Raw genomic sequence first — 82,455 nt, 5'->3', positions numbered from 1 at the left:
GCTCCTCCGGCGCCCGGTCGCGGCGGCCGGCCGACAGCCCCGGCGTTTCGGCGGTCAGTCCTGGCGTTCGGCGGCCAGGCGCTGGCCGATCGTGTGGTGCAGGCGCTGCAGCCCGGACACCCCGAGCACGCCGATCTGGCCCTCCAGGTCGCGCAGCAGCGTGTCCTCACTGGCGACAACCTCGGAGGACTGCATCAGCACGGTGCCCTGCCCGGTGAAGTCGAACTGGTGCTCCTCCCCGGAGGTGCCGCCGATGCCGAACATCGACCGCGCCGCGCCCATCACGCCCCTCATGTAGGAGTGGTCGTAGTGGTGGGAGGGCGAGGGGCAGTCGGCCCAGCCCAGCAGCGCCTGCGGGTCGACCCGGATCGGCGGCTCGACGAAGTGCACCGGGCCGTTGGAAGCGGCCACGAACCGGCCCGTGCCGATCAGCGTCAGGAACCCCGGGATGATCGACTGCTTGAGCTCCAGGCCCGGCTCGAACGCCAGCAGGTTCCCGGCCCGGATGGTCAGGTTGCCCTCGTCCAGGTCGTAGGAGTTGACGTCGAAGCCGCGGTCGGCCAGCAGCAGCTTGCCCCGTCCCTGCGCGACAATCCAGTCCTGGGAGTACAGCGGCGAGTGGAAGTGGGCGGCGACCAGCGCGTCCAGCGGCCCGGCCGACAGCGACTCGAAGCGGATGTCGCCGTAGTAGGCGATCATCTTGCCCTTCTGCGCGAACCACTGGCCGTTGAGGTCGACGCAGAAGGAGTAGGCGTTGACGTTGTCGTTGGCGGGCAGCGTGGCCGCGTTGAACGTGGGGGTGGAGGTGGGGGTCGTCACGGTGTCAGATCTTCCTCTCGCTCGGCTGCACGTAGACGACGCCGTCGCCGCTGAGCTGCAGCTGGAAGCCCTCGCCGGACCCGCGGCCGATCAGGTCGCGCAGGCCGACCGCCGTGGTCAGCTTGTTCTGGAGCCGGCCGCGGTGCGCCACGTACGCCTGCGGGTCGACGTGCACCGGCCGCTGCGGCGTGATCGGCATCTCCATGACGCCGCCGTGCGTCAGCAGCGCGCACGAGCCGTCGCCGGTGAGCGTGGTGGTGAACAGGCCCTGGCCGCTGACCGCGCCGCGGATCACCCCGCCGATGCCGCCCTGCTCGCCCAGGAACATGGTGCCGACCCGCAGGCTCGCGTCGTGCACCAGCAGGCGGTCGGCCTCGACGTACAGGGTGTCGCCGCCGGACAGCTCGACGACGGTGACCTCCAGCCCGGCGTGCCCGAACATCGCGCTGCCCTGCCCGGTGACGTGCATCATCTCGGTGCGCTCACCGGCGACGGCGCGGCCGAGGGTGCCCGCGATGCCCTGCCCCGCGGTGGTTGACGGGGCGAAGCGCACCCGTCCGGTGTAGGCGAGCATGGCGCCGCGCCTGCTGTAGACCTCCTGTCCGGGCCCGATCGGCACCCGCACCATCTTGGAGGTGATCGACTGATATCCGGGCATGCTCAGATCTCCAGAATTCCGCCGCGCTCGGCCGGCTGGACGTAGACGACGCCGTGCCCCTGGTACCGGAACTGCACGCTCTCCCCCGAGCCCTGGCCGAGCACCGTGCGCCAGTTGACGTCGGTGACGACGTCCTGCCGCAGTTGCCCGAAGTGCGCCACGTAGGCGTGCGGGTCGACGCTCAGCGGCGTCTGCGGGGTGACCTCCAGGGCGATGGCGGGGCCCTCGGACAGGATCGCCACGGTGCCGTGCCCGTCCACCTTGGTGGTGGCCAGGCCCTGCCCGGTGCCCATGCCGCGCAGCCCCACGAACTGCACGCCCGTCTGCAGCCGCCCGTCGAGCGCCAGCAGGCTCTCGGACTCCACGAAGAAGGTCTCGCCGTTCAGCGGGACGAGGGTGACCTCGGTCGCCTCGCTGGCCAGGTACACGGTGCCCTGGCCGGTGATCTCCATGAGCGTCATGCTCTCTCCGGCGATCCGGCGCTTGAGCGCGCCGCGCAGCCCCTCGCCGCCGGAGATGCCCTGGCGTTTGAACGTCATCTGGCCGTCGTAGGCGACCATGGAGCCGTTGAGCGCCCTGATCGTGTCCCCGGCCAGCTCGACGGCCAGCATCTTCGAGCCGTTCAATCGGAATCGCGCCACGAGCACAGAACATACCGGGGCGCACCGCCCCCGCGGCGGCGCCGGCGGATCCGTGTCCGTCCGCGCCCGGCGCGTTGCCCTCCTGATCAGCGCGCCGATCCGGAAAGATGGCCGGCATGTGGATCGCGCCCGAACGCCGTCGCCTCAGCCGCTGGGCCGTACCCGGACTGACCCTGGCCGCCGGAGTGGTGGTCGCGGCGTTGCTCGCCGCCGACGACCGGGCCGGCACCGGGCTCGTCGCCCTGGGAGTGCTGGCCGGCTACGCCCTGCTGCTCGGGTACCGGCGGTTCGAACCCGCCCTGCCGGGCAGCGAGGGGTTCGGATCCGGGCACCGGGCCCGCTCCCACGTCCGCGCGGCGGCCCTGACCGGGGACGTGCTCACCGGCGCCGTCGTCGCCGCGGTGATCGTGCAGGGGCTGCGCGGCGCCGACATCGTGCCGTACGCCTGGCTGGCGGCGCTGGCCGGGGTGACCTACGCGCTGTCGGCCACGTTCGGCGGCCGCTCCCTGTGAGCCGGGCGGCCGGGCGCGCGGCCGTCTTGATCTTTTAGCGTGAACGGCGCCGCCCGTGCCGCCGATCCGGACGAATAGTGCGTTAACTTCTTCTGACAACTGTGGATTCGGCCTGGTAGGAGCGGCATGATGCCGCTGTGTCCGCCCCAAATGTCCTGCTTCCGGCGCGCGCCGTGTTCCAGCCGGTGGTCGACCTCGGCACCGGCGCGGTCGTCGCGGTGGAGGCGCACTGCGGTCCCGGGCAGGGGGAGCCGCCCGCGGCGCGCCCGGACCCCGCCGCCGAGGACGTGCGCCCCGCGGTGGAGGCCGCCCGCGCCGTCGCCGAGCTGGGCACCCGGCTGCCGCTGCAGGTCGGCATCCGCGCCGCGACGCTCGCGCACGGCGAGGCGACGCTGGCGGGCCTGCACCACGGGCTGGCCGAGACCGGGCGCCGCCCGGGCGAGGTGATCGTCTGCGTGTCCGGCGCCTTCCACCCGGCGCACCGTCCCGCGGTGGTCGGCGGCCTGCAGGGGCTGCGCCGCGCGGGCTACCTGGTCGGCCTGGGCGGGCTCGGCGCCTCGCCCGTGCCGCTGGACCTGCTCGTCGACGCCGTCCCGTACCTGGTCAAGATCGATGCCGACCTGGCCCGCCGCACCGGCTCCGACCAGCGCCGCGCCGCGCTGGTGACGGCCCTGGTGGACCTGACGCACCGGCTGGGCACCCACGTGCTCGCCCCCGGCCTGGCCACCGAGGAGCACGTGCTGCAGGCGCGGGAGGCGGGCGTGCGGCTGGTGCAGGGACCGGCGCTGGCGCCGCCGGAGTGGCGGCCCGGCATGCGCATCACCGTGCCGGTGGCGGCCAGGGAGGAGCCGCGCTCCCCGCGCCCCGAGACGACGCTGGGGCCGCGGGTGTCGGAGTTCACGCTGCCCGCCATGACGCTTCCCGTGACCACGACCGCCGACGAGGTCCTCACCGTCCTCACCGCCGAGACCGGCACCACCAGCGTGGTGCTGGTGGACGAGGGGCAGCGCCCCCGCGCCACGGTGGACCGCACCCGCTTCCTGCTGCAGCTGTCGGGGGCGTACGGGCACGCCCTGCACGCGCACAAGCCCGCGGTGCGGCTGGCCGACCCGCCGCGCGTCGTCCCCCGGACGGTGCCGGCCATCGCCGCCCTGCGCGCCGCGGGCCGCGAGAACGAGCGCGTGTACGACGACCTGGTGGTGACCGACGAGGTGGGGCGCTGCCTGGGCATCGTCCGCGTCGCCGACCTGATCCGCAGCCTGTCCCCCTGAGCCCCCGCCCCGGCCCCTGGGCGTGATCAGCGCGCTGAGAGGGCCGTGGAGCGGTCACTCGTCCCCGGCCGACTCCGAATGCGTGATCGGCGACGAAAAGCCGTCAGCGGCGGCCTCCTGCGCGAGGATGGCCACCTGGACCCGGCTGCGCAGCCCCAGCTTGGACAGGATGCGGCTGACGTGCGTCTTGGTGGTCGTCTCGGCCATGGCGAGCCGCTCGGCGATCTGCCCGTTCGTCAGGCCCTGGCCGAGGCAGGCGAACACCTGGCGTTCCCGCGGCGTCAGCGCGGCCAGCGCGTCCGGGTCGGGACGCGTCGCCGGGTCGGGGCGCCGCGCGGCGAAGGCGCCGATCAGCCGGCGGGTCACCCGGGGCGCGATCACCCCGTCCCCGGCCGCGACGGTGCGCACCGCGTCCACCAGCCGGTCGGCGTCGACGTCCTTGAGCAGGAACCCGGCCGCGCCCGCCCGCAGCGCGCCGAAGACGTACTCGTCCAGGTCGAACGTGGTCAGCACCAGCACGTCGGCGAACCCGGAGATCTCCCGGGTGGCCGACACGCCGTCCAGGCGGGGCATCCGCACGTCCATGAGCACCACGTCCGGGCGCAGCTCCCGGGCCAGCGCCACGGCCCGCTCCCCGTCGGCGGCCTCGCCGACCACCTCGATGCCGGGGGCGGCGCCCAGGATGAGCACCAGCCCCGCCCGCACGGCCGCCTGGTCGTCGGCCACCAGCACCCTGATCACGCGGTCGTCTCCCTGACCCGGTCGGTGTCGTCGGCGTCGGAGGCGGGCGGCGCGGTCGGCAGCTCGGCCCGCACCACCCAGGCGGCGCCCTCGGGCCCGGCGGCGAACGTCCCGTCCAGCACGGCGGCGCGCTCGCGCATCCCCACCAGGCCGCTGCCGGACCCGGGCAAGCGGGAGCCGTCCGGCCCGAGCGGGCTGCGCACCGTGATCGCGACGCTGCCGGGCCGGTGCTCCAGCAGCACCTCGGCCCGGCCGGGGCCGGCGTGCTTGAGCGCGTTGGTCAGCGACTCCTGGACGATGCGGTAGGCGGCCAGCTCCACGGCGGCGGGCAGCTCGCGCGCCCGCCCGGTCACCATCAGCCGGGCGTCCAGATCGGACCGCAGCGTCCGCGCGACCAGGTCGTCCAGCTCCTCCAGGCGGGGCGCGGCGGCCGGATCGGGCTCCTCGCCGCCGTCGTCGCGCAGCAGCCCGATCATGCGCCGCATCTCCGCCAGCCCCCGCACGCTGTTGTCGCGGATCACCTCCATGGACCGCTGCACGTCGGCGCGGTCCAGGTGGGGCATCTTCAGCACGGCCGAGGAGTGCAGGGCCACGGCGCTGAGATGGTTGGCGATCACGTCGTGCAGCTCGCGGGCCATGCGGGCGCGTTCGGCGGCGACGGCGGTGCGCCGGTCCAGCTCGGCCAGGCGCGCCATCTGCTCGGCGCGCAGCCGCTGCGCCTCGGCCTTCTCCCGGTGCTCGCGCACGGCCATGGCGGTCATCACCGGCATGGCCCAGCTCACGCCCGCCACCGCCCCGGCGATGACGGCGCCGGCGAAGGTGTGCCAGCCGACGCCCACGACGGCCATCACCACCAGGGTCACCGCCGTGGTCGCGCCCAGCAGCCACTCCCCGACGTGGCGCCGCCGCCCGTACACGGCGGCCGCGTACAGGGCGTCGCCGTAGATGACCACGACGGCGAAGCTCATGCCCATGGCCAGGTCGAGGATGTTGAACGGGGTGGCCCAGGCCAGCGCCGGGAGCGGGGCGGTGCGCCGGAACGCCATCGCCGCGCACATCCCCACCAGCGGCAGCGCCCGCCAGCCCACGCCGGGATCCCAGACGTCGCTCCAGCGCGCGTAGCCGTGCACGCTCAGCATCAGCAGGCCGCCGGCCAGCGCGGCGACGGCGATCAGGGTGTCCTGTCGCGTCACGGTGAGACGGCGGGCGGCGGTGAGCGCGGGGGACGGCACGTTCCTATCTCAGCATCCTCCAGGGGCTGCCGGGCTCCGCCTGGGTGAGGGGCCGCGTACATCGTTCGTAGGACCCCCGGTTTCGTCATCCGCGCCGAGGACTCCGCCCGTCCCCGCCGGGATGCTTGGGAGGACGCCCGGCGACGGCCGGGCGACGAGGGAATGAGGGACCATGCTCCTGGCGATCATCGCCGCCTGCGAGATCGGTTTCTGGGTGCTGCTGGCGGCCGGGCTGGCCACCCGCTACCTGCTGCGGTGGAACCGCGTCAGCGCCGTGCTGCTGGTGAGCGTCCCGCTGCTGGACGTGGTGCTGCTGACCGCCACGGTGATCGACCTGCGCGGCGGCGCCACGGCCGGGTTCGCGCACGGGCTCTCGGCGGCCTACCTGGGCTACTCGGTGGCGTTCGGGCACAGCTGGGTGCGGTGGGCGGACGAGCGGTTCGCACACCGCTTCGCCGGCGGGCCGCCGCCCAAGGGCAAACCGCGGTACGCCCCCGAGCGCACCCGCTACGAATGGCGCGAGTTCGGCAAGGCGGCGATCGCCTGGGCGATCGGCTGCGGGGTGCTGCTCGGCATGATCGCGATGGTGGGCGACGCCGACCGCACCGAGGCGCTGCTCGGCTGGGCGCTGCGGCTGACGACGATCCTGGCGATCTGGTCGCTGTGGCCGATCACGCACACGCTGTGGCCGGCCCGTCCCAAGGGCCACGGCGACCCTACGGATCATGGCGACGGCGGCGGGGACGGGCGGGACGCGGCCGCGACGAGCGGTCGCGGCGGATCCCGCTGGTGACGACGGGCGGGACGGGCACCGGCGCCAGGACGCGTCCGGGGCCGCGCGTGGCCCCGGACGCGGTCCGCCGGCGGGTCAGACGTTGAAGCCGAGGGCGCGCAGCTGCTCGCGGCCCTCCTCGGTGATCTTGTCGGGACCCCACGGCGGCAGCCACACCCAGTTGATCCGCACGTCCTTGAACATGCCGTCCAGCGCGCTGGCGGCCTGGTCCTCGATGACGTCGGTGAGCGGGCAGGCCGCGCTGGTCAGCGTCATGTCCAACGTGATCGCGTCCGCGTCCGGGTGGACGCCGTAGACCAGGCCGAGGTCCACGACGTTGATGCCCAGCTCGGGGTCGACCACGTCCTTGAGCGCCTCCAGGATCTCCTCCTCGGCGACGCCCCCCTCGCCGGCCGCCGGGGTGTCGGCGGCGGGCTGGGTGTCGGTGCCGGGAATGTCGCTCATGATGCCTCTCCGAGAGCTCGGGCGGTCGCGTCCTTCCACGCCATCCAGGCGAGCAGGGCGCACTTGATCCGGGCCGGGTACTGGGACACCCCGGCGAACGCGACCGCGTCCTCCAGCACGTCCTCGTCCGGCTCGCCCTGGCCGCGCGACTGCATGAGGGCCAGGAACTCGTCGCCGACGGCCATCGCCTCCTTGACCGACCGGCCGATCAGCAGGTCGGTCATCACCGAGGCGCTGGCCTGGCTGATGGAGCAGCCCAAGGCGTCGTACGAGACGTCGGCGACGCGGGCGTCCTGGCCGTCGCCCTCCAGGTGCACCCGCAGCGTCACCTCGTCGCCGCAGGTCGGGTTGACGTGGTGCGCCTCGCCCTCGTACGGCTCCCGCAGCCCCTTGTTGTGGGGGTTGCGGTAGTGATCCAGGATGACCTCCTGGTACATCGCCTCAAGCTGCATGGCTTCCTTTCCTTCCGGTGGACGTTCCCGCCGGGGCGGGGCGCCGGAGACGTCCGTCTGGGGGTACAACCGGCGCGGGGCTCAGCGTCTTCCGAAGAACTCCTGCGCCTTGCGCACCCCGTCGACCAGGGAGTCCACGTCCGCCAGGGTGTTGTACAGGTAGAAGGTCGCCCGGGTGGTGGCGGGGATGCCGTACCGGCGGCAGATCGGCCAGGCGCAGTGGTGGCCGACGCGGACCGCCACGCCCAGCTCGTCCAGGACCTGCCCGACGTCGTGCGGGTGGATGTCGTCCACGGTGAACGACACCGCGCCGCCGCGCGCCTCGGTGGTGAGCGGGCCGACGACCCGCACGCCGGGGATCTCGCCGAGCCGCTCCAGCGTGTAGGCGACGAGCGCCTCCTCGTGGGCGTGTACGCGGTCCATGCCGATGCCGGTGAGGTAGTCGCACGCCGCGGCCAGGCCGATGGCCTGCGCGGTCATCGGCACTCCCGCCTCGAAGCGCTGCGGCGGCGGCGCGAACGTCGAGCCCTCCATCCGCACCACCTCGATCATCGATCCGCCGGTGATGAACGGAGGCATGGCCTCCAGCAGCTCGCGGCGGCCCCACAGCACGCCGATGCCGGTGGGGCCGAGCATCTTGTGCCCGGAGAAGGCCAGGAAGTCGGCGCCCAGCCGGGACACGTCCACCGGCTGGTGCGGCACCGACTGCGCGGCGTCCAGCACCAGCAGCGCGCCGACCTGGTGGGCGCGCTCGGCGATCCGCTCGATCGGCGGGACGGTGCCCAGCACGTTGGACTGGTGCGTCAGCGCCACCAGCTTCGTGCGCTCGTTGAGCAGCGTGTCGAGGTCGTCGAGGTCCAGACGGCCGTCCTCGGTCAGCTCGAACCAGCGCAGCGTGGCGCCCGTGCGCTGGCACAGCTGCTGCCACGGCACCAGGTTGGCGTGGTGCTCCATCTCGCTGATGAGGATCTCGTCGCCCGGCCCCACGCGGAACCGCTCGGCCTCGGGACCGGCGGTGGCCGCGTTGCTCATCGCGTACGCCACCAGGTTGAGCGCCTCGGTGGCGTTCTTGGTGAACACGATCTCGCCGGGCGTCCCGCCGATGAACGAGGCGATGGTGGCGCGCGCCGCCTCGTACCGCTCGGTGGCCTCCTCGGCCAGCAGGTGCGCGCCGCGGTGCGGGGCGGCGTTGTGCCGCTCGTAGAACTCCCGCTCGACGTCCAGCACCGCGGTCGGCTTCTGCGAGGTGGCCCCCGAGTCGAGGTAGACCAGCGGCCGCCCGCCCCGCACGGTGCGCGACAGCAGCGGGAAGTCCTTCTTGATCTCCTCGGGCAGCAGACTCATAGTGACGCGCCAGCCTTCACGTACTTCTCGTAGCCCTCGTTCTCGAGGATCTCGGCCAGTTCCGGACCGCCCTCCTCGACGACCCGGCCGCCCGCGAACACGTGCACGAAGTCGGGCTTCACGTAACGCAGGATGCGGGTGTAGTGCGTGATCAGCAGCACGCCGGTGTCGGTGCCCGAGCCGAAGCGGTTGATGCCCTCGGAGACGACCTTCAGGGCGTCGACGTCCAGGCCGGAGTCGGTCTCGTCCAGCACCGCGATCTTGGGCTTGAGCATCTCGAGCTGCAGGATCTCGTGGCGCTTCTTCTCGCCGCCGGAGAAGCCCTCGTTCAGGCTGCGCTGGGCGAACGCCGGGTCGATGGACAGGTTCTGCATCGCCTGCCGCATCTCCTTGGAGAACTCGCGCAGCTTGGGCGCCTCGCCGCGCACCGCGGTGACCGCCGAGCGCAGGAAGTTCGACACCGACACGCCCGGCACCTCGACCGGGTACTGCATCGCCAGGAACAGCCCGGCGCGGGCGCGCTCGTCGACGCTCATCGCCAGGACGTCCTCGCCGTCCAGCGTCACGGTGCCCGCGGTCACCTCGTACTTGGGGTGACCGGCGATGGCGTAGGCGAGGGTGGACTTGCCGGAGCCGTTCGGCCCCATGATCGCGTGGGTTTCGCCGGACCGCACGGTCAGGTCGACCCCGCGCAGGATCTCCTTGGCCCCGTCGGTTCCCTCGCCGACGGAGACGTGCAGGTCGCGGATCTCTAGGGTGGCCATGTCTTGTGAACTCTCTGTCGTGTCCGGAGCCGGTCTCGTGGTGGCGGCCGCTCGTCGCCCGAGTCGGCGGGCTACTCGTCGTCGCCGTCGAGCGAGACGTAGACGTCGCCGTCCTGCACCTTCACCCGGTACGTGGCGACCGGCTGGGTGGCGGGCGGGTTGGTGGGCTTGCCGGTGCGCAGGTCGAAGCACGAGCCGTGCAGCCAGCACTCGATCGTGCCGTCGTACACCTCGCCCTCCGACAGCGACACCTCGGCGTGCGAGCAGATGTCGTTGACGGCGAACACCTCGTCGCCGGTGCGGACCAGCGCCACCGGGGTGTCGCCGACCTCGACGCCGAGCGCCCCGTCGGCCGGGACGTCGGCGAGCGGGCAGACCTTGACGTACGGCATCACTCACCCGCCCCCTGGTCCAGCTCGGCCTCGATCGCCTCGGCGACCTTCTCGCGCACCTCGGCGACCTCGATCTTGTCGATCAGCTGGCCGAGGTACCCGCGCACCACCATGCGGCGCGCCTCGTCCCAGGGGATGCCGCGGGCCTGCAGGTAGAACAGGTGCTCGTCGTCGAGCCGGCCGGACGCCGAGGCGTGCCCCGCGCCGACCACCTCGCCGGTGAGGATCTCCAGGTTGGGCACCGAGTCGACCCGGGTGCCGTCGGTCAGCACCAGGTTGCGGTTCAGCTCGTAGGTGTCGGTGCCCTCGGCCTCCGCGCGGATGATCACGTCGCCGATCCACACCGCGTGCGCGTCCTGGTCCTGCAGGGCGCCGCGGTAGTCGACGCGGCTGCGGCAGTGCGGGACGGCGTGGTCGACCAGCAGCCGGTGCTCCAGGTGCTGGCCGCCGTCGACGAAGTACACCCCGTACAACTCGGCGTCGCCGCCGGGACCGGTGTAGGACACCGACGGGGAGATCCGCACCAGGTCGCCGCCCAGCGACACGTTGTGCCCGGTGAAGCGGGCGTCGCGGCCGAGCCGGGCGTGCTGGTGCGACACGTGGACGCTGTCGTCGTTCCAGTCCTGCAGGCTGATCACCGACAGGGACGCGCCGTCGCCGACCACGAACTCGACGTTGTCGGCGTAGGTGGCCGAGCCGCGGTGGCTGAGCACCACGGTCGCCACGGCGAACGGCTCGACCACGACGGTGGTGTGCCCGTAGACGGCGCCGGAGGCGTCCTCGCCGCGCAGCCGCACCACGGTCGGCGTGGTCGCCACGGTCTCCTTCGGGACGGTGATCACGGTGGCGCGGTCGAACGACTCCCACGCCTGCGCGCTGACCCGGTCGGCCGGGACGTACGCCCTGCCCAGGCGCTCGTCGTCGCGGCCGACGGTCTCCACCGTCACCTCGGGCGCGGCCTCCACGTCCACGATGACCTTGCCGCCCTCGGCGGCGGTGCCGTTGTGCAGGCCGCGCAGGCGGCGCAGCGGGGTGAACCGCCACTCCTCCTCGCGGCCGGTGGGCACCTCGAAGTCGCCGACCTTGTAGGACGACCTCTCGTGCAGGGTCGACACCGGCGTGCCGGACTCCAGGCCCATCAGCCGACCGCCCCTTCCATCTGCAGCTCGATCAGCCGGTTCAGCTCCAGCGCGTACTCCATGGGCAGCTCGCGCGCGATCGGCTCGACGAACCCGCGCACGATCATCGCCATGGCCTCGTCCTCGCTCAGGCCCCGGCTCATCAGGTAGAACAGCTGGTCCTCCGACACCTTGGAGACGGTGGCCTCGTGGCCCATCTCCACGTCGTCCTCGCGCACGTCCACGTACGGGTAGGTGTCGGACCGGCTGATCTGGTCGACCAGCAGCGCGTCGCACTTGACGGTGGACTTGCTGTGCTGGGCGCCCTCCTGGATCTGCACCAGGCCCCGGTAGGAGGTGCGGCCGCCGGCGCGCGCCACCGACTTGGAGACGATGGTGGAGGAGGTGTTGGGCGCGGCGTGCACCATCTTGGCGCCCGCGTCCTGGTGCTGGCCCTCGCCGGCGAATGCGATCGACAGCGTCTCGCCCTTGGCGTGCTCGCCCAGCAGGTACACCGCCGGGTACTTCATGGTGACCTTGGAGCCGATGTTGCCGTCGATCCACTCCATGGTGGCGCCCTCGTAGGCGACGGCGCGCTTGGTGACCAGGTTGTAGACGTTGTTCGACCAGTTCTGGATGGTCGTGTACCGGCAGCGGGCGTCCTTCTTGACGATGATCTCCACGACCGCCGAGTGCAGCGAGTCCGACTTGTAGATCGGCGCGGTGCAGCCCTCGACGTAGTGCACGTAGGCGCCCTCGTCGACGATGATCAGGGTCCGCTCGAACTGGCCCATGTTCTCGGTGTTGATCCGGAAGTAGGCCTGCAGCGGGATCTCGACGTGCACGCCCGGCGGCACGTAGATGAACGAGCCGCCCGACCACACCGCCGTGTTCAGCGCGGCGAACTTGTTGTCGCCCGCGGGGATCACCGAGCCGAAGTACTCCTGGAAGAGCTCCGGGTGCTCGCGCAGCCCGGTGTCGGTGTCCAGGAAGATGACGCCCTTCTCCTCAAGGTCCTCACGGATCTTGTGGTAGACCACCTCGGACTCGTACTGGGCCGCCACGCCGGCGATCAGCCGCTGCTTCTCGGCCTCGGGGATGCCCAGCTTGTCGTAGGTGTTCTTGATGTCGGCGGGCAGTTCCTCCCAGCTCGCCGCCTGCTTCTCGGTGGAGCGGACGAAGTACTTGATGTTGTCGAAGTCGATGTCGGACAGGTCCGAACCCCAGGTGGGCATCGGCTTCTTGGAGAACAGCCGCAGCCCCTTGAGGCGCAGGTCCAGCATCCAGTCGGGCTCGCCCTTCTTGGCCGAGATGTCGCGCACGACCTCCTCGTTCAGGCCGCGGCGCGCCGACGCGCCGGCCGTGTCGGGGTCGGCCCAACCGAACTTGTACCGATCGAGCCCCTCCAGTTCGGGGTGGGCTGCCGTGGTCATAGGGAGGTCCTCCCGGACTCCTCGTCACTGGTCAGATTCATTTCGGGGGAGCCACTCCCCGCGTCCGCCGCCGGAGACGGCGAGGCCTGCGACCGCTCGGACGGCGACGCGGCGGCCCCCTCGCACAGGGACCGCGGGCTCACGTGGGTCGTGCAGATGCCGTCGCCGTGGGCGATCGTCGCCAGGCGCTGGACGGGGGTGCCCAGCAGGCGGCTGAACGCCTCGGTCTCGGCCTCGCACAGCTGCGGGAACTCCGCCGCCACGTGCGCGACGGGGCAGTGGTGCTGGCACAGCTGCTCGCCGCCGCCGGGGCGGGGCGCCTCGGCCGCGGCCGCCGCGTACCCGTCGCCCGACAGCGCCTCGGCCAGCTTGCGGACCCGCTGGTGGGGCGGGGCCGCCTGCACGACCGGGTGGTAGCGCCGCTCCAGGTCGGCGATCTGCCGGCGGGCGAACTCGGCCACCGCGCGGTCGCCGTTCTTCTCGGCCAGGAAGCGCAGGGCCGCGGTCGCCAGGTCATCGTAGGCGTGCACGAACGCGCTGCGCCCGGCGTCGGTGATGGCGAACCACTTGGCCGGGCGGCCGCGCCCGCGCCGCGCCTGCGGCCGGGCCCGGCGGACCTCGATCATCCCCTCGGCGAGCAGCGCGTCCAGGTGCCGCCGGATCGCGGCGGGCGTGAGCCCCACCTGTTCGCCCAGCGCGGAGGCGGTGATCGGGCCGTGCTCGAGGATCAGCCGCGCCACCCGGGCGCGGGTGTCGCGCTCGGCCGTGCCGTGCCGCTCCCCCGCCCCCATGGCGTGGCCCTGCGACGGCACGCCGGACCGCGCGGCGGCGGTCTGCGTCCTCGTCGGTTCCTCGCTCACGTTTTTCACAACATCAGTGTGCCGTAATTCCTTCCCCGCGACCAACCCCGATCCCGATGTCGTAGGTCACGCAGGTAAGGCTTACCTAAGAAGTGGCGAGCGGCGTGTGCGACGGGGTTCGCGCGCCGTTTCACTTTCCTCTCGAGTCACAGCAGTCACACTGAACAAAAATGACCGCGGGGTATTCGGCTCAGCGGCGGAAACGGCCGGACGAGGCGCGCCTGCGCCCGCCCGCGGCCTCCAACCCCGCGACCGCGACGGCGGTCACCACGAAGCCCAGCACCACCAGGGCGCCCGCCGCCACAGCCGGCACCAGCACCCGCCCGCGTGCCGGCACGGCGGCCTCGCACGGTTCGTGGCTGCCGAAGGTCGCCAGCCGCTGGACGTAGTCCGGGTCCTCGGCGGCGGTCCGTTCGGCGAGCTCCTTCAGGATCTGCCACTCCGACGGCGACAGCGCCATGTCTTCCCCCCAACGCAAACTTGCACGTAAACAGCCAGTTTATTGACTCGTGCCTGACCTTTGACAGTCCGGATCGGGTGGCGGCGACGACGGGCCGCGGCCGGAAGGGCCGGCGAGGGCCTCGGCGGAGCGTGGGGAGGCGCGGACGGGGCGCGGGCGGGGCGGGTGCGGGGCCGTATCCGGGACACCGGGCACGGCCGTGTCGGCGCCCGGACCTAAACTCGACTCCATGGCACCCCCCGGAGGCAGCGCGCTCGAGCTGGACGGCCTGGTCAAACGCTACGGCCGGACCGTCGCGGTGAACGGTCTGTCGCTGCGCGCCGCCCGGGGAGCCGTCACCGCGCTGCTCGGCCCCAACGGCGCGGGCAAGACCACCACGATCGAGATCTGCGAGGGGTTCCGCCGCGCCGACGCCGGAACGGTCCGCGTGCTGGGTCTCGACCCGGTCGCCGACGCGCGCGCGTTGAAGCCGCTGGTCGGGGTGATGCCGCAGTCCGGCGGCGTGCCCGGCACGGCACGCGCGGGCGAGTTCCTGCGCCTGGTCGCCTCGTTCCACACCCGTCCGCTGGCCCCGGCCGCCCTGCTCGACCTGCTCGGACTGGCCGCGCACGCGCGCACGCCGTTCCGGCGCCTGTCGGGCGGGCAGCAGCAGCGGCTGTCGCTGGCGGTGGCCGTCGTGGGACGTCCCGAGCTGGTGTTCCTCGACGAGCCCACCACCGGGCTGGACCCCCAGGCCCGGCACGCCACCTGGGAGCTGGTCGGGCGGCTGCGCGCCGCCGGGGTGTCGATCGTGCTGACCACGCACCACATGGAGGAGGCCGAGCGCCTCGCCGACCACGTCGTCATCGTCGACCACGGCCGCGTCGTCGCCGAGGGCAGCCCGGCCGAGCTGACCGGCGCCGAGCGGCAGCTGCGCTTCCGCGCGCGCCCCGGCCTGGGCCTGGAGGAGCTGCTGGCGGCGCTGCCGCCGGGCAGCGCCGCCAAGGAGTCGCCCGCCGGGCACTACCTGGTCGAGGGGGAGGTCAGCCCCGAACTGCTGGCCACCGTCACCGCCTGGTGCGCCTCCCACGGCGTCATGACCGAGGACCTGCGCATCGAGCGCCGCACGCTGGAGGACGTCTTCCTGGAACTGACCGGACGGGAGCTGCGGTCATGACCCCCGCCCCGCACGAGACCGCGCACGAGCCCGCGCGGCACGACGCCCTCGACCTGACCCCCGCGCCCGGCGCCGCGCCCGTCCCGCGCATGATCCTCGCGCAGACCGGCTACGAGCTGCGGACCCTGCTGCGCAACGGCGAGCAGCTGCTGCTCACGCTGATCATCCCCGTGGTGCTGCTGACGCTGTTCGGCGCCACGTCCCTGCTGGACCTCGGCCCGGGGCCGCGCGTGGACTTCCTGACGCCCGGCATCCTGGCCCTGGCGGTGATGTCCACCGCGTTCACCGGCCAGGCCATCGGCACCGGCTTCGAGCGGCGCTACGGCGTCCTCAAACGGCTCGGCGCCACCCCCCTGCCGCGGTCCGGGCTGATCGCCGCCAAGACCCTCACCGTGGTCGCGGTGGAGGTGCTGCAGGCGGCGGTGATCTGCTCGGTCGCCGCGGCCATGGGCTGGCGCCCGCACGGCGACCCGCTGTCGGTGCTGGCGCTGGTGCTGCTGGGCACCGCCGCGTTCAGCGGCTTCGGGCTGCTCATGGCCGGGACGCTGCGCGCCGAGGCCACCCTCGCCGCCGCCAACCTGGTCTACATCCTGCTGCTCGCGGTGGGCGGCGTGGTGTTCCCCCTGGACGAGTTCCCCGCGGGAATACGGGACGCGCTGGAGTTGCTGCCGATCTCGGCGCTGGCCGAGGGGCTGCGCGACGTCCTGCGCGACGGCGCGGCGTTCCCCGGCGGCCCGCTGCTGGTCCTGGCGGTGTGGGCGGCCGCCGGGTTGGCCCTGGCCGCCCGCTTCTTCCGATGGGAGTGATCCGTGGCGCTCGCTGAGGCCCCCGGCTCGTACGAACGTCCCGGCGGGTTCGCGGGACGTGCGCGCCCGCTGTCCCTGGGCACCGTGCCGCCGCCCGCGCTGATCCTGCTCGGCATCCTGTCGGTGCAGGTGGGCGCGGGACTGGCCAAGCACATGTTCGACCGGCTGCCCCCGGACGCGGTGGTCTCGCTGCGGCTGCTCACCTCGGCGGTGGTGCTGGCGTTCGTCACACGCGGGGCGCTGCGGGTCACGCTGCGCGGCAGGTCCCGGCGCGACTGGGCCGTGGTCGCGGGGTTCGGGCTGACGCTGGCGCTGATGAACTTCTCCATCTACCAGGCGTTCTCCCGCATCCCGCTGGGCGTGGCGGTGACGATCGAGTTCCTCGGGCCGCTGGCCGTGGCCATCATGGGGTCGCGGCGGGCACGCGACGCGGTGTGGGCGGTGCTGGCCTTCACCGGCGTGCTGATGCTGGCGCGCGGCGGCGAGATGGATCCGGTCGGCATCGCGTACGCGCTGCTGGCCGGGGTTTGCTGGGCCGCCTACATCCTGCTGACCGCGGCGACCGGGCAGCGGTTCCCCGGCTCGACGGGCCTGGCCGTGGCCAGCATCGTTGGCACCGTCGCGATCATGCCCGTGGGGATCGCCGCGGGCGGCGAGGCGATGCTCGACCCGGAGCTGCTGCTGTTCGGCCTGGGCGTGGGCCTGCTGTCGTCGGTGATCCCCTACAGCCTGGAGATGGAGGCGCTGCGGCGCATGCCCGCCCGGGTGTTCGGCATCCTGATGAGCCTGGAACCCGCCGTGGCCGCCCTGATCGGGGTGGCGCTGCTCGGCGAGGTGCTGTCGGGCCGCCAGTGGGCGGCGATCGGATGCGTCATCGTCGCCTGCGTCGGCGCCACCCGCGGCCGGGAGGAGCCGTCCGCCTGACCGGCCGCGGCACGGTGGCGGGACGGCGCCGGCCCGTGAAAGGATCACCCGCAGGACGAACCGGAAAGGAGCCGCCGTGACCGGCCGCGCCGACGAGCAGGGACTGCCGCCCGAGTTCTTCGAGGCGGGATCGGCGTCGTTCGTCGACTTCCTGCGCGTCCACTCCCCCGACCTGCTGCCCGTCAACCGCGTGGGCCGCGACGGCGGCACGCTGCCGGACCTGCCGCACGGCACGACCGTGCTGGCGCTGGTCTACGACGGCGGCGTGATGATGGCCGGCGACCGCCGCGCCACCCGCGGCCACGAGATCGCCTACCGCGAGCTGGACAAGGTGCAGCGCGCCGACGAGTACTCGATCGTCGCGTTCGCCGGCACCGTCGGGCTGGCGATGGAGATGGTGCGGCTGTTCCAGGTCGAGCTGGAGCACTACGAGAAGATGGAGCTGTCGCGGCTGTCGCTGGCGGGCAAGGCCCGCCGTCTCGGCGCCGTCGTGCAGGCCAACCTCGCCCAGGCGATGCAGGGCCTGGCGGTGGTGCCGCTGTTCGCCGGATACGACCCCGACGAGGACCGCGGCCGCATCTTCACCTACGACATCACCGGCTCCCCGCAGGAGGCCCGCGACTTCCACGCCGAGGGGTCGGGCTCCCCGTCCGCCCGCGGCGCGCTGAAGAAGCTCTACCGGCCCGGCCTGGACGAGCGGGACGCCGCCGCGGTGTGCGTGCACGCCCTCTACGACGCCGCCGACGACGACACCGCCACCGGCGGCCCGGACCGCCAACGGCGCATCTACCCGACGGTCGCGGTCGCCACCGCCGACGGCTTCCGCGCCCTGTCCGAGGACGAGGTCACCGAGATCGTCGAGGAGGTCGTCCAGGGCCGCTACGAGCGCCCCGACGGCCCGGTCGCCCCGCTCCGCTGACCCCGGCGGCACCGGCTCCGGCGGCCCGGCGGAACGTCGTACCCGGCTCCTAGACTGCCGATATGGCACGGGCGAACGACGAGGCGGCGGACCTCATCCAGGAGCTGGCGGATCTGCTGTCCATCACCGGGGGCGACGCGTACAAGATCCGGGCGTACGAGAAGGCGGCGCGGGCGATCGCGGGCTACCCCGAGGACATCTCCGGGCTCGACCTGGCCGGGCTGAAGAAGATCCCGACCGTCGGCGACGCGATCGCCAAGAAGCTGCTCGACTACCTCGCCACCGGCACCATCCGGCAGGTCGAGGAGCTGCGCGCGCAGATCCCGGCGGGGGTGCGGGCGCTGACCTCGATCCCCACGCTCGGGCCGAAGAAGGCCATGGCGGTCTACGAGGCGCTCGGCATCTCCTCGGTGCCCGAGCTGGCCGAGGCGATCCGCCAGGGCCGGCTGCGCGACCTGCGGGGCTTCGGCGCCAAGACCGAGGAGAACATCCTGCACGGCATCGAGCTGATGCAGCAGGCGGGCGAGCGGGTCCTCATCGACGTGGCCGCCGACCTCGCCGAGGAGATCGTGGCCGAGCTGTCGCGGGTCACCGGGTGCGTCCGCTGCACCTACGCCGGGTCGCTGCGCCGCATGCGCGAGACGATCGGCGACATCGACGTGCTGGCCGCCTCCGGCGACCCGGGTCCGCTGATGGAGGCGTTCACCGCGCTGCCCTACGTCACCGAGGTCATCGCGCGCGGCGAGAAGAAGACCTCCGTGCGCACCGTCAAGGGCCTGCAGGTCGACCTGCGCGTCGTCCCGCCCGAGTCGTGGGGGGCGGCGCTGCAGTACTTCACCGGCTCGCAGGCGCACAACATCCGCACCCGCGAGATCGCCGTCCGCGCCGGGCTGAAGCTGTCGGAGTACGGGCTGTTCGACGCCGGCACCGACGAGCTGATCGTCTCCGAGACCGAGGAGGAGGTCTACCAGCGCCTCGGCCTGCCGTGGATCCCCCCGGCGCTGCGCGAGGACGGCGGCGAGATCGAGGCCGCGCTGGCCGGGGACCTGCCCCGCCTGGTCACCGTCGAGGACCTGCGCGGCGACCTGCACAGCCACACCGACCTGACCGACGGCACCGCGTCGCTGGCGGACATGGTCGCCGCGGCCGCCGGCCGCGGCCTGGAGTACTACGCCGTCACCGACCACGCGCCCAACCTGTTCATGCAGCGCATGACCGACGAGAAGGCGCTGGCCCAGCGCGAGGAGATCCGCGCGCTTCAGGAGCGCCACCCCGGGCTGACGCTGCTGCACGGCACCGAGCTCAACATCGACCCCGACGGGGGCGTCGACTGGGACGCCGATTTCCTCGCCGGCTTCGACGTCTGCGTGGCCTCGGTGCACTCGCACTTCACCCAGGACAAGGCCGAGATGACCCGCCGCCTGGTCCGGGCCTGCGAGAACCCGCACGTCCACGTGATCGGCCACCCCACCGCCCGCCTGATCGGCAGGCGGCCGCCCGTCGACGCCGACTGGGACGAGGTCTTCAAGGCCGCCGCCCGCACCGGCACGGCACTGGAGATCGACGCCTTCCCCGACCGGCTGGACCTGCCCGCCGACCTGATCCGCCGCGCCAAGCGCTTCGGCGTCAAGTTCTCCATCGACACCGACGCCCACGCGGTCGGCCACCACCGCAACATCCGCTACGCCGTGGGCACCGCCCAGCGCGGCTGGCTGACCCCCGACGACGTCATCAACACCTGGCCCCTCGACCGCCTCCGCGCCTTCCTGCGCAAAACCTGACAGGCCCGCGCCGGGCACCAGGTGCTCGGCGCGCTGCCCGCCGACGAAGGCGCTCCGCGTCGGCGGTCGGCGCCACGGCCCGGGCGCTGATGCGCCGCAGCCGGGTCGCGCGCGTCTTTCGGCGGGCGTCTTTCAGCAGGGCGCCGAAGGCTCGCCGCGGCGATGCGGTTTCGTGCGGCCGCACGAGCGGGGGCCGGGTCAGGCGGGCTGTGGGGCCTTGGTCCGGGTGGGGGTGGGGGCCGGGACGGGCAGGGGGCCGCGGTCGCGCGTGGACAGCAGGACGCGCAGCACGGCGATCCACATCAGGGCCGCGCAGAGCATGTGCAGCACCACCAGCGGGGCCGGCACGCCCAGGAAGTACTGGACGTAGCCGAGCACGCCCTGGCCCAGCTCAAGCCCGAACAGTTCCAGGGTGTGGCGGCGCACGTCGCGGGGCGCGTTCGTCCGGTGCAGGGCGGCCAGCAGCGTGACGGTGAGGGCGACGGTGACCCACGCCAGGAGGCTGTGGACGCGGGTGACGTCCTCGATGTTGAAGCCGTAGCGGCGGGAGTCGGCGTCGCCCGCGTGCGGGCCGGTGCCGGTCACGACGGTGCCCGCGATCAGGACGGCGCCGGTGGCGACGACCAGCGCCTGCGCGATGCGCCGGACGGCCGGGCCGACCAGGGCGCGCGGCGCCGCGTCGCCCTCCCCTGCGCGCACCCACAGCGCCACGCAGAAGATCAGCAGCGCGGGCGAGACCAGGAAGTGCAGCGACACCGACGTCGGGTGCAGCTCGGTCAGCACCACGATGCCGCCGATGATCGCCTGGGCGACCACGCTCAGCGGCTGGGCGGCGGCCAGCAGCAGCAGGTCGCGGCGGCGGGGCCGCAGCCGCAGGGCCGCGACGAACACCAGCAGCCCGATCGCCAGCACCAGGAAGGTCAGCATCCGGTTGCCGAACTCGATGGCCATGTTGACGGCCGGATGCTCGGGGCTGTGCGTGGGGACGAGGCTGTCGCCGGTGCACTTGGGCCACTCGGGGCACCCCAGGCCCGACTCGGTGACCCGCACGGCGCCGCCGGTCGCGATGATCCCCGCGTTGCCGATCACTCCGAACAGGGCGAGCAGCCGCATCGACGCGGGGGTGGGACGCCACACGGCGTCACGCGCTCTGGAGAAAAGGGACAGCACTTCGTCGGCCACGCCATTCATCGTATTGGCGGTCCGTCGTGACCTGGATCCGCCCCCGCGGTAGCCGCCGTCAGCGGCCGTAGGGGCTGTGCGGCGGCATGAAGCCGGACGGCCCCTGCGGCGCCCACGGCGGCGCGGCGGGCGGCGGCGTCCGCAGGAACGCCTGGCGGGCCAGCGCCATCAGGTTCAGCAGCGCGTCGCGGCGCGCGTCGAACCACCGGGGGTCGGCGACGCCGCGTTCGACGCGCTTGTGCAGCAGCGCCAGCTCGGTGGCGGCCAGCTGGTAGTCGGCCATGGCGCGGGCCGCGCCGGGGCCGCCGACCATCCGGGCCCAGCGCCGGGCGATCCGGCGGGATTGCATGGAGCGCAGCATCTGCACGTCCTGCGGCGTGACCAGCCCGGTGCCGGCGTACATCGGCAGGTAGGTCTCGATGCGGCGGACGGTGCCGCGACGGTCCACCACCACGAGGATGACCAGGACGAGCAGGACGCAGAAGTCCAGGACGTACACCACGGCCAGGCCGCCCAGCCCGAACGTGGTGGCGCCGTTCCACATGCCGTGCAGCAGCATCGCGCCGAACAGGCCGATCAGCGGGACGACGACGCGGCCGCGGCGGTGGGTGGCGGCGTAGGCGACGCCGAGGCCGGTCATGGAGGTGAACAGCGGGTGGCTGAGCGGCGCGACGATGCCGCGCAGCACGAACACGGCGCCGAGCTGGTGCGCGCCGCCCTCGTCGAAGGCGCGCATGTAGTAGGTGACGTTCTCCATCATCGCGAACCCGAGGCCGACCATGCCCGCGTAGATCAGCCCGTCGGCGACGCCGTCGATCTCGTTGCGGCGGAACCACAGCAGGCCGAACAGCACCGCGCCCTTGAGGGTCTCCTCGATCAGCGGGGCGCCGAGCACGGCGCTGACGAAGTGCCCCTCGGCCTCGCCGAACACCGGCACGGTGACGTAGATCATGCCGAGGGTGTTGAGCACCAGCGCGCCGAGCACGGCCACCCCGGCGCCCCACATGAACGAGAACACCAGCGTGCGCGGCGGCTCGGGCTCCAGCCGGTCCAGCGTGAGCATCAGCGCGATCAGCAGCGGGATCGGCAGGATCGCCAGGACCAGCCCGGTCCAGAAGCCGGCCCCGCCGTACAGGGCGGAGACGCCCAGCGCGGCCAGGGCGCACAGCGAGGAGACGGTGAGCCCGGCGATCAGTCCGATCGGCGGGCGCCCGGGGATCCGTCCCTCCAGGACCGCCTTGGGGTCTACGCGTGCCATGTCGCGAGCGTAACCGGCCCGTCGGCCGGGCGCTAAGCGCGCGTCGCCCGCGACGGCGGCGGGGTCGGCACGGTCGCGGGGGCCGGCGCGGCGGCGGGGGTCAGCGCAGCAGCGGGTCGATCGCGACGGCGGTGAACAGCAGCGCCAGGTACACGTTCGACAGGTGGAAGAAGCGCATGGGGCGCAGGTGCACGCCCGTGACGCCCGCCCGGACGGCCTTCAGCAGGCGGTGCCCCTCGGCCAGGAACACCAGGCCGAGCACGACGGCCACACCGCCGTACACCGGTCCCATCCCCCCGACCGGCCACAGCAGCAGCGAGCACGCGACGGTGGCGTAGGTGTAGATCAGGGACTCGACGATGACGCGCCGTTCGCCCGCGACGACGGGCAGCATGGGCACCTTGGCGACCGCGTAGTCCTCGCGGTAGCGCATGGCCAGCGTCCAGGTGTGCGGGGGCGTCCACAGGAACACCACGCCGAACAGCACGAAGGGGGTCCAGGCCAGCTCGCCGGTGATGGCGGTCCAGCCGATGAGCACCGGCATGCAGCCGGCGATGCCGCCCCACACGACGTTCTGCGAGGTGCGCCGCTTGAGCAGCAGCGAGTACACGAAGATGTAGAACAGGATCGCGAACGCCGCCCCCGCCGCCGCGGGCGCGTTGACGGTGAGCAGGAACCCGACGGTGGACGCGACGGCCAGGGCGATGCCGAAGACCAGCGCCTCGGTGGGGGTCACCTGCGCGCGGGCCAGCGGGCGGCGGCGCGTGCGGCGCATCTTGGCGTCGATGTCGCGGTCGATGTAGCAGTTGATCGCGTTGGCGGCGGCGGCGGACAGGGTGCCGAACGCCAGCGTCGCCAGCACGGTGCCCAGCGGCGGGACTCCCCCGGCGGCCAGGAACATCACCGGGATGGTGGTGATCAGGAGCAGCTCGATGACGCGGGGCTTGGTCAGCGCCACGTAGGCCCGCAGCAGCTCGGGCAGCGGGCGCCGCCCGGCCGCGGCCTGCGCGGCCGGCGGAAGCGCGGGCGCCTCGGGGGTCATCCCGGTCGGCATCTCGTCGGCGAGATCGACCGCGTACTTGTTACTGAGCACCGTCACAATCGGTCCACGTTCAGCTAGGCATAGGAGATTCGCGTACCACCTCGGCGGCGCCCCCGCGTTTTGGGTCGCACCTCGGTTCGGTGAAACGACCGCGGCCGCTTGGAGCGACCGCGCAATCACTGTAGTCCGCCCCCTGCCGGGGTCACGCACCGGGTCACCGGACGCGCCGCGGCCGAGGGGAGGGCCCGGGGGCGTGTCGACGGCGCCGTCGGTGGGACGCGGCGTCCCCCTGGAGTTCACCCGGGCGGGGGGTTAGGGCCGAAGGCGATCGGGCAAGGGTCGTCAATGCGGCACGCCCCCCGCCGCCTGTACGGACGTCAACGGAGACGGCACGGCGGTCCGCTAGGCTCGGACCGGCGAAGCATGATCTTCACCGGCCACGGCGGGACGCCGTCCGAGGACGGCCGAGCGGTATCGCGCTCCCACGCGCGGCCGCAGGTCGGGCGAGGGGTCCGGGCCGTGCGGGAAGAACACGCGGGCTGGGCCACGTTGCGCCTAGGGGCGGGGCGAGCGCGGCGGCGCCGCGCACATCGCACACGACAATCCGAGACAGTGGTTCGAGAGGAGCCTGGCGTTCCGTGACTGGGGACAGCAGCACCTTTGAATGGTCCGACCTGGACCGGCGGGCCGTGGACGTGATCCGCGCCCTCGCCATGGACGCGGTGGAGGAAGCGGGTTCCGGTCACCCGGGCACGGCGATGAGCCTGGCTCCCGCCGCCTACCTGCTCTTCCAGCGTTTCCTGCGGCACGACCCCACCGACCCCTCATGGCCCGGCCGCGACCGGTTCGTGCTCTCCTGCGGGCACTCCAGCCTGACCCTGTACATCCAGCTCTACCTGTCGGGCTACCCGCTGACGCTGGACGAGCTGAAGGCGCTGCGCAAGTGGGGCAGCCTCACCCCCGGCCACCCCGAGCACGGTCACACCGCGGGCGTGGAGACCACCACCGGCCCGCTGGGGCAGGGCATCGCCAACGCGGTCGGCATGGCGATGGCGGCCCGCCGCGAGCGCGGCCTGTTCGACCCCGACGCCGATCCGGGCGCCTCCCCGTTCGACCACACCATCTGGGCGATCTGCTCCGACGGTGACATCGAGGAGGGCATCAGCCACGAGGCCAGCGCCCTGGCCGGTCACCAGCGGCTGGGCAACCTGGTCGTCCTGTACGACGACAACCACATCTCGATCGAGGACGACACCGCGATCGCGCTGTCGGAGGACGTGCGCGCCCGGTACGCCGCCTACGGCTGGGACGTGCACCACGTCGACTGGACCGAGGGCGGCGACTACCACGAGAACGTCGAGGCGCTGGCCGCCGCGATGGAGGCCGCGCGCGCCGAGACGAGCCGCCCGTCGTTCATCGCGCTGCGCACGATCATCGGCTGGCCCGCCCCCAACAAGCAGAACACCGGCAAGATCCACGGCGCGGCGCTGGGCGCCGACGAGGTCGCCGCGACCAAGCGCGTCCTCGGCCTGGACCCCGGTAAGACGTTCGACGTGCCCGCCGACGTGCTCGCGCACGCCCGCCAGGTCGCCGACCGGGGCCGCGCCCTGCGCGCGGAGTGGACCAAGGCGTTCAAGGCGTGGCGGCAGGACAACCCCGAGCGCGCCGCCGAGTTCGACCGTCTCGCCGAGCGCCGCCTGCCCGACGGCTGGACCAAGGCGCTGCCGGAGTTCGAGCCGGGCAAGGAGCTGGCCACCCGCGCCGCGTCCGGGCAGATCCTGAACGCTCTGGCGCCGGTGCTGCCGGAGCTGTGGGGCGGCTCGGCGGACCTGGCCGAGAGCAACAACACCACGATGAAGGGCGAGCCGTCGTTCATCCCGGAGGAGTTCCAGACCAAGGAGTTCCCCGGGCACCGGTACGGCCGCACCCTGCACTTCGGTGTGCGCGAGCACGCGATGGGCGCGATCCTCAACGGCATCGCGCTGCACGGCGGCACCCGCCCGTACGGCGGCACGTTCCTGGTGTTCAGCGACTACATGCGTCCGGCGGTGCGGCTGGCGGCGCTGATGAAGCTGCCGGTGACGTACGTGTGGACGCACGACTCCATCGGCCTGGGCGAGGACGGCCCGACGCACCAGCCGGTCGAGCACCTGTGGGCGCTGCGCGCGATCCCCGGGCTGGACGTGGTGCGCCCCGCCGACGCCAACGAGACCGCGGTGGCCTGGCGCACGATCCTGCAGCACACCGACCGCCCGGCGGGGCTGTGCCTGACCCGGCAGAAGGTGCCGACGGTCGAGCGCGGCAACGGGCTGGCGTCGGCCGAGGGCACCGCCAAGGGCGGGTACGTGCTGGCCGAGGCCGAGGTCGACGGCGGGCGGCCCCACGTGATCCTGATCGCCACGGGCAGCGAGGTGCAGCTGGCGCTGGAGGCCCGGGAGATCCTGGAGGCCGAGGGCACGCCGACGCGCGTGGTGTCGATGCCGTGCGTGGAGTGGTTCGAGGCGCAGGACGAGTCCTACAAGCAGCAGGTGCTGCCGCCGGCCGTGCGGGCCCGGGTCTCGGTGGAGGCCGGGGTGGCGCTGGGCTGGCGCGGCTACGTCGGGGACGCCGGCGAGTCGGTGAGCCTGGAGCACTTCGGCGCCTCGGCCGACTACAAGACGCTGTTCCAGCAGTTCGGGCTGACCGCCGAGCGGGTGGTGGCCGCGGCCAAGGCCAGCCTGATCAAGGCGCACGCCGAGGGCGCCGGGCGCGGCGAGACCACCGGCAACTGAGCGCCGTATCCCGATCGCGACCCCCGAGCAGGAGGAACGATGAGTGAGACGTTGAAGCGGCTGTCCGCCGAAGGCGTGTCCATCTGGCTCGACGACATCAGCCGGGAGCGGCTGCGCACCGGCAACCTGGAACAGCTGGTGCGGGAGAAGAACGTGGTGGGGGTGACCTCCAACCCCACGATCTTCGCCAAGGCGCTGGGCAAGGGCTCGGCGTACGACGACCAGGTCCGCGACCTGGCGGTGCGGGGCGTGGACGTGGAGGAGGCGTCCCGTGCGATCACCACCTACGACATCCGGTGGGGCTGCGACGTGCTGCGCCCGGTGTACGACCGCACCGAGGGCCTGGACGGGCGGGTCTCCATCGAGGTCGACCCGCGGCTGGCCCGCGAGACCGAGAAGACGGTCGCCGAGGCGCGGGCGCTGTGGTGGATGGTGGACCGGCCCAACCTGTTCATCAAGATCCCGGCGACCGTGGAGGGGCTGCCCGCGATCACCGCGGCGCTGGCCGAGGGCATCAGCGTGAACGTCACGCTGATCTTCTCGCTGGAGCGGTACGGGCAGGTCATCGACGCGTTCTTCGAGGGGCTGGAGAAGGCCCGGGCGAACGGGCTGGACCTGTCGAAGATCGCCTCGGTGGCGTCGTTCTTCGTCAGCCGGGTCGACACCGAGATCGACAAGCGGCTCGACAAGATCGACTCGGAGGAGGCGGCGAAGCTGCGCTCCAAGGCGGGCGTGGCCAACGCCCGGCTGGCGTACGCGCTGTACGAGGAGAAGTTCGGCTCCGACCGGTGGCAGGCGCTCAAGGACGCCGGGGCGCGTCCGCAGCGTCCGCTGTGGGCGTCGACCGGCGTGAAGGACCCGAACCTGCCCGACACGCTGTACGTGGACGAGCTGATCGCGCCCGGGACGGTCAACACCATGCCGGAGGCCACGCTGGAGGCCACCGCCGACCACGCCGAGGTGCGCGGCAACACCGTCCAGGGCGCCTACGACGAGGCGCGGGCGCACATGCGGGCGCTCGCGGATGTCGGCGTCGACTACGACGACGTGGTGCGCGTGCTGGAGGACGAGGGCGTGGAGAAGTTCGAGGCGTCCTGGAGCGAGATGCTCGGCACGATCCGCCGCGAGCTCGAGGACAAGGCGCCCGGCGGGGGCGGCGCGTGACGCCGGGGAGCGGCGGTCGCGTCTCCGACGGCCGGCCCGGGAGGTGCCGGCCATGACCGCGGTGGTGACCGCGGGCGGTGTCTCGGTCACCATCCGGGGCGCCGTCGTCGACGAGAGCGAGACGATCCTGTCGCGCCTGGTCTCCGACGGCGTGCCGCGCTCCCTGACCTCGGGGCACGCGGGCCTGTGGGGCCCGGACGCGGCGCGGGAGGCGTCCCGGCGGCTCGGGTGGCTGCGGCTGCCCGAGCGGTCGCGGGCGCTGCCGGCGCGGCTGGCCGAGCTGGCCGGCGCGGCCCGTGACGCGGGCCTGGACCGGGTGGTGCTGGCGGGCGTGGGGGGCGCCGCGCTGGCACCGGAGGTGATCGCCCGCACGTGCGGCGTGCCGCTGACCGTGCTGGACACCACCGATCCGCTGGAGGTGGGCCGGGCGCTGGACGGCGACCCGCTGCGCACGCTGGTGGTGGTCGCCGACCCGCCGGGCGACAACGTGGAGACCGACGCGCTGCGCCGGGTGTTCGAGGCCGCGTTCGGGGAGGCCGGGATCACCGGCGCCGACCTGGCGCGGCGGTTCGTGGTCGTCACCGATCCCGGCTCGCCGCTGGCGGAGGCGGCGGGCGCGGCCGGGTACCGGCTGCTGCCCGCGCCCGGGGACGTCGGCGGCCGGTACGCGGCGCTGTCGGCGCTCGGGCTGGCGCCCGCGGCGCTGGCGGGCGCGGACGTGGCCGGGCTGCTGGAGGACGCGGCGGAGCTGGTCCCGGTGCTGGCCCAGCCCTACGAGAACCCGGCGCTGGCGCTGGGCGCCGTCCTCGGCGCCTCGGCGCTGGTCGGCCGGGACAAGCTGCTGATCGCCGACAACGGGTCCGGCCTTCGCGGCCTGGACGGCTGGATCGAGCATCTGGTCGCCGAGTCGACCGGCAAGGACGGCCGGGGCCTGCTGCCGGTGGTGGTCGAGGGCGTGGACGCGCCCGGGTTCGAGCCCGCCGAGGACGTGCGGCGGGTCGTGCTGGGGACCCGCCCCGACGATCCGGCGGCGCACGGGCCGTTCGGCGAGGAGACGGCGCTGGGCGTGTCCGGGCCGCTGGGCGCGCAGTTCCTGCTGTGGCAGTACGCGACGGCGGTGGCGTGCCGGGTGCTTGGCGTCAATCCGTTCGACCAGCCGGACGTGCGGGCGTCCGAGCGCAACACCGCGGCGCTGCTGCGCGCCGAGGAGGGCCTGGCGCCCACCGTGATCAGCCGCGTTCCGGCGCTGGTGTGCGACGAGGTGGAGGTGCACGCCCCCGAGGAGCTGGTGCGGGGCGTCACCGACCTGACCGGCGTGCTGGAGGCCCTGCTGGAGGCGGTGCCCGACGGCGGTTACCTGGCCGTCATGGCGTACCTGGACCGGGAGGGCGACGCGGCGGCGGCGGGCCTGCGCGGGTTGCTGGCCGCGCGCGGTGAGGCGATCCGCAAGCGCCCGGCCCCGGTCACGTTCGGGTGGGGGCCGCGGCTGCTGCACACGACCGGCCAGTACCACAAGGGCGGGCCGCAGAACGGGGTGTTCCTGCAGCTCACCGGGGAGGCGCCGCGCGACGTGGCGGTGCCGGGCAGGCCGTACAGCCTGCGGGAGCTGCAACTGGCCCAGGCGTTCGGCGACCTGCGGGCGCTGCGCTCGGTGGGCCGCCCGGCGGTGCGGCTGCACCTGCGCGACCGCGCGGCGGGCGTCGCCCGCCTCGTCGCGGCGCTGACCGACTGAACGGTCCAGAGATCCGGGAGTGGGTCGCGAATGCCTGTTCTCTCCTGAAACGATAGGGCGTCGGGAGGAACGGTGTCCGGATTCGACGTACTGACGCGCGGCGAGGTGCTGGACGCGGCGCTGCAGGCGCGCGACTACCTCGTCAGCTGCGGGGTGCCCGGCGCGCTGGCCGCCAAGGACCCCAGGCTGTGGGGCCGCCGCGCGGTCGACCACAGCCGGCTGGGCTGGCTCGACCTGCCCGTGGCCTCCCGCGGCCTGCTCAACCAGATCGAGCCGCTGGTCACCGAGGCCCGCTACACCGGCCTGGACCACGTCGTGCTGATCGGCGTGGGCGCCGACGCGCTGCCCGCGCAAGCGATCGTCGAGGCGCACTCCCCCGCCGGGCTTCCGCTGGCGGCCGCCGGGCGTCCGGCGGTGCCCGACCCGGCGGCGCGGCCGGACGCCCCGTCGGGCGGGCTGACCGTGCTGGACGGCGGGGACGCCGCCGCGCTCGGCTACGCCCTGGACCGGCTCGACCGGACGCTGGTGGTGCTGGCCAGCAAGCCGGGCGTGTCCATCGAGGGCGACGCCTACCGGCGGATCTTCATGGCGGCGTTCCGCGAGCACGGCCTGTCCGAACGCGAGATCGCCGCGCGGTTCCTGGTGATCACCGACCACGGCAGCCCGCTGCACGACTTCGCCCGCCAGTGCGGCTACCGCATCGGGCTGACCGATCCGTACCTGCCCGGCCACTACGGGGCGCTGTCGGCCTACGGGCTGGTGCCCGCGCTGCTGGCCGGGGCCGACGCCTACCGCGTGCTGGACGAGGCGGCGACCGTGGCCGCGTCGCTGGGACGCGACGAGGACAACCCGGGCCTGCTGCTGGGGGCGATCCTGGGCGGTTGCGCGCAGCGCGGCGTCGAGGGCGGTCCGCGCGACAAGGTGATGCTGCGCGAGCCCGGCGGCCCGACCGCGCTGAGCGCCTGGATCGCCCAGCTGCTGGCGGTGGCGACGGGCAAGCGCGGCCGCGGCATCCTGGCGTTCGACCCGTTCGGCGGGCCGGGCGAGCGGCCCGACGTGCACAGCATCGCGATCAACCCGCGGGCCGAGGGCTCGTCGGAGACCGACACCTCGCTGTGGGCGCCGCTGGGCGCGCAGTTCCTGCTGTGGGAGTACGCCACGGCGGTGGCGGGCTGGCTGATGGGCGTCAACCCGTTCGAACCGGGCAGCCTGGTGGTGCAGGAGGCCGAGGACGACGCGGCGACGATGCTGCAGGCGGCGGGTTCGGGCCCGCTGCTGACCGGCGACCCGGCGTTCGTCGACGGCGGGATCGAGGTGCACACCGACGTGCCGTCGCTGGGCGGGTCGCGGCTGGAGGGGGTGCTGGACGCGCTACTGGCGCACATGCCGATGAACGGGTACGTGTCGGTCGCCACGTACGTGTCCGGGGACATCTCCGGCCGGTACCTGGCGCCCGCGCTGGCGCGGCGCAGCGGCCGTCCCGTCCTGTACGGGCAGGGGCCGGCGTACCCGCACGCCACCGGCCCGGTGCACAAGGACGGCCCGGGCGGCGGCGCGTTCCTGATCGTCACCGGGGATCCGGCGCCGGGCGACCCGCTGGCCGACCATCCGGTGCCCGGCCGCTCGTACGGGCTGGCCAAGCTGCAGCTGGCGCGGGCGCTGGCGGAGGTGCGGGCGCTGCGGCAACGGGGCCTGCCGGTCGTCCGGCTGCACCTGCGCGACCCGGTGGAGGGCGCTGCCCGGCTGATCGAGGCGGTGCGCGCGGCGCCGGGCGCGCGCACCGGCGTGCGCGCCGGCGGAGCGGCCCGCGCCGCGGAAGGCGGCGACGGCCGGGCGGGACGGACGGGCCCGTGACCGAGTACACCTCGGTCGTCTCGGGCGGGGTCACCGTCACCGCCCGCGATCCCGTGCGGCAGCACGCGCGGCGGGTCATGGGGCGGCTGTGGATCGACCAGGTCCCCGTCCGGCTGGCCTCGGAGGACGCGACGCTGTGGCCGTCGGCGACCGCCGCCGAGCGGGAGGGGCGGACGCTGTGCTGGCCCGGGCAGCCGGGCGCGGCGCGCGCCGTGCTCGACCGGGTGGCGCAGCTGCGGGCCCGGGCGCGGGACGCGGGCCTCACCGAGGTGGCGCTGCTGGGCGGCGGCCCGCCGGCCCGCGCCGCCGACGTCATCGTCCGCCGCTGGCTCGCCGACCGCGACCCGTCCGAGCGGCCGCCGGGGAGCCGCTGCCCGCTGACGGTGTTCGACAGCGGCGACCCGGGGCCGGTGGCGCGGCTGGCGTCCGACCACGGACGGCTCGGCCGCACCCTCGTCGTCGTCACCGGGGACGACCCCGATACCGACGCCCTGAGCCGGGCGTTCACCGCGCTGTTCGGCGAGCTGGGGCTGTCCCCGGCCGAGACGGCGCGGCGGTTCGTGACGGTCGCGGCCACCGGGAGCAGGTCCGCCAAGCTGGCCGCCGAGGCGGGCCACGCGGTGGTCGAGGCCCCCTCGCCCACGGTGTTCGGGGCGCTGTCGCCGTACGCGCTGGTCCCCGCGGGGCTCGCCGGGGCGGACGTGGCGGCGGTGCTGGACGCGGCCACCGCGGTGCTGCCCGCCCTGACCCGTCCGGAGAACAATCCGGGGCTGGTGCTGGGCGCGATCCTGGGCGGCGCGGTGCGCGCGGGCCGCGGCACGGTCGTGCTGGGCGGGTACTCGGCGGAGCCGCCGGAGCTGGCCGACTGGATCGCCCCCGTGCTGGCCGGGGCGACGCACGGGCGCCTGCTTCCGGTCGTGCAGCACGGCGGCCTGCCGGTGCTGCCCGACGACGACCTGTTCCTGGTGACCCTGGACGGGCGGCCGCGGCAGGACGACGTCACGGTGTCCGGACCGCTCGCCGCGCAGCTGGTCGTGTGGGAGTACGCGGCGGCCGTGGCCGGGCACCTGCTGGGCGAGGACCCCCTCGCCTCCCCTGCCGCCGACGACGCCGGCGAGCCCGCCGTCCCGGATCCCGCCGTTCCGGATCCCGCCGGGCCCGACGCCGCCGACGAACCGATCTTCGTCGACGGGCACGGGAGCCAGGCCGTGGCGGCGCACACCGCCGACCCCGCCCTGGCCGCCTGCGGCGACCTGTCCGCCCTGCTGGACGCGCTGACCTGGCGGGTCACCGACGACGGGCACCTGGCGATCGTGGCCTTCCTCGACCCCGACCGGCGGCAGGGGCAGGGCGCGCAGGTCAGGCGGCTGGCCGGGCTGATGGCCGCGCGCACCTCCCGGCCCGTGACGGTGACCTGGGGCCGCCGGCTCCCGGCGACCGGGAATGATCGTCGCGAGAAGGGCGTATACCTGATGCTGACCGGGAACGTCGTGCACGACGTGCCGGTCGCCGGACGGCATCGCCGGCTGGGCGCCGCGCAGCCGGCGCGGGCGCTGGCCGCGGCGCGGGCGGCACGTCACGGCGGCCGCCCGGTGGTCCGGTTGCATCTGCACGACCGCCGGTCGGGCCTGGCCCGGCTGCTCGAACTCGCCCGGGGAGGGGCATGAGCTCGTCCTGACCGAGCACAGGTATACCGAGCACACGCACAGCGAGCACACGCACAGCGAGCACACGTACCACGACATGCAAGCCGACATCTGACCGAACACGACGGCCCGCGCACGGGGGCACCCGGGGAACGCGCGCGGCCACGGGAGATAGCAGGATGAATCAGTGGGCAGGAACGGTCCACGGCACGACGCGGGAAGAGAGGGCCGCCACGTGACCATCGCACACAACCCGCTCCGGGACCCGCGGGACAAGCGGCTGCCCCGGGTGGCCGGGCCCTGTGTCCTGGTCCTGTTCGGAGTCACCGGAGACCTGTCGCGCAAGAAGCTGCTGCCCGCCATCTACGACCTGGCCAACCGGGGGCTGCTGCCGCCGGGGTTCTCGCTGGTGGGCTTCGCCCGCCGCGCCTGGGAGCACGAGGACTTCCGGCAGATCGCCTACGACTCGGTCAAGCAGTACGCCCGCACCCCCTTCCGGGAGGACGTCTGGCGGCACCTGGCCGAGGGCATCCACTTCGTGCCCGGCGAGTTCAGCGACCCGGGCGCGTTCGAGGCGCTGGCCATGGCGCTCAAGGAGCTGGACCAGACCCGCGGCACCGGCGGGAACTACGCCTTCTATCTGTCCATCCCGCCGAAGTTCTTCCCCCAGGTGGTCGAGCAGCTGCAGAGCGCCGGGCTGGCCGACCGCTCCGAGGGGGCGTGGCGGCGGGTCGTCATCGAGAAGCCCTTCGGCCACGACCTGGCCAGCGCGATCGAGCTGAACGACACCGTGCACCGCGTCTTCCCCGAGGAGTCGATCTTCCGGATCGACCACTACCTCGGCAAGGAGACCGTGCAGAACATCCTGGCGCTGCGGTTCGCCAACGAGATGTTCGAGCCGATCTGGAACCGGTCGTACGTCGACCACGTGCAGATCACGATGGCCGAGGACATCGGCATCGGCGGCCGGGCCGGGTACTACGACGGCATCGGCGCCGCCCGCGACGTCATCCAGAACCACCTGCTGCAGCTGCTGGCGCTGACGGCGATGGAGCCGCCCACCTCCTTCAGCGCCGAGGCGGTGCGGGCCGAGAAGGCCAAGGTGCTGTCGGCGGTGCGGATTCCCAGCGACCTGTCGCTGGCCACCGCCCGCGGCCAGTACGCCGCCGGCTGGCAGGGCGGCGTGAAGGTGCGCGGCTACCTGGAGGAGGAGGGCATCCCCGCCGACTCGCGCACCGAGACCTACGCCGCGGTCAAGCTGGAGATCGGCAACCGGCGCTGGGCCGGCGTGCCGTTCTACCTGCGCACCGGCAAGCGGCTCAGCCGCCGGGTCACCGAGGTGGCGGTGCTGTTCCAGCGCGCGCCGCACCTGCCGTTCTCCGAGACCGACACCGAGGAGCTGGGGCAGAACGCCCTGGTGATCCGGGTGCAGCCGGACGAGGGCATCACGGTGCGGTTCGGCTCCAAGGTGCCCGGCTCCTCGATGGAGGTGCGGGACGTGAACATGGACTTCGCCTACGGCGAGTCGTTCACCGAGTCCTCGCCCGAGGCGTACGAGCGGCTGCTGCTGGACGTGCTGATCGGCGACCCGCCGCTGTTCCCCCGGCAGGAGGAGGTCGAGCTGTCCTGGCGGATCCTGGACCCGGTGGTGGAGCACTGGTCCCGCCAGCGCAGGATCGACCAGTACAAGTCCGGCGGGTACGGGCCCGACAGCGCCGACGAGCTGATGGCGCGCGACGGGCGCGCATGGAGGCGACTCTAAGAGATGAACATCGATCTGGCCGACACCACCACGCGCCGCATCCAGGACGCGCTGACGCAGGCCCGGCACCTGATGGGCGGTCCGGCGGTCGGCATGGTGCTCACGCTCATCATCGTGACCGACGAGTCGGCGCAGTACGACGCCGTGCGGGCGGCGACCGAGGCGTCCCGCGAGCACCCCTGCCGGGTGCTGACGGTGATCTCCCGGGACGCGCGCGGCAGCTCGTCCAGGCTGGACGCCGAGATCCGCATGGGCGAGACCGGCCCCGGCGAGACCGTCCTGCTGCGCATGTACGGCCCGCTCGCCGAGCACGCCGACTCGGTGGTCACCCCGCTGCTGATGCCGGACACCCCGGTCGTGACGTGGTGGCCGGGCGGCAAGGTGCCCAAGGCGCCCAGCCGCGACCCGCTCGGCAGGCTCGCGCAGCGCCGCGTCACCGACTCCTACGCCGCCCGCGACCGGCTCGGCACGCTGGCGCGGCTGGCCGACGCGTACGCCCCCGGCGACACCGACTTCACCTGGACGCGGCTGACCTCCTGGCGGTCGCTGCTGGCGGCCGCGCTGGACCAGGACCACGACGAGATCACCTCCGGGGAGGTCACGGCCGAGCCGGACAGCCCCAGCGCCGAGCTGCTGGCCGCCTGGCTGTCGGTGCGGCTGGGCGTGCCGGTGTCGCGGGGCACGTCGAACGGCCCGGGCATCACCGGGGTCCGGCTGGTCACCGGCAAGGGGGACATCGAGATCTGCCGTCCCGACGGGCGGGTGGCCACGCTGTGCCGGCCGGGGCAGCCCGACCGGCAGGTGGCCCTCATGCGCCGCCCGATGCCCGAGCTGCTGGCCGAGGAGCTGCGGCGCCTCGACCCCGACGAGGTGTACCAGGAGGCGGCGGCGCGGTTCGCCAAGGACCTGGCCGCCGGGAAGGGGCGCGAGGAGTTCGTCGCCGCCCCCGACGGCGGGGGCGCCGCGTCCGGCCGGTCCGCCGAGCCGGCGGGCGGGGCGGCGCGGGCGCCGAAGCCGGAGGCGACATGAGCACCCCGGGCGTGCTGGTCCACCGCGACCAGGAGCTGCTGGCCCGCGCGGTGGCGGCCCGCCTGGTGACCCGGCTGGTGGACGTGCAGGCCGCGCGCGGTTCGGCGTCGGTCGTGCTGACCGGCGGCGGGGTGGGCACCGCGGTGCTGGCCGAGCTGGCCGCCAGCCGCGCCCGCGACGCCATCGACTGGCGGGCGCTGGACATCTGGTGGGGGGACGAGCGGTTCCTGCCGTCCGGCGACCCCGAGCGCAACGAGACCGGTGCCCGCAAGGCGCTGCTGGACCACGTGGACGTCGACCCGGCGCGGGTGCGGCCGATGCCGTCCACCGACGGCCCGGACGGCGCCGACCCCGAGGCGGCGGCCGACCGGTACGCGGCCGCGCTGCGCGCCGCGGCCCGTCCCGAGGACCACGGGCCGGTGCCGTCGTTCGACGTGCTGATGCTGGGGCTGGGGCCGGACGCGCATGTGGCGTCGCTGTTCCCCGAGCTGCCCGCCCTGTACGAGGAAGAGCGGCCGGTCGTGGCGGTGCGGGGCGCGCCCAAGCCGCCGCCGACCCGCATCTCGCTGACGTTCCCCGCGATCCGGGCGGCCCGCGAAGTCTGGGTGATCGCGGCGGGCGAGTCCAAGTCCACGGCGGTGCGGCTGGCCCTGTCGGAGGCGGGCCCGATCCAGGTGCCCGGCGCGGGCGCCCGGGGACGGCAGCGGACGCTGTTCCTGCTCGACCGGGCCGCCGCGTCCCAGCTGCCGCCCGGCATCGAGCGCCTGAGCTCGCCGTAGCGGCGGTTCCCGACACGCGCCGGGTCTTCGGTTCCGAAGGCCCGGCGCTTTCGCGTCCGCCGGGTAGACGAAAGTCGATGCCGGCATCGACCGGCGGACATGGGCGGCTCGTGCCGGGGTCGGTAGGTTGGGTCGGGTGCTGCTGCGTCGATCCTCCCGCGAGTGGCTCCACGACGTCGCCGTCACGGCCGCCGCAGCCCTGCTGAGCTTCCTGTTGCTGCTGGGCGCCCGCTCCGACGCCGACCCCGACCCCTCGCTGTCCACCGACTTCGTGGTCGGAGGCGTGGCGCTGACGGTGCTGTTCCTGCTGCGCCGCCGCTGGCCCCTGCAGGTCTGGGCGGTGCTCATGGCCGGGCAGCTGTTCTCCACGGCCGCGATGGGGGCGCTCGGGCTGGCGCTGTTCACCGTCGCGGTGCATCGGTCCTGGTGGGCGGCGTTGACCGTGGCCGGGGCGGAGTCGGCGTTCATCACGGTGGGGTTCATGAACTCCACCTGGCGTTCCGAGCGCGAGTACTGGGAGACCCTGGCGGTGTTCCTGCTGGGCATCGCCGTGCTGGTGGCGATCGGGATGCTGACCCGGTCGCGTCGTCAGCTCATCGAGTCGTGGCGGGAGCGGGCCCGGCAGGCCGAGGAGCAGCAGCACATGCGGGTGGAGGAGGCCCGGCACCTGGAGCGGGAGCGGATCGCCCGGGAGATGCACGACGTGCTGGCGCACCGGATCTCGCTGCTGGCGGTGCACGCGGGGGCGCTGGAGTTCGGGGAGGGCGCCACCGAGCGGCAGCGGGAGGCGGCCGGGGTGATCCGCCGCTGCGCCTACGAGGCGATGGAGGACCTGCGGGAGGTGATCGGTGTGCTGCGCGACGACGGCGCCGACGCCGAACGGCCGCAGCCGACGCTGACCGACGTTCCGGCCCTGGTCGAGGAGTCGCGCCGCACCGGGGCGAACATCACCTTCGACGACCGCGTCCCCGATCCCGCGTCCGTGCCCAAGAGCGTGGGGCGGCACGCGTTCCGGGTCGTGCAGGAGGGCCTCACCAACGCGCGCAAGCACGCGCCCGGGTGCCGCGTGCGGGTGCGGATGGACGCCGCCGAGTCGGGCCTGACCATCGAGATCGTCAACCCGCTGCCGACGGGGCGGGCCGTCACCGAGCTGCCCGGCGCGGGAGCCGGGCTGATCGGGTTGCGCGAGCGCGCCGAGCTGGTCGGCGGGCGCCTGGAGCACGGCCGCACCCCCGGGGACGACTTCGTCCTGCGGGCCTGGCTTCCGCTGCCGTCGCGGTGACCGCCGCCCGTAAGGTGATCGGCGTGAACCCTCCCATACGCGTGCTCATCGTGGACGACGACGCGCTCGTCCGGGCGGGCCTGTCCATGATGCTGTCCGGGGCCGAGGACGTCGCGGTCGTGGCGGACGTGGCCGACGGCAGCGAGGTGGTGCCCGCGGTCAACGAGCACCGTCCCGACGTGGTGCTCATGGACATCCGGATGCCGCGGCTGGACGGGCTGGCGGCGACCGAGCGGCTGCGCGCCCGCCGCGACCCGCCCGAGGTCATCATCCTGACCACGTTCGACACCGACGACCACATCCTGCGGGCGATGCGCGCGGGCGCCAGCGGCTTCCTGCTCAAGCACACCCCGCCGCCGGACATCGTGCGGGCGATCCGGCGGGTGGCGGCCGGGGAGCCGATGCTGTCGCCGGCGGTGCTGCGCCGGATGATGACCTACGTGGCCGACGCCGCCGGGGTGGATCCGCGGCAGGCGCGGGCGCGGGCGCTGCTGGACCGGCTCAGCGACGGCGAGCGCGCCGTGGCGCTGCTGGTCGGGCAGGGCAAGACCAACGGCGAGATCGGCCGGGAGCTGTCGCTGAGCGTCGCGACGGTCAAGGCGTACGTGTCGCGGCTGCTGACGAAGCTGGACCTCAACAACCGCGTGCAGATCGCCCTGCTGGTCCACGACGCCGGCCTGGCCGACCCGTCCTAGCGGTGCCGGTCAGGGCGTGCGGGCCTGACGGGAACGGGGTCCGGCGCGGACGTGCACGCGTTCGCCCTGGCGGCCGAACAGGTTGAGGACCTCCACGGGAGAGTCGCCGGCGGGGCCGAACCAGTGCGGCAGGCGGGTGTCGAACTCGGCGGCCTCGCCCGGACCCATGATCAGGTCGTGGTCGGCCACGATGAGCCGCAGGCGCCCGGACAGGACGTACAGCCACTCGTAGCCCTCGTGCGTGCACGGCTCGGGCCGGTTCTGCTCGGCCGGGATGATCGATTTCCAGGCCTGGAGGGGCCCCGGCTGGACGGTGAGGGGGATCACCGTGCGGCCGTTGCGGACACGGGGCTTGATGCGGATACGCGGGTCGCCGACCTCCGGCGCCCCGACCAGTTCGTCCAGCGGCACCTGGTGAGCCTGGGCGATGGGCAGCAGGAGCTCCAGGCTCGGGCGGCGCTGACCCGACTCCAGCCGCGACAGGGTGCTCTTGGAGATGCCGGTGGCCTCGGCCAGCGCCGCCAGGGTCACCCCGCGCCGGGTGCGGATGCGTTTGAGGCGGGAGCCGACCTGGGCCAGCGTGGCGGCGATCGGGGATTCGTCGTCCATGCCCCCATTCCACCTCCCGCGTCCCAGAAACGGCAACAAAAGTTGTCGATCCGCCACCGGGGGACGCACCCTCGGGCCTGGAGGTGATCGCCATGAACGAGGCGACGAACGCCCCGGACGACGGGGTCCGCGACGTGGTGGTGGTCGGCGCCGGAGCGGCCGGCCTGAACGCCGCCCTGCTCCTCGGCCGCGCCCGCCGCAGGGTGACGGTGATCGACGCCGGCCGGCCGCGCAACGCGCCCGCCGCGCACATGCACGGCTTCCTGTCCCGCGACGGCCTGCCCCCCGCGACCCTGCTCGCCCTCGGCCGTGCCGAGATCGCCCGGTACGGCGTCCGGCTCGTCCAGGGGCGGGTGGAGCACATCGACCACGGCTTCCACGTCCACCTGGTGGGCGGGCCGGTGATCGAGGCCCGCCGCGTCCTGGTCGCGACCGGGCTGCGCGACGAGCTGCCCGACATCCCGGGCGTGCGCGAACGGTGGGGCAGGGACCTGCTGCACTGCCCCTACTGCCACGGCTACGAGGTCCGCGACCAGCCCCTGGCCGTCCTCGGCACCGGCCCCGGAGCGGTGCACCAGGCCCTGCTGCTGCGCCAGTGGAGCGACGACGTCGCCTTCTTCCCGCACACCCTGGAGCTGACGGCGGCGGACCGGGAACGGCTGGAGGCGCGCGGCCTGCGCATGGTGGAGGGCGAGATCGAGCATCTCGTCGTCGAGGACGACCGGCTGCGCGGCATCGCGCTCACCGACGGCCGTGTCGTCCCCCGGGCCGCCGCCTTCCTCTTCCCCCGCATGGTCCCCCACGACGAGCTGCTGACCGGTCTGGGCTGCGACAGGGACGACAACGGCTGGGTCGTCACCGACCGCACGGGCCGTACCAGCGTCCCCGGAGTCTGGGCCGCCGGAAACGTCATCGACCCGCGCGCCCAGGTCGTCACCGCCGCCGGCATGGGGTCCGCCGCCGCGTTCGCGATCAACACCGACCTGCTGGACGAGGACGTCGACCACGCCGTCGAACGGCATCGGGCCACGGCCGCCGCCGCGGGGACGACCGGCGGGCACGGTGCGTCGCGGGGTGCGGGCCGGTGAGCGTCGACACCGCACGGCGGCGGGCGCCGGTCTCCCGCGGGAGACTGCCACTCGGTGTCTACCTGCTGTCGTTCAGCCTGTTCGCGATGGGCAGCGCGGAGTTCCTGCTCGCCGGGGTGCTGCCGGCGATCGCCGAGGACCTGCGCGTCTCGCTGTCCTCCGCCGGCGCACTGATCTCCGCGTTCGCCGCCGGTGTCGTCATCGGCGGTCCGCCCCTGGCCGTCCTGACCCTGCGCTGGCCGCGGCGGACCACGCTGACGGCGGCTCAGGCCCTGTTCGCCGCGTCCGTGGCGACCGGTCTCCTCACCGGCAGCTACCCGGTGCTGCTGGCGACCCGTTTCGTCTGCGGCCTGGCCTATGCGGGGTTCTGGGCGGTCGCGGCGGTCACCGCGATCAGCCTCGTCCCGCCCGACCGCACCGCACGCGCCTCCGGGGTGGTCGTCAGCGGGCTCAGCCTCGCGATGATCGCCGGCGGCCCGGCGGGCGCGTTGCTCAGCTACTTCACCGGATGGCGGGGCGGATTCTGGGGCGTGGTCGTCCTCACCGCCGCCGGGGCGGTGCTGACCGTCCTCGCGCTGCCCGCGACGAGCGCGAACGGCGAACCCAGTGTGCGGCGTGAGCTGCGCACCATGAGACAGCCCCGGCTGTGGGTCGTCTACGCCGTCACCGTGCTCAGCACCGCCGCCTACATGATCTCGTTCAACTACCTCGCCGCGTTCCTGACCGACCTCACCGGCGTCCCCGGGGTCTGGATCCCCGCGATCCTCACGCTGTTCGGCGTCGGCGCCTTCGTCGGCCTGTCCATCGGGGGCAGGATCGCCGACAGGCGGCCCTTCCACGCCCTCCTGACCGGGGCGATCGGGATAGCGGCCAGTTCCGCCCTGCTCGCGGTCCTCGCCCGGCACGCGGCGGCCGTCGTCCCCCTCGTCCTGCTGCTGGGAATCGCCGGATTCGTGCTGAACCCGGCCATCTACGGGCGGGTGTTCACCATCGCGGCACAGGCGCCGACGCTCGCCGGGGCCACCACCGTCTCGGCGTTCCAGCTCGGGATCAGCCTCGTTCCGGCGCTCGCCGGCGCCGCCCTCAACGCCGGCGCCGGCCTCACGTCCATCACCTGGATCGGCGCCGGCCTGGCGGCGGTCACCGCGCTGACCGTCCTCGCCGACCGGACGGCCGCACGGCACCGGCCGCAGGGGGACCCGTCGCCGACGTGATCGGCCGGCTGACGAAGCGCTACCAAGGGCGAGGGGGACGCCGACTTCGGTCGCGCCCCCCTCGACCATCGGCCGACGCGGCGGCCCGCCCCCGGAGGGCAGCCTGGTCGGCATGATCACAGTCGCGGGTTTGACCAAGCGGTACGGGGACGTGGCCGCGGTCGCGGACGTGTCGTTCACGTGCGCGCCGGGCACCGTCACCGGGTTCCTCGGCCCGAACGGGGCGGGCAAGTCCACCACCATGCGCATGATCTGCGGGCTGACGCCGCCGACGGAGGGGTCGGCGACCGTCAAGGGCGTCCCGTACCGGCGCATCGCCAACCCGGGGCGGCACGTGGGCGTGCTGCTGGACGCCGGCGCGCAGCACTCGGGCCGCACCGGCCGCGAGACGCTGCGGCTCACCGCGCAGATCCTGGGCGTGGACCCGGCGCGGGCGGACCGGATGCTGGAGGTGGTCGGCCTGCCGGGCAAGGCGGCGCGGCGCCGGGTGGGCGGCTACTCGCTGGGCATGCGCCAGCGTCTGGGCATCGCGCAGGCGCTGATCGGCGACCCGAGCGTGCTGATCCTGGACGAGCCCGCCAACGGCCTGGACCCCGAGGGCATCTACTGGATGCGCACGCTGCTGCGCGACTTCGCCGGGCGCGGCGGCACCGTCCTGCTGTCCTCGCACCTGCTGCGGGAGGTCGAGGCGGTGGCCGACCGGTTCGTGGTGATCGCCGGCGGGCGGATCGTGGCGCAGGGCGCCAAGGAGGAGCTGCTGTCGCGGCAGGGCGGCACCCGGGTCCGCGGGGAGGACCCGGCCGCCCTGGGCGCGGCGCTGACCGGCGCGGGGCTGGCGTTCCGGACCGCCGACGACGGCGCGTTCCTGGCGGAGGCCGCCGCCGACGCGGTGGGCCGGGCCGCCGCCCGCGCCGGTGCCGTCCTGCTGGAGCTTCGCCAGGCCGACGGGGGCGGCCTGGAGGAGCTGTTCCTGTCGCTCACCGCCGGGACGGCGCCCTCCGCCCCGGCGTCCGACGTGGCCGAGGAGGCCGTCCGATGACCACCGCCACCGCCGTGCCCGCCGTGCCGGCCGAGCCCGCCCGTCCGTCCCTGGCCCGGCTGACCGCGGTCGAGCTGCGCAAGATGACCGACACCCGCTCGGGCCGCTGGCTGCTGATCCTGATCGCGCTGACGGCCGTGGTGATGACGCCGCTGATGCTGTTCGCCGCGCCCGAGGAGGAGCGGACGCTGGCCGGCTTCCTGTCCGCGGCGCTGACGGGGGTGTCGTTCCTGCTGCCGGTGCTGGGCATCCTGTCGGTGACCCAGGAGTGGTCGCAGCGCACCACGCTGACCACGTTCGCGCTGGTCCCGGAGCGGCACCGGGTGGTCGCGGCCAAGCTGGCGGCCGGGGCGCTGCTGGGGGCGGCGTTCGTCGCCGCCGCGCTGGCCGTGGCGGCGGTGGGCCGCGGCCTGGCCGGGGTGCTGGGCCGCTCGGACGGGGCGTGGACGATCGCGCCGTCGCAGGTGGCCACCACGGCGCTGTTCGCGGTGATCGCGGTGTCCTCCGGGGTGGCGTTCGGGATGCTGTTCATGAACTCGCCGCTAGCGATCGTGCTGTACTTCGCGCTGCCGACCGCCTGGTCCGTGCTCACCGAGACGGTCGACGCGCTGAAGGACGTGGCGGGCTGGCTGGACACCAACCGCACCCTCAACGCCCTCCTGGACGAGGGGATCACGTGGGAGGAGTGGGCGCGGGCCGGCACGTCGCTGGCGGTGTGGCTGCTCATCCCCCTGCTCCTGGGCCTGGTCCGGCTGACGCGGCGCGAGGTGAAGTAGCGTCCGGGGCGCCGGGGGGCCTGCGCGCCGCCAGCGGCACGTCCCGCAGCAGCAGGCCGGCGGCGAGCCCCACCAGCGCCGGGACGAGGGCCGTCACGAACAGCACCGAGTACGCGTGCGCGAACGCCTCGGCGACGCCGTCGCGCACCGGCGCGGACAGGCCGTCCAGGACCTCGGGGCGGGCCAGGTCGTCGAACGCGGGCACCGACCCCGCCGGGACGTACCGTCCGGCCTCGGCGGCGAACCGCGCGGACAGGACGCCCCCGAACACCGCCATCCCCGCCGCGGTGCCGACCATCCGGGACGCGAACACCGCCGAGCTCGCGGCGCCCAGGTCGCGCGGCGGCGCGGAGTTCTGCGCGATCAGCACGACGACCTGCTGCGACAGTCCCGCTCCCAGCCCCAGGACCGCCATGAACAGCCCGGCCGTCAGCGGGGAGGTGCCGGCGTCCATGGTGGCCATGAGCGCGATCCCGGCGGCGCCGAGCGCCATGCTCAGCGCGGGCAGCCGGTGGTAGCGGCCGGTGCGGGAGATGTACTGGCCGGCGGCGATCGAGGCGAGCACCAGCCCGGCCATCATCGGCAGCAGGAGCAGCCCGGAGCCGGTGGCGCCCGCTCCCCCGACCGTCTGCAGGAACATCGGCAGGTAGGTGGCCAGCCCGAAGCCGGTCGCGCCGCCGGCCAGCGCCACCACGCTCGCCACGGCGAACGAGCGGTCGCGGAACAGCCGCGGCGGGACGACGGGCTCGGCCGCGCGCCGTTCCACCGCCACCCACAGGGCGCCGAGCACCGCCGTGGCCGCCGCCAGGCCGAGGACGACCGGCGAGCCCCAGGCGTGGCGCGTCCCGGCCCAGCTGGTGAGCAGGGTGAAGCAGGTGACGGCGGCGCCGAGCAGCACGATGCCCGGGTAGTCGACGCGGGCGCGGCCGCGCGGGCGGGGCAGCCGCAGCACCGGCACGATGATCGCGACGGCGGTCAGGCCGAGCGGCAGGTTGACGAAGAACGCCCAGCGCCAGGAGGCGTGGTCGGTGAGCGCGCCGCCGACCAGCGGCCCGGCGATGCTGGAGACGGCGAAGTTCAGCGCCGACCAGCCCTGGTAGCGGGCCCGCTCGCGCGGTTCGAACAGCTCGCCGGTGACGGCGAACATCGAGGCCATCAGGCAGCCGGCGCCCGCGCCCTGCAGCACGCGCAGGGCGATCAGCCAGTCCATGGACGGCGCGGCGCCGCAGGCCGCCGAGCCGGCCAGGAACAGCGCCAGGCCCGCCAGCAGCACCGGCTTGCGGCCGAACAGGTCGCCGAGGCGTCCCGACAGCGGGACGGTCACGCTGGTGGCCAGCACGTAGGCGGTCGACACCCACGCGATCCGGTCCAGTCCGCCGAGCTCGCCGACGATCGTCGGCAGGGCGGTGCCGAGCACGGTGGCGTCCAGCGACGACATCAGCCCGGCCAGCATCAGGGCGAAGAACGCCCACAGCCGCCGTCGCCGCGTCATCTCCGGGGAAGGCATGTGCACCTCGCATCTTTTTGACTATGGCAGGTAGATGCTAAAAGCACATAGATGCCGGACGCAATCGCCCCGGCTAGACTCGCGAGGCATGAACCCGGGACCGGACGACCCGCTGGCCGCGGTCGAGCGCGGCATGGTGCGGCTGCGCCGCGGCATGGCCCGCCGGCGGCTGGGCAAGGCCGCGATCCGCGAGCACAACCTGCCGGTCGACGTGCAGGTGCTGCACGTGGTGGACGTCGTCGACGAGGGCCCCGACCGGCCCGGCCAGGAGATGAACGTCGGGCTGGTCGCCGAGCGGCTGGGCGTGGACCCCTCGCGCGGCAGCCGGATCGTCGCCGAGGCGGTCAAGGCCGGCTACCTGCGGCGCGTGGCCTCACAGCGCGACGGGCGCCGTATCCGGCTGGAGCTGACCGACGCCGGACGCCAGGCCGTCGACGCGGCCCGCCGGACGCGGCAGAGGCACATCGCCCAGGCCATGCAGGACTGGACCGACGAGGAGCGGCGGCAGTTCGCCGGCCTGCTCACCCGGTTCGTCGACGGCCACCAGGGCTGACCCCGGCCCGCGCGGTCCCGCGACCGGCCGCCTAGGCGAACGGGGCCGGGGCCGCGCGCAGCCCGCCGCGGCGCGCCGCGCTCGTGCGGGCCCAGCCGACCAGCCGCGCCGCCGCGTGGGCGGACTCGACCGGCTGCAGCCGCGGATGCAGGATGCGCACGACCTCCAGGTCCCGCCTGCGCAGCAGGCGCAGGCGGACGGCGCCGCCCAGCCCCTCCACCGGCAGGCCGGGCACGTCGTCCCCGTCCGGCCAGGCGTGGTGGTGGCCGTACCCCGGGCCGAGCCCGTGCCGCGGCCCCTGTCTCGGCACGGACGCGTCCCTGGCGGCGGGCACCGCCTCTGTCATCCGACGCGGGAACACCGTGTCCAGTTCACCGATGCGCGCCGGGTCGCTGTAGTAGTCGACGTGGTCGCGGAAGGTACGGATCGGCTGCGTGCGCTGGAAGCGGGCGCCGCGCCGCAGCCACGGGTACATGCGGCCCCGCAGTGCCTCGTCGAGCGCGTGGCGCAGACCGTCCTCGGCGTCCTCGTCGCAGGCGCTGCCGATGGCGTACATCGGCGAGCGGCGGTGCCGCGTCAGCACCACCCACAGCGGCACGCCCAGCCGGGTGGCGCCCGCGAAGAACTCGGTGCGCCATCCGGCCGCCTCGTCGGCCGCCCGGTCCTCGCGCCACCAGCCCGGTTCGCGGACGGGACGCAGCGGGTTGCCGGTGAACCAGGCCAGGCGCAGGGCGTCCCGCTCGTACAGCTCGCGCACCGCGTGCGCGGTCGCCACCGCCCGGCCGCGCCCGGCCGCGGTGCCGTTGGTGGTCGGCTCGCACCACTGCGGCACGCCGGGCGAGTGGCCCGCCCGCGCCGTGCACAGCGCGACGGGCAGGTACACCGGGCGGCCGGTCACCAGGTCGTCGGCGACCGTCCAGTCGACCGGGGCGTCCGGGTCGTAACGCGGGAACGGCCAGGCCGCCGGGTCCAGCGGCTCGCCCAGGTAGGACCGCACGTCGAAGACGTCGAGGTCGCCGCGGGCGCGCAGCTCGTTCTCGCTGACCCCCGCGGCGGCCCGCGGCGGCTCGTAGGCGCACAGCGCGACCCGTTCCACCAGCTCGCCGGCGAACCGCTCGGTGACCGTCGCCGCGTCGCTCCCGCACGCCGCGGCCTCGATCGGCCGCCAGCCGCGGACGGTCAGCTCGGCCATGACCAGATGGCGGCCCACCAGCATGTCCGGCGCCTGGTAGCAGCGCACGGTCACTCCGGCGCGCAGCAGGTCGGCGCGCCGTTCCAGGGCCGCGGTGACCCGGTCGGACAGATCCGCGGCCGTCCCCGGGGCGGTGAACACCGCCACGCGCAGGGTGCTCATGCGTCCCGTCCGTCGATCGAGGTGACCGGGCGCTGGACGGGGACGTCGAGCTCGGGCATCAGGGCTCCTGTACGCGGCATAGTGATCGGGACGCGGTCGGCCCACGCGGCCAGGGGGTGACGTTCGGCGGCCGACACCCACAGCCCGCCGTCGGGCAGCCGGTCGCGCAGCTCGGCCGGGACGTGCCGCAGGTGGCGCACGACGCCGCGCGGACCGGCGTCGACCGTGAGCCGGGCGGTGACCGAGTCGGGCACGGCGGCGCGGCCCAGCAGCAGGAGCCGGGGGGTGACGCGGCCGCACGCGCAGGACCCGCCGGCCTCCAGCAGGACGCCGACGTCGCCGACGACGTAACGCACGAACGGCATCGTGGTGTTCAGCAGGTCGGTGAGCACCAGCAGGCCGGCGGTGCCCGGCGGCACGGGACGCCGCGTCACCGGATGCAGCACCTCGACGTGCACGGCGTCGGCGTTGACGTGCATCGCCGGGCAGTCGGGGTAGCGGACGGCGATCGGCGCCGTCATCTCCGCCGCGACGTACAGCTCGGCGGGCGCCTCCGGCGGGCCGTCGTGGTCGATGGCCAGCAGGGCGCGCGTCGGCCTGGGCAGGCCCCACGACGACGCGAACGCCACGTCGGCGCCCGTCCGGGCCGCCGCCGCGCGCAGCTCCGCGCACACCGGCGGGGTGCCGACGAGCAGGTCGCCCGGCCGTTCACCCGCCGCCAGCTCCGCCTCGGCCTCGCGCACGCCCAGGCGCCGGCGCCGGACGCGCGGGTCGTAGAGGCCGGGGCCCGAGGCCGGCGGCTCACGCCACGGCACGACGACGGTGAAGGTGAACGACGGCGGCAGGCCGAGGGCGTCGAACAGGCGGCGGTCGATGGCGGCGCGTTCGGCCGCGGCCCCGCGCGGGCGCGCGATGACGGCGGCGGCGTCCGCGGCACCGGAACGCACGCGGCCACGGCCGAGAAGGGGAACGTCGCGCAATGCCGCCCACGGGGAATGGCCCGCCGCGTCCTCGGCGCCCTGACGCATGACGCCGGCGCTTTTCCGGTACGCGCGCGTTCCCGCGGCCGCCGAAAGAACCGCGCGCAGCCGCCGCTCCCGCACTTCACGCAGAAGTGCCGCGTCGCGTTCCACCGCCGCGGCGCGCCGTATTCGGCTTTCGGTTCCGCCGCCGGATCCGCCGTCGATTCCGGCGCCGGAACCGCCGCCGGATCCGCGCCGCGGGCGGACCGGCGACCGGCCGTCCGTTCTCACTCCGTCCCGTTTCCGCGCGTGTCCGGACGCGCGCGGCCGGGCCGGTCGCCGGGCTCGGCGGGGTGCGCGGTCCGGGCGTGCGCCGTCGGGTTCGTCCGGGTCATCTGCGGCCATCCCTGATACCGGTGCACTCCATGTCGCAGAGATTGTCTTGTCCTGACAGCATCAGTCAACAGGCACACCAGAAGAAGTGCGAACCCGGCCGGAGACCGAAACAAAATATCGACGCATCCCAATGCCGCCACCTGCCGCGTCGGAGTCATCCACATGATCCATATCCCGGCGGCGAATTGCGGAGTTGACCGAACCTTTGCCGACGGCCCGGCCGTGACGTCTCGACGGCCATGGAAACGTTCCGGCGTTACCGTGGCCATGCGCCGCGCACGGAACACCGAGAGTGATCGACGAGGGGACGACCGATGGGCACCGACCGCTACGACGCCTTCCGCGACCTGCACCACCGCGACCGGCCCCTGCTGCTGCCCAACGCGTGGGACCACGCCGTCGGCGCGGCCCTGGTCGACGCGGGCTTCCCCGCCGTCGGCACCACCAGCCTGGGCGTCGCGGCGGCCGCCGGGAAGTCCGACGCCACGGGCGGCACCCTGGAGGAGACCATGACGCTCGCCTGGAACCTGGCGCGGCTTCCGGTGCCGGTGACCGTCGACATCGAGGGCGGTTTCTCCGACCGGCCCGCCGAGGTGGGCCGGCTGGTCGCGGAACTGGCGTCGTACGGGGTCGCCGGGGTGAACATCGAGGACGGCCGGGCCGACGGGACGCTGGCCCCCGTGGAGCACCAGGTCGCCGTCATCGAGGCGGTCAAGGCGGCGGCGCCGCGCGTGTTCCTCAACGCCCGCACCGACACGTTCTGGCTCGCCCACCCCTCCGACCTGGCCGAGACGCTGCGGCGGGTCAGCGCCTACGCCGCCGCCGGGGCCGACGGCGTGTTCGTCCCCGGAATCGCCGGCGACGCCGACATCCGCGCCGTGGTCGAGGAGGTCCCCGTTCCGCTGAACGTGCTGCACCTGCCCGGCCGCACCGACACCGCGCGGCTCACCGACCTGGGCGTGCGCCGGATCAGCTGCGGCTCGCTGCTGTACCGGGCGGCCCTGCGCGCGGCGGTCGCCACCGCCCTGGAGGTGGCCGGACACCCCGGCGACGTCCCCGTCCCGGCGTACGGCGACGTTCAGCGCCTGGTCGGCGGCCGGTGACCGGGGCGGCGATCCGGGCGGGATGAATCAGGACGAAACCGGCAGCTCATGTCGGCGTAGCGGTCACGTAACAGGCGTCGGCCACCCTGGAGGACGGCCCCGCTCCCCCGACCGCGGAAGGACCGCTCCAATGCCGCTGCTGCGCATCCGCACCGAGATCGAGGACAGGCCCGGCCGCCTGGCCCTGCTGACCGCCGCGCTGGCCCGCCACGGCGCCAACATCCTCGGTCTGTCGGTGCAGGTCGACACCCGCGGCGTGGTGGACGAGTTCGTGGTCAGCGTTCCCGACGGCGGCCTGGCGGACGCCGCCCCGGAGCGCGCGCTGGCCGAGGCGCTCGGCACGGCGGGCGGGGCGCGCACCGTGGTGGTCCCCGCGCGCCCGCACGAGCTGGTGGACGAGCCGACCCGGGCGCTGGCGCTGGCGGCGCGGCTGCGCGGTGAGCCGCAGGCGCTGCCGGAGGTGCTGGCCGAGCTGCTGCGCGCCCACGAGGCGTCCTGGACCACCGGGCCCGCCGACGACGACGGGGCGCCCGACGTGCTGACCGTCCCGATCGGCAGGCGGCGCTCCGTGCGGTTGCGCCGGTTCGGCCTGCCGTTCACCGCCACCGAGGCGGCCCGCGCGGACGCGCTGGTGCGGGCGGCGCTGCCCGCGCCGTCCCCGCAGCCGGCGTCCCGCACCGTGGCGCTGCGCGACGGGACGCGCGTGGTCGTGCGCCCCATCCGGCCCGAGGACGCCGACGCCGTCCGCGAGCTGCACGAGCGGTGCTCGCTGGAGTCGCGTCGCATGCGCTACTTCAGCGCCAAGCCCGCCCCTCCCCCGCGGGCGATCGAGGCGTTCAGCGACCCCGCGCACGGCCTGACGCTGGTCGCCGAGGGGCCCGACGGGTCGCTGCTGGCGCTGGCGCACCTGATCCACGTGCTGGACCCGGGCGTGGCCGAGCTGGCGTTCCTGGTGGAGGACGCCTGGCAGGGCCGCGGCCTCGGCCGGGCGCTGACCGAGCTGCTGGTCGTGCTGGGCCGCGAGCGCGGGCTGGTGGAGCTGCGGGCGGCGACGCTGAGCGAGAACCGGCGCATGCTGCGGCTGCTGGTGTCGCTGGGCGGCCGGGCCCAGCGCACCGACGAACCCGGCGTCGCCGAGGTGCGGCTGCGCCTGGACGGCCGCGGCGCCGCCCCGTCCGCCCCCGCGGCCGGCGGCTTCTTCAGCCGTCAGGGGGCGTAGGGGGCCGTCCGCCTCGCCATCGCGCGGCCCCGGCCCCGCCGGGCTGGCAGGATGGCCGGGTGAGCGGCATCTACGACGATCCACGGGTGTACGAGCTGGCGTGCGGGTTCCGGGACGTGCCCGCCGAGGTGGACGCGCTGCTGGCCTGGTGCGCGCGGCACCGCTCCGGCGGCGGCGCGGTCCGCACGGTGCTGGAGCTGGCCGCCGGGCCCGCCGAGCACGCCCGCGAGTTCGCCCGGCGCGGCGTCGCGGCCACCGCCCTGGACATCAACCCGGCGATGTGCGCGTACGCCGACCGGGCCGCCAAGCACGAGGGCATCGACCTGCGGGTCGTCCAGGAGGACATGACCGCCTTCGCGCTCGGCCGCCGGTTCGACCTGGTGGTGACCATGCTGGACTCCACGTCCCACCTGATGACGCTGGACGCGTTCACCGCCCACCTGGACCGGGCCGCCGCCCACCTGGCCGACGACGGCCTGTACGTCGTGGAGATGTCGCACCCCCGCGACCGCCTGTCCGACGAGCCGAGCGTCAGCACCGGGTGGACGGTGGACCGTGACGGCGCGCACGTCACGGTCCGGTGGGGCGAGCCCACCGACCGCCTCGACCCGGTCACCCAGATCTCCGCCGACCACGTCACGGTCACCGTCACCGAGGGCGCCGCGACCCGGGTGGTCCGTGACGTGGTGCCGTACCGGTTCTGGTCGGCGACCGAGGTGGAGGCCGCCGTCCGCCTGTCCGGCGCGCTGCGGATCGTCGCCCGCTACGGCGACTTCGGCGACGTGCCCGTCACCGACCCGGAGGCATGGCGAATGATCCTGGTGCTCGCGCGTGACCCGAGGGGGGGACGACCCCCCTTCAACCCCCGAGCCTGACCGGCATCCTTAGTCCGCTGCGCTCCGTTACGGGGTCAGGGGGCCGGGGCCCAGCCCGGCATGGGGTAGGCGGCCATGAGTTCGCGGACCTCTCCGGCGACGCGGGACAGTGCCGTCTCGTCCTCCTTGGCCGTGGCCTGGACGACCTCGTCGATCCAGGCGGCGATCCGCGGCATCTCGTCCGCGGTGAGGCCGCGCGTGGTGATCGCCGCGGTGCCCAGCCGCAGGCCGGACGGGTCGAACGGCTTGCGCGGGTCGAACGGCACGGTGTTGTAGTTCAGCTCGATCCCCGCCCGGTCCAGGGCCTGCGCGGCGGGCTTGCCGGGCACGCCCCTGCCGGTCAGGTCGACGAGGATCAGGTGGTTGTCGGTGCCGCCGGACACCAGGTCGAAGCCGCGCTCGGCCAGCGCGGCGGCCAGGGCCCGGGCGTTGGCGACGATCCGGTGCGCGTACTCGGCGAACTCCGGCCGGGCCGCCTCCTCCAGCGCCACCGCGATGGCCGCGGTGGTGTGGTTGTGCGGGCCGCCCTGCAGGCCGGGGAAGACGGCCTTGTCGACGGCCTTGGCGTGCTCCGCCGTCGACATGATCATGGCGCCGCGCGGACCGCGCAGCGTCTTGTGCGTCGTGGTGGAGATCACCTCGGCGTGGCCGACCGGCGAGGGGTGCGCGCCGCCCGCGACCAGCCCGGCGATGTGGGCGATGTCGGCGGCCAGCACCGCGCCGACCTCCCGGGCGATCTCGGCGAACGCCGGGAAGTCGATGGTGCGCGGAATGGCCGTGCCGCCGCACCAGATCAGCTTGGGCCGCTCGCGGCGGGCCAGGTCGCGGACCTCGTCCATGTCGATGCGGCCGGTGTCGGCGCGCACCCCGTACCGGACGGGCCGGAACCACTTGCCGGTCGCCGACACCGACCAGCCGTGCGTCAGGTGGCCGCCCATCGGCAGCGACATGCCCATGACGGTGTCGCCGGGCTCCAGGAACGCCATGTAGACGGCGAGGTTGGCGGGCGACCCCGAGTACGGCTGCACGTTGGCGTGCTCGACGCCGAAGGTCCGCTTGGCCCGCTCGATGGCCAGCAGCTCGATCGGGTCGACGTTCTGCTGGCCCTCGTAGTAGCGGCGGCCGGCGTAGCCCTCGGAGTACTTGTTGGTCAGGACGCTGCCCGTGGCCTCCAGGACGGCGGGCGACACGTAGTTCTCCGAGGCGATCAGCCGGATCTTCTCGTACTGGCGGCGCGCCTCGGCCTCCACCAGGTTCGCGACGGCCGGGTCCTGGTCCCGCAGACGGGCGATGGCCGGATCGTGCATGACAACCTCCGCGCTGTTCACGCCGGAGGCGCGGTGCGGGCACCCCCGGCTGAAGGGGGCCCGTACACCCAGGCGCGCGGTGTGCGGACTACGGTCGCTCCCCGGTGGTCGACTCCACCTTGACTGCGCCAGTCGCTTGCGCCCATCGTAGTCGGCGGCGCCCGGCGCCCGCCGGAGCGGGGCGGGCAGCGAGACGATCACCAGGCCGCCGAGCAGCAGCAGCGCGCCGGCCGCCACGGGCGCCGACATCCGCTCCCCCAGCACCAGCAGCCCCAGCGCCGCCGCGACGAGGGGTTCGGCGAGGCTGAGGGTGCCCGCGGTGGCGGCGGTCACCCGGCGCAGGCCGCGGACGAAGCACATGTACGCCACCGCCGTGGCGACCGGGCCGAGCCAGGCGACCAGGGCGAGGGAGCGCGGCGCGGCCAGGTCGGCGAACCCGGTGACCGTCCACGGCAGCAGGCACGCCCCGCCGGCCAGCAGGGTCACCGACACGGCTGCGGCCATCCCGACCCGCCGCACGACCAGCACCCGCGCGGCGACGGTGTACACGCCGAAGCACGCCCCGGCCAGCAGGGCGAGCGCCACGCCCACGCCGTCCACCCGCGCCGTCGACGTCGGCGCCATCAGCAGCGCGCACCCGGCGACCGCGCAGACCGTTCCGGCCGTCCAGCGGCGCGACAGGCGGGTGCGCAGGACGATCCGTTCGCACACGCCCGTGCTCACCGGCGCCAGCCCGAACACCACGGCGGTGGCGACGGCGGCCCCCGTGCGGTCCACGGCCGTCAGGAACGCCGCCTGGAAGACGCCGGTCGCGGCGGACGCGGCGAGCAGCGGCGCCCACGACGCCCCGGTCAGGCCGCGGAACGCGCGGGGCGCGGTCACCAGCACGACGAGCGCCAGGATCAGGCCGCCGGACAGGATCCGGGCGGCGCCCAGCGCCGGCGGGGACGCGGGCGCGTCCGCCAGGACCTGGGCGGGCCCCACGGTGCCCCACAGCACACCGGCGGCGAGCACCGGCACGGCACCCGACGCGACATCCGACACGGCATTTCGTTCGCTCATGCCGGTGAAGTTAGGCCGGATCGCCGGTCAGTGGCGCCGCGATCCGTCGTTCGTTCGACCGGGGGCGTCCGGGCCGCCGGATGTTCGGCCGGATGTCCCCGGCGCACGGTTCAGGCGCGGCGGGTTCGGCCGTCGTGACGTTCGGGCGCAGGAAGTTCGGCCTGCTCCCGCGGCTGGACGTGGTCGTACACCACGGTGGTGCGCACGTCCACGAACTCCTTGCGGCGGGCGAGCCGGTCGAGGACGAAGTCGCGCAGGTACTGGGTGCTGGGCACGGCCACGTGGACCAGGATGTCCTCGTTGCCGGTGACCACGAACACCGCCAGCGTCTCGGGCAGCGCCGCCAGGTGGTCACGGGTGGACTCGATGGCCTCCCTGGACTGCGGCCGGATCCGGATGGAGATCAGCGCCTGCACCCCGCGGCCCAGCTTCTCCAGGTCGACGGCGGCGTGGAAGCCGGTGATCACGCCGCGGGAGCGCAGCGCGCGGGTGCGTTCCAGCGCGGTCGACGGGGCGACGCCGACCGCGTCGGCCAGCTCGCGGTTGGTCTGGCGGCCGTCGCGCTGCAGCCGCCGCAGGATCGCCTGGTCCACCGCGTCCATCGGAGAGCCCCCCGGGTCCGTTCCGCCGAGCCGAACGTCCGGCGCGCGAACCACGCCGGTACGGTTGTCGCTCCGAAGATTATTCGACGCCGCGAGGCGCCGCGTTCACGCCGGCGGCAGGGCGGTGCCGATGACGCGGGGGGCGACCACCGACAACCGGGCCTCGCGCGGGAACACCAGCCTGCGGCAGCGTTCGATCCGGTACCCGGCGCGTTCCAGCTCCGCCACCGTGTCGCGGTTGGTGTGGCAGCCGCCCATCAGCCGAGACCACACCGGGTCGACCAGATCCTGGCGGCGCCCCCAGCCGCCGTCGGCGCGCACGTGCTCGTAGAAGCGCAGCCGTCCGCCCGGCCGCAGCACCCGGCGGATCTCCGCGAGCGCGGCGCCGGGGGCGGGCACCGAGCACAGCACCCCGGAGACCACGACGGCGTCGGCGCCGGCGTCGCCGACCGGGATCCGCTCGGCGGTCCCGTCGGTCACCCGGACGTCCACCGGCGCGGTGCGCGCCGTCTCGGCCGCCCTCCCCCGCAGGTACGGCTGCGGTTCGACGGCGACCACCTCGGTGACCTCCCGGGGATAGTGCGGGAAGTTCAGCCCGTTGCCTGGCCCCACCTCCACGATCCGGCCGGTCAGCCCGGCCAGCAGCTCACGGCGCAACTCGGCCTGGCCCCGCGCCTCGGCCTTGCCCGCCACCAGATCGAAGAACCGGGCGAAGATCGCATTGCTCATGGCCCCGATCGTCGCTCATCCGCCGTCCCGGCGGAACCCTCCGGCCGCCGGGTGCCCGCGGGCATGCGAACGGCCCGGTGCCCCGTCTGCTGGGGACCCGGGCCGTGGGACGGTCACGGGGGCGCGACCGTGCGGTCAGCTGCGTCCCGCGGACTCCATGGCGGCCTTGACGGCGGCCCGCTTCTCACGAAGCTTGGCGAGGGCCTCCTCCAGGATCGCCTCACCGTCGGCGTCGCTGCGCCGCTCCTTCACATAGGCCAGGTGCGTCTTGTACGGCTCGGTCTTCGGCGGGGCCGGGGGGTTGTCGCGGTCCTGCCCCGCGGGGAACCCGCAGCGGGGGCAGTCCCACGTGTCGGGAACGGCGACGTCCGTCGCGAAGCTGGGGCGCACCTCGTGCCGGTTGGCGCAGTAGAAGGTGACCCACACGCGGGGAGCCGCCTCCCCGCGCTCGGCCTCTCCCATCGGACCGGCCCCAACCCGGCTGCCCCGAATCGCGTTGCCACTACCCACGGACTAACTCCTCGCTTGATCTGCCGCTCGCTGGTATGCCGCCGCCCGCCGCGCCCTTCGGGACGGGCGCGGCACGGTGGCGCGACGGCCGGTGTCTCGGGTCCGGGACCGCTCAGCCGACGCCCTTGCTCTTGAACAGCAGGCCCAGCACGATGATCGAGGCGAACCAGATCACCCCGGTGCCGATCGTCAGCCGGTCGAGGTTGCGCTCGACCACCGACGAGCCGCCCAGCGACGAGCTGATGCCGCCGCCGAACATGTCGGAAAGGCCCCCGCCCTTGCCCTTGTGCATCAGGACGAGGATCACCATCAGCACGCTGGTGATGGCGAGCACGACGGACGTTGCGATGATCACGTTTCAGCGCCTTCTCTGGCCGCCCCGCCGGGCGGGGCATGTTCTCGAACGGTTACACGGACAGGACGTGGTACGAGCCGAGCGGTTTACCCGTCACGTACGAAGGGTACGACGAACTACCCGCTGGTTCGGCGAGAATCCGCATGTCGTTGCCGAATCGATCCGCTATCGAGGCGGATTCTCAGGCGGGCAGGTCCCGGTACCGGCAGATTTTGACGAACTCGCCGGGGTCCAGGCTGGCACCGCCCACCAGCGCGCCGTCCACGTCCCGCTCCTTCATGATCTTGGCGACGTTGCCGCTCTTGACCGAGCCGCCGTACAGCACGCGCACCTGGTCGGCCAGGTCGCCGTCGTACAGCTCGGCCAGGCGGGTGCGGATCGCGCCGCACACCTCCTGCGCGTCCTGCGGGGTGGCGACCTCGCCGGTGCCGATCGCCCACACCGGCTCGTAAGCGATCACGACCGACCGGGCCTGCTCGGCGGGGATCTTCTCCAGCGCGCCGTCCACCTGGGCGAGCGTGTACGCCACGTGCTCGCCCGCCTTGCGCACCTCCAGGCCCTCCCCGACGCACACGATCGGGGTGACCTGGTTGGCGAAGGCGGCCTTGACCTTGGCGTTCACCAGCGCGTCGTCCTCGTTGTGGTACTGGCGGCGCTCGGAGTGCCCGACGACGGCGTAGGAGCAGCCGAGCTTGGCCAGCATGGCGCCGGAGATCTCGCCGGTGTAGGCGCCGGAGGCGTGCGGCGAGACGTCCTGCGCGCCGTAGCGCAGCGCCAGCTTGTCCATCTCGACGCTGGTCTGCACCGAGCGCAGCGCGGTGAACGGCGGCAGCACCACCACCTCGACGGCCTCGTAGTCGGGCTCCTTGAGGGTGAAGCCCAGCTGCTGCACCAGCTTGATCGCCTCAAGGTGGGTGTTGTTCATCTTCCAGTTGCCGGCCATCAGCGGCTTACGGGAAGGGGTCGCGGGCGCCATCGTGTCAGTCCTCCAGAGCCTTCAGGCCGGGCAGCGTCTTGCCTTCCAGGTATTCCAGGCTGGCACCGCCGCCGGTCGAGATGTGCGAGAACGCGCCCTCGTCGAAGCCGAGCCGCCGCACGGCCGCGGCCGAGTCGCCGCCGCCGACGACCGTGAACGCGCCGGAGTCGATCAGCCCCTGCGCGACGGCGCGGGTGCCGTGCGCGTACGGCTCCATCTCGAACACGCCCATCGGGCCGTTCCAGAACACCGTGCCCGCGCCCGCCAGCTTGGCGGCGAACAGCTTGCCCGACTCGGGGCCGATGTCCAGGCCGAGCCGGTCGGCGGGGATGGCGTCGGCGGCCACCACCGAGTGCTCGGCGTCGGCGGCGAACGCGGTGGCGGCCACCACGTCCACCGGCAGCACGATCTCCACGCCGGACTCCTCGGCGCGGCGCAGGTAGCCGCGGACGGTGTCGAGCTGGTCGCGCTCCAGCAGGCTCTTGCCGACCTCGTGGCCCTGGGCGGCCAGGAAGGTGAACACCATGCCGCCGCCGACGAGGATCCGGTCGGCCTTGCCGAGCAGGTTGTCGATGACGCCGAGCTTGTCGGAGACCTTGGAGCCGCCGAGCACCACCGCGTACGGCCGCGCGACGTCCTCGGTGAGCCGCTTGAGCACGTCGACCTCGGCGGCGATCAGCCCACCGGCGGCGTGCGGCAGCCGCCGCGGCACGTCGTAGACGCTGGCGTGCCTGCGGTGCACGGCGCCGAAACCGTCGCCCACGTACAGGTGTGCGAGGGCGGCGAGGCGGTCGGCGAACGCGCCGCGCTCGGCGTCGTCCTTGCTGGTCTCGCCGGGCTCGAAGCGCAGGTTCTCCAGCAGCGCCACCTCGCCGTCGGCCAGGCCCTCGGCCGCGGCGCGGGCCGAGTCGCCGACGACGTCGGAGGCGAACCGCACGTCCGTGCCGAGCAGCTCGCCGAGCCTGGCGGCGACCGGGGCGAGGGAGAACTCGGGCTTCACCTCGCCCTTGGGACGGCCCAGGTGGGCGCAGACGACGACCCTGGCGCCCCGGTCCCGCAGCGCCTTGATCGTCGGCACGCTGGCCCGGATCCGCCCGTCATCAGTGATCTTCCCGTCGGCCAGCGGGACGTTCAGGTCCGAGCGGACGAGCACCCGCCGCCCGGCGACATCGAGATCGTCAATGGTGCGCATCGCAGTGGATGTCCTTTTCACAGGCGTCCGCCGCGTGCCCGGTGCCCTGTTCGCGGCGGGCGGGCGCCAGGCGGGAGGCGTGGTCGTGGGACGACGCGGTCAGAGCTGCCCGCCGACCAGCGTGACCAGGTCGGCCAGCCGGTTGGAGTAGCCCCACTCGTTGTCGTACCAGCCGACGACCTTGATCTGGTCGTCGATCGCCTTGGTGAGCCCGGCGTCCAGGATGCAGGACGCGGGGTCGGTGACGATGTCGGCGGACACGATCGGGTCCTCGGTGTAGGTCAGCACGCCGCGCAGCGGGCCCTCGGCGGCCGCCTTGAGCGCCGCGTTGACCTCCTCGACCGTGGCCTCGCGGGCCAGCTTGACGGTCAGGTCGGTGGCCGAGCCGGTGGGGATCGGCACGCGCAGCGCGTACCCGTCCAGCTTGCCCTTCAGCTCGGGCAGCACCAGGCCGATGGCCTTGGCGGCGCCGGTGGAGGTCGGGACGATGTTGAGGGCGGCGGCGCGGGCGCGGCGCAGGTCCTTGTGCGGGCCGTCCTGCAGGTTCTGGTCCTGCGTGTAGGCGTGGATGGTGGTCATCAGGCCGCGCTCGATGCCGAAGGTGTCGTGCAGGACCTTGGCCATCGGCGCCAGGCAGTTGGTGGTGCAGGACGCGTTGGAGATGATGGTGTGCTTCGCGGGGTCGTAGTCGCCGTCGTTGACGCCCATCACGATGGTGACGTCCTCGTTCTTGGCCGGCGCCGAGATGATGACCTTCTTGGCGCCGTTGTCGGCGTGCACCTTGGCCTTGGTGGCGTCGGTGAACAGCCCGGTGGACTCGATCACCACGTCGGCGCCGAGGTCGCCCCACTTGAGGTTGTTCGGGTCGCGCTCGGCGAACGCCTTGATGGTGCGGCCGCCGACGGCGATCTCGTCCGCGGTGGCCTTCACCTCCTCGCCGAGCCGGCCGAGGATGCTGTCGTACTTCAGCAGGTGGGCGAGGGTGGCGTTGTCGGTCAGGTCGTTCACCGCCACGACCTCGATGTCGGCCCCGCTCGCCAGCACGGCGCGGAAGAAGTTGCGGCCGATCCGGCCGAACCCGTTGATGCCTACTCGGATGGTCACGGAACCGCTCTCCTCGTACCTCGTGGACGCGCCCGGGCGTCGGTCCGGGCCGCTGATCTTCCTGGGTCCGGGGTGCTCCCCCACCTGCCGACCCTATCGAATGCGCGAGCCGCGGCCCGACACCGGCGGGCGTGAAACACGGGTGGCCGCGCCTCCCCCGCACGGGTGATCCGCCCGCCGTCGCGGGCCGCGGGACGTGCGGGGCGACGTGCGGGGCGGGAGGCCGTTCAGGTCCGGATGGGGACCTCGACGTCGGGCAGGCCGGACGGTTCGGACTCGCGCCAGGCGCCGGACAGCAGTACCCCCAGGGTGAGCAGGTTCCAGCTCTGTCCCGGACGGCGCGGCGGCACCTCGGCGAGGCGGCGTTCGACCGCGGCGCGGTCCAGGATGGAGAACAGCTCCGGCGGCCCGTCCAGGATGTACTCCCGGAAGATGTCGGCCAGTTCCGGCCCGTAGGACTTGCGCCAGTTGAACCCGGCGGCGCCCTTGCCGGGCGGGGTGGCGCGGCGCCGCCAGCCGGGCCACTCGCGCAGGGAGCGCGGCCGGTCGCGTTCGAACCGCCAGCGCTTGCCGTCGAACGGCACGTCCCGCAGCTGCGGGGCGAACGTCTCCATCACCAGCGCGACCGGCTCCTCGCTCAGCCGCCACTCCACCGGCAGCGCCAGCGCCGCCCGCACCACCCGGTTGTCCAGGAACGGGTGGTAGTACGCCCAGTTCATCAGCGTCGCGGTGTGCGAGCCCGCCAGCCAGCGCCCGGTCTTGTAGAACATGTGCAGCTTGTCGAGCACGTCGAGGCCGTCGCGCTCGTAACGGTCGCACCATTCGTCGTAGTAGCGCTTGGCGTAGGCGTTGGCGTCGGCGTTGAGGAACTCCTGCTGCGCCAGAAAGATCGTCTTGAGCCGGGCGCGGACGCCCTTCGGGCTCAGGTCGCGCTGGTCGGTGAGGAAGCCGCCGCGCAGCCGCTCCCCGCCCGAACCGGAGGTGCGCGGCTCGGGGTCGTAGGGCGCCCACCCGTTGACGCCCTCGTAGGCCGAGTTCATGCCCTCGCACATGCGCACGAGCGCGTGGGCGCGCCGCAGCGGGTGCCGCACGACGACCGCGCCGGACCGCTGCCTGTCGATCGTCACCTGGCATTCGGCGCCCAGGGCGGCGGCGACCCGCTGCGCCAGCACCACGTCGGGGCTGTCGGCCAGGCCGTGGGTGGCGCCGAAGAACGGCACCCCGGCGGCGTGGCAGGCGGCGGCGATCAGGCGGCTGTCGCGGCCGCCCGACAGCGCGATCCGCACCGGCCGGTCGTGCCGCCGGAACGGCTCGACGGCGGCCAGCAGCGCCTCGGCCAGCGGCGCGACGCGCTCGCGGGCCTCGCGGCGGCTGCGCGGCACCGGTCCCTGCTCGGGCAGCGGGCGCGGGACGACGTCGACCGCGCCGCCGAACGGCGCGACCAGCGTGGCCGCGTTCGGCAGCGCCGACACCCCCTCGAAGGGCGTCTCGTCCGAGGCGAAGAACCCGTGCCGCACCAGCGACTGCAGGCCCATGACCGCGTAGACGGGCGTCGGGCGGCTCAGCCCGGTCGCCGCGGCGCGGGCCGCCAGGTGCGCCAGCAGCGCGCGCGAGGCGGCGAACCGCAGCCCGCCGCCCTCGGCGTGGTAGACGGGGCACGCCCGGGTGATGGAGGTGGCGGCCTGCAGTCCGTCCGGGCCGAGCCGGAACACCGAGAAGCAGCCGCCGAGGTCGTCCACGCGGTCGTCGAGCCGGTCGGCGGCCAGCAGCAGGTCGGCGTCGCCCTTGCCGCCCAGGTAGCCGCAGTAGCCGAGGGCCCGGTCCCCGGAGGTGAGGACCGGGTCGGGGAAGGGCGCCTCGGACGGCTCGTTCGACCAGGCCAGCAGTGCGGCGCCGCCGTCGGGCGAGAGCCACTCGGCGGTGCGCCAACGGTCCGGCGGGACGGGCACCGCCTCGGTGATCGACCGGCGGGCGGCGGTGAGGACCGCCGGGTCGATCCGGTCTCCGGGACGCCGTACGGCGACGGCGAGGTACGCACGCATGCGCGGCACCCAACCACCGCCCGGCGAACAGCTCATGAACAGCGGAGGACGGGGCGCCGACGTCCGTCCGGCGACACCGCCCGGTGGCCGGGTGCGGTCAGGGAGCGAGCATCTCGGCGGTGAGGTTGGCCTCGGTGCCGGGGATGCCCAGGTCCTGGGCGCGCTTGTCGGCCATCGCCAGCAGGCGGCGGATCCGCCCGGCGATGGCGTCCTTGGTCAGCGGCGGGTCGGCGAGCTGGCCGAGCTCCTCCAGCGACGCCTGCTTGTGCTCCAGCCGCAGCTTGCCCGCGTTCACCAGGTGCTCGGGCGCGTCGTCGCCGAGGATCTCCAGCGCCCGCGCCACCCGGGCACCGGCGGCGACCGCGGCGCGCGCCGAGCGGCGCAGGTTGGCGTCGTCGAAGTTGGCCAGCCGGTTGGCGGTGGCCCGCACCTCGCGGCGCATCCGCCGCTCCTCCCAGGCCAGCACGCTGTCGTGCGCGCCGAGCCGGGTCAGCAGGGCGCTGATCGCGTCGCCGTCGCGCACCACCACCCGGTCGACGCCGCGCACCTCGCGGGCCTTGGCGTGGATCTTCAGCCGGCGGGCGGCGCCGACCAGGGCGAGCGCGGCCTCCGGTCCGGGGCAGGTCACCTCCAGGGACATCGACCGACCGGGCTCGGTCAGCGAGCCGTGCGCCAGGAACGCCCCCCGCCAGGCCGACTCGGCGTCGCAGGCCGCGCCCGCGACCACGTGCCGGGGCAGCCCCCGCACCGGACGCCCGTTGTTGTCGATCAGCCCGGTCTGGCGGGCCAGCGACTCGCCGTCGCGGAACACCCGGACCACGTACCGGTTGCCCTTGCGCAGCCCGCTCGGCGCGAGCACCACCACGTCGGAGGTGTGCCCGAAGACCTCGGCGATGTCCTTGCGCAGCCGCCGCGCCGCCGCGCCGGTGTCGATCTCGGCCTCGATCACGATCCGCCCGCTGACCAGGTGCAGGCCGCCGGCGAAGCGCAGCAGCGTCGACACCTCCGCCTTGCGGCAGCACGGCTTCATGATCGACAGCCTGCTCAGCTCGTCCTTCACCACACCGGTCATCGCCATAGATGAACCCTCCCCCTTGTGGACTCCCAGCAGTGTGGCCGATGTCGGCCCGGCCGGGCCTCACTCACGGAAAATCTTCACGAAGGCTTGGGCCAGCCGGGCGGGATCATGACGCGGGGACCCGTCGTCGGCGGCGACGTCGGCCAGCAGCAGCCGTCCGCCCAGGTCCTGGACGGCCTTGTCCAGGGCGGCGGGGTCGTCCACCACCCCGCGGTCGGCGACGACCACGTCCACGCGCAGGTCGGGTGCGTGGTCCTGCAGCACCTCCAGGTGGGTCTGCGGCGAGAAGTCGTCGGTCTCGCCGGGCTGCGGCGCCAGGTTGAGGGCGACGACCCGGCGGGCCTTGGTCTCGGTCAGGGCGCGCGCCAGCTCGGGCACCTTGAGGTGCGGCAGCACGCTGGTGAACCACGAGCCGGGGCCGAACACGACCCAGTCGGCCTCCTCCACGGCGCGCACCGCGTCCGGGCAGGCGGGCGGGTCGGCCGGCACCAGCGAGACGCTGAGCACCTTGCCGGGGGTCTTGGCGCACGCCACCTGCCCCTTGACCTCGGTGACGGCGTCGGGCGCGGCGGGGTCGGCGCCGCGCACCTGCGCGACGATGTCCAGCGGGACCGACGCCATCGGCAGCACCCGGCCGTGGGCGCCCAGCAGCCGCCCCACCCAGTCGAGCCCGGCGACGGTCGGGTCCGTGACGGGCGCTCCGGCGCCCGCGCCGGCGCCGGGCGCCGGGGCCGGTTCGAACGTCCGCGCCACGGCGGCGCTCCCGGCGGCGGACACGGCGGCCCGCGTCAGCGCCTCGTCCGTCAGCGCCTCGTCCGTCAGGGCCCCGTCCGTCAGGGCGCCGTCCGGCAGTGCGTCGGCGGGCGGGGCGCTGTCCGCCGGGGCGCCGTTCGTCAGGGCCTGGGCGCCGAGCAGCTCCCACAGGGCGACGATCAGCAGGTTGCCGACGGCGTGCTCGTGCAGCGCGCCCTCGCTGCGGAAGCGGTGCTGGACGACGTCGCGCCACGTCCGGCCCCACTCGTCGTCGCCGCACAGCGCCGCCAGCGCCATGCGCAGGTCGCCGGGCGGCAGCACGCCCAGCTCGCGGCGCAGCCGTCCGCTCGAACCGCCGTCGTCGGCGACGGTGACGACCGCGCACAGCCGCTCGGTGACGCGCCGCAGCGCCGACAGCGAGGCGTACAACCCGTGGCCGCCGCCGAGCGCGACGACCCGGGGCCCTGGGGGATTCACCGTCGCGCTCCCGGCCCGCCCGTCACTCACGGCCCAGGTCGCGGTGGGCGACCTGCACGTCGATGCCGTCGTCGCGCAGCCGCGCGGCCAGCTGCTCGGCCATGGCCACGCTGCGGTGCTTGCCTCCCGTACATCCCACGGCCAGCGTCACGTAGTGCTTGCCCTCCCGCTCGTAGCCCTCGGCCAGCAACCGCAGCACCTCGGTGTAGGCGTCCAGGAACTCCTTGGCGCCGCGCCGGCTCAGCACGTAGTCGCGCACCGCCGAGTCGCGGCCGGTCTTGGGCCGCAGCTCGGGCACCCAGTGCGGGTTGGGCAGGAAGCGGCAGTCGACGACCAGGTCGGCGTCCACGGGCAGGCCGTACTTGTAGCCGAACGACACCACGGTCGCGCGCAGGCTGGACTCGCCGGTGTCGGGGCCGAAGAAGCTCACGATCTTGGCGCGCAGCTCGTGCACGTTGAGCCCGCTGGTGTCGATCACCAGGTCGGCCTCGGCGCGCACCTCGCGGACCAGCTCGCGCTCGCGGGCGATGCCGTCGACCAGGCGGCCGTCGTCCTGCAGCGGGTGCGGGCGCCGCACGCTCTCGAACCGGCGGACCAGGTCGGCGTCGCCGGCCTCCAGGAACACCACGCGGGGGTGCACGCCGCGCGCCTCCAGCTCGGCGATGGCCGAGTGCAGGTCCTCGGTGAAGGCGCGGCTGCGCACGTCGACCACCACGGCGATGCGGGGCACCGCGTCCTTCACCCGGCCGCCCAGGTCGGCCATGGTGGCCAGCAGCGCCGGCGGCAGGTTGTCGACCACGAACCAGTCCAGGTCCTCCAGCGACTTGGCGGCCGTGCTGCGGCCCGCCCCGGACATGCCGGTGATGATCACGATGTCCGGGATCTGTTTGTCGGTGCTCATGTCGGCCTCCCCCTGTGCTCGCCGCGCGTGCCCGTGTCCGTACCCGCGCCGATCGCCGCCGTGCGCCCCCGCGCACCCGCGTCAGTCACCGGCGCTCCCCCTCTCCCGACGGCGTGCGCGCGCCGCCGCTCCCGCCGTCCGCGCCACGCGACTCGCCCGCCGCCGCGGACGCCTCGGACGCCGGCACGGACGCCTCGGACGTCGGCGTCGGGGCGCCGGACGCGCCGGGCGGCTCGGCGGGCCGGGGGCGGGGGGCGGAGGCGGTGCCGTGCAGGGCGGCGACGATGGTCTCGGCGCTGCGCAGGCCGATGCCGGGGACCTCGGCGACCTGCTCGGGCGTCGCCTCCTTCAGCCGCTTCACCGAACCGAAGTGCTTGAGCAGCGCCGCGCGGCGGGCCGGGCCGAGGCCGGGCACGTCGTCCAGCTCGCTGACCGTCATCGCCTTGGACCGCCGCTGCCGGTGGTAGTTGATCGCGAACCGGTGCGCCTCGTCGCGGACCCGCTGGACCAGGAACATGCCCTCGCTGTTGCGCGGCAGGATCACCGGGTCGGGTTCGCCGGGCAGCCAGATCTCCTCCAGCCGCTTGGCGATGCCGCACACCGCCACGTCGTCGACGCCCAGCTCGTCCAGGGCCCGCTGCGCCGCCGCCACCTGGGGCGGGCCGCCGTCCACCACCACCAGGTTGGGCGGGTAGGCGAACTTGCGGGGCCTGCCGGTCTCGGGGTCGATCGGCTGGTGCGCGTCCTCCGCCACACCCTCCGCGCCCTCCGGCGGGTCCTGCGGACGGGTGTCGCCGAGGGTGTCGAGCTCGCCGGTCTTCTCGCTCTCGGCCAGGTACCGCCGGAACCGGCGGGTGATCACCTCGTGGATGGAGCGGACGTCGTCCTGGCCCTCGACGGCCCTGATGCTGAACCGGCGGTACTCGCTCTTGCGGGCCAGCCCGTCCTCGAACACCACCATGGAGGCGACCACGTTGGTGCCCTGCAGGTTGGACACGTCGTAGCACTCGATGCGCAGCGGCGCCTCGGCCAGCTCCAGGGCCTCCTGGATCTCGCGCAGCGCCCGGCTGCGGGTGGTCAGGTCGCTGGCCCGGCGGGTCTTGTGCTGCTTGAGCGCCTCCAGGGCGTTGCGTTCGACGGTGTCGAGCAGGGCCTTCTTGTCGCCGCGCCGGGGGACGCGCAGCCGCACCGGCCCGCCGCGCTGCTCGGCCAGCAGCTCGGTCATGGCGTCGGCGTCCGGCGGCAGCGCGGGCACGCAGACCTCGCGCGGCACCGCCTCGCTCTCGCTGTAGATCTGGATGAGGAAGTGCTCGACCAGGTCGGCGGTGGTGACGGCCTCGACCTTGTCGACCACCCAGCCGCGCTGGCCGCGGATGCGGCCGCCGCGCACGTAGAACACCTGGACGGCGGCCTCCAGCTCGTCCTCGGCGAAGGCGATCATGTCGCAGTCGGTGCGGTCGCCGAGGACCACGGCCTGCTTCTCCAGCGCCCGTTCCAGGGCGCGGATGTCGTCGCGCAGCCGGGCGGCCCGCTCGTACTCCTGCTCGGCGGCGGCCGCGCGCATCTCGGCCTCGAGGCGCTTGGTGAACCGCGCGGTGTCGCCCGCCATGAAGTCGCAGAAGTCCTCGGCCAGCCGCCGGTGCTCGTCGGGGGTGACGCGGCCGACGCACGGCGCCGAGCACTTGCCGATGTAGCCGAGCAGGCAGGGCCGGTCGAGCTGGCGCTGCCGCTTGAACACGCCGGGACGGCACGTGCGCACCGGGAACACCCGCAGCAGCTGGTCGACCGTCTCGCGGATCGCCCAGGCGTGGGAGTACGGCCCGAAGTAGCGCACCCCCTTGCGCTTGGCGCCGCGCATCACCATCACCCTCGGGTAGTCCTCGTCCAGGGTGACGGCCAGGTAGGGATAGGACTTGTCGTCGCGGTAGCGGACGTTGAAGCGCGGGTCGAACTCCTTGATCCAGGAGTACTCCAGCTGCAGCGCCTCGACCTCGGTGCCCACCACCGTCCAGTCGACGCGCGCCGCGGTCCGCAGCATCGTCTGGGTGCGCGGGTGCAGGCCGGCGAAGTCGGCGAAGTAGGAGTTCAGCCGGGAGCGCAGGTTCTTGGCCTTGCCCACGTACACGACCCGGCCGTGCTCGTCGCGGAACCGGTACACCCCCGGGGACTCGGGGATGGAGCCCGGTGCGGGTCGATAGGTCGCCGGATCTGCCACGGCAGAAAGCCTAGTAGGCCCGGCCGGCACCCGGGGCGCCCGCCGCTGCCCCGCCCCGCCCGGGACAGCACCCGGGACGCCGGCCGGGACGTCGGCCGCCCGGCCGCGCCGCCCGTGTGACGCGGATCTCGCATAGGTGCCGGACGTGCGGATAAGGCTGACGGATGGGATGTGCCCCGCGCCGCCCGACGATGCCGCAGTGAAGGGAGTTGCTCGACAGGTGTCCGCGTTCTGGCCCTGGATCACGTTGGCGGTCTCGATCGCGCTGTCGGTGACGGTGGTGGAGGGGGTGCGCAGGCTGCTGGCCGGACGGCTGTCGGCGCGCTGGCCCGGTGTCGGCGCGGCGGCGCGCCGCTGCACCGCCCCGGCGTTCGTGTTCGCGGTGGTGGCCAGCGTGAACGCCGCGATGCCGTACGAGCCGCTGCCCGAGGCCGTGTCCGACTCGGTACGGCACGGCCTGCGCATCGCCGCGATCGGCGCCACCACCTGGCTGGTGCTGCGGATCTCCTTCGCCCTCACCGACCCGCCGCTGGAGCGGCTGACCCGCATCGAGGGCGAGCGCAACCGGCGGGCGCGCAAGACCCGCACGCAGATGCTGCTGCTGCGCCGGGTGATCGCCGCCGTGGTCGTGGTGATCGCGGTGGGCGCGGCGCTGTTCACCTTCCCGGCCGTCCGCACGCTGGGCGCCGGGATGCTGGCGTCGGCGGGGGTCGCGGGCCTGGTGGTGGGCATCGCTGCCCGGCCCACGCTCGGCAACCTGTTCGCCGGGCTGCAGCTGGCGTTCAGCGACGCGCTGCGGCTGGACGACGTGGTCGTCGTGCAGGGGCAGTGGGGCCGGGTCGAGGAGCTGACCCTGTCGTACGTGGTGGTGCACCTGTGGGACGACCGGCGGCTCATCCTGCCGGTGTCGCAGTTCACCGAGCAGCCGTTCGAGAACTGGACCCGGCACACCAGCCGGGTGATCGGCACGGTGCTGCTGCACGTGGACTGGTCCGTCCCGGTCGAGGAGCTGCGCACCGAGCTGTACCGGGCGCTGCGCGAGCATCCGCTGTGGGACCAGCGCGAGTGGGTGCTGCAGGTCACCGACGTGCTGCCGAACGGCCTGGTGCAGCTGCGCGCGCTGATGAGCGCCGCCGACTCGGCCAGCGCGTGGGACCTGCGCTGCGACATGCGCGAGCACCTGGTCTCCTACATCCGCGAGAAGTATCCCGAGGCGCTGCCGCGCTTCCGCGCCGAACTGCCGTCCGCCTCCGAGCCGGCGCTGTGACGACGACCTCCGCCGCCGGATCGCACGGCGCCCCGTGGCGGGGCGGTGCCGCGGCCCGCACCGCCACGGGGCGTCCGCCCCGCTCCGGCTCCTAGGCCAGGGTGATCTGGTCGCCCTGGACGTTGACCTGCTTGGCGGTCAGTCCCTTGTCCGCCGGGCCGCTGACGACCGAGCCGTCGTTGATGTTGAACTTGCTGCCGTGGCAGGGGCAGTTGATGGTGCCGCCGGACACCGCGTCGACCGGGCAGCCGCGGTGCGGGCAGGCGACGTCGAACGCCTTGAACTGCCCCTGCTGCGGCTGGGTCACCACGACCTTCCGGTCCTTGAAGACCTTGCCGCCGCCGACCGGGATCTCACTCGCCTGGGCCAGTGCGGCACCGCCGCCCGCCCCCGAGCCCTTGTCGCCGGAGTCCTGTCCCCCCGACGCGTCGCCGCCCGAGTCGTCGGACCCGCCGCACGCCGCGAGCACCCCGGCGGCCCCCGCCAGGCCGACGCCGAACAGGACCCCGCGCCGGGTGTTGCCCTCTTCAGCTGGCCGCTCGGCGGATTCGGTCCGCGGTGCGGGCTCCTGTGCCATGCCGTGTCCTCCGTATGTCGAGACCGTCCGTTGTCACTTCTCACCAGGAGCACGTGCGGGCTCCCCCGATGGTTCAAACCAGAACCATTTTCGGGCACGGCCGACGGAAGGGCGGAATCGGGGCCAGACGGCCGGGGCGCCGCGGGGCCGGACCCCGCGCGGCGTCCCGGTCAGTCGAGGAGCTTGGCCAGGAACATGCCGGTGTGGCTGGCCTCGACCTTCGCCACGTCCTCGGGCGTGCCCGCGGCGACGACGGTACCGCCGCGCGAGCCGCCCTCGGGACCCATGTCGATGATCCAGTCGGCCGTCTTGATGACGTCCAGGTTGTGCTCGATGACGATCACCGTGTTGCCCTTGTCGACCAGGCCGTTCAGCACGCCGAGCAGCCGCCGGATGTCCTCGAAGTGCAGCCCGGTGGTGGGCTCGTCCAGCACGTAGATGGTGCGGCCGGTGGAGCGGCGCTGCAGCTCGGCGGCGAGCTTGACGCGCTGCGCCTCGCCGCCCGACAGGGTGGGGGCGGGCTGGCCGAGCCGCACGTAGCCCAGGCCCACGTCGTTGAGGGTCTTCAGGTGCCGGTGGATCGCCTTGATCGGCTCGAAGAACTCGGTGGCCTCCTCGATCGGCATGTCGAGGACCTCGGCGATCGTCTTGCCCTTGTAGTGGACCTCCAGGGTCTCCCGGTTGTAGCGGGCGCCGTGGCACACCTCGCAGGGCACGTAGACGTCCGGCAGGAAGTTCATCTCGATCTTGATGGTGCCGTCGCCGGAGCAGTTCTCGCAGCGGCCGCCCTTGACGTTGAAGGAGAACCGGCCCGGCTGGTAGCCGCGCACCTTGGCCTCGGTGGTCTGCGCGAACAGCTTGCGGATGTGGTCGAACACGCCGGTGTAGGTGGCCGGGTTGGAGCGGGGCGTGCGGCCGATCGGCGACTGGTCGACGTGCACCACCTTGTCGAGCTGGTCGACGCCGGTGACCCGGCGGTGCCGGCCGGGCACGGTCTTGGCGCCGTGCAGCTGCCTGGCCAGCGAGTTGTAGAGGATGTCGTTGACCAGCGTGGACTTGCCGGACCCGGACACGCCGGTGACGGCGGTGAACACCCCGAGCGGGAACGCCACGTCCACGTTCCGCAGGTTGTTCTGCTGGGCGCCCTTGACGACGATCTCGCGGCCCTTCTGCCGGGGGCGGCGCACCCGCGGGACGGGGATCTCGCGGCGGCCCGACAGGTAGGCGCCGGTCAGGGACTCCTCGCAGTTCAGCAGCTCGTCGACCGTGCCGGACACCACGATGCGGCCGCCGTGCTCGCCGGCGCGCGGGCCGATGTCGACCACCCAGTCGGCGTCCCGGATGGTGTCCTCGTCGTGCTCCACGACGATCAGCGTGTTGCCCATGTCGCGCAGCCGCAGCAGGGTCTCCAGCAGCCGGTGGTTGTCGCGCTGGTGCAGGCCGATGGACGGCTCGTCCAGCACGTACAGCACGCCCACCAGGCCGGACCCGATCTGGGTGGCCAGCCGGATGCGCTGCGCCTCGCCGCCGGCCAGGGTGGCCGAGGCGCGGTCCAGGCTGAGGTAGTCCAGGCCGACGTCCAGCAGGAAGCCCAGCCGCGCGTTGATCTCCTTGAGGACGCGCTCGGCGATGTGCTTCTCGCGCTCGCTCAGCTCCAGCGACAGCAGGAACTTGGCGCACTCGCCGATCGGCATGGCCGCGACCTCGGCGATCGACTTGCCGCCCATGGTGACCGCCAGCACGTACGGCTTGAGCCGCGCTCCCCCGCACGACGGGCACGGGATCTCCCGCATGTACCCCTCGAAGCGCTCGCGGGTGGCGTCGCTCTCGGCCTCGGAGTGCCGCCGCTGGATGTAGGGGATGACGCCCTCGTAGGCGGTGTAGTACGAGCGGGTGCGGCCGTAGCGGTTCTTGTAGCGGACGTGCACCTGCGTCGAGTGGCCGTTCAGGACCGCCCTGCGCGCCTTGGCGGGGAGCTTCTCCCACGGGGTGTTGAGGTCGAAGCCCATGGCGTCGCCCAGGGCCGACAGCAGCCGCAGGAAGTAGTCGCTGACATGCCCGTTCGACCACGGCTGGATGGCGCCCTCGCCCAGGGTGAGGGCCGGGTCGGGCACGACCAGCTCCGGGTCGACCTCCATGCGGGTGCCCAGGCCGGTGCAGTCCGGGCAGGCGCCGTAGGGGGAGTTGAACGAGAACGAGCGGGGCTCCAGCTCGTCGAACGACAGGTCGTCGTAGGGGCAGTACAGGTGCTCGGAGTACATCCGGGTGCGGCCCTCGTCGTCCTCGGGCAGGTCGACGAAGTCCAGCACGATCGTGCCGCCGGCCAGGCCGAGCGCGGTCTCCACCGAGTCGGCCAGCCGCTGGCGCGCCGACTGCTTGACCGTCAGCCGGTCGACGATCACGGAGATGTCGTGCTTCTCCTGCTTCTTGAGCTTGGGCGGGTCGTCCAGGCGGACCATCTGCCCGTCCACCATCGCCCGGGAGTAGCCCTTGGACTGCAGCTCGCGGAACAGCTCGACGTACTCGCCCTTGCGGCCGCGGATGACGGGGGCGAGCACCTGGAAGCGGGACCCCTCCGGCAGCTCCAGCACCCGGTCGACGATCTGCTGGGGGGCCTGGCGGCTGATGGGGCGGCCGCAGACCGGGCAGTGCGGGTGGCCGATGCGCGCGTACAGCAGCCGCAGGTAGTCGTAGACCTCGGTGATCGTGCCGACCGTGGACCGCGGGTTCTTGCTGGTGGACTTCTGGTCGATGGACACCGCCGGGGACAGGCCCTCGATGAAGTCGACGTCGGGCTTGTCCATCTGGCCCAGGAACTGGCGCGCGTAGGCCGACAGCGACTCCACGTACCGGCGCTGCCCCTCGGCGAAGATCGTGTCGAACGCCAGACTCGACTTGCCGGACCCGGACAGCCCGGTGAACACGATCATGGCGTCCCGCGGCAGGTCCAGCGAGACGTCCTTCAGGTTGTGCTCGCGCGCTCCACGCACGATGAGTCGGTCATGCACGGCGTTCTTCCGGTTCCTTGTCTGGGCGCGATGGGGAGACGCGATGGCCTCAGGGCAACCAGGGGATACGCGGTCCCCCGGGAACATAACGCGACGTCGAGCCGCCGCATTTCGTGCCGGTCCCGGCCCGTTCCGATTGTGGTCCGCGCCCGTCCCCCAGGGGCCGGGCGACACCATCGAACCGTACACGTGTTCGAAGATCTCTCGCCACCGGAACCCACGGCGTGCCCGGCGTCACCCCACACGCGCGGAGGCGTCACCGCCGGTCAGCGGACCCGGTGGGCGTGGGCGCGGCGCCACGCCTCGCTGCCTTTGTAGGCGTCCCGGGACATGACCCAGACCATCTCGCGGCCGGGCTCCCCGAAGAGGGCGGGGTCGCGGTCCTGGACGCGGTCGAGACGGTAACCGAGCACGCGCGGGACGCCCGCGCTGGCGATGTTGGCCGGGTCGCAGTGGATCTCGGTGCGCTCGATGCCCGGCAGGGCGAACGCCACGTCCGTGACCAGCGCGGTGGCCGTGCTCGCCAGGCCGCGCCGGGTGTGCGCCGAGTGCACCCAGTAGCCGATCTCCAGGGCGCCGGGGCCGAGGCGGGCGTGCATGGCGACGCTGCCCAGCACGGCCGTCTCCCCGGGGTCGAACATTCCGTAGCCGTAGTCGACTCCGTCGGCCCACGTGCGCACGGCGGTCTGGAGATAGGCCCGCTGCTTCTCCAGGGACGGCGCCTCCCTCGCCCAGGGCATCCACTCGCGCAGCCGCTCGTGTGACTCGGAGACGGCGTCCTGCAGCAGCTCGGCGTCGTCCTGCGACCAGCGCCGCAGTAACAGGCCGGGGACTTCCAGGCGTGGGGGCGGCCAGGCGGATCCGTGCATGAGGCCATCGTGACCGACGCCCGTCGCGGCGGCCAGCGCTTTTCAGGCGCGGGGGCGCAGGCCGTCGAAGACGATGCCCAGCGTGCGGCGCCGAAGGTCGTCGTCCCACGCCCCGTGCAGGGCGCCCTGGCAGGTGGCGGTGAGGATCGCCATGACCTCGTCGAGCGCGACGTCCGGGCGCACGGCCCCGGCGCGCTGCGCGGCCTCCAGCAGCTCGCCGACCACCTGTTCCAGGTCGCGGATCTGGTCGCCCGGCTCGGCGCCCATCCCCTCGGCGGCCAGCAGGCCGAGCACGGTGCGCACCCGCGCCGCCCGTTCCACCATGAACGCGAAGTAGTCGAAGAAGGCGGCGGCCGGGCCGGCGTCCGCCGACAGCGCGGCGGCCTCGTCGACCAGCCGGGTCCGCAGCTCCTTCATGATCGCGGCCAGCAGGTCGCGCTTGGTCGGGAAGTGCCGGAACACCGTGCCGATCGCCACCCCGGCGCGGGCCGCGACCTCCTCGGTGGAGGCGCTCTCGCCCTTCTCGGCGAACACCTCCTCGGCGGCGGCCAGGATGCGCGCCCGGTTGCGCCGCGCGTCGGCGCGCAGCCTCCGTCCCGCCTCGGCGGCGTCGTCAGGCCGGTGGGTCATCGTCCAGGGCGAAGTCCAGGTAGCGGTCGTAGGAGCGCTGCACGGCCGCCTTGCCGTCGGTGTAGACGATGCGCTTCCACCAGGCGCCGTACACGCGGCCGAAGTGGTAGGGCTCCAGCAGCCGCAGCGCCCTGCGGATCGTCCGGGGCCGCTCGGGGATGAAGTTGGGGTAGGACCACATGAAGCTGACCCAGCGGCGGTCCTGGACGACCTGCAGGATGTCGCCGGAGAACAGGGCGCCCTCCCCGTCCTCGCCGTCGCGCCAGTGCATCACCTGGCCCCCGGCGAAGTGCACGCCCGCGTTGATGAGGGTCAGCCCGTCGGCGATCTCCAGGGTGTCGCCCGACCAGTAGCGCACCGCGTCGTCGGGGCGCGCGACCCACTGCCGGTCGGCCTCGTGGATGTGGACGGGGGCGTCGAAGGCGTGCGCCCACTCGATCATCGTGCCGTAGTAGTGCGGATGGCTGATCGCGATCGCCGAGATCCCGCCCAGCTCGCGCACCTGGCGGACGAGGTCGTCGTCGATGTGGGTGATCATGTCCCACAGCACGTTGCCGGACGGCGTCCGCACCAGCAGGGCGCGCTGCCCGATGGCGGTGGGCGGCTCGGCGCCCACCCCGATCACGCCCTCCCCCTCCTCGGCGATCCGGCCGCGGTGCCCGGCGGCGCGCAGCTCCTCCAGGGTCGTCCACCGCTGCCCGTCCCACCCGACGTACTGCCGTTCGTCCAGGCAGATCGGGCAGTCCTCGCGCGGCTCCCCGTACTGCACGCCGCACGTCACACAGATCGGATGCCTCATGATCGCCATTGTTCCCGAATGCCCCGAGCCCATCCGGCCGGGCCCCGCCGCGGCGTCATCGGGCGGCCGCCGGCAAGTGATCTGGGAGGGTTTGTCGGGGAGGGGGTGCGTCGGCGAGGATGGGGCGTTCGTCGCGTGGCGGGGGCGGGAAGGAAACGCCGTGGAGGACTGGCCGAGGATTCTTGACGAGATCGTCGCGGGCACCGAGCGCGTCACGGACACGCTGTCGCGGCTCACCGACGACGACATGCGCGCCCCGTCCGCGCTTCCGGGCTGGACGCGGGGCCACGTGGGCACCCACATCGCCCGTAACGCCGACTCGCTGTGGAACCTGCTGGAGTGGGCGCGCACCGGCGTGGAGATCCCCCAGTACCCCAGCATGGAGGCGCGCAACGCCGACCTGGCGGCGGGCGCGGGACGCGGCGCCGGTGAGATCGCCGACGACGTGCGGGACGCGTCCGCGCGGTTCGCCGCCCAGGCGCGCCGGCTGCCGGACGAGGCGTGGCGGCACACCGTGCGCGGCATGGCGGGGTGGCAGTTCCCCGCCTGGTACGTGATGTACATGCGCTGGCGGGAGGTCGAGGCGCACCATGTCGACCTCGCGGCCGGCTACGGCCCCGCCGACTGGCCCGAGCCGTACGTGCGGTGGGCGCTGACCAGCACGCTGAACGACCTGGCCGCCTCGCCCGCCGACGGCTGGGGCGAGCTGGCCGGGTTCCGCCTGACCGCCACCGACGCCGACATGGCCGCCGACACCGCCGACCTCGGCCGCTCCGGCGAGGCGGAGATCTCCGGGCCGGGGCGCGTGCTGCTGGCCTGGCTGTGCGGCCGCGCCGACGGCGAGGGGCTGGCCGTCCACCCCGACGGGCCGCTGCCCACCCCGCCGCCCTGGCCGCACGCTCCCAGCGGTTTCTGAGCGGGCCCGGAGGCGACCGCCGGGGCCGGGCCGGCCGCCCGCCGGGCCGGGTCAGCCGTCGCCGGGCCGGGTCAGCCGTCGCCGGGGCCGAGGTCGGGGTCGCCGGACAGGCGGCGCAGGGCGTCCAGCGAGCGCACGGTGATCACGTTGCGGGCCACGCCGAGGCCGCCGCGCACCCGTTCGCCCGCCAGGATCTGGGCGACCTTGCGGCGGCCCATGCCCGCCCAGCGGCCGAGGTCCTGCTGGTGGACGGGCACGCTGATCTCGTAGCCGCCGCCCGGCTCGGGACGGCCGAAGCGCGCCGTGAGCCGCAGCAGGCGGCTGGCCAGGCGGCGTTCGGCGTCGTCGGGGAAGTGCGCGACGCGCAGCTCGTTGGCGTCGCGCAACCGCTCGGCCAGCACCGCGGCCACCGCCCACGCGGCGCCCGGGTGGGCGTCCAGCACGGCCCGGAACCGCGCCGCGGGCACCACCAGCGCCTCCACCGAGGTGAGCGCCTCCACGTTGGCGTGCCGGACGCCGCCGTCCACCGCCTCCAGCTCGCCGACCACGTCGCCGGGGCCGAGCACGTCCAGGATGGCGATCTCGCCGGCGTGGTCCACCCACACCTTCACCGCGCCCTGGAGCAGCACGTACACCTGGGCGCCGCGGGTGTGCTCGCGCGTCAGGAAGGTGCCCGGTTTGATCATGGCCGTGGTGGCGGCCTCGCGCAGCGCCTTGCGCGCACGTTCGGGGACCGCGTCCCAGAACGTGGTGATGCGCGGGGTGGTGGTCGTCAACCCGCCTCCTCTCCGCTCCCGGCAGGCGGAAGCCGCACAGGTCCCCCCGATCCCAGTGAAACGTGGCGGTGCGCCGGTGAACCGCGTAGAACGACACAAGTGCCGAAACCACCCGAAGATCATTCTGCCCGAGCGGGGTCCTCGTCGTCATCGGCCCGGTCCGACCGCAGCCACTGGTCGATGGCCTGGACGCGGCGCGCGCAGTCCGCGGCGGCGGCGTGGTCGCCGAGGGCCAGGTGCGACGCGCGCCGCCGGTCCAGCGCGGCGCGCTGGCCGCGCAGGTCGCCCATGTCGCGGCGGATGGCGATCTCGGCGTCGAAGTGCTCGACGGCGCGGGCGTGCCGGTCGAGGCGCTGGCAGGCGCGTCCCATGGTGTGCAGGGAGTAGGCCTGCTCGCGGGTGTCGCCGAGCTCGGCGGCGGTGTCGAGCGCGCGCCGTCCCGTCTCCAGCGCCTCCTCGGCCTTGTCCAGGTTCAGGTAGATGGACGCCAGGTGCACCAGCGCGGTGCCCTCGCTGTGCCGGTCGCCGACCTCGCCGAGGACGCGCAGCGCCTCCATCTCCATGTCGAGGGCCTTCTCGGGACGGCCGCTGCGCAGCAGCACCATGGCGTAGGTGTCCAGGCCGACGCCCATGCCGTAGGAGTCGTCGATCTCGCGGCGGATCGCCAGCGCCTGCCGGGCGGCGTGCTCGGCCTCCTCGTGCATGCCCAGTTGCAGGTAGGTGCGGGCGAGGCTGCCGAGCGTGGTGGCCAGCCCGCCCCGGGCGCCCAGGCGGTGCCACAGGTCCAGCGCCTCCAGGCCGAGGACGAACGCCTCCTGGTGGCGTTCCAGGCGGCGCAGCACCAGCGACAGGTGCTCCAGGTCGTGCGCCTCGCCGTGCTGGTCGCCGATCTCCCGGCGGATCTCCAGGGCGCGCAAGAGCTGTTCGCGCGCCTCGGGGTAGCGGCCCAGGCGCCAGCACACGATGCCGATCTGGGCGAGGGTCTCGGCCTCACCGTGCCGGTCGCCGACCTCGCGGTGCAGCCGCAGCGCCTCCCCGCAGTAGCTGAACGCCTCGGCGAACCGGGCCGCGTCGCACATCAGCATGCCGAGGGTGGCGAGCGCGCGGGCCTCGCCGTGCCGGGCGCCCAGGGCGCGGTAGGTGCTCAGCGCCTCCTGGGCGTCCTGCAACGCCAGGTCGCGCAGGCCCAACGCGTTGTACATGCGGGCCAGTTCGGTGAGCGCCTGCGCGGCGCCGAACCGGTCGGCCTGTTCCTGGCGGATGTACAGGGCCTCCAGGGCGCGTGACACGGCGGCGTGCACGGCGCCCTTGCGCCGGTGCACCTGCGCGAGGGTGAGCAGGGCCTCGGCCACCCCGGGCATGTCGCCGATCTGGCGGCGGATGCGCAGCGCCCCGCCCGCGTGCTCCAGGGCGGCGTCGTAGGCGGCCAGGCCCAGGTGGGCGCGGGCCAGGATCTCCTGCGCGTCGGCGATGCCGCCGCCGTCCCCCAGCTCCCGGTGGATGCCCAGGGAGCGCCGCGCGTGGACGATGGCCGTCGGGTAGCGGCCCAGGGTGGTGTGCACGTCGGCCAGGGTCGCCAGCGCCGCGGCCTCGCCGAACCGGTTCGGCGGGTCCAGCGACCGGAAGCCGCGCCGGGCGTCCTCGCCGTACCCGATGGCCTGGACGGACCGTCCGACCACGGCGTGCGCGACGGCCAGGTTGTGCAGCATGACGGCGGCGGCCGTCCAGTCCTCCTCGGTTCGCGCGGCGTGCAGGCCCGCCTGCTGCACGGCGATGTTGTCGTCGGTGTAGCGGCGGAAGTGCTGGAAGTCGAACAGCGCGTCGGCCAGCTCCCAGCAGGTCCGGTGCAGGCCCAGCCGGGCGGCCTGGTTCACGGCCGCCACCAGGTTGCGTCGTTCCGCCTCGAACCACGACAGGCTCAGGGCCCGTTCGGACGCCGAGTTCTCCCCGGGCGTGTCCGCGGTCTGGTCGTCGGCGGCGTGCAGCGCGGGACGGCGGCGCCGTCCCAGCGCGTCCCCGGCCCGCCGCGCGTCGGCCAGGTAGCGGGCCAGCATGCGGCGCTGCGCGGCCAGGCGGTCGTTGTCGGCGTCCTCGATGAGGGCGCGTTCGCGGGCGAAGTCGCGCAGCAGGTCGTGCATGCGGTACCGGCCGGGTGCGACGTCGTGCACCAGGTACGCCTGCCGCAGCCCTTCCAGGCATTCGCGTGCCTCGTCCTCCGGACGGGCGAGCAGCGCGGCCAGGACGCGGGGCGTGAAGTCGGGACCGGCCGGCAGGCCGAGCCTGCGGAACGCGGCGCGCTGGTCACGGCGCAGCCCCCGGTAGGCGACCTCGAAGGTGGGGCTGAGCACGCCGTGCAGGGCGTGCGGGCCGCCGGTGCCGTGCGGGCCGGCCTCGCGCAGCCCGCCGCCGTAGCCTCCGCCGCCGTAGCTCCCGGAGGCCGCGCCGTCGGGGTCGGCGAGCTGGCGCAGCGTCTCGTCGATCGGCTCGCCGGGGTTGTCGGCCAGCCGTCCCGCCATGATGCCGAGGGCCAGCGGCAGGAACCCGCACTCGCGGGCGAGCCGCACGGCGGCGCCGCGTTCGTCCCGCACCCGGCGGTCACCGGGGCCGAGCACCGCGGCGAACAGGTCGACCGCCTCGTCCGGCGCCATCTCCCGCAGCTCCAGCGTGCGGATGTCGGCGCCCTCCAGCAGCACGGGCAGCCGCCGGCGCGTCGTCACCACCGCCAGGCCCGCGCCCATGGCGGCCAGCAGCGGACGGACCTGCTCGGCGTCGGCGGCGTTGTCCAGCACCAGCAGGGCGCGCCGCCCGGCCAGCAGCGAACGGCACTGCGCGGCCAGTTCGGCCTCGCCGCGCGACAGCTGGTCGCCGGGCACGCCGAGACCGCGCAGCACCTGCCCCATCGCCTCGGCCGCGGTGACCGGCGCGCGGCTCGTGCCGCGCAGGTCGGTGAAGACGACGCCGTCGGGAAAACGGTCGGCGACCCGGTGCGCCCAGTGCAGCGCCAGCGTCGTCTTGCCGACGCCCGCCATGCCCTCGATGACGACGGCGCGCGGCGTCTCGGCCTGCGACACCAGCATGTCGAGCTTGCCGAGGCTGACGACGCGCCCGGTGAAGTACGGGTTGTCGGCCGGCAGGCGCGGTGCCGCTCCCCCGGACGGCTCCAGCGGCACCGGCGTGGGTGCGGCGATGACGGCGCCGGACGCCCCCGCCGCCGCAGCGGGCGCGGCAGCGGTCGCCAGGGGGACGGCGTCCCCCACGGACACGGCCCCGGCGGCGACGTCGGGCAGCAGGGCCGACCAGTCGTCGCCCCACGGCCCGGCCGCCCGGCGCAGCGCCTCGGCGTCCAGGATGATGAGGGGACGGCTGCGGCGGTCCAGGATTCCCTTGGCGCGCCACCGCCGGAACCAGCGCACCAGGGTCTCGCGGGAGATGCCCGCCCAGTTCGCCAGCTCCGCCTGGCTGAGCCTCGTCGGCACCTCGATGCCGCGGGCGGTGCGTTCACCGAAACGGTGCGCCAGTTCCAGCAGGTGGTAGGCCAGGCGTTGCGGATGCTCGGCCCCGCGCACCGCGTGCCGCCTGCCCCCGAACGTGACGCTCTGCGCGACCGCGTGCATCATCGCCTCGGTCACGCGCGGGTTGGCGGCCAGCAGCCCGGCGAACTTCCCCCGGTCGACGCGGAGCGCGGTGACGTGGTCCAGCGCCGCCACCGACCCGCGCTGTGGATGCCCCCACGGCGCCAGCGCGCCCACCAGGTCGCCCGACCCGAACAGATCGATGATGGACTCGTCGCCCTCGCTGGAGTCCACGAACTCCTTGGCGACGACGTTGCCGGACGTGCGCGCGCTGGCCTTGAACACCACGTACACGCCCGCGGCCGTCACCCCCTGGTGGCACAGCATGCCGCCGGGAGGGATGTCGGTGCGGCGTCCCATCGCCCGCAGCGCCTGCCGGTCGGTGGCCGACAGCAGCTCCCAGAAGCTTCCGGGCCGTACGTCATGGTCGATCAACGCTCACCCGCCCACGCCGGTCGCGACCACGGCCAGGGTCCAGCAGACGCACAGCACGGCGGTCGCCACCCCCCACACCACCGCCTGCCAGGCCAGCTCGCAGCAGCGGTGCGCCGCCGCCAGCAGCCGCCGCAGCTCCTCGTCGAGCACCCGCCCGTCCAGCGCCGTGCCGAGCGCGAACGGCGTCCACGGCACGCCCGGGTCGAGCGGCGCGCCCGTGCGGCCCCGGATCTCGCCGAGCGCGGCCACCACCGTCAGGCGCGACCGGACGGCCAGCCCCGCCGAGATCGTGAACGTCACCGCGACCGGCGCCAGCAGCACCAGCGGGAGGACGCCCAGCCGGCCGCCCCCGTGGGCCAGCTGGGTCAGCACTCCGACCAGCACCAGGACCAGCACGGCCGCGGCGACCGCCGCGTCCTGCCCGCACGTCCGCAGCAGGCCCTCGGCCGCCCCGAGGAGATGGTCCGCCCGGACCGCCTCGTTCGCCGGGCCGCCCGGCCGCGGCGCCGTGCCGCGCTCGAAGGGGGACCTCGTCACCACCGCGTCACCGTCCTCCCGGGTCGCTGTCTCCGACCACCTAGGACGATGGTGGTACGGAACAGACGAAAACTCCGTCCGGTACGGCACTGTCCGGTTGAGTCTGGCGACTCAAACCGCCCGCGCGCACGACCGGACCGGCGATGCGGGAAGATGGTCGTCCGGCCGGGCCCCGCCCCCCGGCCGCGGACCGACGGGAGGACGGCGATGAGCTACACCGGAAACGTCGAGGTCGGCGGCAGGCCGGACGTGCGGGAGCTGCCCGGTCTGACGATCACCAAGGTGGCGGTCGGCCCGTACGACAACAACGCCTACCTGCTGCGCTGTACCGCCACCGGCGACCAGCTGCTGATCGACGCGGCCAACGAGGCGCCCCGGCTGCTGGAGCTGATCGGCGACGGGCCGCTCGGCCGGATCGTCACCACGCACCGGCACCAGGACCACTGGATGGCGCTCAGTGAGGTGGTCAAGGCGACCGGCGCTCCCGTGGCGGCCCATCCGCTGGACGCCGAGGCGCTGCCCGAACCGGTCGCCGAGCCGGTCGAGCACGGCGACACCCTCCGCGTGGGCGAGGCGACGCTGGAGGTCGTCCACCTGCGCGGCCACACGCCCGGCTCGATCGCGCTGCTGTACGACGCGGGCGGCGAGCTGGCCGACCGCCCGCACCTGTTCACCGGCGACAGCCTGTTCCCCGGCGGGGTGGGCAACACCTGGGGCGACCCGGTGCGCTTCCGGCGGCTGCTGTCGGACGTGGAGGAGCGCGTCTTCGACCGGCTGCCCGACGCGACCTGGTTCTACCCCGGTCACGGCAAGGACTCCACGCTCGGCCGTGAACGCCCGTCCCTGCCCGAATGGCGCGAACGCGGCTGGTAGGGGTCACACCAGCAGCCCGCCGGTGGCGCGGATGTTCTGACCGGTGATCCACCGCGCGTCCGGCCCGGCCAGGAACGCCACGACGTCGGCGATGTCGGACGGCTGCCCGAGGCGCCGCAGGGCCGTGAACGCCACGGTGCCCTCCAGCGCCTCCGCCGGGTTGGAGGAGCGCAGCAGGTCGGTGTCGGTCGCGCCCGGCGAGACGGTGTTGACGGTGACGCCGCGCTCCCCGAACTCCCGCGCGGCGACGGCGGTGAACTGCTCCAGCGCCGCCTTGCTCGCCCCGTACAGGGCGTGGCCGGGCGCGGGCACGACGGTGTTGAGCGTGGAGACGTTGATGACGCGGCCCCCGTCGCGCAGCAGCGCCGCGGCCCGGCGCATCGCCAGCAGCGGCACCTTGGCGTTGACCGTCATCACCCGGTCGAAGTCCTCGGCGGTGACGTCGGCGATCGGCACGCGCGGGTTGACGGCGGCGTTGTTGACCAGAATGTCCAGGCCGTCGCCCACCGGTGCGAACAGCGCGTCCAGGCTGCCCGGATCCGCGTGGTCGGCGCGGACCGCGACGACGTCGTCCGCGCCGCACTCGCGGACGACCTCGTCGGCCGCCCGCCGGTCCTCGCGGTAGCTGAACACGACCCGGGCGCCGTCACGCGCCAGCCGCCGCACGATGGCGCGCCCGATCCCCCGCGAGCCGCCGGTCACGACGGCGGTCTTTCCGTTGAGCGTCATGGCGCGGGACGGTAGTCGCGCCGCCGTGCGATGTCTTGAACGAATGCGAACAGCGCGGCGGGCGTCATGCCGCTCATCGCCCGCACCTCGCGGGTCAGGTGCGGCTGGTCGGCGTACCCGCAGGCGACCGCCGCGCCGAGGGTGGCGGCCGGCGCGCTGAGCGCCCACACGGCCCGCTGGAACCGGGCGACCCTGGCGACCGTCTTCGGCGTCAGCCCGACGTGCCTCCGGAACCCGACCTCCAGGCGCCGGCGGCTGACCCCCAGCTCGGCCGCCAGCCCCCCGACCAGCAGCCGCTCGCTCTGCAGCCGCCGCCAGGCGTGCGTCACCAGGTCGTCCGTCCTGCGCGGCGGCCGCAGCCACGCCGTGAAGGACTCGTCCAGCACGGCGAACCGCGCCCGCCAGTGCGGCGCCTCCCCCAGCCGCTCGGCCAGCAGCTCCGCGCGGTCGCCGAGCAGGTCCGCCAGGTCGACGGTGGCGCCTCCCAGTTCCCCCATGGGAACGCCCAGCAGCGCGGCCACGCCCACGGGCGTCAGCCCCACCGTGACGCCGTGCCGCCACGGGGCGGGGTCGTCCAGGACCGGCATCCCGCGCGGGCCGGTGACGAGCCGCACCGGCCGGGCTACGTCGACGATCAGCGTGGTGAAGTTCAACGGCAGGATCGTGCGCCGCACGGGCCCGTCCCCTGTGGTACGGAACCCCGAATAGCCGACGACGTAGGGCCGCAGCCGCGGATGCGGCCGCCCCGTGACGGCCTCGCACCGCCCCGGCCCGGCGTCCGCCATGGAATGGATCTGCACGGCTCGATTCTGTCCCGGGCGTGAAGGCGACACCGTGACCGGCCGGGCATGCTAACGTCCGGCCTCATGGAGTGACGTATCGGCCATCTGGTTCTGCACGCGTCGTCTGAGCACGGCTCCGGCGCGTGATGGTTCGTGTTGTCACTTCTTCCGGATCGGATTCTTCATTCATGCGTGAAACGAACGATGACCAGGCGTTCCTGGACGGGCTGGCCGACCTGCTCGCCGCGTTGCCGGCGGTGCGGGCCGTCACTCTGGGAGGGTCGCGGGCCCAGGGCACGCACCGTCCCGACAGCGACTGGGACCTGGCCGTGTACTACCGGGGCGGCTTCGCCCCCGACGACCTGCGCGCCCTCGGGCTGCCCGGGGAGGTCTCCGAGGTCGGCGAATGGGGCGGCGGCGTGTTCAACGGCGGCGCGTGGCTGACCGTCGATGGGCGCCGTGTCGACGTCCACTACCGCGACCTCGACGTCGTGGAGCACCAGCTCGCCGAGGCGCGGGAAGGGCGCTTCCACATCGAGCCGTTGATGTTCCATCTCGCCGGGATCCCGAGTTACCTGGTCGTCGGCGAACTGGCCCTCAACCGGGTGCTGCGCGGGGAGCTGCCGCGGCCGGAGTACCCGGCGGCGCTGCGTGCGGCGGCGCCGAGGCGGTGGCGCGCCAACGCGCAGCTGACGCTGGCGTACGCCAAGGCCGGCCACGCGCCGCACGGCAGGTTGACCGAGGTCTCGGGAGCCCTCGCCACCGCCGCGATGCAGTCCGCCCACGCCGTCCTCGCGGCGCGCGGCGAGTGGGTGACGAACGAGAAGACCCTGCTCGGCCGCGCCGGTCTGCGCGACGTCGACCGGATCGTCGCCGGCCTCGCCCCCGACCCCGCGTCCCTGACGAGGGCGATCGAGGAGGCGGAGACGCTATTCGCCGCCCGCTAGCAGGGTGACGTCGGCGTGGGAGCC

Annotated in this window: 74 protein-coding genes, 1 pseudogene and 1 riboswitch; of the genes and pseudogenes, 30 read left to right on the top strand and 45 right to left on the bottom strand. The window is 74.0% G+C overall.

Translation table 11 applies throughout. The annotated features are described in order from the left end of the window. Nucleotides 1-54: 54 nt before the first annotated feature. From ABD811_RS11210 to ABD811_RS11200, 3 genes are read right to left on the bottom strand one after another with little or no spacing between them, the layout of a single operon-like run. On the bottom strand, nt 55-819 hold the full coding sequence (locus tag ABD811_RS11210; RefSeq protein ID WP_344944944.1) for an AIM24 family protein: 765 nt from the start codon (nt 817-819) through the stop codon (nt 55-57). 4 nt (nt 820-823) lie between these two features. After that, complete coding sequence (locus tag ABD811_RS11205) at nt 824-1,477, bottom strand: AIM24 family protein (protein ID WP_344944941.1); 654 nt, start codon at nt 1,475-1,477, stop codon at nt 824-826. A 2-nt stretch (nt 1,478-1,479) separates the two neighbouring features. Next, nucleotides 1,480-2,118, bottom strand: a complete 639-nt coding sequence (locus ABD811_RS11200; RefSeq protein WP_344944939.1) for an AIM24 family protein — start codon at nt 2,116-2,118, stop codon at nt 1,480-1,482. 116 nt (nt 2,119-2,234) lie between these two features. On the opposite strand from ABD811_RS11200, the gene ABD811_RS11195 reads away from it, so the two are divergent. Together ABD811_RS11195 and ABD811_RS11190 are read left to right on the top strand one after the other, a co-directional pair. Continuing rightward, nucleotides 2,235-2,630, top strand: coding sequence for an ABC transporter permease (locus ABD811_RS11195; RefSeq protein ID WP_344944936.1), 396 nt, complete (start codon nt 2,235-2,237; stop codon nt 2,628-2,630). Nucleotides 2,631-2,767: 137 nt separating this feature from the next. Then, entirely contained in the window at nt 2,768-3,901 is a 1,134-nt protein-coding gene (locus ABD811_RS11190) for an EAL domain-containing protein (protein ID WP_344944933.1), read from the top strand. Between the two features lie 54 nt (nt 3,902-3,955). Here the strand turns inward: ABD811_RS11190 and ABD811_RS11185 are convergent, their stop codons facing one another. Beyond that, on the bottom strand, nt 3,956-4,642 hold the full coding sequence (locus ABD811_RS11185) for a response regulator (RefSeq protein WP_344944931.1): 687 nt from the start codon (nt 4,640-4,642) through the stop codon (nt 3,956-3,958). Next, the gene (locus ABD811_RS11180; protein ID WP_344944928.1) at nt 4,639-5,874 is read right to left on the bottom strand and encodes a sensor histidine kinase; all 1,236 of its coding nucleotides are present in this window, start codon (nt 5,872-5,874) and stop codon (nt 4,639-4,641) included. Before ABD811_RS11180 ends, ABD811_RS11185 begins: the two co-directional genes overlap by 4 nt. 172 nt (nt 5,875-6,046) lie before the next feature. Here ABD811_RS11180 and ABD811_RS11175 point away from each other — a divergent pair, with 172 nt between their 5' ends. Beyond that, a complete protein-coding gene (locus ABD811_RS11175) occupies nt 6,047-6,667 on the top strand; it encodes a hypothetical protein (protein ID WP_344944926.1) in 621 nt (206 codons plus the stop codon). Nucleotides 6,668-6,742: 75 nt separating this feature from the next. Here the strand turns inward: ABD811_RS11175 and ABD811_RS11170 are convergent, their stop codons facing one another. The 9 genes from ABD811_RS11170 to ABD811_RS11130 form a co-directional block, all read right to left on the bottom strand. Further along, a complete protein-coding gene (locus tag ABD811_RS11170) occupies nt 6,743-7,111 on the bottom strand; it encodes a metal-sulfur cluster assembly factor (protein WP_344944923.1) in 369 nt (122 codons plus the stop codon). Then, nucleotides 7,108-7,563: a Fe-S cluster assembly sulfur transfer protein SufU gene (gene sufU, locus ABD811_RS11165; RefSeq protein WP_344944920.1), complete on the bottom strand. Its 456-nt coding sequence runs from the start codon at nt 7,561-7,563 to the stop codon at nt 7,108-7,110. Before sufU ends, ABD811_RS11170 begins: the two co-directional genes overlap by 4 nt. 81 nt (nt 7,564-7,644) lie before the next feature. Then, nucleotides 7,645-8,907, bottom strand: a complete 1,263-nt coding sequence (locus tag ABD811_RS11160; protein ID WP_344944918.1) for a cysteine desulfurase — start codon at nt 8,905-8,907, stop codon at nt 7,645-7,647. Next, nucleotides 8,904-9,671, bottom strand: coding sequence for a Fe-S cluster assembly ATPase SufC (sufC, locus tag ABD811_RS11155; RefSeq protein ID WP_344944915.1), 768 nt, complete (start codon nt 9,669-9,671; stop codon nt 8,904-8,906). Before sufC ends, ABD811_RS11160 begins: the two co-directional genes overlap by 4 nt. 71 nt (nt 9,672-9,742) lie before the next feature. Continuing rightward, complete coding sequence (locus ABD811_RS11150) at nt 9,743-10,063, bottom strand: bifunctional 3-phenylpropionate/cinnamic acid dioxygenase ferredoxin subunit (RefSeq protein WP_344944912.1); 321 nt, start codon at nt 10,061-10,063, stop codon at nt 9,743-9,745. Further along, nucleotides 10,063-11,202: a Fe-S cluster assembly protein SufD gene (sufD, locus tag ABD811_RS11145; RefSeq protein WP_344944909.1), complete on the bottom strand. Its 1,140-nt coding sequence runs from the start codon at nt 11,200-11,202 to the stop codon at nt 10,063-10,065. Before sufD ends, ABD811_RS11150 begins: the two co-directional genes overlap by 1 nt. Beyond that, entirely contained in the window at nt 11,202-12,614 is a 1,413-nt protein-coding gene (gene sufB, locus ABD811_RS11140) for a Fe-S cluster assembly protein SufB (RefSeq protein ID WP_344944906.1), read from the bottom strand. The genes sufD and sufB overlap by 1 nt, the downstream gene beginning before the upstream one ends. Beyond that, a complete protein-coding gene (locus tag ABD811_RS11135; RefSeq protein ID WP_344945130.1) occupies nt 12,611-13,405 on the bottom strand; it encodes a helix-turn-helix transcriptional regulator in 795 nt (264 codons plus the stop codon). Before ABD811_RS11135 ends, sufB begins: the two co-directional genes overlap by 4 nt. A 259-nt stretch (nt 13,406-13,664) precedes the next feature. Continuing rightward, nucleotides 13,665-13,934 carry a DUF3040 domain-containing protein gene (locus ABD811_RS11130; RefSeq protein ID WP_344944904.1) on the bottom strand — a complete coding sequence of 90 codons (270 nt, stop codon included), beginning with the start codon at nt 13,932-13,934 and terminating at the stop codon, nt 13,665-13,667. 229 nt (nt 13,935-14,163) lie between these two features. Between ABD811_RS11130 and ABD811_RS11125 the strand changes: the two genes are divergently transcribed. The 5 genes from ABD811_RS11125 to polX all read left to right on the top strand — a co-directional run bounded on the left by ABD811_RS11125 (nt 14,164) and on the right by polX (nt 19,520). Further along, nucleotides 14,164-15,090 carry an ABC transporter ATP-binding protein gene (locus ABD811_RS11125; RefSeq protein ID WP_344944902.1) on the top strand — a complete coding sequence of 309 codons (927 nt, stop codon included), beginning with the start codon at nt 14,164-14,166 and terminating at the stop codon, nt 15,088-15,090. Further along, complete coding sequence (locus ABD811_RS11120) at nt 15,087-15,896, top strand: ABC transporter permease (protein WP_344944899.1); 810 nt, start codon at nt 15,087-15,089, stop codon at nt 15,894-15,896. The genes ABD811_RS11125 and ABD811_RS11120 overlap by 4 nt, the downstream gene beginning before the upstream one ends. 3 nt (nt 15,897-15,899) lie before the next feature. Beyond that, a complete protein-coding gene (locus ABD811_RS11115) occupies nt 15,900-16,820 on the top strand; it encodes an EamA family transporter (RefSeq protein ID WP_344944896.1) in 921 nt (306 codons plus the stop codon). A 76-nt stretch (nt 16,821-16,896) separates the two neighbouring features. Further along, on the top strand, nt 16,897-17,739 hold the full coding sequence (prcB, locus tag ABD811_RS11110; RefSeq protein ID WP_344944894.1) for a proteasome subunit beta: 843 nt from the start codon (nt 16,897-16,899) through the stop codon (nt 17,737-17,739). Between the two features lie 62 nt (nt 17,740-17,801). Next, nucleotides 17,802-19,520 carry a DNA polymerase/3'-5' exonuclease PolX gene (gene polX / locus ABD811_RS11105; RefSeq protein ID WP_344944891.1) on the top strand — a complete coding sequence of 573 codons (1,719 nt, stop codon included), beginning with the start codon at nt 17,802-17,804 and terminating at the stop codon, nt 19,518-19,520. A 198-nt stretch (nt 19,521-19,718) separates the two neighbouring features. Here the strand turns inward: polX and ABD811_RS11100 are convergent, their stop codons facing one another. From ABD811_RS11100 to ABD811_RS11090, 3 genes are all read right to left on the bottom strand, one after another. After that, the gene (locus ABD811_RS11100; RefSeq protein ID WP_344944888.1) at nt 19,719-20,702 is read right to left on the bottom strand and encodes a COX15/CtaA family protein; all 984 of its coding nucleotides are present in this window, start codon (nt 20,700-20,702) and stop codon (nt 19,719-19,721) included. Between the two features lie 58 nt (nt 20,703-20,760). Beyond that, the gene (locus ABD811_RS11095) at nt 20,761-21,960 is read right to left on the bottom strand and encodes a PrsW family intramembrane metalloprotease (RefSeq protein WP_344944885.1); all 1,200 of its coding nucleotides are present in this window, start codon (nt 21,958-21,960) and stop codon (nt 20,761-20,763) included. A gap of 100 nt (nt 21,961-22,060) precedes the next feature. Next, a complete protein-coding gene (locus ABD811_RS11090; RefSeq protein WP_344944882.1) occupies nt 22,061-23,059 on the bottom strand; it encodes a heme o synthase in 999 nt (332 codons plus the stop codon). Nucleotides 23,060-23,640: 581 nt separating this feature from the next. On the opposite strand from ABD811_RS11090, the gene tkt reads away from it, so the two are divergent. The 10 genes from tkt (at nt 23,641) to ABD811_RS11040 (ending at nt 37,716) form a co-directional block, all read left to right on the top strand. Continuing rightward, nucleotides 23,641-25,773, top strand: a complete 2,133-nt coding sequence (gene tkt, locus ABD811_RS11085; RefSeq protein WP_344944880.1) for a transketolase — start codon at nt 23,641-23,643, stop codon at nt 25,771-25,773. Nucleotides 25,774-25,812: 39 nt separating this feature from the next. Then, nucleotides 25,813-26,937, top strand: a complete 1,125-nt coding sequence (tal, locus tag ABD811_RS11080; RefSeq protein WP_344944877.1) for a transaldolase — start codon at nt 25,813-25,815, stop codon at nt 26,935-26,937. A 52-nt stretch (nt 26,938-26,989) separates the two neighbouring features. After that, nucleotides 26,990-28,669, top strand: coding sequence for a glucose-6-phosphate isomerase (locus ABD811_RS11075; RefSeq protein ID WP_344944874.1), 1,680 nt, complete (start codon nt 26,990-26,992; stop codon nt 28,667-28,669). Nucleotides 28,670-28,741: 72 nt separating this feature from the next. Continuing rightward, a complete protein-coding gene (locus tag ABD811_RS11070; protein ID WP_344944871.1) occupies nt 28,742-30,523 on the top strand; it encodes a phosphoheptose isomerase in 1,782 nt (593 codons plus the stop codon). Beyond that, nucleotides 30,520-32,190, top strand: coding sequence for a glucose-6-phosphate isomerase (locus tag ABD811_RS11065; RefSeq protein ID WP_344944868.1), 1,671 nt, complete (start codon nt 30,520-30,522; stop codon nt 32,188-32,190). The genes ABD811_RS11070 and ABD811_RS11065 overlap by 4 nt, the downstream gene beginning before the upstream one ends. Before the next feature lie 214 nt (nt 32,191-32,404). Further along, a complete protein-coding gene (zwf, locus tag ABD811_RS11060; RefSeq protein WP_344944866.1) occupies nt 32,405-33,931 on the top strand; it encodes a glucose-6-phosphate dehydrogenase in 1,527 nt (508 codons plus the stop codon). 3 nt (nt 33,932-33,934) lie between these two features. After that, a complete protein-coding gene (locus ABD811_RS11055) occupies nt 33,935-34,960 on the top strand; it encodes a glucose-6-phosphate dehydrogenase assembly protein OpcA (protein ID WP_344944863.1) in 1,026 nt (341 codons plus the stop codon). Then, a complete protein-coding gene (pgl, locus tag ABD811_RS11050) occupies nt 34,957-35,739 on the top strand; it encodes a 6-phosphogluconolactonase (RefSeq protein WP_344944860.1) in 783 nt (260 codons plus the stop codon). The genes ABD811_RS11055 and pgl overlap by 4 nt, the downstream gene beginning before the upstream one ends. Before the next feature lie 136 nt (nt 35,740-35,875). After that, nucleotides 35,876-37,021, top strand: coding sequence for a histidine kinase (locus ABD811_RS11045; protein ID WP_344944858.1), 1,146 nt, complete (start codon nt 35,876-35,878; stop codon nt 37,019-37,021). Nucleotides 37,022-37,044: 23 nt separating this feature from the next. Beyond that, nucleotides 37,045-37,716, top strand: coding sequence for a response regulator transcription factor (locus ABD811_RS11040; RefSeq protein WP_344944855.1), 672 nt, complete (start codon nt 37,045-37,047; stop codon nt 37,714-37,716). 9 nt (nt 37,717-37,725) lie between these two features. On the opposite strand, the gene ABD811_RS11035 is transcribed toward ABD811_RS11040, so the two are convergent. Further along, complete coding sequence (locus ABD811_RS11035; RefSeq protein WP_344944852.1) at nt 37,726-38,325, bottom strand: helix-turn-helix domain-containing protein; 600 nt, start codon at nt 38,323-38,325, stop codon at nt 37,726-37,728. Nucleotides 38,326-38,417: 92 nt separating this feature from the next. Between ABD811_RS11035 and ABD811_RS11030 the strand changes: the two genes are divergently transcribed. The 4 genes from ABD811_RS11030 (at nt 38,418) to ABD811_RS11015 (ending at nt 42,442) form a co-directional block, all read left to right on the top strand. Beyond that, complete coding sequence (locus ABD811_RS11030; protein ID WP_344944849.1) at nt 38,418-39,413, top strand: NAD(P)/FAD-dependent oxidoreductase; 996 nt, start codon at nt 38,418-38,420, stop codon at nt 39,411-39,413. Then, nucleotides 39,410-40,627, top strand: a complete 1,218-nt coding sequence (locus tag ABD811_RS11025; protein ID WP_344944847.1) for a Cmx/CmrA family chloramphenicol efflux MFS transporter — start codon at nt 39,410-39,412, stop codon at nt 40,625-40,627. The genes ABD811_RS11030 and ABD811_RS11025 overlap by 4 nt, the downstream gene beginning before the upstream one ends. Before the next feature lie 112 nt (nt 40,628-40,739). Further along, complete coding sequence (locus ABD811_RS11020) at nt 40,740-41,666, top strand: ABC transporter ATP-binding protein (protein ID WP_344944844.1); 927 nt, start codon at nt 40,740-40,742, stop codon at nt 41,664-41,666. Beyond that, a complete protein-coding gene (locus ABD811_RS11015; RefSeq protein ID WP_344944841.1) occupies nt 41,663-42,442 on the top strand; it encodes an ABC transporter permease in 780 nt (259 codons plus the stop codon). The genes ABD811_RS11020 and ABD811_RS11015 overlap by 4 nt, the downstream gene beginning before the upstream one ends. Here ABD811_RS11015 and ABD811_RS11010 read toward each other — a convergent pair. Beyond that, on the bottom strand, nt 42,390-43,949 hold the full coding sequence (locus tag ABD811_RS11010) for an MDR family MFS transporter (protein ID WP_344944838.1): 1,560 nt from the start codon (nt 43,947-43,949) through the stop codon (nt 42,390-42,392). The two genes, ABD811_RS11015 and ABD811_RS11010, sit on opposite strands and share 53 nt — an antisense overlap. Before the next feature lie 88 nt (nt 43,950-44,037). Between ABD811_RS11010 and ABD811_RS11005 the strand changes: the two genes are divergently transcribed. Beyond that, nucleotides 44,038-44,502, top strand: coding sequence for a MarR family winged helix-turn-helix transcriptional regulator (locus tag ABD811_RS11005; RefSeq protein ID WP_344944835.1), 465 nt, complete (start codon nt 44,038-44,040; stop codon nt 44,500-44,502). Between the two features lie 31 nt (nt 44,503-44,533). On the opposite strand, the gene ABD811_RS11000 is transcribed toward ABD811_RS11005, so the two are convergent. Then, nucleotides 44,534-45,856, bottom strand: coding sequence for a YcaO-like family protein (locus tag ABD811_RS11000; protein ID WP_344944832.1), 1,323 nt, complete (start codon nt 45,854-45,856; stop codon nt 44,534-44,536). Then, nucleotides 45,853-46,803, bottom strand: coding sequence for a phenylacetate--CoA ligase family protein (locus ABD811_RS10995; RefSeq protein ID WP_344944829.1), 951 nt, complete (start codon nt 46,801-46,803; stop codon nt 45,853-45,855). Before ABD811_RS10995 ends, ABD811_RS11000 begins: the two co-directional genes overlap by 4 nt. A 725-nt stretch (nt 46,804-47,528) precedes the next feature. Between ABD811_RS10995 and ABD811_RS10990 the strand changes: the two genes are divergently transcribed. The 3 genes from ABD811_RS10990 (at nt 47,529) to ABD811_RS10980 (ending at nt 50,411) form a co-directional block, all read left to right on the top strand. After that, nucleotides 47,529-48,317: an isocitrate lyase/PEP mutase family protein gene (locus tag ABD811_RS10990; RefSeq protein ID WP_344944826.1), complete on the top strand. Its 789-nt coding sequence runs from the start codon at nt 47,529-47,531 to the stop codon at nt 48,315-48,317. Nucleotides 48,318-48,447: 130 nt separating this feature from the next. After that, the gene (locus ABD811_RS10985; protein ID WP_344944822.1) at nt 48,448-49,536 is read left to right on the top strand and encodes a GNAT family N-acetyltransferase; all 1,089 of its coding nucleotides are present in this window, start codon (nt 48,448-48,450) and stop codon (nt 49,534-49,536) included. A gap of 59 nt (nt 49,537-49,595) precedes the next feature. Further along, complete coding sequence (locus ABD811_RS10980) at nt 49,596-50,411, top strand: class I SAM-dependent methyltransferase (protein WP_344944820.1); 816 nt, start codon at nt 49,596-49,598, stop codon at nt 50,409-50,411. A 35-nt stretch (nt 50,412-50,446) separates the two neighbouring features. Here ABD811_RS10980 and ABD811_RS43935 read toward each other — a convergent pair whose 3' ends face one another. The 14 genes and pseudogenes from ABD811_RS43935 to uvrC form a co-directional block, all read right to left on the bottom strand. Beyond that, the gene (locus ABD811_RS43935; RefSeq protein ID WP_425549391.1) at nt 50,447-51,718 is read right to left on the bottom strand and encodes a serine hydroxymethyltransferase; all 1,272 of its coding nucleotides are present in this window, start codon (nt 51,716-51,718) and stop codon (nt 50,447-50,449) included. 59 nt (nt 51,719-51,777) lie between these two features. Continuing rightward, nucleotides 51,778-51,864: riboswitch (ZMP/ZTP riboswitch) on the bottom strand. A gap of 55 nt (nt 51,865-51,919) precedes the next feature. Continuing rightward, nucleotides 51,920-52,780: pseudogene (locus tag ABD811_RS43930) on the bottom strand (DMT family transporter); the annotation flags it as partial. 110 nt (nt 52,781-52,890) lie between these two features. After that, nucleotides 52,891-53,382 carry an Lrp/AsnC family transcriptional regulator gene (locus ABD811_RS10970; protein ID WP_344944815.1) on the bottom strand — a complete coding sequence of 164 codons (492 nt, stop codon included), beginning with the start codon at nt 53,380-53,382 and terminating at the stop codon, nt 52,891-52,893. Nucleotides 53,383-53,487: 105 nt separating this feature from the next. After that, on the bottom strand, nt 53,488-54,111 hold the full coding sequence (locus tag ABD811_RS10965; RefSeq protein ID WP_344944812.1) for a class I SAM-dependent methyltransferase: 624 nt from the start codon (nt 54,109-54,111) through the stop codon (nt 53,488-53,490). 135 nt (nt 54,112-54,246) lie between these two features. Continuing rightward, a complete protein-coding gene (locus tag ABD811_RS10960) occupies nt 54,247-54,621 on the bottom strand; it encodes an RNA polymerase-binding protein RbpA (RefSeq protein ID WP_344944809.1) in 375 nt (124 codons plus the stop codon). Nucleotides 54,622-54,733: 112 nt separating this feature from the next. Then, nucleotides 54,734-54,976 (bottom strand): preprotein translocase subunit SecG, encoded by a 243-nt coding sequence (gene secG / locus ABD811_RS10955; RefSeq protein WP_344944807.1) that lies wholly within the window; start codon nt 54,974-54,976, stop codon nt 54,734-54,736. Nucleotides 54,977-55,157: 181 nt separating this feature from the next. Beyond that, nucleotides 55,158-55,952, bottom strand: a complete 795-nt coding sequence (gene tpiA, locus ABD811_RS10950; protein WP_344944804.1) for a triose-phosphate isomerase — start codon at nt 55,950-55,952, stop codon at nt 55,158-55,160. 4 nt (nt 55,953-55,956) lie between these two features. Then, nucleotides 55,957-57,144, bottom strand: a complete 1,188-nt coding sequence (locus tag ABD811_RS10945; protein WP_344944801.1) for a phosphoglycerate kinase — start codon at nt 57,142-57,144, stop codon at nt 55,957-55,959. A gap of 99 nt (nt 57,145-57,243) precedes the next feature. Continuing rightward, complete coding sequence (gap, locus tag ABD811_RS10940) at nt 57,244-58,248, bottom strand: type I glyceraldehyde-3-phosphate dehydrogenase (protein ID WP_344944798.1); 1,005 nt, start codon at nt 58,246-58,248, stop codon at nt 57,244-57,246. Between the two features lie 227 nt (nt 58,249-58,475). Further along, the gene (locus ABD811_RS10935; protein ID WP_344944795.1) at nt 58,476-60,290 is read right to left on the bottom strand and encodes an asparagine synthase-related protein; all 1,815 of its coding nucleotides are present in this window, start codon (nt 60,288-60,290) and stop codon (nt 58,476-58,478) included. A 97-nt stretch (nt 60,291-60,387) separates the two neighbouring features. Further along, nucleotides 60,388-61,368: a DNA-binding protein WhiA gene (gene whiA / locus ABD811_RS10930; RefSeq protein ID WP_344944792.1), complete on the bottom strand. Its 981-nt coding sequence runs from the start codon at nt 61,366-61,368 to the stop codon at nt 60,388-60,390. A 60-nt stretch (nt 61,369-61,428) separates the two neighbouring features. Continuing rightward, nucleotides 61,429-62,598, bottom strand: a complete 1,170-nt coding sequence (locus tag ABD811_RS10925) for a gluconeogenesis factor YvcK family protein (RefSeq protein WP_344944789.1) — start codon at nt 62,596-62,598, stop codon at nt 61,429-61,431. A gap of 22 nt (nt 62,599-62,620) precedes the next feature. After that, the gene (gene rapZ, locus ABD811_RS10920; protein WP_344944786.1) at nt 62,621-63,499 is read right to left on the bottom strand and encodes an RNase adapter RapZ; all 879 of its coding nucleotides are present in this window, start codon (nt 63,497-63,499) and stop codon (nt 62,621-62,623) included. An 85-nt stretch (nt 63,500-63,584) separates the two neighbouring features. Beyond that, complete coding sequence (uvrC, locus tag ABD811_RS10915) at nt 63,585-65,714, bottom strand: excinuclease ABC subunit UvrC (protein WP_344944783.1); 2,130 nt, start codon at nt 65,712-65,714, stop codon at nt 63,585-63,587. Nucleotides 65,715-65,934: 220 nt separating this feature from the next. Between uvrC and ABD811_RS10910 the strand changes: the two genes are divergently transcribed. Next, nucleotides 65,935-66,981 (top strand): mechanosensitive ion channel family protein, encoded by a 1,047-nt coding sequence (locus ABD811_RS10910; protein WP_344944780.1) that lies wholly within the window; start codon nt 65,935-65,937, stop codon nt 66,979-66,981. Nucleotides 66,982-67,072: 91 nt separating this feature from the next. Here the strand turns inward: ABD811_RS10910 and ABD811_RS10905 are convergent, their stop codons facing one another. From ABD811_RS10905 to ABD811_RS10885, 5 genes are all read right to left on the bottom strand, one after another. Further along, nucleotides 67,073-67,558 (bottom strand): Rieske (2Fe-2S) protein, encoded by a 486-nt coding sequence (locus tag ABD811_RS10905; RefSeq protein ID WP_344944777.1) that lies wholly within the window; start codon nt 67,556-67,558, stop codon nt 67,073-67,075. A 170-nt stretch (nt 67,559-67,728) separates the two neighbouring features. Further along, the gene (gene uvrA / locus ABD811_RS10900) at nt 67,729-70,566 is read right to left on the bottom strand and encodes an excinuclease ABC subunit UvrA (protein ID WP_344944774.1); all 2,838 of its coding nucleotides are present in this window, start codon (nt 70,564-70,566) and stop codon (nt 67,729-67,731) included. Between the two features lie 266 nt (nt 70,567-70,832). Beyond that, a complete protein-coding gene (locus tag ABD811_RS10895; RefSeq protein WP_344944771.1) occupies nt 70,833-71,435 on the bottom strand; it encodes a GNAT family N-acetyltransferase in 603 nt (200 codons plus the stop codon). Between the two features lie 42 nt (nt 71,436-71,477). After that, nucleotides 71,478-72,065, bottom strand: coding sequence for a TetR/AcrR family transcriptional regulator (locus ABD811_RS10890; RefSeq protein ID WP_344944768.1), 588 nt, complete (start codon nt 72,063-72,065; stop codon nt 71,478-71,480). Beyond that, nucleotides 72,049-72,864, bottom strand: coding sequence for an MBL fold metallo-hydrolase (locus ABD811_RS10885; protein ID WP_344944765.1), 816 nt, complete (start codon nt 72,862-72,864; stop codon nt 72,049-72,051). Before ABD811_RS10885 ends, ABD811_RS10890 begins: the two co-directional genes overlap by 17 nt. Before the next feature lie 160 nt (nt 72,865-73,024). Here ABD811_RS10885 and ABD811_RS10880 point away from each other — a divergent pair, with 160 nt between their 5' ends. Next, nucleotides 73,025-73,780: a maleylpyruvate isomerase family mycothiol-dependent enzyme gene (locus ABD811_RS10880; protein ID WP_344944762.1), complete on the top strand. Its 756-nt coding sequence runs from the start codon at nt 73,025-73,027 to the stop codon at nt 73,778-73,780. Between the two features lie 71 nt (nt 73,781-73,851). Here ABD811_RS10880 and ABD811_RS10875 read toward each other — a convergent pair whose 3' ends face one another. The 3 genes from ABD811_RS10875 to ABD811_RS10865 all read right to left on the bottom strand — a co-directional run bounded on the left by ABD811_RS10875 (nt 73,852) and on the right by ABD811_RS10865 (nt 79,100). After that, the gene (locus ABD811_RS10875; RefSeq protein WP_344944760.1) at nt 73,852-74,556 is read right to left on the bottom strand and encodes a Crp/Fnr family transcriptional regulator; all 705 of its coding nucleotides are present in this window, start codon (nt 74,554-74,556) and stop codon (nt 73,852-73,854) included. A gap of 119 nt (nt 74,557-74,675) precedes the next feature. After that, nucleotides 74,676-78,563, bottom strand: a complete 3,888-nt coding sequence (locus tag ABD811_RS10870) for a tetratricopeptide repeat protein (RefSeq protein ID WP_344944758.1) — start codon at nt 78,561-78,563, stop codon at nt 74,676-74,678. A 3-nt stretch (nt 78,564-78,566) separates the two neighbouring features. After that, nucleotides 78,567-79,100, bottom strand: coding sequence for a hypothetical protein (locus tag ABD811_RS10865; RefSeq protein ID WP_344944756.1), 534 nt, complete (start codon nt 79,098-79,100; stop codon nt 78,567-78,569). 207 nt (nt 79,101-79,307) lie between these two features. Between ABD811_RS10865 and ABD811_RS10860 the strand changes: the two genes are divergently transcribed. Continuing rightward, a complete protein-coding gene (locus tag ABD811_RS10860; protein ID WP_344944753.1) occupies nt 79,308-79,973 on the top strand; it encodes an MBL fold metallo-hydrolase in 666 nt (221 codons plus the stop codon). Between the two features lie 3 nt (nt 79,974-79,976). On the opposite strand, the gene ABD811_RS10855 is transcribed toward ABD811_RS10860, so the two are convergent. Together ABD811_RS10855 and ABD811_RS10850 are read right to left on the bottom strand one after the other, a co-directional pair. After that, nucleotides 79,977-80,702, bottom strand: coding sequence for an SDR family oxidoreductase (locus tag ABD811_RS10855; RefSeq protein ID WP_344944750.1), 726 nt, complete (start codon nt 80,700-80,702; stop codon nt 79,977-79,979). Beyond that, nucleotides 80,699-81,502 carry a helix-turn-helix domain-containing protein gene (locus ABD811_RS10850; protein WP_344944747.1) on the bottom strand — a complete coding sequence of 268 codons (804 nt, stop codon included), beginning with the start codon at nt 81,500-81,502 and terminating at the stop codon, nt 80,699-80,701. Before ABD811_RS10850 ends, ABD811_RS10855 begins: the two co-directional genes overlap by 4 nt. A 170-nt stretch (nt 81,503-81,672) precedes the next feature. Here ABD811_RS10850 and ABD811_RS10845 point away from each other — a divergent pair, with 170 nt between their 5' ends. Further along, the gene (locus ABD811_RS10845) at nt 81,673-82,431 is read left to right on the top strand and encodes a nucleotidyltransferase domain-containing protein (protein ID WP_344944744.1); all 759 of its coding nucleotides are present in this window, start codon (nt 81,673-81,675) and stop codon (nt 82,429-82,431) included. Nucleotides 82,432-82,455 lie beyond the last annotated feature (24 nt).

This window comes from Actinomadura miaoliensis, assembly GCF_039536785.1.
Classification (GTDB): Bacteria; Actinomycetota; Actinomycetes; order Streptosporangiales; family Streptosporangiaceae; genus Spirillospora; species Spirillospora miaoliensis.
Note: the sequence above shows the minus strand (reverse complement) of the source record. Positions and strands in the feature narration are given on the sequence as shown.

Bases quoted from the DNA above. Each gene is read 5' to 3' on its own strand.
- ABD811_RS10945 (WP_344944801.1), bottom strand. From the start codon at position 57,144: ATGCGCACCATTGACGATCTCGATGTCGCCGGGCGGCGGGTGCTCGTC.
- sufD (WP_344944909.1), bottom strand. From the start codon at position 11,202: ATGGGCCTGGAGTCCGGCACGCCGGTGTCGACCCTGCACGAGAGGTCG.
- ABD811_RS43935 (WP_425549391.1), bottom strand. From the start codon at position 51,718: ATGCACGATCCGGCCATCGCCCGTCTGCGGGACCAGGACCCGGCCGTC.
- ABD811_RS11195 (WP_344944936.1), top strand. From the start codon at position 2,235: ATGTGGATCGCGCCCGAACGCCGTCGCCTCAGCCGCTGGGCCGTACCC.
- ABD811_RS10970 (WP_344944815.1), bottom strand. From the start codon at position 53,382: ATGGACGCGGTGGACCAGGCGATCCTGCGGCGGCTGCAGCGCGACGGC.
- ABD811_RS11170 (WP_344944923.1), bottom strand. From the start codon at position 7,111: ATGAGCGACATTCCCGGCACCGACACCCAGCCCGCCGCCGACACCCCG.
- tpiA (WP_344944804.1), bottom strand. From the start codon at position 55,952: ATGGCGCCCGCGACCCCTTCCCGTAAGCCGCTGATGGCCGGCAACTGG.
- ABD811_RS11125 (WP_344944902.1), top strand. From the start codon at position 14,164: ATGGCACCCCCCGGAGGCAGCGCGCTCGAGCTGGACGGCCTGGTCAAA.
- ABD811_RS10905 (WP_344944777.1), bottom strand. From the start codon at position 67,558: ATGGCACAGGAGCCCGCACCGCGGACCGAATCCGCCGAGCGGCCAGCT.
- ABD811_RS11035 (WP_344944852.1), bottom strand. From the start codon at position 38,325: ATGGACGACGAATCCCCGATCGCCGCCACGCTGGCCCAGGTCGGCTCC.
- ABD811_RS11000 (WP_344944832.1), bottom strand. From the start codon at position 45,856: ATGAGCACCCTGCGCGTGGCGGTGTTCACCGCCCCGGGGACGGCCGCG.
- ABD811_RS11005 (WP_344944835.1), top strand. From the start codon at position 44,038: ATGAACCCGGGACCGGACGACCCGCTGGCCGCGGTCGAGCGCGGCATG.
- ABD811_RS10965 (WP_344944812.1), bottom strand. From the start codon at position 54,111: ATGAGCAATGCGATCTTCGCCCGGTTCTTCGATCTGGTGGCGGGCAAG.
- ABD811_RS10985 (WP_344944822.1), top strand. From the start codon at position 48,448: ATGCCGCTGCTGCGCATCCGCACCGAGATCGAGGACAGGCCCGGCCGC.
- sufC (WP_344944915.1), bottom strand. From the start codon at position 9,671: ATGGCCACCCTAGAGATCCGCGACCTGCACGTCTCCGTCGGCGAGGGA.
- ABD811_RS10890 (WP_344944768.1), bottom strand. From the start codon at position 72,065: ATGACCCACCGGCCTGACGACGCCGCCGAGGCGGGACGGAGGCTGCGC.
- pgl (WP_344944860.1), top strand. From the start codon at position 34,957: ATGAGCACCCCGGGCGTGCTGGTCCACCGCGACCAGGAGCTGCTGGCC.
- ABD811_RS11130 (WP_344944904.1), bottom strand. From the start codon at position 13,934: ATGGCGCTGTCGCCGTCGGAGTGGCAGATCCTGAAGGAGCTCGCCGAA.
- sufU (WP_344944920.1), bottom strand. From the start codon at position 7,563: ATGCAGCTTGAGGCGATGTACCAGGAGGTCATCCTGGATCACTACCGC.
- ABD811_RS11020 (WP_344944844.1), top strand. From the start codon at position 40,740: ATGATCACAGTCGCGGGTTTGACCAAGCGGTACGGGGACGTGGCCGCG.
- ABD811_RS11150 (WP_344944912.1), bottom strand. From the start codon at position 10,063: ATGCCGTACGTCAAGGTCTGCCCGCTCGCCGACGTCCCGGCCGACGGG.
- rapZ (WP_344944786.1), bottom strand. From the start codon at position 63,499: ATGAGCACCGACAAACAGATCCCGGACATCGTGATCATCACCGGCATG.
- ABD811_RS10845 (WP_344944744.1), top strand. From the start codon at position 81,673: ATGCGTGAAACGAACGATGACCAGGCGTTCCTGGACGGGCTGGCCGAC.
- ABD811_RS10935 (WP_344944795.1), bottom strand. From the start codon at position 60,290: ATGCGTGCGTACCTCGCCGTCGCCGTACGGCGTCCCGGAGACCGGATC.
- ABD811_RS10885 (WP_344944765.1), bottom strand. From the start codon at position 72,864: ATGAGGCATCCGATCTGTGTGACGTGCGGCGTGCAGTACGGGGAGCCG.
- ABD811_RS10855 (WP_344944750.1), bottom strand. From the start codon at position 80,702: ATGACGCTCAACGGAAAGACCGCCGTCGTGACCGGCGGCTCGCGGGGG.
- ABD811_RS11135 (WP_344945130.1), bottom strand. From the start codon at position 13,405: ATGGGGGCGGGGGAGCGGCACGGCACGGCCGAGCGCGACACCCGCGCC.
- ABD811_RS11175 (WP_344944926.1), top strand. From the start codon at position 6,047: ATGCTCCTGGCGATCATCGCCGCCTGCGAGATCGGTTTCTGGGTGCTG.
- whiA (WP_344944792.1), bottom strand. From the start codon at position 61,368: ATGGCGATGACCGGTGTGGTGAAGGACGAGCTGAGCAGGCTGTCGATC.
- ABD811_RS10990 (WP_344944826.1), top strand. From the start codon at position 47,529: ATGGGCACCGACCGCTACGACGCCTTCCGCGACCTGCACCACCGCGAC.
- ABD811_RS11055 (WP_344944863.1), top strand. From the start codon at position 33,935: ATGAACATCGATCTGGCCGACACCACCACGCGCCGCATCCAGGACGCG.
- ABD811_RS10895 (WP_344944771.1), bottom strand. From the start codon at position 71,435: ATGCACGGATCCGCCTGGCCGCCCCCACGCCTGGAAGTCCCCGGCCTG.
- ABD811_RS11030 (WP_344944849.1), top strand. From the start codon at position 38,418: ATGAACGAGGCGACGAACGCCCCGGACGACGGGGTCCGCGACGTGGTG.
- ABD811_RS11120 (WP_344944899.1), top strand. From the start codon at position 15,087: ATGACCCCCGCCCCGCACGAGACCGCGCACGAGCCCGCGCGGCACGAC.
- ABD811_RS10860 (WP_344944753.1), top strand. From the start codon at position 79,308: ATGAGCTACACCGGAAACGTCGAGGTCGGCGGCAGGCCGGACGTGCGG.
- ABD811_RS11160 (WP_344944918.1), bottom strand. From the start codon at position 8,907: ATGAGTCTGCTGCCCGAGGAGATCAAGAAGGACTTCCCGCTGCTGTCG.
- polX (WP_344944891.1), top strand. From the start codon at position 17,802: ATGGCACGGGCGAACGACGAGGCGGCGGACCTCATCCAGGAGCTGGCG.
- ABD811_RS11015 (WP_344944841.1), top strand. From the start codon at position 41,663: ATGACCACCGCCACCGCCGTGCCCGCCGTGCCGGCCGAGCCCGCCCGT.
- ABD811_RS11075 (WP_344944874.1), top strand. From the start codon at position 26,990: ATGACCGCGGTGGTGACCGCGGGCGGTGTCTCGGTCACCATCCGGGGC.
- sufB (WP_344944906.1), bottom strand. From the start codon at position 12,614: ATGACCACGGCAGCCCACCCCGAACTGGAGGGGCTCGATCGGTACAAG.
- ABD811_RS11095 (WP_344944885.1), bottom strand. From the start codon at position 21,960: ATGGCACGCGTAGACCCCAAGGCGGTCCTGGAGGGACGGATCCCCGGG.
- ABD811_RS11010 (WP_344944838.1), bottom strand. From the start codon at position 43,949: ATGCCTTCCCCGGAGATGACGCGGCGACGGCGGCTGTGGGCGTTCTTC.
- tal (WP_344944877.1), top strand. From the start codon at position 25,813: ATGAGTGAGACGTTGAAGCGGCTGTCCGCCGAAGGCGTGTCCATCTGG.
- ABD811_RS11205 (WP_344944941.1), bottom strand. From the start codon at position 1,477: ATGCCCGGATATCAGTCGATCACCTCCAAGATGGTGCGGGTGCCGATC.